The organism is Agrobacterium sp. K11, from assembly GCF_059429395.1.
Window position 1 is genome coordinate 57,672 of the sequence record NZ_JCAHRB010000010.1, and the last position, 113,048, is coordinate 170,719.

At 57.9% G+C, this 113,048-nt stretch carries 107 protein-coding genes, 6 pseudogenes and 2 riboswitches (2 of these 115 cut by a window edge); of the genes and pseudogenes, 63 read left to right on the top strand and 50 right to left on the bottom strand.

Annotated features, from left to right (window positions below; translation table 11 throughout):
• From AC5SEO_RS18580 to AC5SEO_RS18645, 14 genes are all read left to right on the top strand, one after another.
• Positions 1-79, top strand: partial view of an alpha/beta hydrolase gene (locus AC5SEO_RS18580; protein WP_495363989.1) — the end only. 1,181 nt of this gene lie to the left of the window's left edge; only the last 79 of its 1,260 coding nucleotides appear in the window; its start codon lies off the left edge, out of view; the stop codon is at positions 77-79.
• Positions 80-131: 52 nt separating this feature from the next.
• On the top strand, positions 132-2,297 hold the full coding sequence (locus AC5SEO_RS18585) for a mechanosensitive ion channel family protein (protein ID WP_111802819.1): 2,166 nt from the start codon (positions 132-134) through the stop codon (positions 2,295-2,297).
• Between the two features lie 52 nt (positions 2,298-2,349).
• Positions 2,350-2,781 carry a hypothetical protein gene (locus AC5SEO_RS18590; RefSeq protein ID WP_013637556.1) on the top strand — a complete coding sequence of 144 codons (432 nt, stop codon included), beginning with the start codon at positions 2,350-2,352 and terminating at the stop codon, positions 2,779-2,781.
• Positions 2,782-2,846: 65 nt separating this feature from the next.
• A complete protein-coding gene (locus AC5SEO_RS18595) occupies positions 2,847-3,494 on the top strand; it encodes a MarC family protein (RefSeq protein ID WP_003516981.1) in 648 nt (215 codons plus the stop codon).
• A gap of 43 nt (positions 3,495-3,537) precedes the next feature.
• The gene (locus AC5SEO_RS18600; RefSeq protein ID WP_013637555.1) at positions 3,538-4,011 is read left to right on the top strand and encodes a hypothetical protein; all 474 of its coding nucleotides are present in this window, start codon (positions 3,538-3,540) and stop codon (positions 4,009-4,011) included.
• Positions 4,012-4,381: 370 nt separating this feature from the next.
• Positions 4,382-5,533 carry a transporter substrate-binding domain-containing protein gene (locus AC5SEO_RS18605; RefSeq protein ID WP_112286152.1) on the top strand — a complete coding sequence of 384 codons (1,152 nt, stop codon included), beginning with the start codon at positions 4,382-4,384 and terminating at the stop codon, positions 5,531-5,533.
• 12 nt (positions 5,534-5,545) lie between these two features.
• Positions 5,546-6,154: an ANTAR domain-containing response regulator gene (locus tag AC5SEO_RS18610; protein WP_003516987.1), complete on the top strand. Its 609-nt coding sequence runs from the start codon at positions 5,546-5,548 to the stop codon at positions 6,152-6,154.
• Positions 6,155-6,403: 249 nt separating this feature from the next.
• A complete protein-coding gene (locus AC5SEO_RS18615) occupies positions 6,404-7,654 on the top strand; it encodes a transporter substrate-binding domain-containing protein (protein ID WP_013637553.1) in 1,251 nt (416 codons plus the stop codon).
• Between the two features lie 156 nt (positions 7,655-7,810).
• Positions 7,811-8,704 (top strand): urea ABC transporter permease subunit UrtB, encoded by an 894-nt coding sequence (urtB, locus tag AC5SEO_RS18620; protein WP_013637552.1) that lies wholly within the window; start codon positions 7,811-7,813, stop codon positions 8,702-8,704.
• Position 8,705: 1 nt separating this feature from the next.
• The gene (gene urtC / locus AC5SEO_RS18625) at positions 8,706-9,845 is read left to right on the top strand and encodes an urea ABC transporter permease subunit UrtC (protein WP_013637551.1); all 1,140 of its coding nucleotides are present in this window, start codon (positions 8,706-8,708) and stop codon (positions 9,843-9,845) included.
• 1 nt (position 9,846) lies between these two features.
• Positions 9,847-10,596 carry an urea ABC transporter ATP-binding protein UrtD gene (urtD, locus tag AC5SEO_RS18630; RefSeq protein WP_013637550.1) on the top strand — a complete coding sequence of 250 codons (750 nt, stop codon included), beginning with the start codon at positions 9,847-9,849 and terminating at the stop codon, positions 10,594-10,596.
• On the top strand, positions 10,596-11,291 hold the full coding sequence (gene urtE / locus AC5SEO_RS18635; RefSeq protein ID WP_003516996.1) for an urea ABC transporter ATP-binding subunit UrtE: 696 nt from the start codon (positions 10,596-10,598) through the stop codon (positions 11,289-11,291). Before urtD ends, urtE begins: the two co-directional genes overlap by 1 nt.
• Before the next feature lie 24 nt (positions 11,292-11,315).
• Entirely contained in the window at positions 11,316-13,067 is a 1,752-nt protein-coding gene (locus AC5SEO_RS18640) for a nitrilase-related carbon-nitrogen hydrolase (protein WP_025591675.1), read from the top strand.
• Positions 13,068-13,235: 168 nt separating this feature from the next.
• Positions 13,236-13,886: a LysE family translocator gene (locus tag AC5SEO_RS18645; protein ID WP_112286150.1), complete on the top strand. Its 651-nt coding sequence runs from the start codon at positions 13,236-13,238 to the stop codon at positions 13,884-13,886.
• 359 nt (positions 13,887-14,245) lie between these two features.
• Here AC5SEO_RS18645 and AC5SEO_RS18650 read toward each other — a convergent pair whose 3' ends face one another.
• The 8 genes from AC5SEO_RS18650 to AC5SEO_RS18685 form a co-directional block, all read right to left on the bottom strand.
• Positions 14,246-16,642: an aldehyde dehydrogenase family protein gene (locus tag AC5SEO_RS18650; protein WP_495363924.1), complete on the bottom strand. Its 2,397-nt coding sequence runs from the start codon at positions 16,640-16,642 to the stop codon at positions 14,246-14,248.
• 11 nt (positions 16,643-16,653) lie between these two features.
• Positions 16,654-17,613, bottom strand: coding sequence for a deoxyribose-phosphate aldolase (gene deoC / locus AC5SEO_RS18655; RefSeq protein WP_025591671.1), 960 nt, complete (start codon positions 17,611-17,613; stop codon positions 16,654-16,656).
• A 19-nt stretch (positions 17,614-17,632) separates the two neighbouring features.
• Positions 17,633-18,571, bottom strand: a complete 939-nt coding sequence (gene rbsK / locus AC5SEO_RS18660) for a ribokinase (RefSeq protein ID WP_013637544.1) — start codon at positions 18,569-18,571, stop codon at positions 17,633-17,635.
• A gap of 25 nt (positions 18,572-18,596) precedes the next feature.
• Complete coding sequence (locus AC5SEO_RS18665; RefSeq protein ID WP_013637543.1) at positions 18,597-19,679, bottom strand: aldose 1-epimerase family protein; 1,083 nt, start codon at positions 19,677-19,679, stop codon at positions 18,597-18,599.
• Between the two features lie 4 nt (positions 19,680-19,683).
• Positions 19,684-20,682 carry an ABC transporter permease gene (locus AC5SEO_RS18670; protein ID WP_013637542.1) on the bottom strand — a complete coding sequence of 333 codons (999 nt, stop codon included), beginning with the start codon at positions 20,680-20,682 and terminating at the stop codon, positions 19,684-19,686.
• Positions 20,683-20,696: 14 nt separating this feature from the next.
• Positions 20,697-21,674, bottom strand: coding sequence for an ABC transporter permease (locus AC5SEO_RS18675; RefSeq protein ID WP_065687672.1), 978 nt, complete (start codon positions 21,672-21,674; stop codon positions 20,697-20,699).
• Between the two features lie 13 nt (positions 21,675-21,687).
• A complete protein-coding gene (locus AC5SEO_RS18680) occupies positions 21,688-23,187 on the bottom strand; it encodes a sugar ABC transporter ATP-binding protein (RefSeq protein WP_003517010.1) in 1,500 nt (499 codons plus the stop codon).
• 71 nt (positions 23,188-23,258) lie between these two features.
• Complete coding sequence (locus tag AC5SEO_RS18685) at positions 23,259-24,305, bottom strand: autoinducer 2 ABC transporter substrate-binding protein (protein WP_003517012.1); 1,047 nt, start codon at positions 24,303-24,305, stop codon at positions 23,259-23,261.
• Between the two features lie 338 nt (positions 24,306-24,643).
• On the opposite strand from AC5SEO_RS18685, the gene AC5SEO_RS18690 reads away from it, so the two are divergent.
• The 3 genes from AC5SEO_RS18690 to AC5SEO_RS18700 all read left to right on the top strand — a co-directional run bounded on the left by AC5SEO_RS18690 (position 24,644) and on the right by AC5SEO_RS18700 (position 26,745).
• On the top strand, positions 24,644-25,372 hold the full coding sequence (locus AC5SEO_RS18690; RefSeq protein WP_013637539.1) for a DeoR/GlpR family DNA-binding transcription regulator: 729 nt from the start codon (positions 24,644-24,646) through the stop codon (positions 25,370-25,372).
• Between the two features lie 295 nt (positions 25,373-25,667).
• Positions 25,668-26,291 (top strand): hypothetical protein, encoded by a 624-nt coding sequence (locus AC5SEO_RS18695; RefSeq protein ID WP_495363990.1) that lies wholly within the window; start codon positions 25,668-25,670, stop codon positions 26,289-26,291.
• A 94-nt stretch (positions 26,292-26,385) separates the two neighbouring features.
• Positions 26,386-26,745 (top strand): hypothetical protein, encoded by a 360-nt coding sequence (locus AC5SEO_RS18700; protein WP_013637537.1) that lies wholly within the window; start codon positions 26,386-26,388, stop codon positions 26,743-26,745.
• 394 nt (positions 26,746-27,139) lie between these two features.
• Here the strand turns inward: AC5SEO_RS18700 and AC5SEO_RS18705 are convergent, their stop codons facing one another.
• From AC5SEO_RS18705 to AC5SEO_RS18715, 3 genes are all read right to left on the bottom strand, one after another.
• Positions 27,140-27,763, bottom strand: coding sequence for a pyridoxamine 5'-phosphate oxidase family protein (locus AC5SEO_RS18705; protein WP_025591660.1), 624 nt, complete (start codon positions 27,761-27,763; stop codon positions 27,140-27,142).
• 318 nt (positions 27,764-28,081) lie between these two features.
• Positions 28,082-29,449 (bottom strand): enoyl ACP reductase FabMG family protein, encoded by a 1,368-nt coding sequence (locus AC5SEO_RS18710; RefSeq protein ID WP_060641980.1) that lies wholly within the window; start codon positions 29,447-29,449, stop codon positions 28,082-28,084.
• 350 nt (positions 29,450-29,799) lie between these two features.
• Complete coding sequence (locus tag AC5SEO_RS18715; protein ID WP_013637534.1) at positions 29,800-30,699, bottom strand: LysR family transcriptional regulator; 900 nt, start codon at positions 30,697-30,699, stop codon at positions 29,800-29,802.
• A gap of 98 nt (positions 30,700-30,797) precedes the next feature.
• Here AC5SEO_RS18715 and AC5SEO_RS18720 point away from each other — a divergent pair, with 98 nt between their 5' ends.
• The 7 genes from AC5SEO_RS18720 (at position 30,798) to AC5SEO_RS18750 (ending at position 37,645) form a co-directional block, all read left to right on the top strand.
• On the top strand, positions 30,798-32,213 hold the full coding sequence (locus AC5SEO_RS18720; protein WP_003517028.1) for an aldehyde dehydrogenase family protein: 1,416 nt from the start codon (positions 30,798-30,800) through the stop codon (positions 32,211-32,213).
• A 195-nt stretch (positions 32,214-32,408) separates the two neighbouring features.
• Positions 32,409-33,020, top strand: coding sequence for a glutathione S-transferase family protein (locus tag AC5SEO_RS18725; RefSeq protein ID WP_003517029.1), 612 nt, complete (start codon positions 32,409-32,411; stop codon positions 33,018-33,020).
• A gap of 54 nt (positions 33,021-33,074) precedes the next feature.
• Complete coding sequence (locus tag AC5SEO_RS18730; protein ID WP_495363925.1) at positions 33,075-35,135, top strand: 2Fe-2S iron-sulfur cluster-binding protein; 2,061 nt, start codon at positions 33,075-33,077, stop codon at positions 35,133-35,135.
• A gap of 123 nt (positions 35,136-35,258) precedes the next feature.
• Positions 35,259-35,807: a carboxymuconolactone decarboxylase family protein gene (locus AC5SEO_RS18735; RefSeq protein ID WP_025591651.1), complete on the top strand. Its 549-nt coding sequence runs from the start codon at positions 35,259-35,261 to the stop codon at positions 35,805-35,807.
• Positions 35,808-35,875: 68 nt separating this feature from the next.
• On the top strand, positions 35,876-36,340 hold the full coding sequence (locus AC5SEO_RS18740; RefSeq protein WP_003517037.1) for a nuclear transport factor 2 family protein: 465 nt from the start codon (positions 35,876-35,878) through the stop codon (positions 36,338-36,340).
• A gap of 61 nt (positions 36,341-36,401) precedes the next feature.
• Entirely contained in the window at positions 36,402-36,677 is a 276-nt protein-coding gene (locus tag AC5SEO_RS18745) for a hypothetical protein (RefSeq protein ID WP_065687678.1), read from the top strand.
• A 77-nt stretch (positions 36,678-36,754) separates the two neighbouring features.
• Complete coding sequence (locus tag AC5SEO_RS18750; protein ID WP_003517041.1) at positions 36,755-37,645, top strand: LysR family transcriptional regulator; 891 nt, start codon at positions 36,755-36,757, stop codon at positions 37,643-37,645.
• A gap of 19 nt (positions 37,646-37,664) precedes the next feature.
• Here the strand turns inward: AC5SEO_RS18750 and AC5SEO_RS18755 are convergent, their stop codons facing one another.
• Positions 37,665-38,651, bottom strand: coding sequence for an NADPH:quinone reductase (locus AC5SEO_RS18755; protein ID WP_013637530.1), 987 nt, complete (start codon positions 38,649-38,651; stop codon positions 37,665-37,667).
• A 108-nt stretch (positions 38,652-38,759) separates the two neighbouring features.
• On the opposite strand from AC5SEO_RS18755, the gene AC5SEO_RS18760 reads away from it, so the two are divergent.
• Entirely contained in the window at positions 38,760-39,089 is a 330-nt protein-coding gene (locus AC5SEO_RS18760; protein ID WP_003517048.1) for a winged helix-turn-helix transcriptional regulator, read from the top strand.
• A gap of 13 nt (positions 39,090-39,102) precedes the next feature.
• Here AC5SEO_RS18760 and AC5SEO_RS18765 read toward each other — a convergent pair whose 3' ends face one another.
• Entirely contained in the window at positions 39,103-39,984 is an 882-nt protein-coding gene (locus tag AC5SEO_RS18765) for a LysR family transcriptional regulator (RefSeq protein WP_013637529.1), read from the bottom strand.
• A gap of 138 nt (positions 39,985-40,122) precedes the next feature.
• Here AC5SEO_RS18765 and AC5SEO_RS18770 point away from each other — a divergent pair, with 138 nt between their 5' ends.
• From AC5SEO_RS18770 to AC5SEO_RS18785, 4 genes are all read left to right on the top strand, one after another.
• Positions 40,123-40,698 carry an isochorismatase family protein gene (locus AC5SEO_RS18770; protein ID WP_003517050.1) on the top strand — a complete coding sequence of 192 codons (576 nt, stop codon included), beginning with the start codon at positions 40,123-40,125 and terminating at the stop codon, positions 40,696-40,698.
• Between the two features lie 67 nt (positions 40,699-40,765).
• Positions 40,766-41,515, top strand: coding sequence for a pirin family protein (locus tag AC5SEO_RS18775; protein ID WP_003517051.1), 750 nt, complete (start codon positions 40,766-40,768; stop codon positions 41,513-41,515).
• A 589-nt stretch (positions 41,516-42,104) separates the two neighbouring features.
• Positions 42,105-43,613 carry an ATPase domain-containing protein gene (locus AC5SEO_RS18780; protein ID WP_035200817.1) on the top strand — a complete coding sequence of 503 codons (1,509 nt, stop codon included), beginning with the start codon at positions 42,105-42,107 and terminating at the stop codon, positions 43,611-43,613.
• A complete protein-coding gene (locus AC5SEO_RS18785) occupies positions 43,555-45,690 on the top strand; it encodes a hybrid sensor histidine kinase/response regulator (RefSeq protein WP_050923895.1) in 2,136 nt (711 codons plus the stop codon). The genes AC5SEO_RS18780 and AC5SEO_RS18785 overlap by 59 nt, the downstream gene beginning before the upstream one ends.
• Before the next feature lie 333 nt (positions 45,691-46,023).
• Here AC5SEO_RS18785 and AC5SEO_RS18790 read toward each other — a convergent pair whose 3' ends face one another.
• Together AC5SEO_RS18790 and AC5SEO_RS18795 are read right to left on the bottom strand one after the other, a co-directional pair.
• Positions 46,024-47,280, bottom strand: a complete 1,257-nt coding sequence (locus tag AC5SEO_RS18790; protein ID WP_003517054.1) for an MgtC/SapB family protein — start codon at positions 47,278-47,280, stop codon at positions 46,024-46,026.
• A 338-nt stretch (positions 47,281-47,618) separates the two neighbouring features.
• Positions 47,619-48,503, bottom strand: a complete 885-nt coding sequence (locus AC5SEO_RS18795) for a LysR family transcriptional regulator (RefSeq protein WP_003517057.1) — start codon at positions 48,501-48,503, stop codon at positions 47,619-47,621.
• Between the two features lie 117 nt (positions 48,504-48,620).
• Between AC5SEO_RS18795 and AC5SEO_RS18800 the strand changes: the two genes are divergently transcribed.
• From AC5SEO_RS18800 to AC5SEO_RS18815, 4 genes are all read left to right on the top strand, one after another.
• Complete coding sequence (locus AC5SEO_RS18800; protein WP_013637024.1) at positions 48,621-49,082, top strand: VOC family protein; 462 nt, start codon at positions 48,621-48,623, stop codon at positions 49,080-49,082.
• A gap of 62 nt (positions 49,083-49,144) precedes the next feature.
• Positions 49,145-49,810: an SDR family NAD(P)-dependent oxidoreductase gene (locus AC5SEO_RS18805; RefSeq protein ID WP_013637025.1), complete on the top strand. Its 666-nt coding sequence runs from the start codon at positions 49,145-49,147 to the stop codon at positions 49,808-49,810.
• A gap of 1 nt (position 49,811) precedes the next feature.
• Complete coding sequence (locus AC5SEO_RS18810) at positions 49,812-50,117, top strand: putative quinol monooxygenase (RefSeq protein WP_035200823.1); 306 nt, start codon at positions 49,812-49,814, stop codon at positions 50,115-50,117.
• A gap of 50 nt (positions 50,118-50,167) precedes the next feature.
• Positions 50,168-51,004: an oxidoreductase gene (locus tag AC5SEO_RS18815; protein ID WP_495363926.1), complete on the top strand. Its 837-nt coding sequence runs from the start codon at positions 50,168-50,170 to the stop codon at positions 51,002-51,004.
• A 41-nt stretch (positions 51,005-51,045) separates the two neighbouring features.
• On the opposite strand, the gene AC5SEO_RS18820 is transcribed toward AC5SEO_RS18815, so the two are convergent.
• Complete coding sequence (locus AC5SEO_RS18820; RefSeq protein ID WP_003517068.1) at positions 51,046-51,252, bottom strand: hypothetical protein; 207 nt, start codon at positions 51,250-51,252, stop codon at positions 51,046-51,048.
• A 295-nt stretch (positions 51,253-51,547) separates the two neighbouring features.
• Here AC5SEO_RS18820 and AC5SEO_RS18825 point away from each other — a divergent pair, with 295 nt between their 5' ends.
• The 5 genes from AC5SEO_RS18825 (at position 51,548) to ribB (ending at position 55,134) form a co-directional block, all read left to right on the top strand.
• Positions 51,548-51,952 carry an OsmC family protein gene (locus AC5SEO_RS18825; protein ID WP_065687622.1) on the top strand — a complete coding sequence of 135 codons (405 nt, stop codon included), beginning with the start codon at positions 51,548-51,550 and terminating at the stop codon, positions 51,950-51,952.
• Positions 51,949-52,584 carry a VIT1/CCC1 transporter family protein gene (locus tag AC5SEO_RS18830; protein WP_495363927.1) on the top strand — a complete coding sequence of 212 codons (636 nt, stop codon included), beginning with the start codon at positions 51,949-51,951 and terminating at the stop codon, positions 52,582-52,584. Before AC5SEO_RS18825 ends, AC5SEO_RS18830 begins: the two co-directional genes overlap by 4 nt.
• 149 nt (positions 52,585-52,733) lie before the next feature.
• Positions 52,734-53,123 (top strand): DUF302 domain-containing protein, encoded by a 390-nt coding sequence (locus tag AC5SEO_RS18835; RefSeq protein ID WP_495363928.1) that lies wholly within the window; start codon positions 52,734-52,736, stop codon positions 53,121-53,123.
• Between the two features lie 106 nt (positions 53,124-53,229).
• Entirely contained in the window at positions 53,230-53,556 is a 327-nt protein-coding gene (locus AC5SEO_RS18840; RefSeq protein WP_139104335.1) for a hypothetical protein, read from the top strand.
• A gap of 667 nt (positions 53,557-54,223) precedes the next feature.
• A riboswitch (FMN riboswitch) is annotated at positions 54,224-54,373 on the top strand.
• Between the two features lie 119 nt (positions 54,374-54,492).
• Positions 54,493-55,134 (top strand): 3,4-dihydroxy-2-butanone-4-phosphate synthase, encoded by a 642-nt coding sequence (gene ribB / locus AC5SEO_RS18845; RefSeq protein WP_035200834.1) that lies wholly within the window; start codon positions 54,493-54,495, stop codon positions 55,132-55,134.
• A gap of 121 nt (positions 55,135-55,255) precedes the next feature.
• Here ribB and AC5SEO_RS18850 read toward each other — a convergent pair whose 3' ends face one another.
• The 4 genes from AC5SEO_RS18850 to AC5SEO_RS18865 all read right to left on the bottom strand — a co-directional run bounded on the left by AC5SEO_RS18850 (position 55,256) and on the right by AC5SEO_RS18865 (position 59,701).
• Entirely contained in the window at positions 55,256-56,044 is a 789-nt protein-coding gene (locus AC5SEO_RS18850) for an SDR family oxidoreductase (RefSeq protein ID WP_003517081.1), read from the bottom strand.
• A 15-nt stretch (positions 56,045-56,059) separates the two neighbouring features.
• A complete protein-coding gene (locus tag AC5SEO_RS18855) occupies positions 56,060-57,538 on the bottom strand; it encodes a sugar ABC transporter ATP-binding protein (protein WP_019565851.1) in 1,479 nt (492 codons plus the stop codon).
• 120 nt (positions 57,539-57,658) lie between these two features.
• Positions 57,659-58,588, bottom strand: coding sequence for a sugar ABC transporter substrate-binding protein (locus AC5SEO_RS18860; protein ID WP_309510138.1), 930 nt, complete (start codon positions 58,586-58,588; stop codon positions 57,659-57,661).
• 132 nt (positions 58,589-58,720) lie between these two features.
• Positions 58,721-59,701 carry an ABC transporter permease gene (locus AC5SEO_RS18865; protein WP_003517084.1) on the bottom strand — a complete coding sequence of 327 codons (981 nt, stop codon included), beginning with the start codon at positions 59,699-59,701 and terminating at the stop codon, positions 58,721-58,723.
• Between the two features lie 439 nt (positions 59,702-60,140).
• On the opposite strand from AC5SEO_RS18865, the gene AC5SEO_RS18870 reads away from it, so the two are divergent.
• The 5 genes from AC5SEO_RS18870 (at position 60,141) to AC5SEO_RS18890 (ending at position 65,280) form a co-directional block, all read left to right on the top strand.
• Positions 60,141-60,950 carry a transketolase gene (locus AC5SEO_RS18870; RefSeq protein ID WP_025591632.1) on the top strand — a complete coding sequence of 270 codons (810 nt, stop codon included), beginning with the start codon at positions 60,141-60,143 and terminating at the stop codon, positions 60,948-60,950.
• On the top strand, positions 60,950-61,906 hold the full coding sequence (locus AC5SEO_RS18875; protein WP_112179074.1) for a transketolase family protein: 957 nt from the start codon (positions 60,950-60,952) through the stop codon (positions 61,904-61,906). Before AC5SEO_RS18870 ends, AC5SEO_RS18875 begins: the two co-directional genes overlap by 1 nt.
• 115 nt (positions 61,907-62,021) lie before the next feature.
• Positions 62,022-63,491 carry an FGGY family carbohydrate kinase gene (locus AC5SEO_RS18880; RefSeq protein ID WP_112179072.1) on the top strand — a complete coding sequence of 490 codons (1,470 nt, stop codon included), beginning with the start codon at positions 62,022-62,024 and terminating at the stop codon, positions 63,489-63,491.
• 20 nt (positions 63,492-63,511) lie between these two features.
• Complete coding sequence (locus tag AC5SEO_RS18885) at positions 63,512-64,471, top strand: sugar-binding transcriptional regulator (RefSeq protein WP_013637520.1); 960 nt, start codon at positions 63,512-63,514, stop codon at positions 64,469-64,471.
• 23 nt (positions 64,472-64,494) lie between these two features.
• Positions 64,495-65,280 carry an SDR family oxidoreductase gene (locus AC5SEO_RS18890; RefSeq protein WP_060642969.1) on the top strand — a complete coding sequence of 262 codons (786 nt, stop codon included), beginning with the start codon at positions 64,495-64,497 and terminating at the stop codon, positions 65,278-65,280.
• Here the strand turns inward: AC5SEO_RS18890 and AC5SEO_RS18895 are convergent.
• The 6 genes from AC5SEO_RS18895 to AC5SEO_RS18920 all read right to left on the bottom strand — a co-directional run bounded on the left by AC5SEO_RS18895 (position 65,270) and on the right by AC5SEO_RS18920 (position 68,545).
• Positions 65,270-65,824: a peroxiredoxin gene (locus AC5SEO_RS18895; RefSeq protein ID WP_495363929.1), complete on the bottom strand. Its 555-nt coding sequence runs from the start codon at positions 65,822-65,824 to the stop codon at positions 65,270-65,272. The genes AC5SEO_RS18890 and AC5SEO_RS18895 overlap by 11 nt on opposite strands.
• Before the next feature lie 320 nt (positions 65,825-66,144).
• Positions 66,145-66,438, bottom strand: coding sequence for a type II toxin-antitoxin system RelE/ParE family toxin (locus AC5SEO_RS18900; RefSeq protein ID WP_060642971.1), 294 nt, complete (start codon positions 66,436-66,438; stop codon positions 66,145-66,147).
• On the bottom strand, positions 66,435-66,743 hold the full coding sequence (locus AC5SEO_RS18905) for a type II toxin-antitoxin system RelB/DinJ family antitoxin (protein ID WP_060642972.1): 309 nt from the start codon (positions 66,741-66,743) through the stop codon (positions 66,435-66,437). The genes AC5SEO_RS18900 and AC5SEO_RS18905 overlap by 4 nt, the downstream gene beginning before the upstream one ends.
• Before the next feature lie 198 nt (positions 66,744-66,941).
• Entirely contained in the window at positions 66,942-67,331 is a 390-nt protein-coding gene (locus tag AC5SEO_RS18910; protein ID WP_112158195.1) for a RidA family protein, read from the bottom strand.
• Between the two features lie 354 nt (positions 67,332-67,685).
• A complete protein-coding gene (locus AC5SEO_RS18915; RefSeq protein WP_320188090.1) occupies positions 67,686-68,153 on the bottom strand; it encodes an alpha/beta hydrolase in 468 nt (155 codons plus the stop codon).
• Between the two features lie 224 nt (positions 68,154-68,377).
• Positions 68,378-68,545 (bottom strand): alpha-amylase family protein, encoded by a 168-nt coding sequence (locus tag AC5SEO_RS18920; protein WP_162248402.1) that lies wholly within the window; start codon positions 68,543-68,545, stop codon positions 68,378-68,380.
• 536 nt (positions 68,546-69,081) lie between these two features.
• Between AC5SEO_RS18920 and AC5SEO_RS18925 the strand changes: the two genes are divergently transcribed.
• From AC5SEO_RS18925 to AC5SEO_RS18940, 4 genes are all read left to right on the top strand, one after another.
• Entirely contained in the window at positions 69,082-70,242 is a 1,161-nt protein-coding gene (locus tag AC5SEO_RS18925) for a glycosyltransferase (RefSeq protein ID WP_082546271.1), read from the top strand.
• A 93-nt stretch (positions 70,243-70,335) separates the two neighbouring features.
• A complete protein-coding gene (glf, locus tag AC5SEO_RS18930) occupies positions 70,336-72,693 on the top strand; it encodes a UDP-galactopyranose mutase (RefSeq protein WP_060642975.1) in 2,358 nt (785 codons plus the stop codon).
• Entirely contained in the window at positions 72,686-75,925 is a 3,240-nt protein-coding gene (locus AC5SEO_RS18935) for a glycosyltransferase (RefSeq protein WP_320188091.1), read from the top strand. The genes glf and AC5SEO_RS18935 overlap by 8 nt, the downstream gene beginning before the upstream one ends.
• Entirely contained in the window at positions 75,922-78,165 is a 2,244-nt protein-coding gene (locus AC5SEO_RS18940) for a glycosyltransferase family 4 protein (protein ID WP_060642977.1), read from the top strand. Before AC5SEO_RS18935 ends, AC5SEO_RS18940 begins: the two co-directional genes overlap by 4 nt.
• Before the next feature lie 1,155 nt (positions 78,166-79,320).
• On the opposite strand, the pseudogene AC5SEO_RS18945 reads toward AC5SEO_RS18940, so the two are convergent.
• The 3 genes and pseudogenes from AC5SEO_RS18945 to AC5SEO_RS18955 form a co-directional block, all read right to left on the bottom strand.
• Positions 79,321-79,467 (bottom strand): annotated as a pseudogene (locus AC5SEO_RS18945) (DUF3175 domain-containing protein); the annotation flags it as partial.
• Positions 79,468-79,491: 24 nt separating this feature from the next.
• Positions 79,492-79,677 (bottom strand): annotated as a pseudogene (locus AC5SEO_RS18950) (hypothetical protein); the annotation flags it as partial.
• A gap of 33 nt (positions 79,678-79,710) precedes the next feature.
• Positions 79,711-79,914 (bottom strand): hypothetical protein, encoded by a 204-nt coding sequence (locus tag AC5SEO_RS18955; RefSeq protein WP_060643048.1) that lies wholly within the window; start codon positions 79,912-79,914, stop codon positions 79,711-79,713.
• A gap of 243 nt (positions 79,915-80,157) precedes the next feature.
• On the opposite strand from AC5SEO_RS18955, the gene AC5SEO_RS18960 reads away from it, so the two are divergent.
• Positions 80,158-80,397 (top strand): DUF6894 family protein, encoded by a 240-nt coding sequence (locus AC5SEO_RS18960; protein ID WP_060642978.1) that lies wholly within the window; start codon positions 80,158-80,160, stop codon positions 80,395-80,397.
• Here AC5SEO_RS18960 and AC5SEO_RS18965 read toward each other — a convergent pair.
• A complete protein-coding gene (locus tag AC5SEO_RS18965) occupies positions 80,380-81,126 on the bottom strand; it encodes a Crp/Fnr family transcriptional regulator (protein ID WP_495363930.1) in 747 nt (248 codons plus the stop codon). The genes AC5SEO_RS18960 and AC5SEO_RS18965 overlap by 18 nt on opposite strands.
• A gap of 261 nt (positions 81,127-81,387) precedes the next feature.
• On the opposite strand from AC5SEO_RS18965, the gene AC5SEO_RS18970 reads away from it, so the two are divergent.
• Entirely contained in the window at positions 81,388-81,726 is a 339-nt protein-coding gene (locus tag AC5SEO_RS18970; RefSeq protein ID WP_060642980.1) for a hypothetical protein, read from the top strand.
• Positions 81,727-81,750: 24 nt separating this feature from the next.
• On the opposite strand, the gene AC5SEO_RS18975 is transcribed toward AC5SEO_RS18970, so the two are convergent.
• The gene (locus AC5SEO_RS18975; RefSeq protein WP_320188089.1) at positions 81,751-81,999 is read right to left on the bottom strand and encodes a hypothetical protein; all 249 of its coding nucleotides are present in this window, start codon (positions 81,997-81,999) and stop codon (positions 81,751-81,753) included.
• Between the two features lie 249 nt (positions 82,000-82,248).
• On the opposite strand from AC5SEO_RS18975, the gene AC5SEO_RS18980 reads away from it, so the two are divergent.
• From AC5SEO_RS18980 to AC5SEO_RS19005, 6 genes are all read left to right on the top strand, one after another.
• Positions 82,249-82,608 (top strand): hypothetical protein, encoded by a 360-nt coding sequence (locus tag AC5SEO_RS18980; protein WP_495363931.1) that lies wholly within the window; start codon positions 82,249-82,251, stop codon positions 82,606-82,608.
• A gap of 15 nt (positions 82,609-82,623) precedes the next feature.
• Positions 82,624-83,406 carry a Crp/Fnr family transcriptional regulator gene (locus AC5SEO_RS18985; RefSeq protein WP_060642983.1) on the top strand — a complete coding sequence of 261 codons (783 nt, stop codon included), beginning with the start codon at positions 82,624-82,626 and terminating at the stop codon, positions 83,404-83,406.
• A 124-nt stretch (positions 83,407-83,530) separates the two neighbouring features.
• The gene (locus tag AC5SEO_RS18990; RefSeq protein WP_060642984.1) at positions 83,531-83,758 is read left to right on the top strand and encodes a hypothetical protein; all 228 of its coding nucleotides are present in this window, start codon (positions 83,531-83,533) and stop codon (positions 83,756-83,758) included.
• Positions 83,759-83,912: 154 nt separating this feature from the next.
• A complete protein-coding gene (locus AC5SEO_RS18995) occupies positions 83,913-84,347 on the top strand; it encodes an alpha-amylase family glycosyl hydrolase (protein ID WP_320188088.1) in 435 nt (144 codons plus the stop codon).
• Positions 84,275-84,757, top strand: a complete 483-nt coding sequence (locus tag AC5SEO_RS19000) for an alpha-amylase family protein (protein ID WP_320188087.1) — start codon at positions 84,275-84,277, stop codon at positions 84,755-84,757. The genes AC5SEO_RS18995 and AC5SEO_RS19000 overlap by 73 nt, the downstream gene beginning before the upstream one ends.
• A 218-nt stretch (positions 84,758-84,975) precedes the next feature.
• On the top strand, positions 84,976-85,455 hold the full coding sequence (locus tag AC5SEO_RS19005; protein WP_323455155.1) for a DUF3459 domain-containing protein: 480 nt from the start codon (positions 84,976-84,978) through the stop codon (positions 85,453-85,455).
• Between the two features lie 81 nt (positions 85,456-85,536).
• On the opposite strand, the gene AC5SEO_RS19010 is transcribed toward AC5SEO_RS19005, so the two are convergent.
• Positions 85,537-86,061 carry a sigma-70 family RNA polymerase sigma factor gene (locus tag AC5SEO_RS19010; protein ID WP_060642985.1) on the bottom strand — a complete coding sequence of 175 codons (525 nt, stop codon included), beginning with the start codon at positions 86,059-86,061 and terminating at the stop codon, positions 85,537-85,539.
• 462 nt (positions 86,062-86,523) lie between these two features.
• Between AC5SEO_RS19010 and AC5SEO_RS19015 the strand changes: the two genes are divergently transcribed.
• The 3 genes and pseudogenes from AC5SEO_RS19015 to AC5SEO_RS19025 all read left to right on the top strand — a co-directional run.
• Positions 86,524-86,754: a hypothetical protein gene (locus AC5SEO_RS19015; RefSeq protein ID WP_060642987.1), complete on the top strand. Its 231-nt coding sequence runs from the start codon at positions 86,524-86,526 to the stop codon at positions 86,752-86,754.
• 191 nt (positions 86,755-86,945) lie between these two features.
• Positions 86,946-88,113: pseudogene (locus AC5SEO_RS19020) on the top strand (zinc-dependent alcohol dehydrogenase).
• A 10-nt stretch (positions 88,114-88,123) separates the two neighbouring features.
• Positions 88,124-88,894: pseudogene (locus AC5SEO_RS19025) on the top strand (SDR family NAD(P)-dependent oxidoreductase); the annotation flags it as partial.
• A gap of 30 nt (positions 88,895-88,924) precedes the next feature.
• Here the strand turns inward: AC5SEO_RS19025 and AC5SEO_RS19030 are convergent.
• The 9 genes and pseudogenes from AC5SEO_RS19030 to AC5SEO_RS19070 all read right to left on the bottom strand — a co-directional run bounded on the left by AC5SEO_RS19030 (position 88,925) and on the right by AC5SEO_RS19070 (position 96,313).
• Positions 88,925-89,551 (bottom strand): cysteine hydrolase family protein, encoded by a 627-nt coding sequence (locus AC5SEO_RS19030; RefSeq protein ID WP_162705641.1) that lies wholly within the window; start codon positions 89,549-89,551, stop codon positions 88,925-88,927.
• A 9-nt stretch (positions 89,552-89,560) separates the two neighbouring features.
• A complete protein-coding gene (locus AC5SEO_RS19035; protein ID WP_060642989.1) occupies positions 89,561-90,220 on the bottom strand; it encodes a DUF6766 family protein in 660 nt (219 codons plus the stop codon).
• Positions 90,221-90,301: 81 nt separating this feature from the next.
• Positions 90,302-90,802 carry a YciE/YciF ferroxidase family protein gene (locus tag AC5SEO_RS19040; RefSeq protein ID WP_112401954.1) on the bottom strand — a complete coding sequence of 167 codons (501 nt, stop codon included), beginning with the start codon at positions 90,800-90,802 and terminating at the stop codon, positions 90,302-90,304.
• Between the two features lie 48 nt (positions 90,803-90,850).
• Positions 90,851-93,004 carry a catalase gene (gene katE, locus AC5SEO_RS19045; RefSeq protein WP_060642991.1) on the bottom strand — a complete coding sequence of 718 codons (2,154 nt, stop codon included), beginning with the start codon at positions 93,002-93,004 and terminating at the stop codon, positions 90,851-90,853.
• 72 nt (positions 93,005-93,076) lie between these two features.
• Complete coding sequence (locus AC5SEO_RS19050; protein WP_060642992.1) at positions 93,077-93,679, bottom strand: general stress protein; 603 nt, start codon at positions 93,677-93,679, stop codon at positions 93,077-93,079.
• Between the two features lie 29 nt (positions 93,680-93,708).
• Positions 93,709-94,026: a hypothetical protein gene (locus tag AC5SEO_RS19055; protein ID WP_060642993.1), complete on the bottom strand. Its 318-nt coding sequence runs from the start codon at positions 94,024-94,026 to the stop codon at positions 93,709-93,711.
• A 555-nt stretch (positions 94,027-94,581) separates the two neighbouring features.
• On the bottom strand, positions 94,582-94,719 hold the full coding sequence (locus AC5SEO_RS19060; RefSeq protein ID WP_306627472.1) for a low affinity iron permease family protein: 138 nt from the start codon (positions 94,717-94,719) through the stop codon (positions 94,582-94,584).
• Between the two features lie 359 nt (positions 94,720-95,078).
• A pseudogene (locus AC5SEO_RS19065) lies at positions 95,079-95,963 on the bottom strand (arginase family protein).
• On the bottom strand, positions 95,960-96,313 hold the full coding sequence (locus AC5SEO_RS19070) for a VOC family protein (protein ID WP_112158309.1): 354 nt from the start codon (positions 96,311-96,313) through the stop codon (positions 95,960-95,962). The pseudogene AC5SEO_RS19065 and the gene AC5SEO_RS19070 overlap by 4 nt, the downstream one beginning before the upstream one ends.
• Between AC5SEO_RS19070 and AC5SEO_RS19075 the strand changes: the two genes are divergently transcribed.
• Both AC5SEO_RS19075 and AC5SEO_RS19080 read left to right on the top strand, forming a co-directional pair.
• On the top strand, positions 96,304-96,534 hold the full coding sequence (locus AC5SEO_RS19075) for a BrnA antitoxin family protein (protein WP_060643049.1): 231 nt from the start codon (positions 96,304-96,306) through the stop codon (positions 96,532-96,534). The two genes, AC5SEO_RS19070 and AC5SEO_RS19075, sit on opposite strands and share 10 nt — an antisense overlap.
• A gap of 70 nt (positions 96,535-96,604) precedes the next feature.
• Positions 96,605-97,048, top strand: a pseudogene (locus AC5SEO_RS19080) (LysR substrate-binding domain-containing protein); the annotation flags it as partial.
• A 198-nt stretch (positions 97,049-97,246) separates the two neighbouring features.
• Here the strand turns inward: AC5SEO_RS19080 and AC5SEO_RS19085 are convergent.
• Positions 97,247-98,206 carry an MBL fold metallo-hydrolase gene (locus AC5SEO_RS19085; protein ID WP_495363932.1) on the bottom strand — a complete coding sequence of 320 codons (960 nt, stop codon included), beginning with the start codon at positions 98,204-98,206 and terminating at the stop codon, positions 97,247-97,249.
• Between the two features lie 93 nt (positions 98,207-98,299).
• Here AC5SEO_RS19085 and AC5SEO_RS19090 point away from each other — a divergent pair, with 93 nt between their 5' ends.
• A complete protein-coding gene (locus AC5SEO_RS19090) occupies positions 98,300-99,253 on the top strand; it encodes a LysR family transcriptional regulator (protein WP_112158313.1) in 954 nt (317 codons plus the stop codon).
• 119 nt (positions 99,254-99,372) lie between these two features.
• On the opposite strand, the gene AC5SEO_RS19095 is transcribed toward AC5SEO_RS19090, so the two are convergent.
• From AC5SEO_RS19095 to AC5SEO_RS19105, 3 genes are all read right to left on the bottom strand, one after another.
• Entirely contained in the window at positions 99,373-100,626 is a 1,254-nt protein-coding gene (locus tag AC5SEO_RS19095) for a type II toxin-antitoxin system HipA family toxin (protein ID WP_495363991.1), read from the bottom strand.
• Positions 100,619-100,930: a helix-turn-helix domain-containing protein gene (locus tag AC5SEO_RS19100; RefSeq protein ID WP_495363933.1), complete on the bottom strand. Its 312-nt coding sequence runs from the start codon at positions 100,928-100,930 to the stop codon at positions 100,619-100,621. The genes AC5SEO_RS19095 and AC5SEO_RS19100 overlap by 8 nt, the downstream gene beginning before the upstream one ends.
• A gap of 190 nt (positions 100,931-101,120) precedes the next feature.
• Entirely contained in the window at positions 101,121-101,333 is a 213-nt protein-coding gene (locus AC5SEO_RS19105; RefSeq protein ID WP_320187777.1) for a hypothetical protein, read from the bottom strand.
• A 98-nt stretch (positions 101,334-101,431) separates the two neighbouring features.
• On the opposite strand from AC5SEO_RS19105, the gene AC5SEO_RS19110 reads away from it, so the two are divergent.
• A complete protein-coding gene (locus AC5SEO_RS19110; protein WP_320187778.1) occupies positions 101,432-101,869 on the top strand; it encodes a helix-turn-helix domain-containing protein in 438 nt (145 codons plus the stop codon).
• Between the two features lie 352 nt (positions 101,870-102,221).
• On the opposite strand, the gene AC5SEO_RS19115 is transcribed toward AC5SEO_RS19110, so the two are convergent.
• The 5 genes from AC5SEO_RS19115 to AC5SEO_RS19135 all read right to left on the bottom strand — a co-directional run bounded on the left by AC5SEO_RS19115 (position 102,222) and on the right by AC5SEO_RS19135 (position 110,280).
• Positions 102,222-103,250 carry a methionine synthase gene (locus AC5SEO_RS19115; protein WP_060642998.1) on the bottom strand — a complete coding sequence of 343 codons (1,029 nt, stop codon included), beginning with the start codon at positions 103,248-103,250 and terminating at the stop codon, positions 102,222-102,224.
• Positions 103,251-103,274: 24 nt separating this feature from the next.
• A complete protein-coding gene (locus AC5SEO_RS19120; RefSeq protein WP_112401531.1) occupies positions 103,275-104,252 on the bottom strand; it encodes a DUF1852 domain-containing protein in 978 nt (325 codons plus the stop codon).
• 104 nt (positions 104,253-104,356) lie between these two features.
• Positions 104,357-104,569, bottom strand: a riboswitch (cobalamin riboswitch).
• 777 nt (positions 104,570-105,346) lie between these two features.
• The gene (locus AC5SEO_RS19125; RefSeq protein ID WP_112401532.1) at positions 105,347-106,627 is read right to left on the bottom strand and encodes a hypothetical protein; all 1,281 of its coding nucleotides are present in this window, start codon (positions 106,625-106,627) and stop codon (positions 105,347-105,349) included.
• 119 nt (positions 106,628-106,746) lie between these two features.
• Positions 106,747-108,687: a glycosyltransferase family 2 protein gene (locus AC5SEO_RS19130; protein WP_495363934.1), complete on the bottom strand. Its 1,941-nt coding sequence runs from the start codon at positions 108,685-108,687 to the stop codon at positions 106,747-106,749.
• Between the two features lie 138 nt (positions 108,688-108,825).
• Positions 108,826-110,280, bottom strand: coding sequence for an HlyD family secretion protein (locus AC5SEO_RS19135; RefSeq protein WP_112401534.1), 1,455 nt, complete (start codon positions 110,278-110,280; stop codon positions 108,826-108,828).
• Positions 110,281-111,299: 1,019 nt separating this feature from the next.
• Between AC5SEO_RS19135 and ggt the strand changes: the two genes are divergently transcribed.
• A protein-coding gene (gene ggt, locus AC5SEO_RS19140) for a gamma-glutamyltransferase (RefSeq protein ID WP_112401536.1) crosses the window boundary here: on the top strand, positions 111,300-113,048 show its 5' portion. 9 nt of this gene lie beyond the right edge of the window; 1,749 of the gene's 1,758 nt are visible here — the first part of the coding sequence; it begins with the start codon at positions 111,300-111,302; the stop codon falls past the right edge of the window.

Sequence of the window (113,048 nt, forward strand, 5' to 3'; positions counted from 1 at the left end):
TCTTGGTTCAGGTGGCACGACACGGAAATCATCGCACTGCAACACACCGAACACTTCGACTGAAGCATGTCATCACTAGCGGGTCGAGCGTCCTTCGGAAGGGCGCCGAGGTACCACAACAGGGACAGACAATGGTAATGCGCCTGAAATTTTTGCTGATGAAAATATCTCGCACGTCTATTGCGGCGATGCTCATCCTTTTCGTTGGCATCTCAGCCGTAGCAGCGCAAATGCCTGGCGCGCCCGCTCCGGCGGAACAACCACCCAATGTCCAGCACTTCATCACCCTAATGTCGGATCCCGATGTTCAGAAATGGTTGCAGCACGTTGCTCGTGGAGCGAATCCTGAAGCGCCGCCTTCGACCAGCGCAGAGGCGGGTCCCTCGTTTGCCGCATCGACAATGCGTTTCCGCGCCCATGCCGCCGCAATGGTCGACGCTGCACATTCTTTTCCGTCCGAAGCAATGCGTGGCGCCGCTTTACTTGAGCAGGACATCAAGACGATTGGCGGGACCCGGCCCATCGTGCTGGTGGTCGCGTTTGTTGTCGCAGGACTTGCCGCTCAATGGGTATTTTGGTGGATCAGTGCTGGCTGGCGGTCATGGATGGCGGAAGCCTCGTTCACGACCGTTTGGCACAGGATTATTGCCATAACCGCCCGGCTGCTCTGGGCGGCTTTTTACGTGCTGTCGTTCGGGCTGGGCAGCATCGGTTTCTTCCTGCTTTTTGAGTGGCCACCGATCGTTAGGGAAATCGTCGTCGGCTTCCTGTTCGCTGTCGTCATTTACCGCCTCGCCAGCGCAGTACTGGATGTGTTTTTGGCGCCACGCTCGAACGAGAAAGGCCATTTCCGCGTGGTTCCGATCTCTGACGAGACGGCAGGTCACTGGGCAAAACGACTGAGCTATCTCGTGGGTTGGTACGCCTTTGGCTGGGTGACCATTCGGCTTCTCGGTACGCTTGGCCTATCGATCCCGGCGCGGCAGCTCGCGGCCTACTTCCTGGGTTTCATTCTTCTCGGCATTGCTATCGAGGCCATATGGCGACGCCCGCCTCATTCCTCCACGTTACAGGGCAGCCGGATTGGATTGAATGGTCGCAACTGGCTTTGGACTGCCTATTTAACCGGTATCTGGTTGCTCTGGGTGGCGGGCGCGACGACGCTTTTCTGGATTATGGTCGTCTGCGCCGCATTGCCAGGCGCGATCGTTCTTACCAAAGCATCTATAAACAACATTCTGCGCCGCTCCGGCGCTGAAGAGGATGGTCATAAACGTGTCACAGTGGTTTCGGTTGTCGTCGAGCGTGGGATAAGGGCAGCCCTGATCGTTGCAGCCATCCTCTTCCTCGCCGATGTCATGGACGTTCGACTGACCGAGATGACGATGCAGGATTCACCCGCGCTACGGCTCTTACGTGGAGTGCTAAGCGCCGGCATCATTCTCCTCGTCGTCGATCTGGCATGGAATGTCGTTAAAGTGCTGATCGATCGGAAAATGGGAGACACGGAAGCCGCGCTTGAGATTGGAAGCGAGCGGGAGCGGCGGCGTACCCGTTTGAGAACTCTTCTACCGATCCTGCGCAACTTCGTCATGATCCTTTTTGCAGCGATTGCGATCATGATGGCCCTGTCTTCACTCGGAATCGAGATCGGACCATTGATCGCCGGTGCTGGCGTCGTAGGCGTCGCCATTGGCTTTGGTGCGCAGACCGTCGTCAAGGACATCATCAGCGGCATGTTCTATCTACTCGACGATGCATTCCGGATTGGTGAATACATTCAGAGCGGCAGTTACAAAGGAACCGTCGAGGCGTTCAGTCTCCGCTCGGTCAAGCTTAGGCACCACAGGGGCCCGATATTCATCGTCCCATTCAGTGAACTGGGTGCCGTCCAGAACATGAGCCGCGACTGGTCAGTGGTCAAATTCCTGCTGTCCGTGTCCTACGAATCCGACGTCGCCCAGGTCAAGGCAATCACCAAAGCCGTGGGCAAAGCCCTGTACGATGACCCCGAATTCCAGCCGTTCATTATTGAGAACCTCAAAATGAAAGGCGTCGAAGAGATCACAGACATTGGAATAAAATTGAGCTTTGGGATGACGTTGAAACCTACCCAACTGCAATCGGCCATCCGTCGCAGAGCTTATGCAATGCTGCGGGAAGCATTCAACGCCCAAGGCATCAAGATCGCCGTTCCGACCGTGCAAGTCGCAGGCGGAAAGGAAGAGGGTCTTGCTGCCGCTGCCCAACAGGCGCTGGCAAAACACAACGCCGTGACCGTGCCCGGGCCAGCTTGATCACGAAGTGAACCAGGCGAAACGCCATCAAAGATCACAAGGAGGATATGAAATGAAAACCTCAAAAATCGTATCACACCTACTCAGCCTGATCGCCGTGCTGATGCTGATCAGCATACCGGTTCTTTTACCCTCGACCGCTGAAGCCCGTCGTGGGGCTGCAGCCTGCGGCCCCCGAGGCTGCGGTGTGGCGGCGTGCGGACCGCGCGGTTGCGCTGCTGCCGGACGTCGTCATGCACCCGCATATCGCCCTGCCCATCGGCCTGCGGCCCCGGCCTACCGGCCAGCGCGGCGCGGCGTTGTCGTTGTTGCTCCCCGCCGCTACTGGCGGCCGGGCGCCGCGATAGCTGCAGGCGCAGCCATTGGCGTCGTCACCGGTGCAGCAGCTGTCGCACTGGCTGGTACACCGCCGCAGCCCGGCCAGTGCTGGTATTACACGTCTCCGGCCAAAACGACCGGCTTCTGGGACGTTTGCCCGCACTGAAACTGCTTGGCTGGGACAATCATGCTGCTCGCGCACGCGCAGATCATCAACGAAGGGGATCTTCCATGGACTTCAACACCATCGACGCCACGCTTGTCGGAAAGCTTCTTCTTTTGCTTTTGATCGGCATGGGTCCAAAAATTGCCCTCGTGCCGTTTCTTGAGAAAACCCATAGTTTCGACACCGCGACCAAAGTGCGCATCGGCCGCCAGATGGTACTGACAGCACTCGTCACAGCACTGATCCTCTTTGCGACCGGCGCGCTTCTGATGCGACTTCTCCACATAACCGGCGGCGCCGTCGCTGTGGCAGGTGGCATCATCCTTGCGCTCATAGCGATCAAAATGGCATCCGGACCGACGGAAAAGCCGCATGACGAGCTTGCCGATCCGATCGATCCGGACAAACTCGCAGTGTTCCCGCTTGCGGTTCCCTATTTGCTCAACCCCGTCGGCATAACCGTCATAATCCTGGCGTCTGGCGAAGTTGTCTCAGTCGCCAGCGCGGTAGTTGTCGCTGTTCTGATCCTGATCGTCGCTGCTTTCGACTATGTCGTTTTTACCAATACCGACAAGCTGTCCAAACACATGAAGCCAGCGAGCATGGTCGTCTCAGAGGTCGTGTTCGGGATTTTGCTGACCGCTGTCGCAGTCCAGCTGATTGTCAGTGGGCTAGGGCGTCTAGGGATCATTGCGCCGGCGGTGGGCCATTGACCCATAGGGCGCAGCCTCTCCAGGCGGCTCGAAGGGAATGCGCATGATGACTGATCGAAGGAAAAATGCTCTCGCTTACGGATCACTCATCGTGCTCCAGTCCCTGGCGGTCGCATTCCTGCTCCGGGTTATCTTCCCGATCTTTTACGCCGTCGTCACCCATCTTGGCGAACGCCAACAAGTGCCCGTGTCGACATTGCTCACAATCCTTGCGGTTGCGCTGCTTTTACAGGCAAGCTACTGGACAAGAATGCGTTGGGTCGAGGTCCGCGCACCGTTCCACTCCATATTCGTATCTCACCTCTTATCGTTTGCCGCACGCCTGGCCTTCCTGTTCGGAGGCGTCTTGTTCTCAACGATCTTCTTTCGACACTTGCCGGAATCCAACACGCTGCCTCCGCTTGGTCACACGGTTCTGCAGGGGGCTTTGATCCTGTTGGTACTGTTCAGTTTTTTTTGCTACTCCGTCGAACTTGAACGCCTTGCGAAGGCGATCGAAGATCCAGCTGAGACATAAATTGCCTCCGGTTACAGCTCAGCAATGTGGTGTTGGCCGCCGCTGTCGAAGCCGACTTGGCGGTGGAACCGATGTCCATATCGCGTTCCATCCAGGCTACCGAATAGCGCCGCGCGGATGAAGGGTAGTTAGACATCGCTCGGTGGAGCAAAGAGGGTGTGTGCGTATTCTCGATGCTCAGGCGAACACGCGGAAGAATTTTGATCCCATGATTTTAGATTTGCGAGTGTTTTCAGCTCTCCTCTATGTTGCCACCGGACAAGGAAACTGACATCATCGTTTTGCAGGCTTCAACGGGCCGCTGATATTCCATGAGCAGGGTAGCTCTCGACCGGAAACGGGCGGGAGCTTTTTTATTTTTTGGTGGGCGATGATGCATTCAGAAAGCTGGCGGGTCGGTGTGCTGTTCTCCGAGACGGGTGTGACCGGAGCCGTCGAAAAAACCCAGAGGTTCGCGACCTTGCTGGCGATTGACGAAATCAATGCGGCTGGCGGCGTCCTTGGCCGGATGATCGAGCCTGTCGCCTATGACCCTAAATCGACGCCCAATCTCTATAAGGAACTTGCGGTCAAGCTTTGCGACGAGGATCGGGTCCGGGTCGTTTTCGGTTGCCATATGTCTAGCACCCGCAAAGCCGTACTGCCCGTCATCGAAGCTCGAGATGCCCTGCTATTCTATCCGACACTGTATGAGGGGTTTGAATACTCTCGGCACTGCATCTACACCGGGGCCGCACCCAACCAAAACTCCGTGCAGCTGGTCGACTTCCTCACCAAGCATTATGGAAAGCGGGTTTTCCTTGTGGGTTCGAACTACGTCTACCCTTACGAATCCAACCGGACGATCAGCGATCTCTTTCTTCAGCTGGGCGGTCAGGTGCTGGACGAAATATATGTTCCTCTCAACCTAAAACCCGAAGATGTCGCCAAAATCATCCGGCATATTCGCGCGGCACGGCCGGATGTCATCTATTCGACAATCGTCGGCGACGGTATCATTTCCTTCTACACGGCGTTCAAAGAGGCGGGTTTTGATTCAGCGACGATGCCAATCGCCAGTCAGTCGACAAGCGAGGCCGACGTGATCCGGATGCGGCCGGAAGTGGCCGAGGGGCATATCACCGCGGCCCCGTTTTTCGCCTCCCTGAATACGCCTCGCGCGCGTGCCTTCGTCTTGGCTTACCAACAGCGATACGGCCAGCAGATGCTGCCGACCGCGCCGGCCGAAGCGGCCTATTTCCAGGTCTATCTCTATGCGGGAGCTTTGCAGCGGGCCGGTGGCGACGGGCTGGAGCAGCTTCTTCCAGCCCTTTACGAGGTCGAGTACGACGCTCCGCAGGGCGCTGTGAAGATAGACCGGCTGACGAACCACACCCATCTGTGGCCAAGGGTTGCAAAAGTAAATGCGCAAGGCAGCTATGACATCGTCCATGACCCGTCGCTGCGCGTGGCGCCAGATCCCTTCATGCGAGAATATCGCCCGGATCTGACGCAGCCGTTCCCACATCGTGTTCAGGTCTGAGAAGGAGCGACGATGTCTTTCGCCCTTCTCAGAGATTTGCGGGACCTCAAGGTTCTGGTGATTCATCCCCGGACATCCGAAGGAGAGTTTCTCGTTGATCACCTGCGCCGTATCGGTTGTACGGTCAGTTGCCTCTGGCCGGTCCCTGCCGAGTTGCCACACGGCACGGATGTCGTCTTTCTTGCCATGGAAGACGAGGCGCGACCGGAAATCGAACGCCTGCTGAAGTGCCTCCCCAATCCCGCTCCGACCATGCTCGCCATCGTCGGTTACGAAAATCCCTCCACATTGCAGATCGTTCTGGAAAGCGGCGCGCTTGCCATTGTCGAGAGACCGATCAAACCGTTCGGCCTGCTGACAAATCTCGCCATAGCGCGCAGTCTCTGGCTTGAGCGCCAAAGGCTCGTCAAGGAAGCCCGTAAATATAAGCGCAAGGTCTTGGGAGACCAGAAGCTTGCCCGGGCAAAGGCCATTCTCATGGCCAATCGCGGCACGAGCGAGAATGAGGCGTATCGTGAAATGCGCGAGCAAGCGATGGCTCGGCGGGTCCCAATCGATGAAATCGCCAATTCGATTATCAACGCCGAACAGCTCTTGCGCCCTTCCCAAAAACATGATTAGTTTTTGATGTGTTCCAGATGAACACCTCCGGCACATCCCTTCGTTTCGCGAAGCCATGTGCCGCTGTTGCACGCGGCGCAGCCGTGATGCGATGATGGCAAGGGTGCCCGCAGGCTGTGAAAAGCCTCGCGGGTTTTTTGTTATCTGCTGACAGTGAAGTCGGCCTTCCAGTATTTTTTCGGCATGAAAGCCTCGCCGTAGAGCCGGGCAGTGCCGTCGCGTGCGCCAATCAAAAAAAGGGGAACCAAGATGGTGTTCAACAGACGTGACTTTCTGAAAACCGCAGCCACAGCTTCCGCCGCACTCGCCTTGCCGGCGCTGGGCGGCCGGGCATTTGCAGCCGATGCTATCAAGGTCGGTGCGCTCTACTCCCAGACGGGCGGGCTTTCTGTCGCCGAGAAGCTTCTCGCCAACGGTGTCATGATGGCCGTGGCCGAAATCAACGCAGCCGGCGGCGTTCTTGGCCGCCAAGTGGAAGTCGTCGTCGAAGACGGCGCTTCCGATCCGAAGACCTTCAGCGAAAAAGCATCGAAACTGATCCTCAAGGACAAGATTTCCACCATCTTCGGCTGCCACACCTCTGCCAGCCGCAAGGCCGTGCTGCCGATCTTCGAACGGCGCGGCGCGATGCTGTTCTACCAGACGCACTATGAGGGCTTTGAGTGCTCGCGCAACGTCGTCTATTCCGGCGCCGTTCCAAACCAGCAGCTCTCCAACTACATTCCCTGGATTGTCGAGAAACTGGGCAAGAAGAAGTTCTTCATCGTTGGCTCCAACTATGTCTATCCGCGCGAGATGGCCAAGGTTTCCAAGAAACTGATCGAGGCGGCGGGCGCAGAATGGGTGGCGGACGAATATCTGGAACTTGGACACTCCGAATGGGCTGTCATGGTCAGCAAGATCAAAGAATCGGGCGCCGACGTGGTTCTTTCCAACGTGGTTGGCGACTCGATCATCGCCTTCTACCGCGAGTTCAAGAACCAGGGCCTCTCGCAGGAGGTCATCCCGATCTGCGCGACAGTGACCTCCGAAATCGAGATCGCCGCCATGGGCGCCGAATATGCGGCGGGCAGCTACACATCATTTCCATATTTTATGTCGATCGAAACGCCGGCCAACAAGAGCTTCATCGAACGCTTCAGGACCTTCGTCAACGATCCGAAGGCAGTGACATACCATTCGCTCGAGGCCGCCTATTTCCAGGTATTCCTGTGGAAGCAGGCAGTGGAGAAATCCGGCGATCTGTCCGCCGATGCTATCAGGGCCGGCATTCGTGGCCAGACCTATGACGCGCCCGGCGGCAAGGTGACCACCGACCCCGACAACCTGCATTGCTGGCTGACGCCGCGTATCGGCCAATGGCAGCCGGATGGACAAAGCAAGGTCGTCAACGCCTACCCGTCACCGATCAAGCCGCTGCCCTATTCGGCCTATGGCGAGACGGAAAGCAATCTTTTCTGCACCAGCAACGGTCTCGACGCAGCAAAGCTCAAGGGCTGACCCCTCTTTCCGCGTCCTCCCGCCAGCCATGCCTGGCGGGATCATGTCTCGGCAAGGCGGATCTGCGTTTTTTCCTCTGCTCGGTGCCAACCCGATTTTAGGGCAGGCAAGGAGCAGGACAAAGTCTGATCCGCCCTTCTCACGAACGGTGGCGTTATGCTCGACATTCTCTTTATCGGCCTCAGTCTCGGCTCAATCCTTCTTCTGGTGGCACTCGGTCTTGCCATCACCTACGGCGCCATGGGCGTCATCAACATGGCCCACGGCGAAATGGTCATGATCGGTGCCTACGTCGCCGTCCTCTCGGGCATCTGGCTGAAAACAGGCCTTCTGTTCGCAATTCCCCTGGCTTTTGTCGTGACCGCCCTGCTCGGCCTGGTGATCGAGCGGGTGGTGGTGCGCAGGCTTTACGGCCGCCTGCTCGACACGCTTCTTGCCACCTGGGGCATTGCCATCCTTTTGCAGCAGGCCGTAAGGCTCGAATTCGGCCTCAGCTTTTTCGGCATTCATATCGAGGGCCTGGGAGCCGGACTGCAAAACGTCGCCGTGCCTTCGTATCTGCAGGGCACCTTCAGGTTCGCCGGCGCCGACATCAACGCGTATCGCACCTTCATCATCGCGGTGACGGCCACGTTGACGCTGGCGACATGGTTCATTCTCTACCGGACGACAGCGGGCATGCAGGTGCGCGCCATCATCCGTAATCCAAAAATGGCCGCCGCTTGCGGCATCGATGTGAAACGCATCAATGCCCTGACTTTCGCCTTCGGTTCCGGCCTTGCGGGCGTCGCCGGCGTAATGATGTCCGGCTTCAAGACCGTTTTCCCCGACATGGGCACGACGATGGTCGTTGACGGTTTCATGGTCGTGGTGACCGGCGGGGTCGGCAGCCTTTTCGGCACGGCCCTGTCGTCAGGGCTTCTGGGCGAAATCAATGCGCTGGTGGCGATTGGAACGAACGACATTCTGGCGCGCGCCGTCGTCTTCGGGGTCGTCATCCTCGTCATTCTCGTCAAGCCCAGCGGGCTATTCTCGTTCAAGGGGCGCTAACATGAGCATCGAACGAAAATTCCAGATCGCCGCCTATGTGCTTTTCATCGCGGTGATTTTTGCAGCGCCGGTTTTCGGTGACGAATTCTGGCTGAACCGCATTTCGAAATATCTGGTCTACGGCATGCTCGGCGTCGCCATTGCGCTCACATGGGGATATGCCGGCATTCTCAATCTCGGCCAAGGGCTGTTTTTTGGCCTGGGCGCCTACATGCTCGCCATGTCGCTGAAACTGTCGAGCCTGACCAGTCTGCAACAGGGCTCCGACAGGCCGGTTCCGGATTTCATGCTGTGGAATGCCGAGCCCGGCGCGCCGACGGAACTTTGCTGTATCAACAAGGGCTCCTTCCTCTGGCTTCCGTTTCAGAGCCAGTCCGTGGGTCTCGTGCTTGGCATCGTGCTTCCCGTCGTGATCGCCGGGGCACTCGGCATGCTGGTTTTCCGCAAGCGTATTTCCGGTGTCTTTGTCTCGATCATCACCCTGGCGCTTGTTCTGCTTGTGCGTCTCGTCATGGTCGATGCGCAACCGGTGACGAACGGTTTCAACGGCCTGACCGATCTTGGCTGGCTGACGATCGGCGGCATCGAATTCGACCCCTACAGCCGGGCAACCTATTATCTGTGCGCCGCATGCCTGTCCCTGACGCTCATCGGCGCGCGTCTCATCGTGGAGACCCGTGCAGGTATGATCCTACAGGCGATCCGCGACGATCAGCTTCGCGCCCGCTATCTTGGCTTCGACGTCTCTCTTTACCAGGTATTCTTCTTTGTCATTTCTGCAGGCATCGCCGGCGTTGCCGGCATGCTCTATGTGGTCGTCGCGGAGTTCGCCTCGCCGACCTTCATGGACCTGTCTTTCTCGGTGACGATGGTCGTCTGGGCTGCCGTCGGCGGCCGCTCCTCCCTGCTCGGCGCCTGCATCGGCGCGATCCTGATCAACATGATCGAGGCCGAGGTCAGCGAGACCGAAGCGCTGGTCGAGGCCTGGAAAGCGATCATCGGCCTCATCTTCGTCCTTGTCGTCCTGTTCATGCCGCGGGGCCTTGGCGGCGTCGCGCACGATGTGCTGCGGCAGTTTATCCGCCGTGTCAAACCAGGCCCGGCATCCTCATCGTTACAGCAACAAAGCGAGGCATTGTAATATGAGTGCAATCGCATTGACCATCGACGGTCTCAGCGTCGATTTTGGCGGATTCAGAGCCGTCAACAATGTCAGCATTACCGTTCGCGATGGCGAGTTGCGTGTGTTGCTCGGCGCAAATGGCGCCGGAAAGACAACTTTGATGGACCTGGTCAGCGGCAAGACCCGCAGCACAAAAGGCAGGGTCTTCGTCTACGACACAGACATCACCAACTGGCCGGAACACAAGATCGCCCGCGCCGGGATCGGTCGAAAATTCCAGATCCCCAGCATTTTTCGCGATCTCACCGTGCGGCAGAATCTGGAGGTCGCCAATTGCCGCAATCCATCGGTGTTTGCCAATCTCCGGTTTGGATTTTCACGCGCCGAAGCCAAACGCGTCGATGAGGTACTCGCCCTCACCGGCCTCGAAGCGGAGGAGAATGTGACTGCGGCTTATCTCAGTCATGGCCAGACGCAATGGCTGGAACTGGGCATGCTCATCGTCCAGGATCCCAAGGTTGTTCTGCTGGACGAGCCGACGGCGGGCATGACCCAGGCCGAAACCCGCAAGACGGCCCAGATCATCAAAAATCTCAAAGGCCGCCACACCATCCTCGTCGTTGAGCACGACATGGGGTTCGTCCGTGAAATCGCCGAACGCATCACCGTTCTGCATCTGGGAGAGGTGCTCGCCGAAGGAAGCGTCGGGGATATCGAGAGCAATCCGAAGGTCCGCGAGGCCTATCTCGGTTCGAAAGGAATATCCTGATGCTGACATTGAAAAACGTACACAGCTACTACGGCCGCAGCCATATCCTGCACGGCGTCACGCTTGATATCCCGGCGGGAAAGGTAACCAGCATTCTTGGCCGCAACGGTACCGGCAAGACGACCCTGTTGAAAACCCTGATGGCGCTGACCGACCGTATGACGGGCGAGATGCATCTGCAGGGGAAAGACATAGGCTCATCTTCGACGCATATGAGGGCACGGGCCGGGATCGCCTACGTCCCCCAGGGCCGGGAGATCATTCCCGATTTCACCATCCGCGAGAACATCCTGATGGGCGCCTTTGCGCGCACCGATCGCAAACGCGAAATTCCGGCACTGGTGCCGGAGCTTTTTCCATATCTGATGGCCAACCTTGATCGGCCCGGCGGTGTGCTTTCGGGCGGCCAGCAACAGCAGCTCGCCATCGCCCGCGCACTGGCCGCGGATCCGAAGGTACTGCTTCTCGATGAACCCAATGAAGGCATCCAGCCCTCGATCGTCGAGGAGATTGAAAAGATCATCATCCGGCTCAATCGCGAGATCGGCATGACGATCATCCTCGTCGAGCAGAACGTTGCATTTGCGCGGCATGCCTCTCACCACTTCGCCATGCTGGAGAAGGGAGGTGTGGTCGCGGCCGGCGCCATCGACGCGCTCTCCGACGCGCTGGTTCATAGGCATATGGCTGTTTGAAAAGACGCATCCTTTCATAAGACAATGGGAACAATCATGACACCGACACAAAGCTACACCGCCGCCGCTATCCAGTTCGAACCGACCATGTTCGAAAAGGCGCGCAATATCAGCCGGCTGAGCGCCCTTTGCGAGGAAGCGGCGCAGGCCGGAGCCCGCCTGATCGTCACCCCCGAAATGGGGACGACAGGCTATTGCTGGTTCGACAGGGCCGAGGTGAAGCCCTTCGTCGAGGCGATCCCCGGACCGACAACCGATGTTTTCCAGGCGATTGCCCGCAAACACCGCTGCTATATCGTCGTCGGCATGCCGGAAGTCGATCCGGCGAGCGATCTCTATTACAATACGGCAGTTCTGATCGGTCCGGATGGCATCGTTGGTCGGCACCGCAAGTCGCATCCCTATATCGCCGAGCCAAAATGGGCCGCAAATGGCGACATCGTGCACGAGGTCTTCGAAACGGAGATCGGACGTATTTCAATGCTGGTGTGCATGGATCTGCACTTCTTCGAGACGGCGCGGCTGGAGGCTCTGGCCGGTGCCGACATCATATGCCACATCTCCAACTGGCTGCAGGAGCGCGCGCCCGCTCCCTACTGGATCAACCGCGCCTTCGAAAATGCCTGCTATGTCATCGAAAGTAATCGGTGGGGTCTGGAAAGAACCGTGCAGTTTTCCGGGGGAAGTTGCCTGATCGAGCCCGACGGAACGGTTGCCGCATCCATCGACACAGGCGACGGAATTGCCTATGGCAAGGTCGATCTTGCCCGTGCCCGTCGCCGCGAGGTCTTAAGCGAACCGGTCTTCAAGACGCGCCGGCCCGAGCTCTACATGAACATGATGACCAACAGCTTCACCTGGAACCCTGGCGATTACTTCCGCCTCTATGGCTATCAGCCAATCCCGCGCGGACGCAGATCGCGTGCAGCCGTTGCCCAGTTCGCGCCAACCTCGGTCATTGCAGACAATATTGCCCACATAACAAGGCTCGCAAACGAGGCTAAGGCGACAACGGCGCCGGACATTCTGGTGTTCCCGGAACTGTCGCTGACCGGACTTGAGGCCCCGCAAACGCGTGCGGAGCCGCTGTCTGGTCCCACCGTATCCGCCTTCGTTCGTCTGGCCATGAAGCTCGGCTTTTATATCGTCGCCGGATTTGCCGAAGCGGACGAAGACAGGATCTATAACAGCGTGGTCCTTGCAGGGCCCGAGGGGCTGGTGGGCAGCTATCGCAAGACGCATCTGGGCGTCGCCGACAGTTGGGCAACGGCCGGCGACGAATGGAAAATCTACGACCTTGCCATTGGCCGGGTGGGCCTGGCGATTGGCCACGACGCGCTTTATCCGGAAGCCATCCGTTCGCTTTCACTCATGGGATGCGATCTTGTTGCCTGCCCTTCGGCGATCGCCGGCACCTTCACCGGCAGCCATGGCGGTACGAAAATCCCGCACAACTATCCGATCCCAAAGGGCGCCGATCCCTACCACTGGCATGCGCTTCGCGTTCGCGGCGGCGAGAACAACGTCTATTTCGCCTTCGCCAATGTGCTGGACCAGGAAAAGGGTTATCTGGGCAAGAGTGCGGTATTCGGGCCGGATTCCTTTGCTTTTCCACGTCAGGAATCGGCGATCCTGGATGAGGAGGGGATTGCCGCTGCGGCTGTCGATACCACCAATCTCGACACGCCATATCCGACGAACATCGTCCGGCGAAAAGACCTTGTCGTCATGCGTCAGCCGCATCACTATCAGCCTCTCGTCAAATGGCATCAGTAAAAGGCGGCACAATGTCGACGTCTTTCAGGTCATAGCGGCTCATGTGAGCCCGGAACCAGGAATCGGCGCGATGTGAAACCATAAAAGTGTCAAGCCGCAGACGACGATATGGCATTGGAGCAAGCCCAATGCTATCGTTCGTGCAATATAAAACGGGGCAAGACAATCATGGATTTGGTAATTCCCAGCTTAACAAATCTCAGCCTGTTCGTCAGCGCTACACTGGTGCTGCTTCTTGTGCCGGGACCGGCAGTTCTTTACATCTTCGCGCGCTCGGTCGAGCAGGGTCGCTCTGCGGGGCTCGTTTCAATCCTTGGCATCCATACGGCCACGCTTGTGCATGTCGCCGCCGCGGCTGTCGGGTTGTCGGCGCTCCTGGCATCATCCGCGCTCGCCTTCAGCGTCGTAAAGTATGCCGGCGCGGCCTATCTGATCTGGGTTGGCCTCAAAAAGCTTTTTGGCCCCTCGGATATTCCCGGCGTCGAGGGCGATTTACCCACACGGAGCCGCATGCGCCTCTTTCGTGAGGGCTTTATCGTTAATCTCCTCAATCCGAAGACCGCACTATTCTTTCTGGCTTTCTTGCCGCAGTTCGTTGAGGTCAATCGTGGCCATGTGGCTATGCAGATCGCTTTTCTCGGGCTTGTTTACACAGCGATTGGCGTTCTGACGGACAGCTCTTACGCACTTGCCGCCGGCACGGCCGGCAAGTGGCTGAAGCGCAGTCCCGCGTACCTGAAGGCTGAACGCTGGGTCAGTGGTTTCGTGTATATCGGTCTTGGCTTGACGGCCGCTTTTGCTGGCAATCAAAAGAAATAGACCATCCTGTTGTACCTTGGGAGTCGCCCTGAACGGCTAACCTATTGGAGACAACGGGGCGTCCCTTGTGTTCGATTTTTGTCGGCGTCGCTTTGATATGAGATTTCGTAGCAAGCCGCGATTGGCTGTGGCGCCAGATCGGCGCCAAGGCCCTGAGCGATCTTTACTAAATCGACGGTTTTCAACCGTTTATTAGCTTGCTCGTTCCGCTCGAAACCCAGAAGTTGCGCCAATGACGTTTCCAGGTTGGCCAACAGGGCAAAGATGCGGTTGCAGCAATTAGTATAATTCAAAAAACCTACGGAGACCGTTGGCCTCCGTAAGCCATCTTGTCAGTTGTCGCCCGTGCACAATGCCGGTCAGGCTCCGTATGGCACCCAAATGTTCTTCACCTGGATCGCCCTGCGCAGATAATCACGACCCTGCGCTTCGGTGCGATTTAGCCAATCGGGCTGACGGCCATTATTGACCCAGGTGGCCTTCAGGTTGCCCGCAGAAGCCCGCTCGACCATCGCGCTTCCCTCGGTCGAGCCGAAATACCACACAGCCGCAACGTCATCATGCTCGGCCAGTGTCTTTGCAAGCAGATCGCTTTCGCCGGTCACAATGTTGATGACCCCGCCGGGCATATCCGACGTGTCCAGCACCTGGTAGAAATCACCGGCAATCAATGGATGGCGAGACGACGGGACCACCACAACGCGATTGCCCATCGCTACTGCAGGCAGCACCAGCGACACCAGCGACAGGAGGGGTGCCTCATCGGGGCAAATGATCCCGACGATGCCCCAAGGCTCGTTCATGGCAAGCGTGACGTGACGCGACGTGGTGGAGTGCACGGCGCCATCGAACTTGTCTGCCTGGGCGGCATAATAGGAAATACGGCGCAGAGATGCGTCGACTTCGTCCTTCGCCTTCTTTTCGCTGACACCGGTGCTATCGATGATGCGGGCGACAAATTCGTCACGCCGTGCATCGAGGTTCTCTGCAAGATAATAGAGCACTTGCGCACGGTTATGGGCGGTTGCGGAACTCCAGCTGCCTGCCTTGGACGCTGCTTCCACAGCATTGCGGATGTCCTTGCGGCTGCCTATTCCGGCCATTCCAATCACGGCGTTGCCCTTGCCGGTCACCGAATAACTGTAGCCACCGTCGGGGCGGGCTTGCTTGCCGCCGATATAGTTCTTCATGGTTCGATCAAGGCCATCAATCGCCATCTTGCTGTCAGCGTTCGGCAATGCAGATGGCGTGAAGGATTCAGCGGGCTTTGTAACCGGCAGGCTCTTTTCCCAGTCTGCCGCCAGATATTCGTAAAGCCCCTCGCGTGCACCTTCGCGACCGAAGCCACTTTCGCGGTAGCCGCCAAAACCTGCACCGGCATCGAGCATGTTGGTGCAGTTGATCCAGACCACGCCAGCCTTGACGCGGGCGGCCAGATCAAGCGCTACGTTGATGTTTTCCGACCAGATGGAGGCGGCGAGGCCGTAACGGGTATTGTTGGCCAGCGAAACGGCTTCATCCGGCGTGCGGAAGGTGGTCGCCGCAGCGATCGGGCCAAAGATTTCCACCTGGCAAACCGTCGATGCCTGATCGACTTCGGTGAAGAAGCCGGGAGCGACGAAATTGCCGGTGGCCGGCAACGGGTTGGAACTCTGCCAAAGTTCACCGCCCTCTTCCACGCCCTTGCGTACCAGATCCGTGATGCGTTTCACCTGCGTGGCCGAAACAATCGCGCCGACATCGGTCGACTTGTCGAGCGGATCGCCGACCCGCAGGGTTTCCAACCGCTTTTTCAGCCGTGCATAAAATTTATCGGCAATACCTTCCTGCACCAGCAGGCGGGAACCGGCGCAGCAGACTTCGCCCTGATTGAACCAGATCGCGTCAACAACACCTTCAACCGCCGCATCGAGATCTGCATCCTCGAAAACGATGAATGGTGACTTGCCGCCCAGTTCCAGCGACAGCTTTTTGCCCGAACCAGCAATCTGCTCGCGAATAACGCGACCGACCTTAGTGGAGCCGGTGAAGGCAACCTTGTCGATGCCGTCATGGCCGCAGATTGCAGCGCCTGTCGAGCCATCGCCCTGCACGATGTTGACGACACCGGCGGGAAGGCCGACCTCGTGGCAGATTTCCGCAAAGGCGACAGCGGTCAGCGGTGTCAGGTCGGCAGGCTTAAGTACCACGGTATTGCCGGCAGCAAGCGCTGGCGCGATCTTCCACGCCAGCATCAGCAGAGGGAAATTCCACGGGATCACCTGACCGCAAACACCGACCGGCGAGAAACCACGGAACTCGTCTTCCACCATTTCGGCCCATCCGGCGTGATGGTAAAAATGGCGGGCGACGAGTGGGATGTCGATATCGCGGGTTTCGCGAACCGGCTTGCCGTTGTCCATCGTTTCCAGAACGGACAGGAAGCGCTCGCGCTTCTGTACATGTCGGGCAATGGCATAGAGGTAACGAGCGCGCTCGTGACCCGACAGCTTCGACCATTTTGCGAAGGCCGTGCGGGCGGCCTTGACCGCCTGATCGACGTCTTCCTCATTGCCGCGAATGATTTCCGCCAGCTTATCCCCGTTTGCGGGGTTTGACACGGAAATGGTCTCGCGGCCCTCCGGAGAAACGAACCGGCCGTTGATATAATGTCCAAACGAGCGTCCATGCGCGTCGAGCCACTGTTTCACATCACCATTGGCTTCGGGGGAAGGTCCATATTCCATGGTTTTCAAAATGTCCTTGATGGGTCGCATTTTTTCAGTCCTTACGCGGCAGCGTGATGGTGAGCGCTGGAATAGCGACCGGTTACGAAATGTTCGAGCTGGCGCTCGATATCGCCAAGCATCGAGCTGGCGCCGATGCGGAACAGGTCCGGTTCCAACCAGCGATTGCCCAGCTCCTCCTTCATCAGCGTCAGCCATGACAACGCGTCCTTCGCTGTCTTCAACCCGCCTGCAGGCTTGAAGCCGACCATCTGGCCAGTCAGTTCGCCGTAGTCGCGCAGCGCACGCACCATGGTCAGACTGACCGGCAGAGTGGCGTTGACTTCTTCTTTGCCGGTCGAGGTCTTGATGAAGTCCGAACCCGCCTGCATCGCCACCATCGAGGCGCGATAGACATTGGTAAGCGTATTGAGATCACCCGTCGCCAGGATAGCCTTCATATGGGCGTCGCCACAGGCTTCACGCATCGCGGCGATCTCATCATAAAGTGCTGGCCAGTTCTGCGTCAGAACGAACTCGCGAGTAATGACGATATCGATTTCCTTAGCGCCCTGCTCGACGGCATAGCGGATTTCTGCCAGCCGCTGCGGTAGCGGAGTTAGGCCGGAGGGAAAGCCTGTCGCCACCGATGCGACCGGAATAGTCGTGCCTTCCAGTGCCTTGACGGCATGGGGCACCATGGTCGGATAGACGCAGACGGCACCGGTTGTGATGCCGGCGTCCGCAAGGCCGAGTGCTTCAAGAATGTCGTCCCTGACCGGACGTCGTGCTTTCGCACACAAGCGGCGCACACGACCGGCCGTGTCGTCGCCGGACAGCGTTGTCAGATCGATGCAGGTAATCGCCTTGATCTGCCAGGCAACCTGATATTCCTTCTTGACCGAGCGCCGGGTGGTGATTGTTGCTGCCCGCCGTTCAGAGGCACTGCGATTGACCGATACATCTTCAAACCATTCCGGTTTGAGAGCCGTGCCGTTGTTTCTGGGGAATGCTTCGCTCATTTTCTGTCCATTCTTGGGGTCAGGCTGCGGCATGGTCATGTTCGCGGCAGAATGCCTCGAACTCTTCGATGCTGGCATAAGCCTTCTGTGTTCCGGGACGGGTGATGGAATGCGCCGCATAGAGAGATGCCTTCTTCAGTGAGGACACGACCTCTCCCGTTTCGGCATAAAAGCGGGCAAAGGAGCCAATAAAGGCGTCGCCAGCGCCGGTGGTGTCTTTCGGCGTTACCTTGACGGGCTCGATATTGACGATCTCATCTGACGTAATCATGCGCGCGCCACGTCCGCCCAGCGTCACGATGACGGTACGGATACCGCGTGCGATCAGGGAACGGGCGGCAGTGATGATTGCTTCGTCGGTCTCGGTCGGCAAGCCGGACAGTAATGCCAGCTCGCTCTCGTTCGGAACGAGGAACGTTACCTGGCGAATACGCTCCGGATCGAGATTGGCAGCGGCGGGCGCAGGATTGAGGATCGTCTCGATACCGTTTTGGGCCGCAAGTTCGATGGTGTGATAGACTGTCTCAACCGGCACTTCCATCTGCATGAGGATCAGACCGCACTGTTTCAGATCGGCGGCCGCCTTGTCGACCTCTGCCGGCAGAAGATCGGCATTGGCGCCCTTGACGATGAGGATCGAATTCTCGCCAGACTGCTCGACGAAAATCGGCGCGACGCCACTGGACTTGCCGGCAACCTTCACCACGTGACGCGTATCCACGCCGAAGCTCTCGAGATTGCGAATGGTATTGTCGGCGAAGACATCTTCACCGACCCGGGTGACCATCATGACGTCAGCGCCAAGACGCGCCGCAGCCACCGCCTGATTGGCGCCCTTGCCGCCGCAACCCATTTCGAAGGCGGGAGCTTCGAGCGTCTCGCCCGGTCCGGGCATACGGTTCACATAGGTGATAAGGTCGACCATGTTGGAGCCTACGACCCCGATTTTCTTGCTCATGCCGAAATTCCCTGGATATCCTGTTTCAAAGGGCGCTGATCCTGGCGCCGAACTGATCGGCGGCAGCGCAATCGAGATAGCCGAGCCGTACCGGAAACGCCCTGCGTTCGCCCGGTGCCAGGCTCTGCACGTTGTTCTTGGCCTTCTCCGCCAGATAGCCCTCCGGCTCGCAGGTCGACGGCAGGGCAAATGCGGCAACTTGCGAATCCCCATTGACCAGGATCCAGCGCACCGTCTTCGGGAAGGCGGCAAGCGGATAGGAGATGGCAAAGCCATCGCCCTCACGCCGCTGCATCATCAGATGCGTAAGCCCCTCGCCGTCCGTCGGCAGGCCGTTAATGTAAAACACCTGTTCGGGGTCGTAACGTTGCGGCTCGTTAAGCACTTCCATGGCTGAAGGCTGCTTTGCCAGCGTCTCCAGCAGGGAAAGATAATCGGGGTTTGGCGTCACATGGCCGGGCACGGCCGTGCGCACCTTCACCTGCTCCGGCGTATACGGCACGGGCTGAACGATGCGTGCACCCTCGGCATAAGCAAAGTTCACATGGCACATATACATGAGGTCCATGGGCGCTGATGACAGGTTCTGGATATCCATGACCATGTCAAAAAGCGTGTCTTCAGCGTGCAAAGTCACGCTGGGGCGGGCGAGATAATTGGCGCCGAAGCCCATGACATATTCAACTTCGCCTGTTACCCGAACATAGGCGCCGCGCGCGTCGTGGGCGACGACAAAACCGGCCTTGTCCATGGCGGCACAGGGCATTTCACCGTGCAGGGGGTGATTGTCCTGCGGCGACGGGCAACCATTGCGCAGCATGCCACTGTGGAATGCAAAACACCCATAGGTCTCGACGATTGAACCTGCCGGTCGTGGTATGGCAAAGCGGCTTCCCATGGTCAGGTCGACGCCGTTGAACGCCACGCTCCAGATCATCTGCCCCATGAAAGGCAATATGACGATCCGGCCGAGGCGGTTGTCCAATTGCAGTGCCTCAATGCCGGTGGCATAGCGGAAGGCGGTGACCTTCAGCCCATCGGTTGCGGCCAGAAGATGCGGGACGTCTGTAAAGTCCTGCCTGCGGAGATGAAATTCCGTCGCCTGCATGAGATCACCTGCCGGGGTTGCGCCACGCATTGATGGCGATGACGAGAATGAGGAATGCCCCCCAGATGAAGTCGATAAGGTGGTTGGAGAACCGCATCATCTGGAAGCCGGAGGAAAGCAGCATGAGGGCGATCAGTGCGATGGCGATGCCAAGAACCCGCCCCTTTCCGCCTGCGGGATTGGTGCCGCCGAGTACCGCGATCAGCACCGCCTGCAACAGATAGGACGCACCGTAGTCGGATTTCGCTGCATTGGTTCGGCCGGACAGAATGATCCCCGCCAGTGACGCCAGAACGCCGGTCAGCATGTAGGAATACAGCATCATGCGATCTTTGCGGATGCCGGCAAACACTGCGGCCCGCGGATTGGTCCCGATCAGCATCAGGTTGATGCCAAGCGTCGAGCGCGTCAGCAGGATAGCCACGATGATGCACACGGCGACAAACAGCAGGAACGGAGTCGCGATGCCGAAGATTTTACCGTTACCGATCCAGTTCCATGCATCGGGAAAACCGACGATCGCCGGCCCGCCGGTCATCACCAGTGCCAGTCCCATCAAGACCTGGCCTGTGCCAAGCGTCGCAAGGATTGGCGTAATGCGCAGTTTCGCGACCAGCAGGCCGTTGACCAAACCGGCCAGCAAGCCGACTGCCATGGCGAGCAGGATGCCAAGACCGGTGTATAACACCATGCCCGACGTAGAGGATTGCCCTGCCTGAACCATGGTGGAATGGAAATAGACGCCTGCGATGATACCCGCCAGATTGGCAATCCCCACCACGGAAAGATCGATGCCGCCGGTCAGCATGGCGATCATCATGGCGATGGAGAGGATCCCCAGTTCGGGCATGATATAGCTGATGGACTCGAAGTTGTAATAATTCAGGAACTTGCCGGGGTTCATCCAGGTCATCAGCGCGAAGACGATGACGGTGATCACAAGGAGCTGAAGGATGTTGTTGTCGTTGCCGAGAAGCCGGCGCATATCGAACGAATTTTTCATGATGCGCTCTCCCGTTACGCTATGCTTTTGCGATCGCGCCATGCGGTGATGGCGGTGGCGACGATGATGATCAGGCCGACAACGACGCGCTGCCAGGTGGTGTCCACCTTCATGATGATCAGTGAGTTTTTGACCATCACCAGCATGAACACGCCCATCAACGTGCCGAGAACCGTGCCGCGTCCGCCAAAGATCGATGCCCCGCCCAGAACCACGGCCGCTATCACGTCGAGTTCGAGACCGACAAAGTCACGCGGGTTGGCAAGCCAGATCATCGATGAGTGCAGCAGCCCTGAGAAACCTGCCAGCGCACCGGCAACGCAATAGACAAAGAAGATCGTCGCGCCCGTATTGAAGCCAACGCGCTTGGCCGCTTCGGGCGAGCCGCCATAGGCATAAACACTGCGCCCGATCATGGTGTAGGTGAGGACGAGGTGGATAACCAATGCCAGACCCATATAGACCACAAACATCGCGGTCAGGCCGAAAGTCGATCCCGTGGCCGACGTCAGCGAGATGACGTCGGTTTTGCCGAACCCGATCAGTTCCTTTGGCATCTTGTTGATGTTGACGATGCTGGTGCCGACGAGGCCTAGAACCAGACCACGCACGATCGATCCGGTTCCAAGCGTCACGATCAGCGGGATCATCCTAAAACGGTGGATAATGAAACCGTTGAACGCACCAAGAGCCAGCCCAATCAGCGTTGCCGAAACGAAGGGAACGAGCACGCCGTCATAACCCAGATAGACCATGGCGCGCACAGTCAGATACATCGCTGCAATGGCAAAGGCCGTGAACGAAACATCGATACCGCCGGAAATCATCACCAGCAGGACGCCGAGCGCCATAATGCCGATCACGACATTGGAACGCAGCAGCCCGAAAATGTTGTCCAGCGACCAGAATGCGGGGTTGATAGTACCAATAATGACCATGGCCGCCAGCAAGACGCCCGCGATAATAAATTCTGTGCTTCTGAAGAATTTCATGTTTTGCGGCCCCTCAATTCAGCGTCTTGAGCCGGTCATTAACGGCGTCTTCGGTCATGCCTTCTCCGGACAATTCATCAACGAAACGGCCGCGGTGCATAACCACCACGCGATTGCAGTTCTGCACCAGTTCCGGGACATCGTCGGAAATCATCAGCACGGACAGGCCTTCCTTTTCGGCCAGTTTGCGGATGATGTTATGAATCTGTGCTTTGGAACCAACATCGACACCGACGGTCGGGCCGTTCAGGATCAGCACTTTGGCGCCCGTCAGCAGCCAGCGGGCCAGAACCACGCGCTGTGCGTTGCCGCCGGACAGATGGTTGACCGGCGTGTGCGGTCCCGGCGCCACGATCTGCATGGCCGAGAACATATCGCGGGTCGTTTCGTCGGCCTTTTTACGATTGATGAAAAGACCGCGGACGAATTTCTCAATCGACGTGACAATGATATTGCGCTCGATCGATTGTGTCAGGAATAGCCCCTCGGTCAGGCGGTCCTCCGGCACATAGGCGACACCGCAGGCAATACCTTCCTGAACGGTCCTCGGGTGAACCTCGCGGCCTGCAAGGCGCACTGAACCTGTAAAGTCAGGGCGCATGCCAAACAGCGCCAGTGCAAGTTCGGTGCGACCCGAACCGATCAAGCCCGAAATACCGACGATTTCGCCCGGCCTCAGCGTCAGGTCGGCATTTTCCACCGAACCCGGAACCGAGAGATTGCGCACTTCCAGCACCGGCATGTCGGCGCCCTCCCGAGGAGCCCACTGGTAGCTGTGGGCGGTCAGTTCCTGCCCCGTCATCGCGCGTGTGATTGCCGGCTCGTCGAATTCGGCAATCGGTCCTTCGGCAACCTTCTTGCCGTTGCGGAAAACGGTCAGGCGCTCGCTGATTTCGAGCATCTCGCGCATCTTGTGGCTGACAAAGAGAACGGCAATGCCCTGCGCCTGAATATCGCGCACGATCTTGAACAGGGCATCGACCTCGTGGCGCGTTAGCGCCGTCGTCGGCTCATCCATGATGATCAGGCGCGCATCGGCCATGAGAGCGCGGGCGATCGCCACGATCTGCTTGCCCGACGTGGGCAGGCTTTCGACATCCGCATCAAGATCGATGCTCACGCCGAGGCGGTCCAACGCCTTTTGAGCCAGCTGACGAACCTGTCGCCAGTCGACCGTCTTGCGGCCTTCCATCAAGAATGTATTGATCGCCAGGTTTTCGGCGACCGTCAGGTTACCGAACAGCGAAAAATCCTGATAGATCACCTGAATACCGTGGTGAACGGATTTTACCGGATCGAGTTTGCCAACAGGCTTCCCGTCGATCAGAATCTCGCCGTCCTCGGGCGTGTAAACCCCGGACATGATTTTGATGACGGTGGATTTACCGGAACCGTTTTCACCGGCAAGGCAATGGATTTCTCCCGGGCGAATGCTCAGCGACACGTCGTCGAGCGCCTTCACGCCGCCAAACCGCTTGCCGATATGGCGCAGCTCGATCAGATTTTCAGTCATAATGGCCTCGTGCAAGGCTGGAAAACACGGGGTGTAAGGAGAGAGGGTTGCCCCTCCCTCCGTGGTTCGGATCAGAAGTCGTACTTGTCCATGTTTTCTTTGGTCACGCCGACCCAACCTGCGCCATAGAGCAGATGTGGCTTGGAGGCGTCAGGAACCAGCAGGCTTTCGTAACCGGGCAGGCCCATATTCAGGCCGGCCTTGATCTGCTCGTTCTTCTTCTCGAGAACCGCGACAGCCAGCATGTTCATGGCATAACCGGCAACGGCCGGATCCCAGAACTGAATGTACTGGATGTTATCGTTCTTGATGTATTCGCCGGCAACGGAAACCAGGCCCGTGCCCGAGAAGAAGACCTTGCCCGACAGACCGCCTTCGGCGATCAGGCGACCCGCGCCTGCCGATGTCGGCATCGGCGCGCCGAGAATACCGGTGATATCAGGATAGGCGGTCATCGCTTCCTTGAGTTTGGTATAGTCGGTATTGGCGTCGTCATAGGTTTCCAGCCGCTCGGTCGCCTGCGACATTTCCGGGAAGTTGGCCTTCTGATACTCGACGGCGCCATCTATCCATTCCATCTGCGACTTGGACGTCAGACTGCCAACGGTGGCGACATATTTGCCCTTGCCGCCCATGGATTTGCCGAGCTCCTTCATCAGGTTCGCGCCATAGGCCTTGTTGTCGAAGGCTTCGATGTCGAAATCGACGTTCTGGATATTGGAAGCCTCATGGCTGATGACGACAATGCCGCGATCGCGGGCTTTCTTGAGCACCGGTTCCACCGCTTCCACCGAGAACGGCACGATGGCGATGGCGTCAACGCCCTGCGCGATGAGATTTTCAACAATCTGTACCTGGGCGGCGGCATCGGCCTGACTTGGGCCAACCATCCAGACATCGTTTCCGGTATCGCCCTTGAACTGCTCGACGCCATCGCGCATGCGGTCAAACCACGCGATGCCATCCACCTTCACGACGGTCGCAATGGTGTATTTCTTGCCACTCGCCGCGGTGATCAATTCCTTATTGACCTTCGATGTATCGACGGCGCTCTGCGCAAAGACAGCCGACGCCGAAAGCGTGGCAGCAAGCGCGATGGTTGCGAAAATCTTGTTCACGGATAACTCCTCCCTTTGAAACTGCACTGTGCCGGACCTATTCCAGTCGCAGCACCCGACAATGGTCGATCCCTAACGCCGGTATCCGCTCCTCACGCGTCCGACGCCTCCTCATTCTCCCGGAAAAGGCTTCCCACGCCCCGGTAGATGGACCACGATGTGACCCAGAAACCTGTTGTCTTCCTCTCCCGATAATGCGAACTATTATGATACAATCCGATCATTATGTTTCGATCGTTTCATGTTTGTTGTTCTTCTGTCAAGCGTAGAGAGGGGCGATTGCAAGGAAACTAACACCGAAATATGAAGCGCAGGGACAAACCGAAAGCGGAGATAAGGTGAGCAGAATAAGTGCACACAATGCCAGGTTGGACGCACTGGCCGGGCTGGTTCAGGAAACGGGTGTCCTGAGGCTGCGGGACGCAGCGTCCCGGCTTGGCGTATCCGAAATTACCATTCGCCGCGACATTGCCGCCGACGGTCAGCGGCTTAGCTGTCTTGGCGGCTACATCATTCCGGTTCAGGATGGCGCCATCAGCAGCGACTATGTGCTCGAGCAGGAGAAGGACAGCCATGCAACTGCCAAGGCGCGCGCCTGCACGCAGGCGGCAGCTCTAATCGAACCATATGACACTGTATTCATCGATTGCGGAACGACGATGCCGCATCTGGCGCGGCAAATTCCGGCAAACGCCCATGTCACGGTCATCTGCTATTCCCTCAATGTTGCAGAGGAGCTGGCGAGCAGAACCGATGTCCGCCTGATCATGCTCGGGGGGGTCTATCATCCGGAAGCGGCTTCGTTTTCGGGTGATGAGGGTATCGAGGTGCTGAAGCGCATCAATATCAACAAGGCATTTTTGTCTGCCGGTGGCGTGGACGAACAGCATGGCGTCACCTGCTCACATTTTCATGAAGTGCCGATCAAGCAGATGGTTATGCAACGCTCGGTTCAAAAGCATCTGGTGGTGGACAGCAGCAAATTCAGAAAGGTGCGAGCCGCGCGCTACGCTGCCATAGGCGACTTCAACTCAGTTATTGCAGATCAGCCTTCACCCTGGGCTTGAGACAAACCGACAACGAGGGCTCCCAAATAAGCCTCGGGAGAGAGAGCTCAGCGATATCTTTCGCCCCACCAGGGCGAACATCACCGCAGTCCGGCCAGAAAGCCGGCAGAAACGCCCCTGCTGCTACACCATTCCTGCGTATCCTGATGGAAGATTTCAGCAATACGAAGGGAGAGGAAAGATCGGCTGATGTTCATCAGACGTGTCTTCCATGCCTCGTAGCGAGTTGGCCGAGTGAACGAGTGCCATCAATTAGCTGTTTGACTTGAACGCGCTCAAACACCATCTGTGCGACATGCCGAAGCATGAAAAACATCACATCGAACTGATCAGAACATGGACCCTGCCGGCTACCGTGACAATGGGGTCGGCCGTTCGCGCCAAAGGCGTCCTTCAAGAAATACAGGCAAGGCTGCCCGCTCATGCAAAAAAGTTGATCTCGCTCGAAGGAGTCGACCTCACCCTGGCGATGACGGCCAGTGAAAAGACCGCCTTCAATGCAGCAGCGACCATCGTCACAAAAGTGGTGACGGAGGCCGCTGCACTGCCGGTAATCCCGCGCGAAATCGAGGACATCCTGACTATCACGACGAGCGAGCGGCATCGTTGGCTTGCCGACGGTCGCCTGCCGAGCGCGGGGACGCGAACGGTCAGACTGAATGGCCGCGCCCGTCAGATCACGTTCCATGTCTTTGACCCCAAGGTGGTCGAAGACCTTCTCGACCGTGGCGTTGTGGACGAATGGCGGGTGGAGGATGCAGAGGCGAAAGCCGAAAAGAGGCGGCGCGCGGCATATCAGGCGAAGCTGACGCGGTCGCTCAAGAAGAAGGTTGCGAAGCGGCCAACGACGTCTTCCGATGATCCGGCCTCGAAGCTCGGCGGCTGGGAGGAGTTCGACGTGGACGGACTGCTTCGTTAAGCACTTATGCCAGCACTCTTGGTATCACGCGCGATCACAGCACTTGGCCTGACATTTCATCGGCAGGGTCAATGTTCCAGCGGCGATCTTTGCCGTGAAAGAACATTCGTCGGCAGGTTCAACGCCGGAGCATTTTAAGTTCATCGGTTTAGAAACAGGAATGTTGGGTTATACGCCGGCCCACGCTGTAAACTATGCCGCTCTGCGGATCGGCATTGAAAACCACGTATCGTCGCTGCGGGCAGACCAGATCAAAGGAGGTTTTATGGCACTCAAGGATATCGGTCTTGCGTTGGACGTTGTCTTTGGCCACGACTGTGCGGTTTCGATCAAGGCTTTGGTTGCATCGGAAGCCGTTTCGCGTCGCCATCGCTCTTGCGGCTTCCAGGCTGACACCTACCGCATCCAGCTTGCTCACGTCGCGATCATGCACAAAATCAGGTACCTTGGTTAGTCCGCATCCGCTGATACTCAAGCACGCAGCCACTATCACTGAAAAACGGAACATTTTCTCTCACTTTTTGTGCTTGCCTGATGGCTTGCTCCGATACGCATTGGCACAAGCCTCAAGGCAGCGGCTCGGCCAACATTCTTGGCCGTTCTTCCACAATTACCGCAATCGACACAAGGCGGTCGGAAGCGTTGTCACGGCCTCACCGCAAACTGGAAGCCCGAAAGCTGACAATTATTTCCGGTAGACCGTTGGTACCCCATGCGGCTGATCACTGCAGGTGTTGCGCGCGCTCAAAGGAGCGGCCAAGAACGCGCCTGCCAGATATCCTAACAAACGGCAAGCAGCACTTTCTCCACCACGCTGAACGGGGGACATAGTGGTCGTAGAACTTCATTCATGTTTGAAGTCCTCCCAACTGTGCTCGCAAGGCTGCGTTTTCGGTTTCTAATTGCAGCAGTTTTTCACGAAGGGGAGCGACTGCCTGCTCGACCTGCTGTTGGGTGTAGCGCGGAGTAATATGCTGGGGACAGTTCCAGTCGTACGCTTCAAGCCGAAGCCTGAAAATCCCCTCCGCGCGGCCTTTATATGTGGAGTCGGATACCAGATCGTTGAGCGTCGGGTCGGCATCAAGTGTCAGCCGATCTACATGAACATAGATTTTAAGCCTCGCCCTTCGCGCGTAATCCATCAGAAAAAGACAGGCCCGGTCGTTGGCAGCCAGATTGCCGGTGCTGATGTACTGTCGGTTGCCGCGATAATCGGCAAAGGCCAGAGTTCGTTGATCAACGACTTTGAGAAAACCGGCTTTGCCTCCACGATGTTGAACGTAGGGCCAGCCCGTTTCAGAGACTGATGCCATATAGAAGCTGTCACGTGCGGCGATGAAAGCGATCTCGTCTTCTGTGAGGGTATCGGAGGGACGGCTATCATTACCCAACCAGATCTGGTCCACGCCCATGGCAGACTGAGCGGCTCTGACGCTTGGCGTCACGGCGACTTCAAGGAAATGATATGGCATGTCTCAATCCCCTGTTAACGCAGGCTCGCACCGCTGTCTCCCGGTGTGAGCCTAAGTTGTCTTATAGCAAGCCCGATTTTTTTGCGCTGCTATACCCTTCAGACCTGGCGTATACGTTAGTCCTGCAAGCCCTAGCCTGCAACTTGCCAACGCATCTCGCCGCGATCAGCGACGATCCGACCAAGGCCCGGGAGAGACGATCAACATAAAGCTCGGCATCGGGGTAGTTGTTTCTTACCACCAGGGACCAGTCCTCCCATCTGGTTCTGGATCGTTCATGGCTCAAGCACCCGGTCTCCAGGCCAGGCTGGGAAGCCTTCACGCCATCTCAGGCTGCGCGGATCCCATTAGCGGCGCGGAAGACTTCGAATGCGGGTGGGAAGCGTTAAGTCGCCGAGCCACAATGTCATGGTTGAGCCACAGAACTGGACCGGAGGGTTCGGAAGATTCACCGAAGATTAGCTGCCCTGTTGCCGTCACAACGAGACTGCTCAACAGATCGCTGATCATCACCTTGCTATCCCGATGCATCTGGGTGATTTCGTTGGACGTGCCGATGGTGAGATCAGCCTGCGCCTGGCTGTTTGCCATGGGCCATGCCGAAAAGTCATAGAACGGACGCATGACATCGCTGGCCTGCATGGCGGCGATCTTGCCGAAGACGTCTTCCATCGTTAGGCCATCTACCAGCAGCTGCTGGCAGGCCTGCCACTGGTCATCTGCCCATTGGCCGCCGTTTTCTTTCTTCAAGGCAAGCAGCAGCGGTATCAGGGGCAGCTCGATACCGGTGAACACGTCGGACGAATTGGTCCGGATTTCGGGGCAATTATAAACTGTTGCCTTGATCCCTTTAGCCCAGGCTTCCTCTGCAATGCCTTCGAGCCGCATCTTCGCGTAACCCTGGGTGTAGTTGGTGTAGGTCTGCCAACGATAACTTCCGTCGATGAGGACCGCCGATCCGTGATAACCATAGGCCGTATATCGCACTTGACCGCCTGAAGCTTCAACGCGCTCGCGGATCGCCGCACTGAAATCGATGAGATGGCGAAAGGTGTTTGCGGAGACGTCGTCAAAATTCTGCAGGATGAGTTTTCCCATGTCACTGTCGAGCAGGGTCTGCGAGGACATGTGGCGGGTTCCGGTTCCCTTGTAGATCCGATTAGCGATAACCAGGAACACCTTCGCCTTCGGGATGCCGCCTGCCATTGTGTGGGCGAAGAAAACATTGCGGCCATCGGCGATCATACCGTCGAGAACGGTCATGACTTTCGAAAGCGATTCCGTAAAACGCGCATTGGCAATGTCGCGGCATTGCCTGACATAGTCCCAGTCGAGCTTGTCGTGCTCCCAGCTCTCAAGCGTCATTTTTGCCAGGAGATCGGTGGGAGTCGGCCCGTCTGCGGGCGCATCGCGATCGAAACCCGCCATAAGAGGTATGTTGATGATCCTGCCGCCCAGCTGGGCCTCCGCCGAAGACAGTTCATCGGCGTCGAGCGGCCGCAGCGTGTTGTTCTCGTCACGCCGCCCGACGGTGATCCCCACAATCTCCATTCCAGCCCGTCTCGCTTCGTCGAGCAAGCCGGTGGCGTATCCGCGGCCGAACAGTTCGCCGAAGAGTACGAAAACGTCGCCTTTACGGAAGACCGTGTTTTCAGAAAGGCGATTCAATGCAACCGGATTTTCCATGCTGTCAACTCTTTAAAGTTTGTCATCGAACACTGGCTCGTGCAAGTTTTGCAAAGACATGACCGCATTGGCACGGAATGGGAACTCATTTTCGGTGACCGTTCATTTCAAAACGTGAAGTCGGTCTCTGTTCGCCCTACAATACAGGGGACGCCGAGGCTGGAGGATCGGCGCGCCGATACCAAAAAAGAGCTCGCTGGAAACATCGCGCCTCTCCAGTGGCGCACCACGCCGAATCTTGTCGCGTCGAAGACTGTTCAGACTGCCTTCTCGCAAGTTTGCAAGAAGACCGGTATCGACAAAATATGCACCAACGACCAGGCTTACGACAAAGATAGGCATCCTCGTTATCAATTGTCGCCAGTCGAACGCTCTCGGATCAGCTCGATGAAGGCACGCAGTTTGGCTGGCATGTGTCGCCGTTGCGAGAAATAAAGGCTAAGTCCCGGATATTCGGGAGACCAGTCTTCCAAAACAGGAATGAGATCGCCTGAGGCAATATGGGGCGCAAGTGCATGTTCACCCAGATAGGCGAGCCCAAATCCGGCAAGAGCGGCCTCCAGAATAAGGTCAGACCCATCAAATGTCAGATGGCCGCTGACATCGATCAAGTGTGTTTCCCCGTACTTCTCAAACTCCCAGCGATAGAGTCTCCCGCTTGTCATGCGCATCTGGATACAGACGTGCCGGGCGAGATCGGCTGGGACGACAAGCTTTGAACGGCCGTCGAAGTAGCGCGGCGAGCCGACGACGAAAGACCGCATTTTCGGAATGATCGGTACGGCCACCATGTCGGGCGAGATAGCCTCGGCGAGACGAATGCCCGCATCGAAACCTTTGCCGATCACATCCACGAGCGCATTTTCGGTCACTATCTCGATGTCGACATCCGGGTATCGACGGCTGTACTCGAGGATGAGCGGCTGCAGCAGAATGCGCGCCGCGCCCGGCGCCATATTCAGCCGGAGTCTCCCGGAGGGCCGATCTGAATGTTCACCGACATTTTCGATCGCCTTCTCGAGCGTCTGCAGGGCAGGTGCGATTTCAGATAGGAATTGCTCACCGGCTGCAGACAAGGACACGCTACGCGTGGTGCGGTTGAAAAGCCTGACGGCAAGGCGCTCCTCAAGTGCGGCGATCGCATGGCTCAAAGCCGATGACGACATACCGAGTTCGCGCGCGGCAGCCCGGAATCCACCGTGACGCGCGACGCCGGCAACCGCTTCAAGCTCGATCAGGCTTGCCCTCATTGCGCAATCCAGTTCATCAGGCTGTCCGATTTTGTCCTACTACACGCAACACTTACCGCATGCCATTTTTGCTGTGAAGCCATCACAGGAGAAGAAACATGCACATCATCGATCGGATCTATATCAACGGGGCGTTTGTCACGCCGCACGGCGATCAATGGGCGCCGCTTTTCAATCCGGCAACCGAGGACCAGATCGGCAGCGTGCGGCTCGCAGATGAGCGGGACGCCGACCGCGCAGTTGCTGCCGCCAAACGCGCTTTCCCAGCCTTTTCGAATACGACCAGAAAAGAGCGGATCGACATGCTGAACCGGCTGCATGCCGCGGTGTCCGCCCGAACCGACGATCTGGCGTCCGCCATGCGTGAAGAATACGGTGCGCCATCGGGCTTCATCGGCTTTTCAGCGTCACGCGCAGGTAGCGTCTTTCTCGACATGGCAAGAACGCTGAAGGACTACGAGTTCCAACGCCGCATGGGCAGCGCCGATGTCGAGATGCGACCGTCGGGTGTTGCCGTGGCGATCACGCCCTGGAACAGCAATTACAGTTTTATCTGCGGCAAGCTCTCCGCCGCCATTGCAGCCGGAGCAACGATGGTGATCAAACCTTCGGAGATGAGCGCCCTGCAGACGCAGGTGATCACTGAATGTCTGCACGCGGCCGGTCTTCCGGATGGCATTTTCAATATCGTCACCGGGTATGGAGGCGTCGTTGGTGCGGCACTGACGGCTCACCGCGACGTGTCCAAGATCACCTTCACCGGTTCCACTGCCACAGGTCGCGGCATTGTTCAGGCGGCCGCGGCCACTATGAAGCGCGTCACAATGGAACTTGGCGGCAAAAGCCCCAGCATCATTCTGGACGATGCCGATCTTGAGGTCGCCATCCCGCAGGTGCTGGTGGCAGGGTTCCGCAACAGCGGTCAGGCCTGCATTGCCGGAACCCGCATTCTTGCTCCAGAAAGCAGGTTCGGTGAAATCGAGGAACGGCTAAGCCACACCATCAAAGACTTCAGGTCGGGAGAACCGGCCGACGAACAGGTTCAGGTTGGTCCGATGGTCAGCCAGAAGCAGTGGGATCGCGTGCAAAGCTATATTCGCCTGGGACAGGAGGAAGGCGCCAGACTGCTGGCAGGCGGCGAAGGTCGTCCGGAAGGGCTGCAGCGCGGCTGGTTCGTCAAGCCCACCATCTTTACCGGCGTCCGCAACGACATGCGCATCGCGCGCGAGGAGATATTCGGCCCCGTGCTATCGCTGATCTCCTACCGCGACGAGGAAGACGCCATCACGATCGCGAACGACACCGATTACGGCCTGCAGGCGCACGTCTTTTCTTCCGACGTCGCGCGGGCAAAACGCGTCGCAAACCAGATCGAGGCAGGCCGCGTGTTCATCAACGATGCGCCGCATGACCCAATGGTACCATTCGGCGGATTCAAGCAATCCGGCTTCGGGCGGGAATTCGGCGTCTTTGGGCTCGAGGCCTTTCTCGAACCCCGTGCCGTACTGTCGTGACATTTAAAGGCCACGCAACTTTTTAGCTGCGTGGCCTGATGCCACATACCGTCGAGCGAACCCTGTTGGGCGGCCATTGTTGCACCTGGCGTAATGATGAAGTGTGAAGCGCGATCGTTCTCATCACCACGTAATAATAGCAATCTGCAGGTGCGGATCGGGAATTGACCCGAACGATACTCGCAGGAGCGCACAATGAAACTCTATCATCATCCTTTGTCGGGCCACTCGCATCGGGCCCGTCTGTTCCTTTCACTGATCAACCTGCCGCATGAGCTGGTTGAGGTGGACCTCATGTCCGGCGCGCACAAGACGCCCGATTTCCTCAAGATGAACCCGTTTGGCCAGGTTCCGGTTCTCGACGACGACGGCGAATACGTATCGGATTCTAACGCGATCCTGGTCTACCTTGCCAAGAAAGCCGGACGCACGGACTGGCTGCCCGATGACCTGAAGAGCGCCGCAGCGGTCCAACGCTGGCTGTCGGTAGCTGCCGGCGAGATCGCTTATGGTCCGGCGGCGGCCCGCCTGGTCACCGTCTTTGGTGCCAAGTTCAATCCGGACGAAGTCATTGGTCGCGCCCATGCGGTCCTTGGAAAACTCGAAACTCAGCTTTCCGACCGAGAATGGCTGGTTGGCGAACGCCCGACGATCGCTGACGTCGCAATCTACAGCTACGTGGCCCGCGCCCCTGAAGGCAACGTGGATCTCTCCACTTATCCTGCGGTCAACAGGCTGCTTCGTCGTATCGAAGCGCTTCCGGGCTTCGTGGACTTTATCGGGACTCCGGTTGGCCTTGCCGCCTGATCCGCATTCGGGTGCGCGCCGAAGCGTGCCCGATCCCTTCTTAGGAGAGCTGACATGACCGACACTTTGACAAAACTGCCGACATGGCACGAAGGCGAGAAGTTCATCCAGGAAAAAGTCGGTGTCGCCGAGCGTATGGAGGTCGTCGGCCAGCGGGTCGTTCGCGATTTCATGCCGGATCAGCATCGGGACTTCTATGCCCAGCTCCCGTTCATCGTCCTTGGCAGTGTGGATGGCCACGATGACGCATGGGCCACTTTTGTCGAGGGCCGACCCGGCTTCATGTCCTCTCCTACGCCGACCACGCTCGATATCCGCTCTACCTTGGAGCCAAGCGACCCCGCCAGCGAAGGAATGGCGGACGGCAAACCGATCGGCCTGCTCGGCATCGAGATGCACACGCGTCGCCGCAATCGCATGAACGGCTTTGTCTCCACCGCAGCGAACGGTTATCGGATCGATGTGGATCAGAGCTTCGGCAACTGCCCGCGCTACATACAATTGCGGGATTTCCAATTCGAGAGGGCACCCGGCCAACCAAGCCAGAACCAGCGTGAAGACCTGTCCGAGCTTGACGACCTTGCTCGCTCCACGATCAAGACTGCGGACGCGTTCTTCGTTGCCTCCTATGTCGACCGCGAAGACAGGCGCCAGGTTGACGTTTCGCATCGCGGCGGGAATGCCGGCTTCGTCCGCGTTGGCGATGATGACGTTCTCACAATTCCCGATTTCGACGGAAACCTTTTCTTCTCGACACTGGGGAATATTCTGCTGAACAAGAAAGCAGGTCTGCTCTTCGTAGACTTCGCGACGGGCGATGTGCTGCAGATGACAGGCGAAGCCGACGTCATCCTGGAATCACCCGAGATTGCGGCCTTCCAGGGCGCGGAACGGCTCTGGACGTTCAGGCCAACCCGGATCGTCCGGAGACCGAATGCACTCGCACTCCGCTGGGCATTCCAGAAGGATGGATGGTCGCCGAATTCTCTGATGACCGGGAACTGGGCGCAGGCAGCAGACCGGATGCGTGCCACCGGACTTTCAGACACATGGCGGTCGATGACGGTCACCAGGATCGTCGAGGAAAGCACGACGATCCGCTCGATCCATCTCCAGCCAAGCGACGGCGCGGGGTGGCTGCCGCATGCTGCCGGGCAGCACCTCCCGATCCGGCTGGTGCTGCCGGGAAGCGAGCGGCCTGTTGTCAGGACCTACACCCTGTCTGTCGCACCGTCCGATGGCATCTACCGCATCAGTGTCAAACGCGATGGGCTCGTGTCGCAGTTTCTGCACGACAGCATCTCCGTTGGCGACGTGATTGAGGCGCGGCCCCCCGCAGGGGAGTTCGGTGTTGACGCCCGTGCCACGCGCCCTGCAGTGCTCCTTGCCGGTGGTGTCGGCATCACGCCGCTGCTCGCCATGCTCCGTCATGTCGTCTACGAGGGAATTCGCAAACAGCGAATCCGGCCGATCACGTTGTTCCACGCTGCCCGCACGAAAGCCGAGCGACCTTTCGACAAGGAGATTGCCGAACTCGTGGCTGCGGCCAAGGGCGTGGTCCGGTTAGTGCGAGTTCTCAGCGACATCGGCGATGCCACAGAGGGCTCCGACTACGATACTGCCGGCCGTATCGACATGGCTATGCTCACCAAGCATCTGCCGTTCAACGACTACGACTTCTATCTGTGTGGTCCGCCGCAGTTTACGCAGGCGCTCTATGACGGTTTACGCGGCTACAACATCGCAGACGATCGTATCCACGCGGAAGCGTTCGGACCCTCGTCGCTGGTTCGGTCTGTAGAGGCCAAAGATGCCAGGGCCGCCCCTTTGCGTGCGCTGCCATCCGACAAGCCGGTGCCTGTCATATTCACGAACTCGCTGAAGGAGGCCCGCTGGGCACCCGGCTCCGGAACGCTGCTGGAACTTGCAGAAGCACGCGGTCTTCAGCCCGAGTTCAGTTGCCGCGAAGGCAATTGCGGTACGTGCAAAACAAAACTCGTCAAAGGCGCTGTGACGTACCTGAAGGAGCCGACAGCGAAGGTTGACGATGACGAGATCCTCCTTTGCTGTGCCATTCCAGCGAGCCAGGAAGGCGGCATCCAGATCGCCGTCTAAACCAACATTACTACGCCTGACGCAACAGTCACTTCCTGCTTTTCGACGTTCAACAACAACCGGTTACCAATCATCTTGAGGATCAGAGAGCCACGTCTCTCAAAACCATTAAAGGAGAATACCATGTCACGCATTCCTACCCCCGCCACGATTGAGGAGGCGCCCGAAGCCTCACGGCCGATCCTGGAGACCATCCAGAAGCAGATCGGCTCCGTGCCGAATATCTTCCGCCTCGTGTCCAACAGCCCAGCCGCCCTCAACGGCCTCGCCTCGTTGCAGGGTGCGCTCGGCAAGGGCAAGCTTGCACCCGCCACTCGGGAAAGGATCGCCCTGGCTATGGCCGAAGCCAACGGTTGTGACTACTGCCTTTCGGCGCACACCTTCACCGGAGCGAAGTTCGCCAAGCTCGATGAAGCGGAGATCGCTTCGAACCGCCGCGGAACATCGAACGACGCCAAGGCTGCGGCAGCCGTCGAATTCGCCCGCGCCCTGACGACCGCGCGTGGCTCGGTGGCACCAGGGGAAATCGTAAAAGTTCGGGACGCCGGCTACAGCGACGCGGAAATCGTCGAGATCATTGCGCATGTCGCGCTCAATACCTTTACAAACTACGTCAACGAAGCCCTCGATACCGAGATCGATTTCCCGCGTATCGATCGTCTTGCGGCATGACATTCAGGACGGGGTGACACGAGAGCCGTCATCCTTCCCTCCCCCTTACGAAACCTGGAGCCATCACAATGTCCCGTCCCCCGCTTCCCCCTTTCACTGAACAGAGCGCCATCGAAAAGGTCCGCCTTGCGGAAGATGGCTGGAACAGCCGCGATCCTGCCAGGGTAGCGCTCGCCTACACGGTGGATACTCGCTGGCGCAACCGTGCCGAATTCGTAACGAGCCGCGATGAAGCCGAGGCCTTTCTGGGCCGCAAGTGGAACAGGGAACTCGACTACCGCCTGATCAAGGAACTCTGGGCATTCACGGGCAACAGGATCGCGGTGCGCTACGCCTACGAATATCATGATGACAGCGGCCAGTGGTTCCGGGCCTACGGGAACGAGAATTGGGAGTTTGCCGAAGACGGCCTGATGCGGGCGCGTCACGCCAGCATCAACGAGCACCCGATCGCTGAAGCCGACCGCAGGTTTCACTGGCCGCTCGGCCGAAGGCCTGACGACCATCCCGGTCTCAGCGACTTCGGCTTTTGAGCCGGGCGTCGGTCCGTTGGCCTCGTCAATGCCGTCGTTCAAACTCAACGAGCGAGTTCGAGTGTCCGTTGAACTCGCTCTTACCGCATCGAGCGGCGACCTGTCGCGGAAGCGCAAGCAGGAAGACGATAGCCGTGCGCTTGGGCTGACGGGTGCGGAAATCGATCTGGCACGCCGTGGCCTGAGCTTCGATCTGAAAATAGCGAGGGCCATAGCGTTTGCGCTCGCGATCAATGAGCACACACGTGCACGTGCAAGCGCCGCTGGCCTTTGTGAGCGAAGCTGCGTCGAAATCGAGCACCTTGCTGCTGCCAACCGACAGGTCGCTGGCAGCTAATCCATGCCGCGGACGGCTTGCGGTCTTGTCGTCCAGGATTCTACTATGGACACCGTATCGAGGGCATGGGGGACCGGATGGATCGTTGGCAGGCAATGCGGATTTTCGTGAAAGTAGCGGAGACCGAAAGTTTCGCAGATACCGCCCGCCAGATGCACATGAGTGCTCCTGCCGTCACACGGTCTGTTGCAGCCCTGGAAGATATCATCGGAGCACGCCTGTTCGTGCGAACGACCCGTTCGGTAAAAATGACCGAGGCGGGTGCCCGGTATTTCGAGGACTGCCGCAAGATTTTGTCAGACATTGCTGAAGCAGAGGCGGCAGCGGGAGGCTCCTACGCTACACCGACAGGCACCCTGTCCGTAACTGCTTCGGTCATGTTCGGGCAGATGTATGTGCTGCCCGTCGTGACGGGCTTTCTGGACGCATTTCCAACCATGAAGGCGCGAACCCTGTTTATCGACCGGCCTGTCAATATTGTCGATGAAGGCATCGATGTCGCTGTCCGCATTGGTCACCTCCCCGACTCCGGCCTCTCCGCCATAAAGGTCGGGAGCGTCAGGCGTGTCGTGTGTGGTTCACCGGCATACTTTGACCGACATGGCATTCCGACAACGCCATCCGACCTCAGGGATCATCGCATCGCGGCGTCCACCAGCGCCTGGGCCTCCCCTGAATGGCGCTTTTCCGACGATTTCCGCGTGACGATAGACGCTGCTCTTCAGTGCAACACCAACGAAGCGGCCATAACCTCCGCACGCGAGGGCTGGGGACTGACGCGCGTGCTGAACTACCAGATAGGCCCTGACCTTATGGCGGGCGACCTTCAGATCGTGCTCAGCGAGTTTGAAGAGCCGCCCCTGCCTATCCACATCATGCATCCAGAGGGTCGGAATGCACCCGCAAAGGTGCGGGCTTTCGTTGACATGGCAGTTGCCCGCCTGCGTGAGAACCGTCTCCTGAACTGATCCGGGCGCAGCGGGCAGATCAAAAACCAATCAGAATCTTGCCAATGGCCTTGCCGCTTTCCTGCAGTTCATGGGCCTCGGCAATCTGATCAAGCCCGAGCGTTACGGCGATCTTGGGAACGTAGGCTCCCGAAGCCGCGCAGGCCGAGACTTCCTCGACAGCATCGCGCATCGCTGTTTCCGGCATCGTATAGACGTAGACGAAACGGAAAGAAAAGCCACCAACGAGCGCCGGAAAGAACGGGATCGAGAGCCTGGCTTGCGGCGATCCCGTGGAGTAAGCCGACACGCCCCCGTCACGCGCAAGGCAGGCGATTGCCGTGTCGATGTTGGCGGAGATGTCCACGTCGACAATACGGTCGACGCCGTGACCATCGGTCGCCGACCTTATTTTCACAGCAACATCACCGGCATGCCTGTTGACGACGAGATCGGCTCCGGCTGCGCGGGCAACGTCTGCCTGTTCGTCGCGGCTCACCGTTGCCGCCACCCACGCCCCTGCCCACTTTGCAAGAAGAATGGCGGCGTTACCGACCGCACCGGCGCCACCGTGCACGAGAACCCGCTTACCTCGCAGGTTTGTATCGGCAAACAGGCATCGATGCGCCGTCATCGCGGGGACGCCGAACGACGCACCGACCCCGAAGGGGACGTTGTCGGCCAGCCTGACTGCCTGCCTCGACGGCACCACGACGAATTCCGCAGCCGTCCCGAACGCCCTCCCCGTCTGGGCCATGTAGACCCACACCCGCTCGCCTATACGTTCCTGCGACACGCCGGGGCCGACACTGTCGATGACGCCCGACCCGTCCTGATGCGGAACGATTCTGGGAAATGGCATGGCCTTACCGCCGAAGCCGACACGCGTCTTGATGTCCGAAGGATTGATGCCCGAGACCACGATCCTGACCCGGACTTCCCCCGCCCCGGGCTGGGGATCGGGAAGCTCTCCAACGGTCAATACTTCTCTCGCAGTTCCTTGCCGTTCGTAGAACGCAGCTCGCATAACACACCTCTCCTAAATGTGGCTTCCATCTGGGCGTGACACAGGCAAACTTGCAAGTAGGCAACAGTTTTGCCTATAGGAATAAAAAGTACACTAATGGAGAACTGAATGGCTGTTGGCCCAAAATGCCCGGTAGAAGTTACCGTCGATGTCACGGGCGGCAAGTGGAAGCCGATGATCATCTATCGTCTACTCGACGGTCCGTACCGGTTTGGAGAGCTGCGCCGCCTGGTCGGCGATCCGAGCCAGCGCTCGCTCACGATGCAGCTCCGCGAACTCGAGGCCGACGGGATCGTGAGCCGCGAGGTCTTCGCCGAGGTCCCTCCGCGCGTCGAATATTCCCTCACCGAATTCGGAAAAACGCTGGCCCCCGTGCTGATGGCGATGCGCGACTGGGGAGTTTCCTTCCAAGGTCGCTGTCAATCCACGAAGGCATGACCGGTCGTCCGCGTCAGGGACCGGGCTTTGCCGCGAAGCGCTGCACGAAGAAGTCGATTAGCACTCTGACCTTCCGGGACACGTGCGATCCTGGCGGACGCACGATGTAAACGCCGATCTCCGGCAGGCCGTAGTCCGACATAATCGGCACAAGGGTCCCTGCGGCAACATAGCTTTCCGCGATCACAACCGGCAGTGCAGCGATGCCCAGTCCGGCTGCCGTCCCTTCGGCAATGCCAAGGGCACTATCCGCCTTGAACCTTCCCTGCGCATTGATGACGATGGTTCGGCTGCCATCGGACACCTTCCAGCTCTCGGTGCCCTGCAGGATCGCCTGATGGTCAAGCAGATCGGAAGGCTTTCGCGGGACGCCATGCTTCCGGAGGTATTCGGGGTTGGCAAACAATCCAGCCGCGAATGCACCGATCTTCCTCGCCGTCAGGTTCGAGTCCTGCAGATAACCGACACGTATCCCGCAATCAAAGCCTTCCGCCACCAGATCGACGTAACGGTCGCTGTAGTGCGCATGGAGCTGCAAGAGCGGATGCTGGCGGGCCAGTTCGGCGAGCGCTGGCGCAAAATGCCGCGGACCGAAGGATGACGGAACGGCGACGCGCAGCCGTCCCCGAAGCTCCCCGGTCGGCGCAATCTCCTCGCGCGCAACCTCCATTTCCAGGCACATGCGCGCGGCATGCTCGCGAAACGACGCTCCAGCCTCCGTCAGCGATGCACCTCGTGTGGTCCGGGCGAGGAGCTGGACGCCCAGCTCGCTCTCTAGACGAACGAGGCGACGGCTGACGATGGATTTCGGCAATCCGAGACGTCGCGCCGCAACCGTGATCCCGCCGCCATCGGCGACCTCAACGAAAGTCTGCATATCTTCGAAGCTGACCATTATTGCGTTCCATTTTCCGTTCCACAGAGTGGCTCATCCTAGAGCTACCGTGCCGTCTATCGCAACGCTAAATTCCACTCATCGAGCGGACCTAAATCCAACCCGACAGCCGCCGACAACGCAAAAAGGAATACGACAATGCATAAGGACGTCTTTACTCCCGAGAATTCCGCCATGCTGCTGATCGACCATCAGATCGGCACGATGGCCTGGACCCACTCCCACGACATCAACCTAGTCAAGCAGAACGCACTCAAGCTCGCCCGGATCGCCAAAGCCGCCAACATCCCGACCATCCTGACGTCCAGCATGGAAGAACAAATCCAGGGGCCGCTGATTCCGGAACTCAAGGAAATCCTGCCCGAGGCGTTCGAAGCCCGCATCAAGCGCCCGGGTATCGTCAACGCCATGCACCACGACGGCTTCAACCAGGCCGTCAAGGCGATCGGCCGCAACAAGCTGTTCGTCGCAGGCGTGACCACGGAAATCTGCGTCACCTTTCCGGTCCTCCAGATGCTTGACGAAGGTTACGAGGTGCAGGTCTCGGCGGACGCATCCGCCTCTTACACCAAATACGGCGACGATATCGCCCTGAGGCGCATGGAAAAGGCAGGCGCAATTATCACCACTGTCGACCAGATCATCTCGGAACTCGCCGTCGACTGGACGAGCCCGCTCGGCCAGAAGCTCGTCGGTATCCTGAACTACCACTGACAGCGCAAGTCGCTGCGTTCGGCGCGGGCGATTGTCGCCCGCGCCCGAGATCGAAGGAAACAGTCCAATGACCATCACCAAAATCCCTGCAGGACGTATGCGCGGCAATATAGGCCAGGGCTTCGGCGTCGAGATCATGTATCCGGGGCTGTCACTGACAACCGACGACAGCGGGATCGGTCCCATCGGCAGGATTGACCGCGCCCAGGTTCAGCCGGGTCATCTCATAGGCATGCATCCGCACAAGGACGACGAAATACTGACCTACATGCGCGGCGGCGAGATGCTGCACCGAGACACCGTCGGAAACGAGAAAAAGCTCGACAAGACACGTTTCATGATGATGAACGCCGGCCATCACTTCCAGCATGAAGAGCTTATGCTTGGGGAAACACCCGTCCGGGCCCTACAGATTTTCCTGCGTCCTAACGCTCAAAATCTTGAGCCAATGGTGCAGTTTCATGATTTCGTCGATGAATTCAGTGACGATAGCTGGAGACTGATTGCAGGGCCACGAAAAGCGCCATTGACGGTAAGATCCGATGTCTGGGTCTTTGACGTGCGCCTCAGCGCAGGCACGACGCTGAGATTGCCAACCCCTGATAACTCCGGGTTGGCTTGCCTGCTCTTTGTCTTCAAGGGGAAAATTCGATTTGGAAACGAGACGGTCTCCGACGGAGAGAGCGTGTTCGTGACCTCGTTCGAACAACATCCAACGGCATTGACCGAGACCGATATCGTCTTGTTCTCGTTCGATACTGACGTCCAGGTATATCGTGGCGGCATGTTCAGCGGCAACCAGAAACGGGGCCGCTGAAGTCGTTCTTCGAGCGGCGCAAACGTGAACCAGGGGCTTTCTCGCGCCAAGTCTCTTCCAACGTTTCGGTGTCACCCACCGATGGTGTTTTTATGCATAGCAAAGGGCACCACTAGGTCGGCACCATCGCCAGCGCCTTCCGTGACCACCCTCGATGAACGGAAGAGCAGTTCTGGCTAATCGTCGCTACCATCCCAATCTTCATAGCGATCGCTGGTGCGGATCACGAAGACCGTGGCGTCCGAGTGGACACAAAGCGCGTGCCATTGAAAACACGCAACTGAGGAGGGTTTGCTTCAGTGCTTAAGGTTGATCCAGTCTTCGGAAGAAGAACCTTCTTCCCCGGGGACGCAATCGAGATCATGCTGTTTGTGACCTGACCTCCGCAGATTACTCCCGAAAGAGCCACGCGTACCCGGCGAAGTCAGCTTCCGGCCTGTGCAAATTACGGTGCCAACCGTCGCCAAACGCTGCGCGCTGCGGCGCTGAGGCGGGCGCCATCGGCAGTCCGGGCTCAGACACTCCCGCCGCTACGCCCTTGATTCTCCTGAGGTCGCGCCCTAGATGTTTTAGAAAGTCCGGAGGAAACATGCATCAGGTTTTAAGTCAAAAAGCAGAAACTGGCGTCAAGGGACTGGATGATGTTCTTTCCGGTGGCTTTACGCGCAGGCATGTCTTTTTACTTGAGGGCTCTCCAGGGACGGGCAAAACAACGATTGCTTTGCAGTTCCTTATTGAAGGAGAAATACGCGGCGAGCGCTGCCTTTACATCAGCCTGTCGGAAACGGACGAAGAATTGCGCGATTGCGCCAGATCGCATGGCATGGAGATTGGTAGCGGGATCGAGATATTTGAACTCGTCCCCCCGGAAAGCCTTCTCGACGCCGAGCAACAGCAAAGCCTGCTCTACTCCTCAGATCTCGAGTTGGGTGAAACGACAAAACTGATTTTCCAAGCCTTTGAGCGGATCAAACCCCAGCGCGTCGTAATTGATAGCCTCTCTGAAATTCGCCTTCTAGCGCAGAGTTCGTTGCGATACCGCAGACAAATCCTCGCATTGAAACACTTCTTCGCTCGCTCCGATGCAACGGTGCTGCTGCTTGATGACATGACGTCGGAAAATTTTGACAAGACGGTCCATAGCGTAGTCCACGGTGTCATTCATCTCGAACAGCTTGCTCCCGATTACGGCTCCGAGCGGCGTCGGTTGAGAGTGATCAAGTATCGCGGTCAGTCGTTTCGCGGCGGCTATCATGATTTCACTATCAAGACTGGTGGCGTTGCAGTTTTTCCGCGCCTTCGCGCGATTGAGCACAGAACCGAATTCGAACGAACGACCCTGTCGAGCGGTCTTTCCCAATTCGACGGCCTTCTCGGTGGGGGCGTGGAGCGTGGATCAAGCACTCTCCTCATCGGCCCTGCTGGAACCGGAAAGAGCCTGTTTGCTCTGCAGTTCGTCAACGCCGCAGTCGAGCGTGGGGAAAAGGCTGCGGTCTTCATTTTCGATGAGGAACTTGGTCTCCTTTACGCACGCACCAGATCAATGGGTATCGACTTGGAGAAGCTGCAGACAGATGGGCACGTCCACATCGAGCAACTCGATGCCGCCGAACTATCACCGGGGGAATTTGCACAGCGTGTGCGCGACCGGGTATCAACTTTCGATGCCAAGACAGTGGTGATCGACAGCATCAATGGCTACCAGGCTTCCATGCCGGAAGAGAATGCTCTCATCTTGCACATGCACGAACTGCTACAGTACCTCAACAGGCAGGGAGCCAACACATTCCTGACGGTCGCCCAGCATGGCCTCGTCGGGGACATGAAATCGCCCGTCGATGTCACTTATCTGGCAGATAGCGTCATCCTTCTGAGATATTTCGAGGCGCTCGGAAAAGTGCGTCGCGCCGTATCAGTGATCAAGAAGCGCACAGGCCCTCACGAAGACACGATCCGTGAGTTCAGAATATCCGGCAACGGACTGACCCTCGGAGAACCACTTTCCGACTTCCAGGGCATCCTTCGCGGCGTTCCAAACTTTGTCGGCGATCAACACCCGCTTCTTCCTCTCAACGGGGAGGGTAGCAAGAATTCCTAACGGCGACACACGCGCACTTGTCTATGCTCCGATCGGCCGCGATGCGCAAATTGCAGCGTCACTCCTGAAGGAAGCTGGTGTATCTTCCACCACCGTGGCTGACATTGCGTCGTTTGTCGCAGGTCTGGGGGACAACATCGCCTTCGCTGTGGTGACCGAGGAGGCATTTCGTTCAGCGGACTTGAAAGGGATTTTTGCTTGGATCGCAGCGCAGCCCAGTTGGTCTGATTTGCCATTCATTATCCTGACAAACCGCGGCGGAGGACCTGAACGCAACCCGACTGCGGCGAGGCTCTCTGAGGTTCTGGGAAATGTGAGCTTTGTCGAGCGACCTTTTCATGCGACGACTTTCATAAGTGTTGCCCGGTCGGCCATGCGCGGTCGCCGGCGGCAGTTCGATGCCCGGGCCCGAATGGAAGCACTCGATGAAGGCGAGCGTCGCCTCCAGACGGCCCTTGCCGCCGGCCGGCTTGGCGCGTGGGAGCTCGATCTTGCAACCAATGAACTGACCACTTCGGCAACATGTCGATTAATTTTTGGCCGCGGTCCCGACGAAGAGTTTTCCTATGCGGACCTCTTAGCATCGGTCCATCCTGATGACTTCGAGCGCATGCAGTTGGCTGTTCGAGCAACGATCGAAACGGGCGCCGACTACGCGATAGAATACCGAACGGTCTGGAATGACGGGTCTACCCACTGGGTGGAGATCCGTGCCCAGCTCTACAGGGACCGCACTGGCAAGGCCATCAAGCTTGTTGGCGTATCGGCCGACATAACCTCACGTCTGAAAGCGGAAGAGCATCAACGGCAGTTGAATGAGGTTCTGGAAGAGCGCGTCGCGGAGCGAACGCGTGAACTGGAAGAAGCATATGCTACTGTCATGGAAGAGGTAAGCCAACGAGAACGAGCTGAGCAACACTTGCGCCAGTCCCAGAAGATGGAAGCGATCGGCCAACTCACCGGCGGCGTGGCGCACGATTTCAACAACCTCCTGATGGCCGTCCTCGGTAATCTTGAGTTGCTGCGAAAGTGCGTTGGCAATGACGCAAGGGCAATCCGCCTCATCGAGGGTGCCCAACAGGGCGCAAAACGTGGCGCTTCCCTCACCCAACGGCTTCTCGCTTTCTCGCGCAGGCAGGACCTACGCATTGACCCGGTCGATATGCGAGCGCTGGTTACCGGAATGGAAGACCTTCTGAAAAGGTCCGTCGGCTCGACCGTGGTGATCAAAACTGACGTGCCAGATCACCTTCCTCTGGTCTCGGCCGACGCCAACCAGGTCGAGCTCGCGCTCCTCAATCTCGTTGTCAATGCCCGTGATGCCATGCCTGACGGAGGCGAGATCGTTATCGGGCTGGACCATGTCCATCAGAACGTCCAGGCCGGTGAGCTTGCGGCAGGCAATTACGTCGCCCTCTCGGTCGTCGACCAGGGCCACGGAATGGATCGTGACACACTGCAAAAGGCTATCGAGCCGTTTTTTTCGACCAAGGAACTTGGAAAAGGCACCGGACTTGGTCTTTCCATGATCCATGGCCTGGCGTCCCAGTTGAAAGGCGACCTCAAGCTGACAAGCGAACTGGGTAAGGGCACAAGGGCGGAACTGTGGATCCCAATCTCGACATCCGAAATCACAAATGACTCCGCAGCGATTGAGGTCTCGGCTGGCCCGACCGCGAGCGCATCAGGACCGAAACGAATACTGCTGGTGGATGACGACCCTCTCATAGCGATGAGCTCAGCCGATATGCTGATGGACCTCGGTCACGATGTCGTTGAAGCGCATTCGGGGAAAGAGGCACTGGAACAGCTGGGAGACGGAACCGGCTTTGACCTCCTGATCACCGACTATTCAATGCCTGGTATGACCGGCGGAGATCTGGCAATTGCAGTGCGCCATATTGTCCCAAAGCTTCCGATACTCATCGCCTCGGGCTATGCAGAACTGCCGCCTGGAGTTGATCTTGACGTTTCCCGGCTCGGCAAGCCTTATACGCAGGATCAGCTTGAGCGGGAGCTTCATAAGCTGTTCAACGATCCAATCCTGACAGGCCACGTTGTCAGGAATGGACAGTAATATGAGGATGGTGGCGCAAGCGGTTTAACTTACCGACCAAATATCGGTGAGAATGCGTTTAACGGGCTTCGGTCATGAGCACACAAGCGTGAAGTAGACCGAGCCTACGTATTCCATACTGGCTGGCGGTTATGTTCTGCCGCGAAAGAAGCGGAACACATGTCCGCACCAAACTCAGAAGTCATATCAGAAGAATTCTCTTGTGCACCCGGAGGCTTCCACAAATCTCCTCAAGCACAGGCTTGGACTATCCAGGACCAGTCATCTTTCTAACACCCGGCAATGAATCAGTGTCCCTTCCTATGACTGACTCAACATCCCTAGTTTGCAGGATCACGAGAAATCGGTGACAAAGAAGACGGCCGCGCCAATTCCCGCTGCAAGCAACGTCGCTCCGGAAAGGGGAAGCCAAAATCGACTGGGTCCGGCGACCATTGCCAGTGAAAGGCGTCCAGCCCCGTTTGCGACTATTGCCATGAGGATAGCCTCTCCTACCTGACCTGTCGAAATGATAGCACCATCGAGGCGGATTGCACTCAGCACGGCAACATCGACATCGAACACGCCAGACAGAGCAGAACTCGCAAGAACACTGACTGACCCAAATCGCTCGACCAAGGCCGCGCTGAGCGTTGAAACAACCGCGAAACCTGCAGCAAATATCAGCAACTGCATAAGGTCAAAAGGATTGCGGGGGAGCGAGCTCTCGTCGGCCTTCTGCGCGTGCCCGAACGAAAGCAATAGCAAACCGCACAGGCCAAATGCCAACGCTGCAGCAATCGCCGATGGCGCAATTATCTTTAGCAAATCAGGTTTCAGCAGAGCGACTACGATGCAGACACGGATAATCGAGACCATTGCTGCAAGCGAAGCCCCGCCCGCCAGTGGAAAGGCATTCATTACACCATGTGCGCTTTTCGCCAAGGCGACGGTGACCGATGTCGATGAGATAATGCCGCCCGACAGTCCAGTGATAAGGGTACCCTTCGTCGGTCCAAGCATGCGGACAGCAATGTAGCCGAGATAGGACAGTGCGGCCGTCAGGACGGTGAACAGCCAAACCTCGTGTGGATTTAATCCACCCCACGGATCAATGGTCCGGTTCGGCAGCAGCGGCAGTACGATTGTGGTCATCCCAGCCAGGAGGACCGCCGACCTGACTTCAGGCCATGTCAACCGCTTCAGCAGAGAATGGAGGATTTCCCTGCTGGCCAGAAGCCCTGCCAAAGCTGCTCCACCAGCGGCGGCCACTTTGTAATCACCGACAACAGCGAGTGCACCCAATGCGAAGACACACAGCGCCGCAATTACGACCGTGACGCTGAAATCTTCGTCCTGACTCGCCTTCCAAAACTGGAACCAGCCGACTAATGCACCCAACACTGAAAATCCAATAACAAGCATCCAGGGAGCCCCAGACAGTTGGGAGAGAGCTGCGATCACAGCGCCGAGCAGTCCCGTGATTGAGAACGTTCTTATGCCGGCAACACGCTTGCCTTCCAGTTCGTCGCGTTCACGCCAGCCCCGTTCCAACCCGACCAGCAGCCCTATGGCGATAGCGACGCCAAACCTAAGCATCAGCTCTGTCATGTCATCACCTGTCCGGTCATCTGTGTGGCAGCCAACTGAAAGCCTCGCAGCTACCCCAACCTTAAACACAGATGCCAGTTTCCTGCATGACTTTCTCGCGTTGCTCTTGCATCACGTAAAGCCATTGGGCACCCAAGAAACCTTGTCCCTCATGAACGCTGGTACCCGTCTTGATCGCAAGCGTGCCATCAGCGAAAAACCTGTCAATGTCGAGCGAAGCTTCCTCAGAAGTGCCGAATTAACATTCCCCACTTCACGAGTGGCCACCAATCTCGCCTTAGTTCGCTCGACGAGGTTTAGCGCCTTCATAGAAATCGAACCGTCGGGCTGCAGTCCCTTCACACACGCAGCGCATCAATGACGGCGCGCAGGCCGGCCGACAGGTATTTCCGCGTCGGGTAATAGAGATAGAGCCAGTCCTCGGGCGCACTCCAGGATGCCAGGCATTCGACCAGGCTGCCGCTCTGGACATAGGAACGCGCGCGCTCTTCCCAGACGTAAGCCAGCCCCACGCCCGAAAGTGCCGCCTCGACCATCAGTTCATGGTCATCGAGCGACAGAGATCCGGTCGGCTCGAATTCGATGATCTTGCCAGCGCGGCTGAACTCCCAAGGGTAGGGTTTGCCGCTTGGATAAATATTGCGGATGCAGACATGGCCACGCAGATCATCCGGGGTTTTAGGAAGCGGATAACGTTCGAAATAGCTTGTTGAGCCCACGACGGCAAACCGAAGCCGCGGTTTGATCTTCACAGCCGTCATGCCATCGCGCAGACTTTCTCCAAGACGGATGCCGGCATCGAACCCCTCCTCCACAATGTCGACAAGCCGGTCGGTAGCGACGATTTCCAGCTGAAGCCCGGGATTTTCTGCAATCAGAGGACCGATGACTGACCGGAATACGAACGGTGCGACCGAATTGGGCGCATTGATGCGAACCTTGCCAAAAGGCGTATCGCGAAACTGGTTGAGGGCATCGAGCGCCGAGCCGATCTCGCCGAAGGCGGGCGACAGTTGCGCAAGCAACATTGCCCCGGCATCAGTCAGCGACACGCTGCGGGTCGTTCGATTGAGCAGACGAATGCCGACGCGTGCCTCGAGATTACCCACCGCATGGCTGATCGCCGAGGCCGTCACCCCGCGCTCTTCACCGGCACGGCGAAAGTTGCGGTGACGGGCGACCGCATCGAAGGCCGCGAGTTCAGAGAGATCCGTACTGCGCATTGTCAAATCTCACTCATCATTGAGAGGAAGATTATCTCTCTAATCCTGATCGTTGAAAAGGTCCAGATTTCTCCTCGCAAACCGGCGCTTGTGCCGGACCACACAGGAGATAGGACAATGGCCGACTTCATTCCTCCCGCCCACAACACTGCATCACCCTTTGCCGACATGCGCGGTCATCACGTTGCCGTCCGCACGCCGGACCTCGAAACCGCAAAGCGCTGGTATGTCGAGAAACTCGACTTCCGTGTCGTTGCCGAATGGGACTACGCCGACGAACAATTGGCCTATCTCGCACCCGCGACTGACGACCATTTCTATGTGGAAATCCTGGGTGGCGGCGATCCGGCGCCGGCGGAGGTCCGCCCTTATACCGATCTCGGCGATAGCCTCAAATATGCCGGCTACCACCATTTCTGCCTGAATGTCGCAAGCGTCGACGCCACTGTCGAGGAATTGCGGGCGCGCGGCGTCACCATCGTGACCGAGCCGTTCGAGCTTTTGGCAATCAGCCGCCGCCTCGCCTTCTTCTGCGATCCCTTCGGCAATCTGATCGAGCTGGCGGAAGTCCTGCCGTGACCCTTTCTCACCCGGCTGGCCGTCACGGCATCGCGATGGCCAGCACATCAGGAGAATATCCCATGACGAACTCCATCATGATTATCGGCGCCGGCCCCGGCATCGGGCAGGCTGTTGCGGAGAAATTCGGGCGGGAAGGCTGGCATGTCGTGCTCACCGCTCGCAATGCCGATCGTCTCACCGGTCTGTCCAGAACCCTTTCCGGGCAAGGTCTCCACGTCTCGACTTTGCAAGCTGATGCGACCGACCCGATCGCACTGCGCAAGGCGGTCGCCGAGGGCGACCGCATGTCCGGCGGGCTGACGGCGGTCCTTTTCAATGCCGCGTTCGTGCGTGAACAGGATCTGTTCAGCATGCGCGACGATGAGGTCACGGACGACCTCGCCACCAATGTCGCTGCCGGCCTTCACACGATCCGGGCATCCGTTGAGTTGTTCGGTGCCCGCGGCGGTACGATTCTGGTTACAGGTGGCGGCCTCGCCGTCTCACCCCATGCCGGCTATGCCAGTCTCGGCCTTGGCAAGGCGGCCCTTAGAAATGTCGTCGAAGGTCTGGCCGGCCCTCTCGCCGAACGCGGCATCCGCATCGCGGTGGCGACAATCGCCACACTCGTCGGCCCCGGATCGACAGAGGCGAGAGAGGCAGCCGACACAATCTGGACGCTGGCGACGGACCCGACCGCAGGGTGGGAAGCCGTTTACCCCGCAGACGCCTTCAAGGGAGACTGACATGACCGAAACATTGACTTTGATTGCCAGGCTGACGGCCAAGCCGGACTGTGCCGCGACGCTTGGCGAAGCGTTGCAGGCTCTGGTCTTACCGACCCGCGCCGAGGGGGGATCGATCGACTATCACCTGCACCGCGACAACCATGATCCCAGCGTCTGGATTCTCTATGAGAACTGGCGATCGCGCGCTGATCTCGATGCGCATTTTGAGCAGCCCTACACCAAAGCCGTCATGGCGCGCTTTCCGGAGCTGCTGGCCCGCGACATGGAATTGACATTCTGCACCATGACATCGCCGCGCCCTTGAGCCCTCGGCCCAACGCTTTCCCCATCAATCCAGCATCAAGGAACACCCTCATGAAAATCTGGTTCATCACTGGCGCCTCGCGCGGCTTTGGCGCCCTCGTCACCACACGCGCTCTTGCACAGGGCGACGCCGTCGTCGCCACCGCCCGTAATCCGAAGGCGATCACCGAGCGGTTCGGCGAACACCCCAACCTGCTTCCGGTCGTCCTCGACGTGACCGACGACAAACAGGCGAGCGCAGCCGTGAAGGCAGCGATCGAGCGCTTCGGCCGCATCGATATCCTGCTCAACAATGCTGGGTTCGGATTGATGGGTGCCGTCGAAGAAGCAACCGTGGCTGAGGTCGAGGCTGTATACCGCACCAACGTCTTTGGTCTCCTCAACGTGACCCGCGCCGTTCTGCCCTTCATGCGCCGGGCTCGTTCCGGCCGCATCCTGAATATCTCGTCGATCGGCGGCTATCGCGGCGCAGCAGGTTTCGGGGTCTACTCCTCGACGAAATTTGCCGTCGAGGGGCTGAGCGAAGCCCTGCATGACGAACTGGCGCCGCTTGGCATCCATGTCACCGTCATCGAGCCGGGTTATTTCCGGACCGACTTCCTCGACGGTTCGTCCTTGTCGGTGAGCGGCAATATCATTGGCGACTACGAAGCGACCGCTGGCAAGGTCCGCACGATAGCGGCCGGTCTCAGCCACAACCAGCCGGGCAACCCTCAAAAACTGGCAGAGGTCCTGATCGCCTTCGCTGACGCCCCCAATCCGCCGGTCCGCCTCCCGCTCGGTAGTGATACCGTCGCAGCGATCGAAAAGAAGCATGCACAGGACAACGCCATTCTCTCCGAATGGCGCACCGTCTCGGTCTCGACCGACTTCCCCGTTGACTCATAACGACGTGGGTCTGATTAATTTCATCCGATGGGAGGTCGCTTTCAGGCCTCCCATTGAAAGGATACGAACCGTCTGAGCGCGAGCGCCGTCGTCGCGACGCTGAACAGCATCATCGCGCGTACGATAATAATGATCACACGGGTAGGCCTGGCGCAACATGCAAACCTCCAGCCGGTGTTGGGTCGGGTCAGCAGGTGGACGGGCACGCCGATTGTCGCCACCGGGATCGGCATGATGCTGATCCTCATCTTCTCAACCGCCATACCGCCGTAGGGGCCGGCGAACTGACCTCGTGAGACACACTGGCTCCGTTTGCAACTGTAAATTTGGTGCTGATCTGCATCAAGTGGCTAGAGCTTGTCTCGCCTGCCGAGGTCTTAGTCTGCCCCAACTGCATATCCTATGCTGTCCTTGCAGCGAGCCTCATGATCTTGGTGGTGGACGGTCTTCCCTTGTCTTGACGTCGATCAAGTCCCGCATGAGGTCAGATGATACGGTGTCTCTCGTGTTCCTCCAAGAGGGTCACATGAGGGAGGACTTGCGATGCTTGAATACAGAATCTTGGCACGGCGGATTGATCCCAGCGAGAGCGTGGCGCGCACAGAGAATGCAGATATCAGGCTTGCTACCGGACTGACCGGCCCGGTCGACGCCTTCAATCCGGCCGAACTGTTGCTGGCGTCGATTGCAGCCTGCATGATCAAGGGGATCGAGCGCGTCCTGCCCCTCCTCGATTTCTCTCTCGATGGTGTCGAAGTGATGCTTCATGCCGTCCGGCAGGATGATCTGCCGCGTATCGTCTCCATCGACTACGAACTCTTGGTCGATACTGAGGAGAGCGAACAGCGGCTCGAACTCCTGCACAAGAACGTCCGCAAATACGGTACGATCTCCAACACCATCGCTCTCGCAGCTCGCCTTGATGGCGTCATCCGGAGGGCTTTATGAGGAGCCTTCACAGCGAAACGCATCTCGTTTCCCGGATAGGATGGCTGCGAGCGGCCGTTCTCGGCGCCAATGACGGCATCGTGTCGACCGCAAGCCTGATCGTCGGGGTCGCAGCCTCTGCGGCGGGGAGTTCCGAGATTCTGATCGCCGGCATCGCAGGACTTGTGGCAGGGGCCATGTCGATGGCGGCGGGCGAATATGTCTCGGTAAGCTCCCAGGCGGACACCGAGCAGGCCGATCTCAACCGCGAACGACTGGAGCTTGAGAGCCAACCCAATCTGGAGCGAGAAGAATTGGCGCAACTTTATGCCAGACGCGGTGTCGATATCGATCTGGCCAGAAGGGTGGCCGAGCAGTTGATGCAGAAGGATGCGCTTGAGGCGCATGCCCGCGAAGAACTCGGCATCTCCGAGATCACCACTGCGAGACCGATCGTGGCTGCCCTGACATCGGCGCTGACCTTTGCTGTCGGTGCCACGATGCCGCTCGCAATGGTGTGGCTGGCGCCGGCAGACCAACTTGTCTGGCTCGTCTCGGCTGCTTCGCTGTTGTTTCTCGCGCTGCTTGGAGCCATCGGCGCCAAGGCTGGCGGGGCAGACGTGATGAAAGCCACAATCCGGGTCACCTTCTGAGGTGCCTTTGCCATGGCGCTGACGGCAGGCATTGGCGCGCTGGTGGGCACCGCCGTCTAGGAGGTGCGCGACCCTCAGAGGATATACTCCGGTGTGGGTCCAACACCGGCAACAAGATCGGCATGCGCCGGTCGCCAGGGAGTGAGATCATGGCCTATACACTCGATAAGACAATCAAAGGCATGCCATTTGACGCTGTGGTCGCAGCCACGAGGGAGGCCCTGTCGACCAAAGGATTCGGTGTGCTAACCGAAATCGATGTGCGAGCGACAATGAAGAAGAAGCTCGACGTCGATATAGCTGACTATCTCATTCTCGGCGCCTGCAATCCGATGATGGCGCTTGAGGCGATGAAGATGGAGCCCAGGGTCGGCGCCATGCTGCCCTGCAATGTGATCGTGCGATCGCTGGAGGAAGGGACCATCATGGTCAGCGCCATCGATCCCGTCGCCTCGATGCAAGCGATCGACAATCCCCACCTCAAGACGGTCGCTGGCCAGGTGAGGTGTCTGCTGCAAGACGCCGTCTCCGCGATCTGAGGCATTGGTTCCCCTGCACTGTCGCAGGCTGCCTGAGCGGGTCTTGATTGCGCCCGGCTTGTGGCGGTGTCTCCGATTTCGCGCTCAGGTCTCCAGGGCACGCCAGATGTTGCGGATGATTGCACAGCGTGGCTTGTCTTCTGCCGCCAAACGCAGCTCGGCCTGGAGGTCCTGGCTCGTTTTGTGTGAGACAAATGACCAGTCCCCAAACGATCCGAACGATCACCAGCGCAACAACGAGGTCAGGGTAGAATCCCAAATGGCCAAAAGCTGTTTCGATCGCGTTTGCAAAAAAATGGCCGGCGGTCGCCACGACTATCCCCCAGACCAAAGCACTGACCAGATTGATAGTGAAAAAACCAAAGGGGGACACACCGGAAAGACGGGTGATGACAGCACTTACCATCCGAAAGCCGAATATGAAACGGAATGAAAAGATGAGAGCGTCAGGGTGAGCGACCAAAAGTGCCTTCACTTGCTCGGCGTGAGGCGCATGCATTGCTCGGTTCCCGAATGGAAACGATTGGCGTAACGACCAGCATAAAACAGGGTCTGGTAACCTATCCACGAACCGCAACTGCAGCGGCCGCAACTTCCTAATAAGGCATCATGCCTTGACATTGCACTTGATAAGGACGCTGCGCTCATTTGGGAAAAGCTAATGGCGCAAGGAAAGGCAGTGGGCAGCCCGCGAAGCGGCTTGGACACAATCGTGGCTGCCATTGCTCAATCCAATAGCTGCTTGTTCACCAATAATGAGCGAGATTTTTACATGATCGAAATCATCAATCCTCGTCGAGGAAAGGCACGCTGAAAGACTTGGGAGATCTAGTGCCTCGAGTTCGCTTCCTCAGAACAGCTCAACTCATTGAACAGCCTTCCTTTTGGATCGACCGCGACGCAGCCTACCAAATGCTTCTCGTCGCCGAACTTGCAATTGCGCTACCCATAACCGCCACCGTCCGGTCTCTTACCCCAGACAATTCTTATTCCGAAATGAAATACCCGGTCTCGAATATAATCGGGATATCCGTTTCGCGCGCGCGGAGCCTGTCAAAATATTGCCGCTTGCTTCCTCCCCATTTGATAACTTATGTTGGCAATGTTCTCAGGGCGGGGTGTAATTCCCCACCGGCGGTATCGGGATATTCCCGGAGCCCGCGAGCGCTTCCGGTCTCCAAAGCCGGAAGGTCAGCAGATCCGGTGAGAGGCCGGAGCCGACGGTATAGTCCGGATGGAAGAGGACAAGGCAAAAGACGCCCGCATGCAGCGGGCTTCGCATTGCATTGTTCGCCCAAGGGATATTTGGCGCTTCTTGAAGCGCGAAAATGCCGCAAAACGGCATAACCCTTGAAAGGCTTGAAAGAAAATGACCATTGCTAAAATTGAAGACGCAATCGAAGCCATATCCCGTGGCGAGATGGTAATTGTCGTTGACGACGAAGACCGCGAAAACGAAGGCGATATCATCGCCGCGTCCGACAGCATAACCCCGCAGCAGATCGCATTCATGATGAACCATGCGCGCGGGCTGATCTGCGTCGCCATGCCGGGAGAGCGCCTCGACGCGCTCGACATTCCGCTGATGGTGTCGCGCAATACCGAATCCCTTAAGACAGCCTTCACCGTCTCCGTGGACTATATTCCCGGCACCACGACAGGCATTTCCGCTGCCGACCGGGCAAAGACCGTGCGTGCGCTGGTGTCGGAAGGCTCGCGTCCCGAAGACTTCGCCCGCCCCGGCCATATCTTCCCGCTACGCGCCAACCCTGAAGGCGTGCTCGGCCGCACCGGCCACACGGAAGCCGCCGTCGATCTGTGCCGCCTGGCGGGCAAGTACCCCTGCGGCACCATCTGCGAAGTCGCCAATGACGACGGCACCATGGCCCGCCTGCCCCAGCTCGAAATCTTCGCCGAACGCCACGGTCTGCTCGTCGTGACGATCAAGGACCTCGTTGCCTATCTGAAGGGCGAGGTTGTCGAGGAAGTGGCGCAGAAGCAGGTTGCCTAGTCTTCACGCGCCTGTGCGGTGAATAAAAAACGCCCGGCGAAAGCCGGGCGTAAAATCAAAAGGCAGACCACCTTACCTCTTGCACGTGGTCATCAATTCGGGCGGCGCTGCCGCGCAAACCCTACCAGCAGCAGAACCCGCCATCTACCAAAAGGTCCACGCCCGTCACGAAGCTCGCCGCATCTGACAGCAGGAAGATCGCCGGGCCGACCATTTCATCGACGCCCGCCATGCGCTGCATCGGGGTCTGCTCTTCGAACAGTTTCGTCTGGTGCACCATTTCCGGCCGCGTGTTCATCGGCGTCGCGGTGTAACCCGGCGAGATGGTGTTGACGCGGATGCCGCGCCCCACCCATTCCATCGCCATGGATTTGGACATGTGGATGACGCCAGCCTTAGATGCATTGTAGTGGCACTGCATCAGGCCGCGATTGACGATGACGCCGGACATGGAGGCAATGTTGACGATTGCGCCGCGACCGTTCTTCAGCATGGCATTGGCTTGCGCCTGGCAGGAGAGGAACACACCCTTCAGGTTGATGTCCATCATCGTCTGGAACTGGCTTTCCTCCATTTCCTCGGCAGGATTGGCGTTCGCGATGCCGGCGGCGTTGACGGCAAGCGAGAGAGCACCGAGTTCGGCCTGCGTGCGTGCTACCGCTTCGCTCAGCGCCTGCTTGCTGGTGACATCGGCGGCGATTTGGATCGACTTGCGACCAGCCCTGGCAATGAAATCGGCCGTCTGCGCCAGGCCGTCATCGGTGCGGCGGTCAAGCAGCGCGACATCGGCACCGGACTGGGCAAGCCCCATGGCGATCCGCTGGCCGATGCCGGAACCGGCACCGGTGACGAACGCCACCTGGCCGGAAAGATCGAAGAGTTTCGGCGCGTTGAGCGTGATGGTGGACATTCTCTATTTCCTTCTTCAGATGGTTGCCAGTTCCATGACCGAGACGTCGTTGGCCTCGTCGCGATTGAGGATTCCGGCCTGTTTTCCCTGCGCAAGAACGAGGATACGGTTTGAAACGCCCAGCACCTCTTCCAGATCGGAACTGACGACGATGACGGCAACGCCGCTTTTGGCCAGACCGACGATAATATCGTAAATGCCAGCCCGCGCGCCGACATCGATGCCGCGCGTCGGCTCGTCCAGCACAACCACGCGCGGGTTACGTGCAAGCCATTTGGCGATGACGACCTTCTGCTGGTTGCCGCCGGAGAGATCCGAGGCAGGCTGTTCGCTGCGGCCCTTCACGCCGAATTTGGCAATTGCCTCCTTCGTAAAAGCACGCTTGATGCTAGGCGTTATCCAGCCGGTGCCGACACGGTCGAGATTGGCGTAGATCAGGTTCTCACCGATCTCATGCTCGACAACCAGCCCCTGAAGCTTGCGGTCTTCCGGCACCATGACGATGCCCTTCGCAATCGCATCCGCCGGGCTTTTCAGCGTCAGCACCTGTCCATCGAGCAAAACCTCGCCCGCACTGGTCGGATCGGCACCGGAAATGGCACGCACCAGTTCGGTACGCCCCGCGCCGATCAGCCCGGCAATTCCAAGAATTTCGCCTGCACGGACGCCGAAACTGATGTCGCGGAAAGAATTGCCCGTGCCAGTCAGCCCCTTGACCTCCAGCACCGTTTTTTCCTGCGGTTCGGGCAGCGCCGGGAACAGGCGTTCCAGCGACCGGCCGACCATGCTTTCGACGATGGTGCGCACAGGTGTCGCGCTGTCTTCAAATTCATGCACCCGCTCACCGTCGCGCAGCACGACGATGCGGTCGGTGATCTGCCTGATCTCTTCCATGCGGTGGGAAATATAGATGATGCCCACGCCCTCTGCGCGCAGCTTGCGAACCTGCTCGAACAGGGCCTGGGTTTCCGCACCGCCAAGGGCCGCCGTCGGCTCGTCGAGGATCAGGAGCTTGGCATCAAGCGCCAGCGCCTTGGCGATTTCGATCAGTTGCTGGTTCGCGGTCGAAAGGCCCGCCACCTTACGGGTTGCGGGAATATGCAGATTGAGACGCGCCAACTGCTGCTGCGCCCTCCGTACCATTTCGGCGCGGTCGACGATGCCGTTCTTCATCGGCCAGCGGCCGATAAAGACGTTTTCAGCGATGGAGAGCTCCGGCAGAAGCTTCAGCTCCTGATGGATGAGTACAATGCCCTTGTCTATCGCCTCACGCGGCGAAGCGGGTGTATAGGGCTGGCCAAGCCAGGTCATCTTTCCTTCGGACGGCTCGCGGGAACCGGCGATGATGCCTGACAGGGTGGACTTGCCCGCCCCGTTTTCACCCAGCAACGCCACGACTTCACCCGGATAGACGTCGAGATCGACGCTTTTCAGAACCTCGAGCGGGCCGTAACGTTTGCTGATGCCACGGAGCGAAAGAACCGGCTCGCGCATGACGGGACCTCCTGGGAAACACGCGTGGCAGCGATGCGCCACGGCTTTGCGTCCGAATTGCCTGAAAACGAACAGATGACGCCCCCGCGCATCCGGATGGAGTGCGCGGGGGCGGATGTATCAGGGATGATTGGCAATGAAGCCGTCGACGTTTTCCTTCGTCGTCAGCGTCGCCTCGGAGAGCTGCACGGCCGGAACCTTCTCGCCGCCGACGATCTTGACGGCCATCTCGACAGCCGTGCGGCCCATCTTCTGGGTCTGCTGCGTCGCTGTCACGTCAAAGACGCCGTTCTTCAGCGCCTCAAGCGCTGCCGTGTCGCCATCGAAGCCGCCAACGACGATCTTCTGCGAAGGGTTGGCGACCTTGATCGCCTGTGCCGCGCCGAGCGCCAGACCGTCTGCCTGGGCAAAGACGATGGAAACATCAGGATTGGCCTGCAGCATGTTCTGCATGATCTGGAAGCCTTCATCCTGGCTCCACATGTTGGACCACTGTTCGGCAACGATCTTCACGCCGGAATTGGCCTTGACCGATTCCATGCAGCCCTTGGTGCGGTCGACTTCCGGTGTCGTGCCCTTCTGGCCATGAATGATGACCATCTTGCCCGAGCCGCCTGCCTGCTTGATGATGTAGTCGCAGACCGACTTGGCGGAAGCGACGGAATCGGTTGCGAGGAAGGTATCGCCCGGTGCGCCGTCGGCATTGCGGTCGACGTTGATGACGGGCACACCGGCCGCCTTGGCAAGCTTGACCGGAACGGTCGCCGCAGCGGCACCAGCCGGAATATAGATCAGCGCGTCGATGTTCTGCGTCAGGAGATCCTGGATCTGGTTGACCTGCGTCGGACCGTCGCCCTTGGCATCGACGGTGACAACGGTGATGCCGCGCGTCTTGGCTTCGGCTTCGACGGCCTGCTTGATCTGGTTGAAGAAGTTCGCCTGAAGATTGGCAACGGCAAGGCCGATCTTCTTGACTTCGGCGGCGTTGGCCGGACCGAGCGACAGGGCGAGAAGGGCGGCGGATGTCAGCAGAATGCGTGAAAATTTCATGATTATTCCTCCATTTGTTGATTTTTGACCTTCGGGCAGATCAAACCTCCTCCCCTTCGGCCGCTTTTCACGCCTCCCATACCGGGAGGGTCGTCTATTGCGCGGACGGCTCATCGCCCTCCGCAGGCAAATTCAGCTTCTGCGCCGGCGCAATGTTTCAGCGCCCACGGCCAGCACGATAACCACACCGATGATGACCTGTTGCAGAAAGGGTGAAACATTGAGCAGGTTGAGGCCGTTGCGCAGCACGCCGATGATGAGCACGCCGATCAGCGTTCCGCCGATGCCGCCGGCACCGCCCGAAAGCGAGGTCCCGCCGATGACGACAGCCGCGATCGTATCCAGCTCGTAGCCAAAACCGCTGGAGGGCTGCACCGAGTCAAGACGGGCTGCAAGAACGATACCCGCCAGACCGGCAAGAACCGCACAGGCAACATAGACGCAGATCGTCACCAAGGCGACGTTGATGCCGGCAAGTCGCGCCACTTCCGGGTTGCCGCCAACCGCATATACGGTGCGGCCTTCGGAGCGGAAGCGCAGGAAAAGAAACGACACCAGAACAACGACCAGCATCAGCAGCACGGTCGCCGTCAGTACGCCGAAATGGCGGTCGATGGCCAGCATCATGAACCAGTCAGGGAAACCGACGATCTGCTGACCGTCCGTGATCATATTGGCAAGGCCGCGCGCCACCGACATCATGGCAAGCGTCGCGATGAAGGCCGGAACCCGGAAGGCGGTGACGAGAACGCCGACGACAAGGCCGCAGGCTGCGGATGCGATGAGCGCCAGCATGATGGCCATGCCCATGGGCATGCCCGCGACATTGGCTGTCCAGCCCATGATCATCATCGAAAGCGCCAGCACCGAACCGACGGACAGATCGATGCCGCCGAGCAGAATGACGAAGGTCATGCCAACGGCCATGATGCCGAGCACGGTGATCTGGTCGAGGATGTTGAGACCGTTTCGAAGCGACAGAAAATTTTCGCTGGTGAAGGTCAGGAAGACACACAGCAGCAGCAGGCCCAAAAGAGGTCCGGTCGCACCGCTTAGCCAGGCAAGCGGGCTTCTGGTGTGCGTAACCCCCTCATTGCGTTCAAGCACGGACATGGCTCCTCCAAGTGGCTATCTTGCATTTTTTTAAACCGATTAGAATAATTATTCATGCTCGGTGAAACATGCATAAGCCAGTTGAGAGAAACTTGTCAATAGGCTTGGAGGGCGGGACGGGCCTTGCGGGTGATGGGATCGCTGCACACCTGCGCCTCCCATCCCGTTCCGGTGCACATCGCAGGAATCAAGCGCAAGCGCGCCTGCGTGGCAAGGAGAGCCCTTTCAGCCAAAGGACTTGGGCTAAGCAGATTCCCGTGACGAGCCCAGGAATGAGGCTGGGACGTGCGCTTCATCAGTGGTGCAAATGAAGCGGCAGAAATAATCGGCACGGATTGAAACAGGACAATTCACAATTCCAGCTTGACAGAAACGCCACGTCTGCAATTATATAAGCAGCTGTATAAATATTCACACGCATGTTTTTGAAGAGGATCCCATGCAGCCCACAGAGCTAGAGCGCATTGCGCGCCAGATTCGCCTTCGCGACGTCCAGGCTGTTTTCGAAGCGGGTGCCGGCCATATCGGCGGAGAAATGTCGGCGATCGACATCATGACCGCCCTTTATTTCCGCGTATTGCGCATCTGGCCGGAAGAACCGAAGAACCCTGCCCGCGACCGTTTCGTGCTGTCGAAAGGCCACACCGCCTGCGCGCTTTATGTGACGCTCGCCAAACGTGGCTTTATCCCGGAAGAGGAAATCTCGACCTTCCTGCAACCCAATTCCCGCCTCAATGGCCACCCCAACTGTAACAAGGTACCGGGGGTCGAGACCAATACCGGCCCGCTTGGCCACGGGCTTCCAGTTGCCGTCGGAATGGCCAAGGCGGCCAAGCTTTCGGGAGCGGATTACCATACCTATGTCATGACCGGTGATGGCGAGATGCAGGAGGGCTCCAACTGGGAAGCCATCATGTCCGCAGCGCAGTTCGAGCTTAACAATCTGACGCTTATCATCGACCATAACCGTTTCCAGCAGGGTGCTGCGATCTCGGAAACCAACGACGTCGCGCCGCTTCGCCCGAAGCTTGAAGCATTCGGCTGGGAGGTGAGCGAAATCAACGGCAACGCGATGGAAGAGATCGTCCCGGCGCTCGAACATCGCAGCGAGCGCCCGCATTGCATCGTTGCGCACACCAATAAGGGTCACGGCATTTCATTCATGCAGGACCGCGTCGACTGGCACCACAAGGTTCCAAGCAAGGAACAATACGAAATTGCCGTCAAAGAACTTTCGGAGGCATTGTAATGAACGCGCCCGTAACCACCGCCAAACTCTATGATTGCCGCGACGCCTTCGCCGAAACGCTGGAAGCGCTGGCCGCTGCAAACGACAGGGTCGTGGCCGTCTGCAACGATTCAGTCGGCTCCTCGAAGCTCGGCGGCTTCAAGTCGAAATTCCCCGAGCGCCTCGTCAATGTCGGCATTGCCGAACAGAACATGGTGGGCGTCGGCGCCGGCCTTGCCAATGGCGGCCAGCTTCCCTTCGTCTGCGGCGCATCTTGTTTTCTGACCGGTCGCGCGCTGGAACAGATTAAGGCAGACCTCGCCTATTCCAACGCCAATGTGAAGCTCATCGGCATCTCCTCGGGCATGGCCTATGGCGAACTGGGTCCGACGCATCACTCGATCGAGGATTTCGCCTGGACCCGCGTTCTGCCAAACCTGCCGGTGATTGCCCCCTGCGACCGCATCGAAACGGCCGCCGCCGTCAAATGGGCCGCGGACTATGCCGGCCCCTGCTTCCTGCGCCTGTCGCGCGTCGGCGTGCCGGACCTTCTTCCTGATGGCCACGTCTTTGAACTCGGCCGCGCCAACCTGCTTCGCGAAGGTTCCGACATAACGCTGATCGCCAATGGCACGCTGACACACCGCATCGTCAAGGCCGCCGATATTCTGGCCGGTCGTGGCATCAAGGCGCGTGTGCTTAACATGGCAACCGTGCGCCCGATCGACGAGGCGGCCATCATTGCCGCAGCGAAGGAAACCGGCGCAATCCTGACGGCTGAAGAACATTCGATCTTCGGCGGTCTCGGCTCTGCCATCGCCGAAGTTGTTGTCGATCATGCCCCCGTGCCGATGAAGCGCCTCGGCGTTCCGGGCGTCTTTGCCCATACCGGCTCGGCAGAATGGCTGCTCGATGAGTTTGGCATGGCACCCGCGGCCATCGCGGAGGCTGCAGCTGTACTGCTGAAGAGAAAGTAAGTCTCCTCCCAGGGTCGTCGCGTGTCTTCGGATGCGCGGCGACACCCTTTGCAATATCGTCGTTTAATCACCGCAAGGCTGAAACGAAAAAACTGCCGACGAAAGAACTCAAGTGATGCGCGCCATTCTGTCCATCGATCAGGGCACCACCAATTCCAAGGCCATTCTCGTTTCTGAAACAGGAGAATTGCTGGCGCGCGGTTCATCGCCGGTCGGCATCACCTATCCGCAGCCCGGCTGGGTGGAGCAGGATCCGAACCGTATCTGGGCCTCGGTGCGCGAAGCGATTTCCGCCTGCCTGTCTTCGGCACCCTCTGCCGTCAGCATTGAAGCCATCGCCATTTCCAACCAGCGCGAATCGGTGACGATCTGGGACGGTGAAACCGGCGAGCCGCTCGGCCCGGTCTTGAGCTGGCAATGCCGCCGCACTGCGCAGGAATGCACCGATCTCATCGGCAAGGGCCATTCCGAACGTGTCATGGCGCTGACCGGCCTGCCTATTGACCCGATGTTTCCCGGCGCCAAGATGCGCTGGCTGTTGGAGCGTGCGCCGAAGGGCCGCAGCCTTCGCCTCGGCACCATCGATAGCTGGCTGATCCACTGCCTGACCGGCGGCAAGGTGCATGCCTGCGACGCCTCCAACGCGGCCCGAAGCCAGGTGCTCGATCTCAACCGGCAGGTGTGGAGCGAAGAGCTTTGTGACCTTTTTGGCATCGACATCAACGCCCTACCCGACCCGCGCGACAGCAGCGGCGACTTCGGCGTGACATCAGGTGTTCCCGGCATCAAGGACGGCACGCCTATTCTGGCTGCCGTCGGCGACAGCCACGCCGCCCTCTTCGGCCACGGCGCCTTCAATCCCGGTGACGGCAAGGTGACGTTCGGCACCGGCTCATCGGTGATGACGACGCTGCCGCATTTCATCGCGCCAGAGCGCGGCATCACCACGACAGTTGCCTGGAGGATTCACGGCAAGCCGACTTTCGCCTTCGAGGGCAATATTCTTGTGTCTGCCGCCTCCCTGCCGTGGATGACGGACATTCTCGGCCTGCCAGATGTCGCATCTCTTGTGGAGCTTGCCGCGACCGCTGAACCAGATGGCCCCGGTTTCGTCCCGGCCTTTGTCGGCCTCGGCGCGCCCTATTGGGATTCCAATTGCCGCGCGCTATTTTCGCAGATCAATTTCAGCACAAGTCGCGCGCAGATGGCCCGCGCCGTTACCGATTCCATCGCCTTTCAGGTTTATGACGTCTTCTCGACCATGCGCGCGCAGTCGCCCTCCGGCTTCGGACAGCTGTTCGTGGATGGCGGGCCGAGCCAGAACCGTTTCCTCATGCAATGCGTCGCCGACATGCTGGACCACCCCGTCATCCAGCGTGACGCGCCGGAAGCCTCCGCGCTTGGCGCGGCCTATCTTGCCGGCCTCGCCCTCGGTCTATGGAGCGATCTCGACGCCATCGCCGCGCTCAACAGTCACGGCAACGCCATCGCGCCTTCGTCCGGTGACGGCAGGCAACGGCTTGCCGTCTGGCGCGACGCGATTGCGCGCTCGACGTTACCTGTGACGTCGGGTAAGGGTGAATAAAAATTCACCCTGGAGGGCTTATGGGCAGGATCAACGAACTTCGGATGATATCCCGCGTGGCGCAGATGTATTTCAGCGAGCACAGGCGGCAGGCGGAGATTGCCGAACATCTCAATCTTTCGCAGGCCACAGTCTCGCGCATGCTGAAGCGTGCCGAAACGGAAGGTATCGTGCGCACCAGCATCATTCCGCCGCCCGGTACCTATAGCGATCTTGAAGCACAGCTTCGCGAACGCTTCGATCTGCCGGAAGCCATTGTCGTCGATTGCAGCGAGGATCGCGACGGCGCGATCATGGCCCGCATCGGCGAGGCTGCCGCGCATTTTCTCGAGGTGACGCTGTCGCAAAACGAGATCATCGGCGTTTCCAGCTGGAGCCAGACGATCTTCAAGATGGTGGAAAACATCCATCCCTTGAAGGGCGCCAAAGCGCGTTACATCGTCCAGACGCTGGGCGGCATGGGCGATCCTTCCGTGCAGACGCACGCGACCCAGATCACCACCCGGCTGGCGCGGCTGACGGAGGCCGAACCGAAATTGCTGCCGGTCCCCGGCGTCGCCACCTCTCGCGAGGCCAAGCTTTTGATGCTGGCCGATCCCTTCGTGCGAGAAACAATTGATCTTTTCGGTTCGATCACGCTCGCAATCGTCGGTGTCGGTGCCGTCGAGCCATCGGAGCTTCTTGCCCGCTCGGGCAATATCTTTTCCGCCAAGGAGCTTGCCGATCTCGCACAGGCGGGCGCCGTGGGCGATATTTCGCTCAGGTTCTTCGACAAGGACGGCAAGCCCGTCAAGACACCGCTCGATGACCGGGTCATAGGCCTTCCGCTGGAGAACCTCTCCAATGTCGACCGCGTCATTGCACTCGCCGGCGGCTCGAAAAAAACCGAGGCGATCGCCGGCGCGCTCAGAACCGGCGTGATCGATGTCCTTGTCACCGACAAATTCACCGCCGAACGACTGGTCGGCACAGAAACATAGCCGTTATCCCATAAGGAGGAGACATGAGGCGCTTTGAAGGTCAATCCGTATTCGTGACCGGAGGCAACAAGGGCATCGGTTACGGCATCGCCCGCCGTTTTGCCGAGGAAGGCGCGAAAGTCGCCATCGCCTCTGTCGACAAGGACACCAATGACGCCGCCAAAAAGCTGGCGGACGAAACCGGCTCAGTCACCCATGGCGTGATCCTCGATGTGCGGGATGCGGCGGCGGTGCGCGAGGCCTATGGCGCAGCCGAAGAGGCAATCGGTCCCATTTCCATCTCCGTCCAGAACGCCGGCGTCATCACCATCTCCAAGATCGAGGAGCTGACGCAAGAACAGTGGGATTTCAACCTCGATGTCAACACGAAGGGCGCGTTCCTGTGCTGCCAGGAGGCGATCCGCCGCTTCCGCGCAAGTGGCACCAAGGGCCGCCTGGTTAACACCGCCTCCGGCCAGGCCCGCCAGGGTTTTATCTATACCCCCCACTACGCCGCTTCAAAATTCGGCGTCGTCGGCCTCACGCAAAGTCTGGCCAAGGAACTGGCGCCCGAAGGCATCACCGTCAACGCCATTTGCCCCGGCATCATCCACACCGAAATGTGGGATTATAACGACCGAGTCTGGGGCCAGATGCTCGGTGACTACAAGCCCGGCGAACTCATGGCCGAATGGGTGCGCAACATTCCAATGCGCCGCGCAGGAACACCAGCCGAAGTGGCAGCCTTGGTGGCGTTTCTCGCCTCCGAGGATGCGGCCTACATCACCGGCCAGACAATTAATGTCGATGGCGGGCTGATCATGTCGTAGCACTCAACCAATCGATGACGGCATCTGCATTCTTCTCTGGCGGATGGACCGGGTAAAAGACATGCTTGATAACGCCCGTTTCGATAATCATCGTGAGCCTCTTGAGCAGCGTCAGGCCTCCAGCCTGGAACGTTGGAAGGCGAAGGGCTGACACCAGAAGGAGTGAATGATCGGAAAGCAGAGGAAACGGCAGGTGAAGCCGCTCTGCTGCCTCTCGCTGATACTCAGTGGTCTGCGTAGAAAGGCCAAACAGACGCGTTGCTCCCAATGCCTTCAGTTCAGCGAAATGATCACGAAAGGCACAGGACTGTGGTGTACATTCCCTCGCGCCGGGTATTGCGTCCCATCCGTCAATCGCCTTTCCTCCGGGCGGGCTTGTCCGGGGGTAAGCATAGACCACGGTTAACCCCGGCTCACGCAGATCGACGGTCGTGCCATCCGTCGCAACCAAACCAATGCCAGGCAACTCCATCCCGGGTAAATGCCTGGCTGCTCCGTCGTCACGTGGGGTAACTAATTGCTCATCCCCGCCGGGTTCAATCATTGCCACCTCGTTGCTCTTCCTGTCTGTCGACGTTGCGACGTTAGCCGATTTTCATACTACCGCAATGTCTTGTGCGCAGGTGCAAAGCTGCCGTAGCGATTCGCGCCTTCAGCCTTGATGGAATACGAACGCCACGCCTTTATTCAATTTGACAAAGTCACCGATTGCCAAGTCTCTGGCCAATAGAGATGGCGGCAGCCGATAAAACGGAAACTAATTTTCCCGCTGAACCTTGCCTCCGTCGATACCGAATTTGCACTCTCGCAATGCCTGAACGCCTTGATAGGAATCGAACCACCGGCTCCGAGAGAGCGGGGCGGTTATCTTGGCGGCATATGTTCTGGCCATTCCTGTGCGCCATGAAGCACACGAAGAATTCGAACTGTCGTTTCAGTAATGGTATAAGCCGCGACGTAGGGCGTACCGTTGATGACGAGTTCGCGCGTCCCAGCAATTCTGCCCACGCGCCCACTGGCAGGAAAATCGAGTAAACGGCGGGTAGAGGCGACAATCCGCTCATCGATCAGAACGGCGGCCGCAGGATTATCTGCCTCAATGTAAGTGAATATCGCGTCGCGATCCGATAACGCAAATGCAGACCAAGTAAGTTTCACGATTTGGGCACACCAGCTTTAAGACGTGCTGCTGCTCGACGTTCGGAAAAATGCGCCTCAACGGCTTCGTCTGATAAATCCGGCCGAGTATCATTTAATGCTTCGAGCACCTTGCTCCGAAACCAGGCGTCATGCGCTTCACTGCCTGAAAGAAGCTCAAGGGGCAAAGCCCCCTCATTCGCAGTCCGGGTGAGCAGGATACGAACAGCATCAGATACCGTGAGGCCCATGCTTTCAAGCACGGCAGAAGCACGATCCCGAACCTCGGCATCAATACGTGTTTGGACGAGTGCGTTGGCGGCCATGGCTATCTCCTGATTCAACTAGATAGTAATGCAGTTGAATGACGCTTTCTAGCTAAAATTCGCGCTGCCATTATCTGCGTATGGCTTCTTTTAAGCTCTTGAAGGGAATCGAACCAAAGTCCACCACCTCCGATACACTACGCTGCTGTAGCTTTTATGCTCAGCGTGGAACGGTTCGTTCGCTACACACGGGTTCCATCATCGTTTTACGGCAACACATTTCACCTCAGCGAGTAGTCCCTGATGCGCGAGCTCAGAGACACCTATCCGGGTCCACGCATAGGTTCCCTTCGGAAACACCTCGTTTTTGACAGTCCGGAACACGTCCATGTGCTTGGACATTTCGACGTGATAGCTTGTCATTTCCACGATGTTATCGAACGTGCATTGAGCGGCTTCCAGGACAATTCGTAAATTGTCCCACATAGCTCTGAATTGCTCTAAAGGATCGTGAATAATCGTGAGATCCTTGGTCCGCCCGACTTGGCCGACGACGTAGATTGTGTCTCCGACTTTAACCGCGGGAGCATAGCCGGCTCGGCTGACGATCTCCTGCATCTCGTCGGGTATAATGATCTCTCGATCCATAGGGGTCCTCGCAATCTTTGCTGGTTGCTAGCGGCACTGATACAAGCGTCGCGAATTTTCAAGCGCCGCTGAATGAAAAAGTACAAACGGCCAGCGATGTCCGACAGTCCTTCACTTCGCCCGCCGGAGTGGCATCTGTACAAGGCGTCGGGCCAACTCAGCCGATGACGCTCTTCATCGTTGAGCCAGAGACGGCCGCGTCCCAAACGTGACACAGCTAGCAAGTTCATCGAGACAGGCGCCTTTTGCAGAATGCATGCCGCCGCTACTTGGCAGCTTTGGCTGCTTCCTCGATAACCTTTGCGACTGCAGCCGCCTGCGAGATGTAGATAGCGTGGCTGCCCTCTACCTCTGTCACCGTTGAACCGGCACGGTTGTAATCCAGCGCTCCAAGTCGGAGTTTACCGTCATATCGTCCTTCGCTACAATTGCGTAGCTAGGCTTCACGTGCCACGCTGCGACCGAAACCTGCGCATTGGTGGCGACGACGCCAACAGGCATTTGAGACCGGGCCATGAACTCGGCTTGATCCTTGGGCAGATCTGCCCCGAAATCAGCAGCAAACTTTGACCGGTCGATAAGAAGGAACCCATCCTTCGACGGCTTAATATCCTTGGTGAGTGACGGCATAGACTGGAGCAATTGTGCTGTGCTTTCACCTTTTTCAGGTTGGAGCGCTGCGACATAAACAAGTGCCTTGACCTTAGGATCATCACCTGCTGCCGTGATGATCGTGCCCCCGTAGCTGTGACCGACGAGAACAACATCTCCGTTCCGAGAAGCTATCGAATTGTCGCGGCAGGGTCGGGACCTCAGCCTCAAACTCTACCCAAGCGTTTTGAGGTCCCTGCGGCGGATTAATGGCCAAGGCACGAAGATCGTCGCTTATACGGAGTCCATGGCGTTTTACAGCGCGTACCGCCTGGAGCGCTTCGACTTGGACGGTGTTATAGACGTAATGTTTAGTCCTGAGGACCACGATATGCAAAGCGGCGTGTCGGTCGACAGCAGGCGAAGACTTCCAGAGGAATTCTACGCACTATAGGTTACGGAATCGCGCCGCGGTTGTACACCACATCCAGCAAAACCATCATGCCGCAACCGTGCGCGGTATCTATGAAGGTTTTGAGATCATCAAGCGATCCGTAATTGCGCTGTGGTGCAAATTGCATCACCCCGTCGACGGCACCGAGCGCTTCGTCGATCGCGGCCAAGCGCAGATCCGAACCTTCCCATCATGCGCCTTGGCGCAATGGCCGCCCAGGGGCTCCTCATTCAACGCGGCGGCCGTGCTGGGACACTTCGTGGCTTGAAGATTGCGGAACTTACTTTGATCGCGACAGTTTGGTCCCACCCGACCCGTCAATCCTCCAAAGGAAGTTATCGATACCGCTCCAATCACCGTCAGTCATCATTACGGCAGCACCATTGAGGTCAATCTGTCCGCTACGCCTGGTTTGAACCGCATCGTTTTCACGAGCGTTGCGATTGGCCACGTGAACTGGACCGAGAACTGAACGGCAATTCTGGCCTTATTTACGCTGCGCTCAATGAAGGAACAGGTGATGGATTGGGTTCTGGTGATTGCAACGCCATCAATCTGGATGCGGCGGGCTGAGCGTTTTTTGGCGAGGCGTTTCAGCTGATCTTGCAGGACGCATCAGCGACTTTCCATGAGGCGTCGCGGCTCGGCGGATCTCATCAAGACTGGCGGGGAAGTGCAGACTTGAACGATACCAGGAGGCAAACCATGGCGAACTGTTCGCCCGCTGCAATACGTAGAATAGTCATCATCAGCGATTTTCAGGATGGCAGGCCCGATCACTCCGGTGTCCAGAGCGTTGAATGGTTTCGCAATCAATGGCTTGCAGGCTCCCGTGGAAATTATCCACATCCATCACAATCACCAAAACCGGTGGAGGTTGTTGGCGGCTATATTGAGCGATTGCCCCTTGCCGCCCTTAAAACAGGACTGGTCAATTGCGCCGAGATATGGACGCACTGGCGCGGAGAAACGCCTCCAAGGGACACGATCCTTCCCGGCTCCCACCTGAGGCGCCGAATGTTCAGGATGAACGGCGAGGCTGCACCTTTTTCGTCGAACGACATGATCGGTCACGTTGAGGCCTTCGGGGTGCCGTCGATCCTCTGCGTCTGGGGCCTTGGCGTCGATGAGAACATTCTCGAGGCGTGCCGGGACAGCTACAAAATCTACAATTCGATCGATGCGCCGGCGTTAAGAGTGCCGTTTGAGGTCAGCCGTCATTTCAATCTTGTCCTGACGGGCGCTGAGTGGCAGTCCGAAGAGGTACGCATACGTCACCCCGAGATGGCGACCGCGATCATGCCAATCGGTCCGGAATTTGCGTCCGAATTGACCTTTCGACCCCTGGGCCTGCGCAAAATATACGACGTGATCTATGTTGCCGCAGCCCAGCCATACAAACGGCACGACATCCTGTTTGCGGCTCTCGACAGGCTACCTCGCTCGCTACGCACGCTCTGTGTTTGCGGTTATGGGGAAATGATCGGTGACTTGCACCGCAAGGCCCGGGAGTTGGGAATAAATGTCGATTTCGTCGATCCCCCGGGTGTCGCCTTCGCCGAAGTCAATCGGCTGATGAACATGGCAAGGATCGGCGTCGTCTGCGGGGTTGACGACGGCGCGCCTGCGATCCTCACCGAATATATGCTGGCGGGCATTCCGGTTCTCGCCAATAGTCGGTTGAGCTGTGGCCTGCAATACATCACGCCAGATACCGGCGGCACAGCGACCCCAGAGGAATTTCACGAGGGGATAAGCAGCATGCTTGGACGACTTGATTCCTATCGGCCCCGTGACGTCGTCCTCGCAAACTGGACGTGGCCGCACAGCATCCGAAAGCTGGAACGCATCCTCGGCGAATATTAGCCGGATCGTTTTTTATGACATCTCAGGAACTATAGGACCGACCGGTGGTTCGAAGACCGTCAATGTGACGTGCGCTTTATTGCGAGGTGTTTGATGAACCTGCTGAATTCCCACCCGCAATCGGCTGATGTCGGCGTGCCGGCCAATTCCCCCCTTATCTGTTTTTCCCATCTCAGATGGGATTTTGTTCTGCAAAGACCGCAGCACCTGATGCAGCGCTTCTCACGCGAACGGCAGGTGTTCTTTTTCGAGGAATTCATTCCGACCGACCATCACCTTGCCTATCTTGAAATCCATTCGTTTGAGGGAACCAGCGTCAAGGCGATCCGTCCCCGCATTCCTCACTGGTGGAGCGCCGAAGAGCGCGATGCTGCACTGGGTCGGATACTTGACGAACTGCTGGACCTACAGGGCGGCAGTAAACCCATCCTCTGGTTCTACACACCCATAATGTTCAGCTTTGCAAAACACGTCGATGCCGCAGCAGTGATCTATGATTGCATGGATGAGCTTGCCAACTTCAAGCATGCTCCACCGGAGATCAGGGACGCCGAGCAGGCGCTGATGAGGCGGGCGGATGTAGTTTTCACAGGCGGCATCAGCCTTTACGAAGCAAAGAAGCACCGGCACGATAACATCCACCCCTTCCCCTCCGGCGTCGATACCGGTCATTTCAACACGGCGCGTAGGGATATCGCGGAGCCAGCCGATCAGTCGTCCATTCCCCATCCGCGTCTCGGCTATTACGGCGTGATTGACGAGCGGCTGGATCTTGGCCTTATCGGCAAGATGGCGGCGGTTCGCCCGGACTTCTCATTCGTTTTTGTCGGCCCCGTTCTGAAGATTTCACCCGCCGACCTGCCAACGGCATCGAATATCCATTATCTCGGTCAGAAGGCTTATGAGGACCTTCCCGCCTATCTCAGCGGCTGGGACGTCGCGCTGATGCCTTTTGCCCTCAATGATGCGACGCGTTTCATCAGTCCGACCAAAACCCCGGAATATCTTGCGGCGGGATGCCCCGTCGTCAGCACGCATATTACAGATGTTGTACGCGGTTACGGCGATGTCCGCGGCGTTTTCATCGCCAACGGCACCGGTGACTTCGCGTCGGCCTGTGACGCAGCACTTGCCATATCGAGAGGTGGCGACCCTTGGCTTCAGGCGGTGGACGAGGTCCTTGCGCGTTCATCGTGGGACGCAACATTCGACGCCATGTCACTTCTGGTCAACAGGGCGGCCACAAACATCGGGATGCCGATTGTTACTCCCGACAGATCGTTTCTCAGACAGGCTCGCCGCGATAAACCGCAGACTTACGACTATCTCATCGTCGGCGCGGGATTTGCAGGATCAGTCCTGGCCGAACGTCTGGCCGCAGACGGGGACAAGAAAATCCTCCTATGCGACAAGCGGCCCCATATCGCCGGCAACGCCTATGATCATTACGATGAGGCAGGTATTTTGGTTCATAAATATGGGCCGCATATCTTCCATACCAACAGCGAGGACATCTTTGCCTATCTCTCCCGGTTTACGGCATGGAGGCCCTACGAACACCGGGTTCTTGCGCAGGTCGGCGATCTACGCCTTCCCATACCGATCAACCGCACGACGCTGAACGCACTTTATGATCTTGATCTCGCAAATGAAGCCGCGGCTGCCCTTTTCCTCGCGGGTCGAGCGCAGCCATGTGATTCTATCCTGACATCGAGGGACGTCGTCATATCGCAGGTCGGACGAGAACTCTACCAGACGTTCTTCGAGGGATACACGCGAAAACAATGGGGCCTCGACCCATCGGAACTCGACCGTTCCGTCACCGCACGCGTGCCGACCCGCACGACCGTGGACGACCGTTATTTCCTAGACCGGTTTCAGGCCATGCCGCGCGACGGTTATACCCGCATGTTCGAGCGCATGCTCGACCACGAGAACATCACCGTCATGCTCGGCACAGATTTCGCCGACATCAGGCATGCGGGCCTTGCAAGACATACGATCTTTACCGGCCCGATCGATGAATATTTCAACCACCGCTTCGGCCATCTTCCCTACCGCAGTCTGGAATTTCACCATGAGACCCATGATATCGGACGGATGTTTCCGGTGGCTGTCATCAACTATCCCTCGCAGGACGTGCCCTATACGCGGGTGACGGAATACAAGCATCTAACCGGCCAGGTCCATCCGAGAACGAGCATCAGCTACGAATATGCCTGTGCCGAGGGCGACCCCTATTATCCTATTCCTCGATCGGAAAATCAGGCCCTCTACAAACAATACGAGGCTTTGGCCCGCAAACAGGATGACGTGACATTCGTCGGGCGGCTTGGCACCTACAAATACTACAATATGGATCAGGTTGTAGGTCAGGCTCTCGCGACCTACAGACGTCTGCGGTCACAGCGGGTTGGCGGCGGGGTTATGGTCGATGCCCAGGGTGACTGACAGGCCCCGCATCGTTCTTGCAACCGACAGCCTCGACCCATCCGGAATGGGAGAGCACATGCTTGCGCTCGGTCGGGCGCTGTCAAGTCGTTGGGACGTAACGCTGTCCCTGATCCTCGAGGACAAGGCCGGTCTGCTGCCGCGTGCGGCGCGGTACGGGCTAGGTGTGAAACTGGCTGCAAATCATAGCGACTTTCACGCATGGCTCGCAAAGACAGATATCAGCCTTCTTCATGTCCACGCCGGCATCGGATGGGAAGGGCATGATCTTGCCACGGCAGAAACCGTCAAGAGAATTCCCATCATCAGGACGGAGCATCTTCCTTATCTTCTAACCGACCCAAGTCAGCAGGAGCTTTACAGGCGCGAGACCCGACACCTTGCCCACCATATCGTCGTGTCCTCTTCGTCGATGGAAAGTTTCCGTTCCCACATCGCGCCCACACAACTGACGATCGTGCGCAACGGCATTTTTCCACTCAGCCCGGCCGGTTCATCGTCCCAGCTGAAGCAGGACCTCGGCCTCTTGGGTAAGACGGTCCTTCTGACCGTCGCCCGCTTCACGGCGCAGAAGGACCACGCGAAGCTGCTGCATGCATTGCCGGAAGTCCTGCAATCATATCCGTCGCTCGTGCTGCTGCTGGTGGGATCGGGCGAGGAACAGCAAAATGCGGAAAGGCTGGCGGCGGAACTGGGCATCGATGACCACGTACGTTTCCTCGGTCAGAGATCGGATATCGCTGCGATCATGGGCGTCGCCGACCTCTTTGTGCTTCCGTCGCGTTTCGAAGGGCTGCCGATTGCCGTGCTGGAGGCCATGTCGCTTGGCCTGCCCGTAGTTGCAACGCGTGTTGGAGGAACGGTTGAAGCGCTGGGGGAAGTCCACGCCTTTTTTGCGGAACCCGATCTGCCCGCCTCGCTGGCGTGCACCATCATAGAGGCACTGAGCGATCCTCGTCGTCTGGCCACCGCTGGCGATATGGGCCGCGAGCGTTTCCAGAAACACTTCTCCGCTGACCGGATGGCAGCGGAGACCGGCGCAGTCTACGAGCGGGTGCTCGGAAGGCGAGCAACGCAAAATCAAAAGGACAATTCCATGCAGAAGACACGCCTCGCCTTCATCGGTGTCGGTGGCATCGCCCAGCGGCACCTCGACATTCTGGCCGATTTTGATGACGTCGAGCTTGTCGGTTTCGCCGACCCCGATATCGCACGGGCGGACCAGGCGGCGATGCGTTTCGGCGCGAAGTCCTTCCAGCATCACCGCGACATGCTGGATGCTGTTCTGCCGGACGCCGTATACGTTTGCATCCCACCCTTTGCTCACGGGGAGCCAGAGCATGATCTGATCGAGCGGGGCATCCCTTTTTTCGTCGAAAAGCCCGTTTCACTAAACATTGAAACAGCGCAGGAAATTGCTGCAGGCGTCGCGCGCAAGAATCTGATCACAGCGGTCGGGTATCACTGGCGTTATCTCGACATTATAGACGAGGCCCGTGGTCTTCTGGCCGAAAATCCTGCTCAGCTCCTGTCCGGTTACTGGCTCGATTCAACGCCGCCGCCTCAGTGGTGGTGGAAGCGGGACCAATCCGGCGGGCAAATGGTGGAGCAGGCGACACATCTTCTCGACCTCGTCCGCTTTCTTGTCGGTGAGGTGACCGAGGTTTATGGCCGCATCGGACACAAGGACCGACCGGAGTTCCCCGGCCTCGACGTGCCCACCGTTACCACTGCAAACCTGACTTTCGAGACGGGCGTGGTGGCCAATATCGCCTCCACCTGCCTGCTCGGCTGGAATCACCGTGTCGGTCTCCACATTTTTGCTGACCGGCTGGCCATAGAGCTGACCGACAGGGATATCATGGTGGATGTGGGACAGGGACGCCCCGTGCGCGGCGCAGATGGCGACCCGGTTTGGCGCGAAGACAGAGATTTTATCGACGCCGTGCGTGGCGGTGAAAACTGCATTCGCTGCCCCTATGCAGAAGCCCTCGCCACGCACCGTCTCGCTCTTGCGGTCATGTCATCGGCAAAAAGCGGGGAACCTGTCCGTCTTGAAAAGCCGGATTTTGTGCGCGTGCAACCAGCCCCCTTGCAGTTCCAGCCGCGCCCGGAAGCACCACAGGGGCTGCCGCCCGGCCACCGCCACGTGAGGTCGCTCGGGGTCGAAGCGCCGGGTCGGGCCTACTTCTTTGGTTATGACGAAGGTCCGCCAGCCGATGGTCAGTTTCGGCTCGATACTCTTTATACCGGTCTTTCCGCAGGAACCGAGCTGACGTTTCTGAAGAACACCAATCCCTATTTCCGCTCCCGTTTTGACCATGGTCGCGGCGTGTTCATCGAAAACGAGCCGGACCTGCACTACCCTGTGCCGTTCCTCGGATACATGGAGGTCGCCCGCGTATCGCAGTCTCACGCAGCAGGAATTGCATCAGGGGATATCATCGCCTCGGCCTACGGTCACAAAACCGGCCATACGGCAGACCCTTTCCACGATGTGCTAGTCGCCCTGCCGCCGACCCTCGATCCGCTGCTGGGCATCTTTGTTGCGCAGATGGGCCCGATTGCGGCAAACGGCATCCTTCATGCCGATGCGGAAGCTTTTGGCGTGAATGTGCCGACGCTGGGTGCGGGGGTCAAAGGGCGCCCCGTAATCGTCATCGGGGCAGGCACCGTAGGGTTGATGACAGCACTGTTTGCCCGAGAGCTTGGCGCCTCCGACGTTATCATCACCGACCCGTCCGATTTCCGTCGCGGAAAAGCCGAAGCCATCGGCCTGACCGCAATGAGCGAAGAGCAGGCATGGCAGCACGCCAAGGCTCGCTGGCACGACGGCACGATGGGGCGTGGCGCAGATATCGTATTTCAGACCAGAGCACATCCCGGAAGCCTGCACACGGCGCTGAAAGCCCTGCGACCACAGGGAACCGTGATCGACCTTGCCTTTTATCAGGGCGGCTCCGATCATCTGCGGCTGGGCGAGGAATTTCATCACAATGGCCTCAACATCCGGTGCGCGCAGATAAACCGCGTGCCGCGTGGGCTTGCGCCGCTCTGGAACAGGGAACGACTAGCACGCGCAACCGTGGATCTCCTTGCCGTTGAGGGTGCCTTGATCCGCGAACACATGATCACGCATGTCATCGCCATGGACGAGGCCCCGGCCTTTCTTGCCGATCTGGTCGAAAACAGACCGGACTTTCTGCAAATCGTGTTCCAGGTGAGCGAATGATTGCCGAACAAGCGCCTTTAAGGATACTGTTCGTTTTCGCCTGGCTGGTCGTCGGCGGAGAGGAAACGGAAGTCCAGCTACTCGCCAAGCACCTAGACAGGAAGCGATATCGCATTGACGTCGTTGCCTGCTTTCGCAAACCGGGCATGCCGGAACAGACGCACGAACAGCTGCGCGCGCTCGGGGTTGACGTTGACACCACGCCCTACAGCCTCTCGTTCGACGATACGGTTGCCTATCTCGCCAGCAAGATTTCCGGCTACGACATCGTGGTTTCCTGCCAAAACGTTGCCGACATCTACCCGGCGCTGGAGCGCCTGCACCTGCGCCCATTGCTTATCGAACATGGTGGCCTCGTCTCGGAGGCGCTTGCAGGGCCGAAACATTTCACCAGCCGTTATGTCGGCGTCTGCCGCACGATCCGCGATGCCGCTGCCTCCCACATGCCGGGCCGCGAAGCGTGCGCCATCGAAATTCCGTCGATGGTCGATCTGTCGGCCTTTGACCCGACACAAAGAGACCGGATGCGCCGCAGTCTCAACATCACCGACGATCAGATCCTCATCGGCTGGGTCGGCCGCCTCGATCCGAAAAAGAACGTCGAAGATTTCATCGACGCGGCAGCAATCGTCAGCCGCGCCCACGCCCGCGCCCGCTTCGTCATCGTCGGCGGGCCTGATGCCTTCCTCCCGCAATACGCGACCACATTAAGGGAATTAGCCGCAAAACATGGGCTTTCCGACGTCCTTCAATTTCTGGGCGACCGAAAAGACGTTGCCGATCTTCTCGCAGCCTTCGATATTTTTACATGGCTTTCCCGCGGCGAAGGCATGCCACATGTGATCGCGGAAGCAGGCGCCGCAGGTCTACCCGTCATCTCAACGCCGGATAACGGCGCGATGCAGCAGATAAAGGACGGTGTCTCGGGCCTGTTCGTACACTATGACGATCCGGTTGCTGTCGCCGAGAGGATCGGTTTTCTGATTGCCTCTGGCGAACGCCGGCGTTCCCTTGGCTCCGCATTGCAGCGGAAAGTGGAGGCGACCTATTCCGCTCAAGCGGTGATACCGCTTTGGCAGCAATTGTTCACCGAAGTGAATAAGGAGCGCAAAGCGGCGCGAGCGACGGGATTGTTCAAATCTTTCCTGCAAGGCGGTTTCGAGTGCTCGAGCCATCGCCTTCGGCCAAGGGACGGCGAACTCAACGGCCGGCGGCTCGACATGATTTCTACGATCACTCACGACATAAATGCCGCACGGGATTATCGCCAGCTTGCCGAATTCGGTATCCGCACGGTGCGGGATGGCTTTCGCTGGCATTTGATCGACGGTGCCGGCGAATACGACTGGTCCAGCATTCGCCCGATGCTGCGGGCGGCCAGGGAGACGGGAACGCAGGTTATCTGGGATCTGCTGCATTATGGCTGGCCCGATGATCTGGACATCTGGTCGCCACGGTTCGTTGACCGATTTGCACGCTACGCCGCAGCCTGCGCCCGCCTGGTGCGTGAGGAAAGCGACGACATTCCCTTCTATTGCCCCGTCAACGAAATTTCGTTTTTTGCCTGGGGCGGAGGCGATGCGGGATATCTCAACCCGTTTAGCCGAGGTCGTGGCTTCGAACTGAAAGTGCAGCTGGCACGAGCGGCGATTAGTGCCGTGGACGCGATAATTTCGGTCGATCCCCGCGCCCGGTTTGTCCATTGTGATCCTGTCATCAACGTCATCACCGATCCATCGCGCCCGTGGGAAGCAGGCATGGCGGAAGGGCACCGCCAGTCTCAATTCCAGGGCTGGGACTTGATCTCCGGCCGGATGTGGCCGCAGATCGGCGGTGATGAGCGTTATCTCGATATCGTCGGCGTGAACTATTATTTCAATAACCAGTGGATCCACGGCGGGCCGCCGGTCGATATCGGCCATCCGCTGTACAAACCGCTAAGCAAAATTCTCATCGAGACCTATGCGCGTTACGGCAAGCCCATGCTGATCGCTGAAACCGGTACGGAGGGAGGACGCAGGGCATCCTGGTTTGAATATGTTTGCGCCGAAGTGCAGATTGCCATGCAGTACGGCGTTCCGCTTGAGGGTGTGTGCCTTTATCCGATCGTCAATCACCCGGGATGGGACGACGGCCGACTGTGCGAAAACGGGCTTCTTTCCACGGAAATCACCGCATCGGGCCGGGCGGCGTATGCCCCCCTGGCAGCCGCAATCAAACTGGCGCCATTCAGGGCTTGATCGATCACGCGCCCGTCAACTTCACCAGAGTTGTGACTGTCGTTGTCGATGCGCGGAGCTGTCTTGCCAGCCAAGACCATGCAGTCGCCCCGGGGGTGAGCAGCACCATTTCTGGAATGCGGGACGCACTGTCCGGGTGAAGTCGCGTTCTCGACTTTAATCTCGGTCGGGAAAGGTGACTGGAGGCGACCTGAGACTGAAAGCACTGGGCGTTCCGGTCGTATTGGTGAGCGCAAGCGACGCCGCAGCGTTCTCAAGATATTCCGTGCTCGACGGTACCGATATTGCGGAAAGCCGACAGATCCAAAACGTCTGGTGGCCGAGTTTGTGCGCGACGGTGTCGGCAGCAGAGACCCAGCGTTCCGAGCACGATTTGCAAATGACGACAAGAGGCTGGTCAACTGGCACGGTTCCATCTCCATGCCGACCAGCGGTCAACGACACCCGCTCCGTGCCTTACCAGCCATGTCGCTGGAGGCATGGATATGCCTATCTCGTTTTGATCAATGCCGCGATTGTCCCGATCGGGAACGCGTTGGCGCGCCAGTACATCGAGCGCACAGCCGCAATCCGCGGCCTCGTAATCGGCTGCATGCTGCTTGCGTTTGCCCAACTCGGCTTTCTCAGTGCGTGGGCTCCTGGGGTCCGGTAGCCTCGATGGATGTTTTCACGATCGGAGAGATTCTCTTCGTGCCCTGCGGTGGAGTACATATTGGTCGAGGGTATCTCGCACGACCATAGCAGAGGCAGCTATTTTGGCGCTCACTCGTTCTCAACCATCGGAGATTTTAAAGGGACCGACGCTAGGCAGGAACGTGCCTGGTGTGCCTTTGGCGGACCAGGCACGTTCCTGCTCTTTGCCGGGCTGGCAGCCATCAGCGCCATTCTCTTTGTCGTTGGCACACGCATTCGACCCCCAGAGCCGCAGCATCGCCATCCTCGGTAGGCTCACCGCGAACCGTCTTGATGCTGGATTTGCGCGAGGCATATGTATTGCATGAATCGTAAAAGTCGCGAGGAAAGCTTGCGGACCAATCAGCGCCGAACTCGGCGCTTAACCAACGCTGACCGATATACTCCAGGGTAACCCTGTCTATTTCGGCCGTTGCGCAAATCGACCGCGATAAATCAGTGGGCTAATCCCGTAACATCGACCTTGCGCCTATCAGATTGCTCTGCCGAGGCTTTGAGCGATCTGGGAATCTCCGAGGCATCGTTTTTTGTGAACACGTCTTTCTCAAGATCGAGCGCGTCGCTTTCCTTGGTCACCTTCTGCGACCATTTCTTTTTAGCCTTTTTCATTGTTTCTCTCCCGGCGACACATGATTTTCGGTATGGGTCATGGGTATGGTGACTGTCACGCCCACGACCTCCTCCGGAAACCCTGCTCTTCGAACGCTTGTCGTTATCTGCGGCGGGTTTCTTGATTTCCAAGGGTGCCTTCGCGTTTTCATGCGATGCACCCGGCCCGCCCTGACAGATGCTGGCCGGTATTTTTGTTGAAGTGGACATGTCTTCCTCCTGTCGCAGCGGACGAGCCGCGCATTACTTGTCGTCGCGCGTTTTCATTGCGTCGGAAACACGCTTCTTACGTGGGTTTTTGAGGTTCTCCCCAACAGCATCCCGATCGTGCTCGGGATCGTCAGCGGGCTCCATGTAGCCTCTGGGGCGGGTTTCCTTCGGGCCCTCCCAGCGGGGTGATTGGTCGGTGGTGCCGGGAGCGCCATCTCGTGGAGAATTATTGGTCATCATTGCCTCCGGTTGGGTTGCGAACCCACCCAACCTCTTTGCGGCGACGATGTTCCGCGAAGACAACGACACAGCAGGGCAACTTTTTTCGAAACAATTTCGCGTTGCCCCGGTTAGGCGCGAGAGAGAAAATCCAATCCGAGGGAACATGACGATGACGGACAAATCCGGCAAATCCGATCGCATCTCCAGAATGGCTCCGCGGTGCGCCTACGGCGACCATGTCTTTCCTGAGGAACCAACATGCCAAGATTTTTCTTCACCGTGATCAGCGGCAAAAACATCCTCGATGATCCGGAAGGCAGCGATCTGCCGTCGCTCGACCGGGCGATCGAGGAGGCGCTCCAAGATGCCCGGGCGCTGATGAGCGAGGCAATCCTGCAAGGGCGCGATATCTCGGAAGGATGCATCATCATCCGGAATAAACAGCAGGAAGTATTGAAAGTCGTCCGCTTCGCTGACGCGCTAAGCAGAAATGACTGATAGCGTTGCAACGTCCGTCCGCATACGAGTTATCAGTTTTTCATATTCTTTTTCCGGGACGCCGTAGGTCGTGTCGGCGACGTCTTCCAATATGCTTCGATTGACGATCCGGACGTTTCCTCGGCTGGCACGGATGGCATGAATGCCTTCGAGAACATGCAGCTCGTTGGTGATGCCCGGCCGCCGCACGCCAAGAACCGTGGAGAGGAACTCATGGGTGATCGGCAGATCATCGGTCCCGAGCCGGTCATGACACATCAGCAGCCAGCGCGCGAGCCTTTCGCGCAGACTGTACTGCCCATTTGCCAGCACAAGCTGGCCCACCTGAAGCAGACAGATATTGATATAGCCCAGCAAAAGCTCCCGCAGCCGCACGTCATTCTCCATCTCCTGTCGCAGTTCGACGGCGGGGATCAGAAAGCCACGGCCGCCGACACCCATGACGGTTTCATCCGGCGTGGTTTCCGCGCCCAGAAGAGCGGGCCAGCCGGTGATCCCCTCCCGGCCGACGAGCACGGTTTCTATACTTTTACCGCTATCGTTATGAACGACGGTGGATGCCAGACCGGTTTCGATGAAACAGAGATGGGAAACAGGCACGCCAGGCGCAACGAGCTGATACCCCGCCGGCAGATCGACGTGCTCCATTCGAGACGCGAGCCGTGACAGCCCTTCCATGCCCAGGGTTTTCAATAGCAGGTTATAAACAAGAAAATCAGATCCAAGCATAGCGGTTCGCCCGGTTCGCCCCTTGCTCGAAAACAACAATATGCAGCGGTCATATTAACAGCGGAAAATCGCATGAAAACAGTGAGTACGTTTCCGTACGAATTTGCAGGAGGGTCCCTTGCTGCATCGGGGAATGGCCGAACAGGCGAAATTCTTGCCGGGACGACTTAGCGAAAGCAATCCGCCGCATCCGCCTTCAATATCTGGAACAAGCTCTTCCAATCGTGGTTAGGGGCTGCCAAACAGGGAGGCTTGAACACCATGAAAAAGAACACCGAATACCAGATCACGGCGCATGAAAATGGATGGGCCGTCGTCATCTCTGATATCATAAGAGGAGTTTATCCCAGCCGACATCTCGCGCTCGCGGCAGCAAAGCTGCTGGAGAACGATATGCTGCGGACCGAAGAGGCGAGACGCTTCGCTCAAACTACCCATATGACGCTGACCGATACCGCAGCCCCCAATCGGGTGTCCCGGTCGCTTCAGGTAATGGTGGCGGTGCCCCATCAGGTGGATGTTCCCCTGCGACGCAGAAGCGCAGAAATCAGCGTTCCGCCGTCGACTGATGGTCACAATCTGGAGGCGGGTAAAGTCTAGGCGAAACGACGGGCCGGCGCCGGCTCACGCGGTGCGACCGGGATGCGTCGCGATTAAAAAATAGAGCGCAATGGCGGCCGCCAGCGCAAATATCACAAGCGCATAGACCATCATGGTTTTCCAGGTGCGTTCGCGGCGGCGAAAATCGCCGTCATCTACGCCGATGGGTGAAAACTTTGAATCGAGCCTTTCACTTACCGGTCGGTTTATATCCTGCTCAAGCCTGATGCTTTCCCGTGGCGGATCAGCCAAGTCATTGTCTTTTGCCTGCATCCGATACCTCCTCATGGGCGCGCGGCATCCCAACCCCGCCCATCCGCAATTGTTCCGCCCCCGAAGCGGGACGGCGGCGAGGAAAACCGCCGCAAGAGGTTTTCATCATCGGGACGCGATGCCCAACGCCGCGCCAGCCCTCTCGCGCTTGTTTGATAAATTCCGACTGGGGGCGGCTGAAATCATCCTGCTCAGGCGTTATGGTAAGCGGAAAGGCACACGCATGCAGTGGTATGCGAGGAGTAGAGCATGCAGACAGTCAAACGCCTCACCATCGCAATCATTGGCATGACTGATACCGTGACGCCGGAAATCAGAATGGCCTGGTTTCACGCGCAGATTGGCCTTGAAGGACCGTATTCCGCAAGTTTCATAGAGAGTGAAGCCGCTCTGAAATTTACCGCCGCGATTATCGACGTTCGTTACGAGGCAAACATCCTGCTACGCCTCACCGGGCAGTTGGATGGCGAAGCCATTCCCTATCTTTTTTTCATGCCCGACGTGGTCATCGATAGCGAGCCGGGACCTTTTGTCCTCTCCAATCGTTCAAAAGACATTGAAAACATTGTTTCCGCCTTGATGGCGCAAGGAGGAGGCATAAGACATTAAAGGGAGGCACGTGTCATGCTGAAGCAACCCGATAGCCATGGCGAAGCGAATATTCTGCTTTCTCATTTACCCGATGACGTCCGGGTTGAGGTTGCAGACGCATGCAGGCCTATCAAGCTCGCACTGGGCGACGTGCTGATACCCGCCGGCGGGGCAATCGAGGGTGTCTTCTTCCTGTCATCCGGCATAGCTTCCGTTGTTGTCGTCACCAAATCGGGGCGCAAGACCGAGGCGGGAGTTGTCGGCAAAGAGGGGTTCGTGCCGGCGGGAGCCGTAGCAGGCGCGGAAACGAACCTGACTGAAATCGTCACGCAGGCTCCGGGCGAAGCACTTTTCATGGATATCAGGTCGTTTGACGCGCTTGTTTCAAAACATCGGGTATTCTTCGACATTCTGGTCTGCGCCCTGCACGTCTCAAGAACACAGATACAATTCACGGCATCTTCGAATGCCACCCAGTCCGTAACGGAGCGCCTCGCCCGCTGGCTCCTGATGTGCCACGACCGGGTGGAAAGCAATCAGCTGCAACTGACCCACGAATTCCTGTCAACCATGCTGGCAGTCAGACGCGCGAGCGTAACGGACGCTCTCCACGTGCTGGAAAGCCTTGGGTTCATTCGCTCCGAAAGGGGACGAATTACGATCAAGAACCGCGAGATGCTTGAGACCTATGCCGGCGATCTCTACGGCGTGCCCGAGGAGGAAAACAATCGAATGCTCGCCCGTTTTATGCGCAAAAACAGCTCTGATTCCGCGCTTGACGACCTGACTGTTATTGCGAGCGAGGGAGTTCGGTAGGCCGGGCGGCCGTTCTCAGTTGCCGTTGGTACGCTTGCGAACATTTACCTTTGGTCGTTTCTCTATAAGATAAATGCATCTTCCCTCATGCTGTGAAACGCCGAGCGCGTTTCAAGGAGGTGAAATGCAAACCAATCACGAATACCTGAGTGCTGGAATTTTTCTGAACGAAGACATCAATATCGTTAAGGCAGCCTACGAAAATGTTGTGTCTGCGGAACGCGACCCCGATCTATGCCCTGCAGAGGTCGCCCGCTATGTCCTGAAAATGTATGATCGCGGCGTCGTCGATCCGTCGAAACTCCAGCAATTGGCCGCTCTCTATTTCCGAACCAAATTGCGTGTCGGCTGACATCCAGGTCTGACGGGTGGCATCCTGCCACGATTTCAGCTTAGTTTTTCACCTCCCAGGTTTCCGATAATCCTGCATCTCGCCATGCGGGGACGAAGGCCCGCTCGGCCCCTCCCTTATCGTCAACCATGACTTCCGCTGGAAAAACCCCGACTTGAAAGGCCGGCCGTGGCACGAAGCGGTCGTCTATGAGCTTCATGTCGGAACTTTTACAAAAGAGGGAACATTTGCGGCCGCAGCGGAGAAGCTTGAATATCTCGCAAGCATCGGTGTGACGGTTGTCGAACTCATGCCGCTGGCGACCTTCTCGGGCAGTCGCGGCTGGGGTTATGACGGCGTTCTGCAGTTCGCGCCCCAGCGAGAGTATGGCACGCCCGAAGACCTCAAGCCCTTTATAGATAAGGCCCACGCCCACAGCATCATGGTGCTGCTGGATGTCGTCTATAACCACTTTGGCACCACGGGGAACGCAATTGAGGCGTTTGCTCCCACATTCTTTAAGCAGGGCGGGACGCCGTGGGGACCGCGCCGGACTTCAACTGCGCAGAGCTGCGGTCGTTCTTTCTCCAGAACGCGCTCTACTGGCTAGAGGCCTATCGGTTTGACGGGCTGCGGATCGATGCCGCCGACCATCTCGCCGGCGGCGACGGAGACGTCGATTTTCTGATCGAGATGGAAGGGCACGTGAAATGGACGATAACAAGCAGGCGTGTCCATATCGTGACGGAAGACGCGCGAAATGCAGCCTCACCCATGACACCTTCGTCTGATGGCCTCGTCGGTGTCGATGCCGAATGGAACGACGACTTTCACCACGTGATCCATGTTGCCACCACGCATGAGGACGGTGGCATTTACGAAGATTTCGCCAACCAGCCCTATACGGTCTTCGCCGCTCGCTCGCAACCGGCTTTGTCTATCAAGGCCACCCGCGGCCTTCTCATAATTTTGCCGGAAGCGGTGAACCCAGCAGCCATCTCCCGCCCCACCGGTTCGTAAACTTTCTGCATAACCACGATCAGGCCGGTAACCGCCTGCGCGGGGAGCGGCTGCGTTCCCTGATACAACCTTCCCTTTTCGATATGCTTGAGACGATCCTCCTCCTCGCCCCGCAGACGCCGCTGATGTTCATGGGCGACGACCATGGTTCGACCAACCCGTTCTTCTTTTTTTCAGACCACCCGGAAAACGACCGGTAGCAGGAGATCAAGAATCGGTTGAAACAGGCGGAAAGCTTCCAGGGCGAATTACCTCCCGAGGCCCCAGAGGTGGTGCTGGATCCGAATGATCTGCCCACGATGCAAATCTCCACCCTGAAGTGGGATGAGGCGGAAACGACCGAGGGGAAGCTGCCCAGGGAAAGGATGAAGGCATTGCTTGAGAAACGGCGCCGCTACATCTGGCCGCTACTGTGCTCGGATTTCGAGAGGGAGGTTTCCCTTGACTGCGAGACCCAGTGTCTGGCGATCGACTGGTATTTCAGCGCGGGACGGCTGGAAATGCGCGCCAACCTTTCGCCAAACCTCACCAGTCTTCCGGCCGCGCAGGGGGAAACCTTTTTCCGCACGGCAGTGTCGAGGGCACAAGCTATGGCGATTATGCCCTGCAATTTGCGATCGGTGACCGCTGACAGGAGCAAAGAAACAAAACGGCCGCGGCAATGTCTTGCGCGGCCGGTTCAACTCACCGAAATATGATTTCCGGCGATCCGCCGGAAAAGCGCTCTCGAGTGCATGCGGTTGGACGGACGAGGCGTCCGCACTGTGAGAAATTACACTTTAGTCAAGATTGCGCCGAAGCGATTCCCTTGCCCTGTTCACCCGGCTTTTGATGGTGCCCACCCGGCAGCCGCAAATGGCCGCGGCATCGGAGTAACTCGTCCCTCCGGCGACAAGCAGCAGAGCTTTTTTTTGATCCTTGTCGAGATTCCGTATCGCCCGCATGACTTCCTGATGCTGCACACGCCATTCCTGGCCAGCAGGGGTAGACATGGTCTGCTCGATACCAACGGGCAAGCCTACGCATTCGCGTTTAGACACCTTGTAGCGGGTACAGAACGTGTTGCGCAAAATGGTGAAGAGCCATGATTTCAACGCCGTGCCGGGCGTAAAACCGTGCAGGGACCGCAGTCCTCGCAACATCGTCTCTTGAACGAGATCGTCGACATCCTCTTCGTTTCTGACAAAGCGGCGGGCAAAAGCCGTCAAGGCCGGCGCCAGATCCGCAATACCGATACGCAACACCTCCAGCTGCGCATCATTTAATGTGTTTCCGGAAACTCCACTCACAGCGTGCTTGGCCATTTTCCCATCCTTTCACTATGGGCAAATGTCTCGGCAGACGCATTGGTTGCTGTACGCCAACGTACAATAGCGAAATCTGCGACGATTCTAAGGTCTTATCGGAAACGCCTGGGCGGGCATGCTTACGTCAAGCCAACGTGGTTTCAGGCGCTGTCCGCGCTGCCGGGTGGTCGTTTCGGATGCCTCTGTTCAATCATGCGTTCCGCGTTTTTTCTCGTCTCTTCCCTGTCCTTTCGGCTATCGTCGCTATTGCCGGAACGAGCATCATCCGTACCGGGCTCTGGCTTGGTGTCATCGTCTGGTGGGCTCATCGCTTCATCTCCGTTTGTGGTTTCGGGAATGAGGGATCCGCATCCCCCGCAGTTTTCTAACCATGCCGCCGGAGGGATGTTCCGGCGTGACGAAGGCTTTGAGGGAACATTGGCGCGGGAAAATGGTTAGGCACGGATCAAGGAGGATGTTATGAACAAGGACGACAAGCTGAAGCAGATCCACAAGGACAGCGAACCGCAATTTGCACGCGGCAAAAAAACCTCTGATAACAACGGCATCGCGAGCGCCAAGCCAAGGGTTATCACCGGCTCAGACGATGCAACCGCCAACAAGCTGCCACCCGGGGTCAAAAAGCCCGAAAAAGACTGGGATTTGAACTACGACGAACGGGACACCAACGAGGGCGATTTCAGGGGTTAATCCGGTCGAAAATCGCAATTTTCACCGTTTCAGGTCCTCGATCAGCAGTTCGATGGATTGGGCTCGGCGCCCGTTGCTGCGCGTCGTGGTGCGCCGCGGTCGCCAAAAAAGCCTGGAACTTTGATGAGGACCCCCGGTTAGGCGTGGACCCGGCGCACATGCCGCTCCACCATCTGGAAGGAACACCGACCATGAAGGCCCTGACTTGGCACGGTAAGCACGACATTCGCTGTGAGAGTGTCCCCGACCCATAAATGGAGCACGGCCGCGACGCGATTATCAAGGTGCCCGCGTGCGCAATCTGCAGTTCTGATCTTCATCTCTACAACGGCATCATGCCCGAAATGCACGGCGGCGACATAATGGGCCACGAGACCATGGGCGAAGTTGTCGACGTCGGTAGGGACAACAAGACCCTGAAGGTCGGAGACCGGGTCGTCGTTCCCTTTACCATTGCCTGTGGAGAATGTTTCTTCTGCAAAAGAGGGTTTTACTCCGGCTGCGAGCGCAGCAACCCCCACCCGCATAAGGTTCGGGAGATGTGGGGAAACTCCCCCGCCGGGCTGTTCGGCTACACGCACCTTCTGGGCGGTTTCAGCGGGGGCCAGGCCGAATATATGCGGGTTCCCGATGCCGATGTCGGGCCTGTCAAGGTTCCCGACGGGCTGACGGACGAGCAGGTCCTGTTCCTGTCAGACATTTCCGACCGGTTACATGGCGGCGGATTTCTGTAATATCCAGCCCGACGATACGATTGCCATCTGGGGCTGCGGACATGTCGGCCAGATGGCCATCCGCTCCGCCTTCCTTTTGGGTGCGGAACGCGTCATAGCCATCGATTCCGTACCCGAACGGATCGCCCTTGCGGCCGCCGCAGGCGCGCTCACACTGAATTATCTGGATGACGATATTTACGAGCAGATCATGGAATTGACCCATGGTCGCGGCGCCGACGCCTGCATCGACGCCGTGGGGACGGAACCGGATCCGGCCGCCGGATGGGATTCGCGGCTCGACCGTATCAAGGTGGCGACATTCATGGGGACGGACCGTCCACATGTGCTGCGGCAGGCTATTTATTGATGCCGTAACTTCGGCACAGTCTCGATCGTCGGCGTCTATGGCGGTTTTCTCGACAAGATCCCGATGGGCTCCGCGATCAATCGCGGCCTGACATTACGAATGGCTCAGACACCTGTGCAGGCCTATCTACCCACCCTTCTGGGGCGGATCGAGAAGGGAGAGATAGACCCCTCCTTCGTCATCACCCACCGCGCCACCCTCGATGAAGGCCCTGATCTTTATAAAATGTTCAGCCACCGCGACGATGGCTGCATCAAGGTCGTCCTGAAGCCATAGGAGCACAACCATGCCTGCGAAAAAATCCATCAAGGGCCTTGCTGTGATTACTGGCGCATCGTCAGGCATCGGGTACGAACTGGCAAGTTGCGCCGCGCAGGACGGTTACAATCTCATCATCGTGGCTGACGAAGCGGAAATTGAAACGGCCGCTACGAAGTTACGGGCGGCGGGAATGGAAGTGGAGGCGGTGCAAGCCGACCTTTAAACACAGGCAGGCTTGGAAAAAATTCTCTCCCGCATAGCGACGAAAGAGAGCCCGGTCGATCTGCTGTTTGCGAACACGGGACAGGGGCTGGGCAACGGTTTTCTGGATCAGAAAATGGATGCGATCCAGCGGGTGATAGCCACCAATGTCAGCGGCACCGTTGCGCTGGTGCATGCGATAGGCAACGGCATGCGCCAGCGCGGCAGCGGCCGGATCCTGTTCACGGGCTCCATTGCCGGTTTCATGCCCGGCAGCTTTCAGGCGGTGTATAACGCGACAAAAGCGTTTATTAATTCCTTCTCATTCGCACTTCGTGAAGAGCTGGATGGCACCGGCGTTACCGTTACCTGCCTGATGCCCGGAGCAACAGAAACGGCATTTTTCGAGCGCGCAGATATGCTCGATACGCCGGTCGGCAAACAGAAGAAGGACGATCCGGGCTTCGTCGCGCAAATCGGCTATGATGCGATGATGAATGGCGACGGTGACGTCGTGTCCGGCTGGAAAAACAAGCTGATGTCGGCTGCGGCAAACGTGACCTCATCCGAGATCCTACCAAAACACACCGCAAAATGGTTGCCCCGGAAGAAAAGTGACGCTGGCCTACGGGGATTTTATGAGCCACCGAGCGGATTGCGACGGAAGAGCACCGAGGAGTGTCGCCGTATCGCAGACCTGCAGCTGCGTCGAATAACGGCCGGAGAGCAGCTTTAACGCTGCGTCGTGCGTCACATCCCTTCCGCTGCAAAGCGCGTCCTCTACCAGAATGACATGGAAACCTTGGTCTATTGCACCCAGAACGGTGGCGAGAACGCAGACATCCGTTTCTCCGCCTGTTATCACAATCGTCGATACCTGTTCTTTCCGCAGGATTTCGCCGAGACCACCATGTTGCCATGGTGAATAGACGTTTTTGCGGAAGATACGGGCGGGTGGGATATAGCGCGATAGGGAGGGGATGACCTCGATGAGCTCACGAGGCAGGGCCTGCTGCGTCATCATCGGCCATTTTTCATAATAGGCCCGCCATGCACCGGGAGCCTCTTCTACGGTTTTCGGCGGCGTAAAACAGGTGAAGATGCAGCGGGCTGGATCCGCCTGAACCACGGCCTCCACCTCTTCGCTGATGCGGTCCATCCATTCGACATGCCATGGTGTATCCTCGGCGAAAACGCGCTGCATATCGACGCACAGGTGCCGCCAGTCTCCCTCGTCCGAAAATTTGATCATGCCTCCTCCCTACCCGCCGGTCTCGCCGTGAGGAGCGGCAACCGGCTTTGATTCCGGCGATCCGCGAAAGCGCAGGAAGATGGAAAGAACGACGAGGACCGCAGTCGACAGAAACTCCGATTGCCAGTTCTGAAACGATTCAAACCAGAATTCTACGCTTCCCAGATGCGCAAACAGCGTCGTCTCGGGCTCGCCGTGCATGGCGGCTTCCAACGCCGCCGTGTCGGCACTGTATTTCAGATGCAGGAGAAAACTGACGATAAAAAGGAAGAACAGCGCCAGACCCAGGGAATAGGAATAAATGGCACGGATAAATCCTCCAAGTTTTACCGGCCAGGGCGCCTTGGGATCATCTTCTTTTTGGGCAGGGTCTTCATCCTGCGAGGCAGTCTTGTCAGGATCCTTGGACTCCGACGAGCCTCTTTGAAAAAGAAATGCGGTCAGCATCACGTAAGCCGACATCTGGAGGAATTCGCTCTCCCAGTTTTCAAACAAAGCGGAAAGAAAATGACCGCTCTTTGCATAAGAAAAAAACGTGAGAGGCATGGCGTGATGTTGCGCCAGCTCCTCATTGTAAACCGCCCAACCGGTCGCCAGCATACCACCGATCGTCAATACGGAAGTCAGGACAAGGACAATCGCCAATCCATTGTCGCGAAACAGCCTCATGGTTCAGCCTCGCATGAAAGAGACAACTGAAAAATCGAAGGTGCCGCAGGTTTGAGCGGCACCTCCCAGGTGACGGACCGCTCACGCCGCCTTGGATTTGGCCTTCACGTTCGCTCTGGCCTGGGCAAGCGACGAGAGCGCCGTGTCCGTCGCGCTTTCTTCGCCCAGCGTCTGTTCGAACAGTTTGGCCGCTTCCTTCATGCCGAGTTCAACCGCCCACGTCTTCAATGTGCCGTACCGGGTGATCTCGTAATGCTCCACGGCCTGCGCCGAAGAAATGAGCCCGGCATCAAGCGCGGACGAGCCTTTGAATTCCTCCATGATTTCCTCGCCTTCCGCGATGATGCCCTGGATCGCCTCACAGGTCTTGCCGCGCGCCGGCTTGCCGAGCAGTTCAAAGACATTCTGCAAACGCTCCACATGGACCTCTGTCTCGTCCCTGTGTTTTTCGAATGCCGCCTTCAAGTCCGGCGATTGCGCAGCGCGCGCCATCTTCGGAAGCGCCTTGAGGATCTGGCGCTCGGCAAAATAAATGTCCTTCACCGTATTGAGGAAAAGGTCTTCCAATGTCTTCTCAGCCATTTTTAGTCTCCTGTTGCTTTGGTCGGTGAGTGGGAAATCAGATGTTCGTCATTGCTCATTAACGGGAACGGAGGCCTTGCCGAGTTTCACCGACGGCTCGCGCGCCCACACCCGCAATTTGCCGAGTTCGGACACAAAGGCCGCCAGTCCCTCCTCGCCTGGCAAAGGCAGCACCCCCTCATCCATGGCGTCCGCAATTCCCGCTTTTTCCAGAAGCGGCAGCGCCGACTGGTCGTAGCCGATGAATTTGCAGTGCTGGAACGCGTCGGCGACGAAATCCCTCGCGGTTGCTTCCTTGATCAGTTCATCGACGGCCGCCGCCGATGTCAGCAGCGCCACCGCATCGAAAAGCACCGAAGGACCGCCATCGATCATATGATGTGCCTCGATGAAGGTGCCGTCCGACGCCATCACGCCGCCAACCTTCGACGCGATCAACTCGAAGACGGCTTTTTCGGCCGTCACCGCTTTGGTCAGCCCCTTCAGCAGTTTTGCATCCACACCGTCGGTGATGAGAATACCGAGCTTGCGACCCTCGAACCGTTTGGGCCCACGCTGAACGATACTGAGCGCCGGCGAAGGCTCAAGATCCTGACGGGTCGGCATGGCGGCATCCGCGGGCTTCGGCATGGCTTGCAAGCCGAGCTTCTGCGCCACCGTCGCAGCAAGCGTTTCATCGATATTGAGAAGATGCGCGACCATCCTCTCACGGATGACCGGTGTTTCCACCTTGCTGAGTTCGAAGGTGAGCGCCGATGCGATATGGCGTTGTTCAGGCGGCGTTTGGCTAATGTAGAACTGGCGCGCCTGGCTGTAGTGATCGGCAAAACTTTCCGGCCGCAGCCTCGCCTTGGGCCCCTGCTCTTCAGCGGAGAAATGCTGGAAACCACGCATCGGCGATTCCCTTGGACCCTCTCCGAAGGAATTCGGCTGATAATTGGCCCGTCCGGTCGGGTTGCGCACCGCCATATGGCCGTCCTGCTGAAAATGCGCGAAAGGACACTTGGGCGCATTGATCGGCAGATGTGTGAAGTTTGGCCCGCCCAGGCGCTTCAACTGCGTATCGAGATAGGAAAAATTCCTGCCCTGCAGCAGCGGATCATTGCTGAAATCGATGCCCGGCGGAACGTTCTGCGTCATGAAAGCCACCTGTTCGGTCTCGGCAAAAAAGTTGTCCGGCATACGATCAAGGACGAGCCGGCCGACCGGTTTGGGCGCCAATATCTCCTCGGGGATGATCTTGGTGGGATCAAGAACGTCAAAATCGAAACTGTCGGCGAAGTCCTGGTCGAAAAGCTGCACCTGCAACTCCCACTCCGGGAAATTGCCGGACTGGATCGCAGTCCAGAGATCACGCCGATGGAAGTCGGGATCGGCGCCGTTGATCTTGACCGCTTCGTTCCACGCCACCGATTGCAACCCAAGTTTCGGCTTCCAGTGAAACTTCACGAAGCTCGATTCTCCTTTCGCATTGATGAGGCGGAAGGTGTGTACGCCAAACCCTTCCATAAACCGGAAGGAACGCGGAATAGTCCGGTCCGACATGATCCACATGACCATGTTCATGCTTTCGGGCGTCAGGCTGATGAAATCCCAGAAGGTGTCATGCGCTGTTTGCGCCTGCGGAAAGGCGCGGTCGGGCTCTTGCTTGGCGGCATGAATGAGGTCCGGAAACTTGATTGCGTCCTGAATGAAGAAGACGGGAATGTTGTTGCCGACGAGATCCCAATTTCCTTCCTTGGTGTAGAGCTTCACGGCGAAGCCGCGTACGTCACGCGCAAGATCGGCTGAGCCCTTGTTGCCGGCGACTGTCGAGAACCGGACGAAGGCAGGGGTCTTTTCACCGGCCCGCTGAAACAGGTCAGCCTTGGTATAGGCGGCAAGCGATTCATAGGTCTCAAAATACCCATGCGCTCCGTAACCCCGGGCGTGGACGACACGCTCCGGAATTCTCTCATGGTCGAAATGAAAAATCTTCTCGCGGAAATGGAAATCGTCGACGACGAGTGGTCCACGGGCACCGATCCGAAGAGAATTCTGATCATCAGAGACCGGTCCCCCCTGAGCAGTTGTTAATACGGACCCGTCGCCGTCGACGGTTTGGTGCAATTCGCCACCGGATCCGCGATCAAGTTTTTGGTCGTGGATGGTAACAGTCACGGTTTTCCTGGCGGGCGAGGTGGAATCTGGTTTTCTGGCCATTGGAGTTCCTGCAAGGAGTTGGCAAGGGGCCCTGAGAAGACGAGACCCCTTGGTGAACGACGATGGTTCCTCTTAAATTGCGGAACGACGATACCGGGTCCGCTCCCTTTCAACGTCTTCCGACGCATAAGGGCTGAGCGTGTCGTCAAAGCGTGTCCAGCCTTGCTCGTTATAGGCGGCACGGCGTTCCACCGGATCGACATAGTTGGACCGTCTGAGGATGTCTTCCGCCTCTGGCACAAGGTCTTCTTCCACTCTGGCCGTGACGAGCGTGCCGCCCCTTCTTACGCCTTCGGCATAGACATTGGCGTCATCCTCGGAAACGCCCGAACGGGTCATGGCGCCGATGAGTCCACCGGCAGCGCCGCCGGCGACCGCACCGCCCGCCGCCCCGACGGCCGTCGCGGCAAGCCAGCCTGCCGCGACGACAGGCCCGACGCCGGGGACTGCCATCAATCCAAGCCCGGTCAGCAGGCCGCCCGCGCCTCCGACAACGGCTCCGATCCCTGCACCCGTGCCCGCGCCTTCAGCGGCGTTCGTGTCTTCTCCGTGCCGTCTGTCGGCATTACTGCCAACGATACTGATATCGCTTGACGGCACGCCCGCGGTCTCAAGTTCGCTGACAGCAGCGCTTGCGTCGTCATAGTCGTCAAAAAGTCCGGTTACGGTTCTCATGTCATTTCTCCCAAAAAATCCTGCGCGCCTTATTTGGCGACAACGTTGCCCTGGTAGTCGAGCGCTACGGCGACCATTTTTTCGCCCTTCATGGCCGATGCCATCCAGACGCCCTTGTCGTCTTTCTTCAGGTCCTTGACCCCGGTATATCCCGCCTCTTCGATGCGTTCCCTGGCCTGCGCCTCGGTGAAGCTGTTGGCGCCTTCCACCGGCGCTGTGGGGTTCTTGCTATCCGGTGTCGCGACAGCCGGCGTGTCTCCGCCGGGATTGGCGGCCGGAGCCTGCTGGGCAAAGGCCGAAAGCGCACTGGCTCCAACAAATGCCGCAACGAGAATAATCGTTTTCATCTGGTTTTTCCTCCGCTTGGTATCCTTGGCCCCTCTGTGGGGCCAATCGACTTTTCGTTCCGGGTTCCCTTCCATCCGACGGGAACCCGTTTGCAGATCGGTATCACCGGTCGTTCTTCTGACTTTGCTGGCCGCCCTTCACATGCTGCTCATGCGTGCCGCCCTGCTTGGTGTCATCCTTGGCGTGTGTCGTTGCCGTTCTTGCTGCCACTGCTTTTCTGGCCCTGATGGGTACCGCCTTGATTTGCCATGGCTCGTCTCCTCCATGTGAAGATTTCGAAAGGTCCGAAATTGGACGCCTCCCGAACCGCACGACATACGGAGAGTTCCGAAAAATAATTGCTGGCATGTAAAAACGTGCTTTTTCGTGAGATGAAGCCTGGTCATACAGAAGAACATGACGACCACCGACTTCGACGTGCGGCAGCTAACCTCAACTATTGGAGAACCGGTTAAACCCGCTCGCTGGACCCGGCTGCTAGGCGTTGCTCCCTGGATACGCAGTGGTTTTTAAAGCAGCAGCCAGATGCACGGTGTTACGCACAGACATGCTGATCATGGTTTCTCCACCGCTCCCGGCGTTTCATTGGCTTCCATTGCCGCGGAATCCTTATCTGGAAGTCCTGCACGAAAAATCATGAGGGAGGTGACAATGGTGGTGGCCGTATTGATGATTAGTTGCCAGACCTCCAAGACCCCAAACAGTAAATTTGGGGCTGAAGGCGATAAAATAACGCTGCCAACTCGACGATAAGCGTAATCTATAGATCAAAATTCAAAGACTCCGAACAAGAAGGCAAGGACGTCCAAACATGTTGAGCGACCGTTGCATTTGAGGCCTCGCAATATCTCTCTTGCACGGACGCCTTTGTTTTGTGCATGGATCGGGATCCCGTGCTGGAAAAGGCATTAGCGCTTACACGATAGACCAAAACACCTACCGGCTTCTGGGAGAATGAGGAGCAATCGGCGGGGCAAAGAACACTGCGCAGCTTTAATGTCACCCGTCCTCGGTCGCACGGCGCAACCTAGCTTCGGTTTGCCTTTTACGGTCAGTGTGCGAGCACGTCGACCAGACCACGCCCGGCCCCACTATCTTCATCAAGGAGCGGATTATAGATGGTGGTTTCGATACCGACTGCCTTGCCACTCGCCAAGCAACCCGAAGCACGGTTCCCAGTTCACCCCACGACAACCCGCCCAGCATACGGAAATCCACTGCCGGCATGGGGCGTCGTCGAGGCAATCGTCATCAAGATGGATGAAAAATCCGTCCAGTTCCTCCCGGGTGAGGTGGTCAACCGCTTCGCGCGCAGCAGCCATGATGCCCATTTTGCGCAAGGCGGGAAGATCGATCGCCTTGAGTTCCCTTGGTAGCGGCTGGCTTCTGTACTCCTCCTGATCCTTTTGGTCGCGATATGCGAACGCGACGGCGTCTTCAGGGGGACGAGAGGGCCACGACCTTCAATATTGGTCAACTGCGACGGGCCGTAGCCGGTGGCCAAAGCGAGGTCCATCGAGGCACCCTCGCCGTTGGGTTCAGCCTCTGGCTAGAAGAAATCCGCGTTGCCATCGATGAGAGCAGGCCGTAGCGGCCGCGCCGTCGAAACGCGAGCATCGACCCCAGCACAATCGTGCAATCGCCGCCGAGTATGATTGGAAATTCGCCCCTACCAAGCATCGCTTCCACCGCGTCGGCGAGTTCGGGTAACCCCGCCATAATTGCCCTGGCATTTAGGACACCGGTATCGGTCTCGGTTGTTGGATCCTTAGGAGGCACCGCCAGCCGCCCGGCGGGGCGCGTGGAGACGCTCCGCAAGACCGAGGCTCAAGAATCGGTCGGGCAAGAGGTCTGCACCGTCGGTGGCCAGGCCCAACGTCGAGCGAGCTTCGACAATTGCATAAGGGTTCGCATACGTGCCTCCGTTAGCGGCTATTTCGCGGAATAGGTCACGGCCTCGATCTTGTGACCATCCGGATCGCGGACGAACGCCGCATAATAATTGACATCGTAATCCGGCTGAGCCCCATCGTCGCTGCCGCCATATTTTAATGCCGCAGCATAAAATCGATCGACCATCGAACGACCCTCGACAACAAAGGCTATATGTGTGCCATTGCCCACCGTTGCTGGTTTTCCGTCAATGGGAACCTGGACGCTGAAGTGAAACGTGCCGCTACACGTGGGCTGCGACCGCCGCTGTGTTGGAGATACAGCCTGGAAACGAAACTGACCGGCTGCGCTATTCAGGCGCACGACACAAAAGGGATATGACCATGGCAACACCCAGACGACCGTCCAATCCGAAAGACGCAGCCGAGGCGCTGTTCAAACCGGCAAAGAAGGTCGCAGCACCGGCCGTTGAACGGCCTGCAATCCCGAACACCAAGGAGCTTGTATCATTGAAGATCGACAGCGATGTCCTCGCGCATTTTCAGGCGGGCGGTCAGGGCTGGCAAGAGCGCATCAACGATGCCCTGCGAGCCGCAATGAATGTGTTCAATTAAGCTCTTGACAGGAATCGCACCGTCGACGCTGCAACCACGAACGCTGTCCGCTGAAAAAAACGCGGTAGCTATGGTTGCAGTGCCACTCACAAAAGAAGAGAGAGAAGTGGTATTCGCGACTCCGGGATATTTCGACATCCATGGAACGCCCCGCCACCCCCGGGACCTCGTACATCATCGCTGTATCGGCTGGCGTCCGTCTCCAAGTGCTGCGCCGTATCGATGGGAGTTCGAGGAAGGTGGGATACCTTTCGACGTTGGCGTCGAGCCGCAAATCACCACGAACGATCTGCATCTGATGGTTCGTACCGCGCTCGCAGGCGCCGGTATTACGTTCGCATTGGAGGAAACGTTCCGCCGATACATCGATCGGGGCGAGTTGATCACGGCGTTGGACGGGTATCTGCCCCCCTTTCCCGGGTTCTTCCTCTATTTCCCCAACCGCCGCAACATGGCGCCCAAGCTGCGTGCGCTCATAGAGCATGTCCGCGCACATAGATCGACACAGCCCTAGCTTTCCGCGGCGAAAACTGGCTGGGTGCGCCGTGTCTCGCACGTATAGATGGTTCTGCTTTCCCGTCCGCTCGACCTGAACCAAGTACGGTGGATACGGGCCGGCCGGACTTGTAGAGAACAACCTTTGGCGCTGCGGAAGACGAGGCTATTTTGAGCCTCGTCAAGCCATCGCTTAACCCGACCGTCAATCTTAATCCTAGGAATAGTTGACCGGGAGCCAGTCATAATTGGTGCTATCTGTACGCACGTGGCCGACTCCGGGAAACGCAATATGGGCGCCTGCCACCAGATATTTACCGTCCACCGCCTGTTTGAATGCAAGGTCGCGGGCAGCAACGGCGGCTTTCTGATCGATATCGAATTCTATGGCGATGCTGGGCTCATCGAATTGCAGGATATCGCCATGGGTGACGTCGCCCCAGAAGACGATCTTCTGGCCTTCGCTTTCCAGCGTGATGGCGCTGTGACCCGGCGTATGTCCGGCATAAAGAATCGAGCCCAGACCCGGGACGGGTGCTTGGTTATCTCCGAAGGTTTCAAATTTTCCAGCTCGCACGTAAGGCGTCACGCACTGGTCTGCCTCGCCAAAATGCTGCTTGACGACGCCGGTCGCCGCTTTGGCGTTTTCCGGGCTCAGCCAGAATTTCGCCTCCCGCTCATTGACCCGTAATGTGGCGTTGGGGAAAGTGCGTTTGCCTTCGCTCATCAACCCACCGGAATGATCGGTATGAATATGGGTGAGGATGACATCGTCAATGTCACCTACCTTGTATCCGGAAGCCTCGATGTTGGACACGAGCTTGCCGAGCGATGGGCCCAAATAGGTACCGGTGCCTGCGTCGATCAGCACCAGTCTTTCGCCGGTGTTGACCAGGAATGCGTTGACGGAAGTTGGTACGATTTCCGGCAGAAAAGCATCATTCAGAGCGCCCTGCGCGTGTTCTTCGCTAGTGTTGGTGTAGAGCTTGGCGAGCGGCAGGGCAACTGTGCCGTCCGACAGGGCTGTGACCTCTACGGAGCCGATCTTCAGCCGGTAGAAACCCGGTGCCTGAACAGTGGCAAAAGGCGCCTTGGCGAAGACGATTGATGGCGCGACAAAGGGCGCTGCGACGAAGCCAGTCAGAGCGCTTTTGAGAACGGAACGACGAGATGGCATGGGTTTGCTCCTTACGTTGTGGTGCGGAACGGCTTGCAAGTTCCTGCCCATCAGCTAAGGATGCGCTAGTCAGCAATCAAATCGATACAACTCATGCAGGTCATCGATCATTTCAATCTTCGTTCCTTCGACCTCAATCTTCTCGTCGCCTTCGATGCGATGATGGAAGAGATGAGTGTAACGCGTGCAGCACAACGATTGAAAATCCAGCAGCCCGCTATGAGCCATAACATAGCCACCCTGCGCACGCTGTTTCAGGATGAGCTGTTCATCCGTGTCGGGCAGGTGATGAAGCCCACGGCGCGGGCGCTCAATTTGTCTGGCCCGGTGCGGCAGGCTCTGCGACAGGCGCAAGCGGCGATGTTGATGGCGGATGCCTTCGATCCGGCGACCGAACGTCGAACATTCCGGCTGGGGCTTTCCAGCGAGGTGGAACTGTTGCTGCTGCCCGATCTGACAGCGCGGTTGCGGGATATCGCCCCGGGTATTCGTATTCTGGCCCGAGGTGGCGATGCGGCAGAAGTCGATGGGATGATGGATGCGGGCGTCATCGATCTGTCTGTAGGGTGCAGTTACCTGCCGGACTCACGGCACCATTGCGAACCGCTTTATCAATCCAGCGTATTGTGCTGTTTCAATCCGCAATTGCTAACGCTTACCAACCCGGTGAGCATCGATGCCTATTTGGCCGCACAACATGCGGTGATCTCGCAGACCGACAGCCTGCATGGCTGCGTCAAGGATGCTCTGGAGCATGCGGGTGTAGAGCTGGAAGTGGTGGCGGCGGCTCCCGATTTCATGTCGATATTGGCCACGGCGCGTTCGTCTGCGGTGATTGCCACCGTATCTTCGCGCATCGCGCTTCGTTATGGGCCGCTGTTGGGACTTGAGGTCAGCCCGGTGCCACTGGCACTTTCTTTTCCGCCCGTGGCAATGGTTTGGCCGCTTCATATGGAAAGCGATCTTGGCTGCGCATGGTTGCGGCAACAAATCCGTCAGGCGATGCTAAGAACAAATGGGAGCAACGCCGCGGATATTACGGCGTGACGGGCGAGGCGATCAGCATGTGTCTGAAGTCCTAACACCTTGAAAGGATATGAACCAGCGACCTTATCGGTTTTGGTGGGCTATGAAACTGCTAACGAGTTACGCAAAAACACCAATTGCTAATTCGCGCACGTGCCGAGGATCGGCGACATCAGCTTGATGTGGGCATCAATCCGTTCCAATACTCTATCGGGTAGAACAGCTCGTTCAGGCAGAGACCACCAAGACTGGTTGACGCGCTCGACGGTCTCCGTAACAGCCTTCAGCACAGCAGCTTCAGGCAGTCGCGCGCGATGCGCGAAGACTTTCCATCGCTGGGCGTTCATTGCCTTGAACGGCCTTTCACCGGCCAGCGACAGTGCCATGGCGTCCGACGGAATGTAAGGGACTGTCGAGAGCACATCATAGACTGGGGCGAGTGCCGGCTTGTCACCCTTCCCATGATAAATCAGCGACCAATTCTTGAGGTGCATGTCGCCATTGCCTGTCAGGACTGCCAAAGCCAGTCGTCGGACGAACTCGAGGGCTGCCGCTGAAGAAACGGCGATCCCAATAGCCACAGCGATATCATGATATGCGGCCCCCTCATATTTTTGAGACGGATAGACGCCGAATACCTGAGCGAAATCTTCGATATGGATGCGTTCACCACCGGCAACGCGATCGAAACGTTTGACGAGGAGGACTTTACCGTCGGACAATGTCTCAAACTCCTCCGGGATACCCTCGAACTGCGATTGTTCCACGAGCTCGCGTTCCGGCACGTCCATACCAATCGCTTCGGCCAATGCGAGATTTGCAAATTCGTTTTCCGAGACACCGGGAAATGATGTCGATGGAAACTTGGCGATATATGAACCCTGCTCGTCGCCTAAGGGGATCGTCAGACCGCCGCCCTTGCCTGTGTTTTTGATGACGGAGAGTTTCATCTGCACGCCGGCGAGCGAAAACCGGGCCTTCGGTCTCGAGGGTGTCAAACCCTCATTACGAACAACGCTGCCTTCGCTCGGCACAATTCGGACAGCCCCCGGCAGATCCGATCCGAGTGCTGCAAGCAAATCGAAATCATTTCCTGCTCGCACGCTGCCCGAATGGTGCCTCTCCATCGCCTCGCGCAGTTTATCCTCTGGAAGAAGGTTCGCAAAGAACGATGGCAAAGCCCTTGCGACAGGCTTCGGGTCCTTCCGCAAACCCCCATGTGCCGCGCGAAATGACAAACTGAGCACTGGGAAACCACCCGTCTGACGATAGCTCTGCTCAAAGCTGAACGCGTTGAAGTCTCCCGGCGTCCTCACGATCATGCCGACCTTCAGGTCATTCAGCAGCACGTCCATTGAGGTCATAGATCTTGGATCAAGAGGCGCATCAGACATTGCCATCACCATCAGGACTGGCGACGAAAGCAGCAAGGTCATCTTCGGCGCCATCTGGCTGCAGTAAAGCTTCAACCGCCGGGACCATCGCTTGAGGGATGAGCATCAGTTCCAGACCAAGCGCACGACCAATGTTGATCAGAGTGGTCGTACGGGCAGCGCTGGCTCCAGCCTCAATCTCGCGGTACCGCGGTCGCGATATACCCGCCATATCCGCAACCTGCTCCTGGGTGAGGCCCAAAGTCTTGCGCGACGTCTTGAGCAGCCGCCCTATGTCCTGAAGAGCCTCCGGAACCGACTTCATATGATACCTTAACGATTCATCTTTCCCATTATGATATAATTACGTATCTCACTGCATATGCGTATGTCAAACTAGCCAATAGGGATCATATGGGACTAAAAGATCTTCTTACAGATCAATTTTGTTTCCTCTACTGAGGCACCGAAACTGGAAGCACACCCGCAATACACCCTTCTTTAAATCTCCGCTCCTATCCGCCCGGCAACATGCCTGCCTCTTGATAGCTTTGGATCATCGTGTTGAAGAGCGAGATATCGGCCCGGTTTCGGGCAAGGAGCTGCGCGCCCGCGATCGCGGCGAAGATTGATCTTGCCCGCGCATCGCTTCCCTTCTCATCCGTCAGGCCGGCATCGAGCAGCCGCTCCGCTAGCCAGGCGATATTGACGTCAGCGAAGGTCTGCACCTCTGTCCTGACCTGTTCAGGAAGACCATCGTACTCTGCTCCGAGGAAGCAGTGCTCCACTTGCGTGTCTTGCGACCGACTATCTGTCATCGATTGCGATGAATGCCGAGCATCTCGACGCCGCCGCGTCCTTTTCCATCACCAACCATTTGGTGGAACTGGTTGCGCTGGTTCTCGGCGTATCCGATCGCGAGGGGGACCGAGCAAGGGGGACATTGCGCAATCAGCTCGCTTTTTCCCTGATCAATTACATCACTTCGCATGCGGCAGATCCGGCACTGACACCGGCGAAGGCAGCCGAACATTTCCGCATTTCGGTTCGCTATGTTCACCGACTGCTGGAAGACAGCGGCGAGACATTTAGCCAGTTTTTGCTTCGGCAAAGGTTGCAAAAATGCGCGGACGATCTGCGTACCAAACGTGGCAGCTCTATTGGAGAGATCGCTTTCCGATGGGGATTCAATGACCTCTCGCATTTTAGCCGATCGTTTCGGAACCAGTTCGGTGTCGCGCCACGCGAATATCGAGTGCAGTAGTGCAAAGCAAGCAGCACCCGTTTGACGTAGACGGGTTCGTGGACGGTGGATAGCGACGGACTTACATGGCAAGCGACTTGTTGTGCGCCTTGAAAGGATGAAAACCATCACATCCTCAGTTGAGGTGGTAATGAATGTGTAAATTTTCTAATCTGGGGACGACCTGCTCTTCGGAATTGCCGGCTTGAACAGGCCGTCTTGGCAGCTTTGCGCCAAGAGGCGGACATCCGTCGAAGCTGTCAGGATGATCCGCGCCGTGACCTTATAGCCATTCGTAAGTCTCCCAGCGTTTGTCGCGATGGGCGCGGTGGCGGCGAACGGCTGCCATCCGCAGGTTCAGACTATCAAAAAACTAAACAGTGAGCTCTCTTCGGACGATCTCAGCTCCTGCGCTCAAGGAATTCAGCTTGTCTCTTGCCACACGACGAGACAGGGGGGCCATGCCGCAATTGGTGCAGGGGCAAAGTTTATCTGCGTCGACAAACTTAAGCGCCTTGCGCAGCGTTGCAGCGACTTCCTCCGGGGTTTCGATGGTATTGCTTGCCACATCGATGGCCCCGACCATCACTTTCTTACCTCGAACAAGTTCCAGAAGATCCATTGGGACATGAGAATTGTGGCATTCGAGGGAGATCATACCGATGCCGGATTTCTGCAGCTTGGGGAGAGTTTCCTCATACTGCCGCCATTCTGACCCGAGTGTCTTTTTCCAATCCGTATTGGCCTTTATGCCGTAACCGTAGCAGATATGGACGGCGGTCTCGCACTTCAGCCCTTCAATTGCCCTGTCCAAAGTGGCAACACCCCAGTCATTCACATCGTCAAAGAAAACGTTGAAGGCAGGTTCGTCGAACTGGATGATATCGACGCCGGCAGCCTCCAATTCCTTTGCTTCCTCGTTGAGTATCCCGGCAAATTCCCAGGCAAGCTTTTCACGGCTCTTATAATGGCCGTCAAAGAGAGTATCGATCATCGTCATCGGACCCGGCAACGCCCATTTGATGGGTTGTTTGGTCTGCTGGCGCAAAAACTTGGCGTCTTCGACGAACACGGACTTCTGGCGAGACACGGCGCCGACGACTGTTGGGACACTCGCATCGTAGCGATCGCGAATTCTGACTGTCTCGCGTTTTGCAAAATCGACCCCGTCGAGGTGCTCGATGAAAGTCGTGACGAAATGTTGGCGTGTTTGCTCGCCATCACTGACGATGTCGATGCCGGCCTGTTGCTGATCGTCCAGTGAAAGGCGCAGGGCATCTCTCTTGCCTTCCAGTAATTCCTCGCCCTCCAGCTTCCAGGGCGACCACAGTTTTTCGGGGTGCGCAAGCCAGGAGGGTTTCGGCAGGCTGCCAGCCGTCGATGTGGGGAGAAGTTTCTTCACGATGGGACCTCTTCTAAGTGATGCTCAGGCGGGGCGGTGAGCAAACAATTGCTCAAGGACGGCGCGGTATGGCTTGATGAAGTGTTTTTCGGTGAACTTACCCTGATCCACCGCCAAGCGATTTCGTTCGTCGCGATCGTAAATGACCCGGGTCAGCGAATAGTCCTGGTGCTTCAGGTTGGGCTGGTAAAATGTCCCGGCTGCTGCGTTCGCATTGTAGATTTCGGGGCGATAAATTCTCTGAAACGTTTCCATCGTGCTGATGACGCCGATTAGCTCAATATTGGAGTAGTCGCCCAGCAAGTCCCCAACAAAGTAGAAGGCCAACGGCGCAACGCTGCCTGCAGGCATGAAGTAGCGAACCTGCAATCCCATTTTCCCGAAATACTGGTCGGTGGACGAGAACCCATTCTGCCGGTATTCGACGCCCATCACGGGGTGATGATTTTCGGTCCGGTAATAGGTCTTGCTGGTCGAGGCGCTGATGCAAATGACCGGCGGCTTGCGAAAGTACGAGCGGTAGGCATCCGACCGCAGAAAAGACTTGAACAGGTTTCCATGCAGGTCGCCGAAGTCGGCCGGAATGCTGAAGGCAGGAACGCTCTTGTTATGCTCCGGCAGGACAATGCTGAAGTCGTAGTCTCGCACATAGGAGGAGAAGTTATTCCCCACAATGCCGTCGATACGCTCACTGGTTTTGTGATCGATGATCGTCGTCTTCAGTATCTCGATGAGGGGAAATTTTTCACCTGCGACATCGAAGCTCATGTCGACCGAAATGATCTCCAACTCGACCGAGTATCGGTCCGATTTGGGATTATCCCAGTGAGCGAGGGCGTTGAAGCGGCTGTCGATCATGCGCATGACATTGCGCAGGTTTTCCTGCCGCTTTTCGCCCCTGGCCAGATTGGCGAAATTGGTGGTGATGCGCGTATTTTCTGAAGGACGATAGGTTTCATCGAAGGGTACGCTCGTGATCGTAAAAATGCAGGTCTGAGACATGTTGTGCCCCTATAAAGTTGGGGGGCATGGGTCTGCGGACGCATAGCAAGACGGGCCGCGACAATGCAGCCTTTGCTACGGCACACTGGGACACCCCGCCCGTGGACGTTATTTCACCAAAGGCAGGTCTCCTGGCTCACGGATCATCACTTCCGTCCGTCTTCCCGGGGTAAACCAGTGACATATTGGACTTCAGCTCGCCGCTTACAGTTGCGGGGGCAGCGTCGGCTTTTCCGCATGACACGGAGCACCGACTTCCCTCTTAGCCCCGGCACGTTGCGTGCAACGACTGGGGAACCTTAGGCGTGACGACCATATTGTAAGCCACGTCATCGGTCAACATCACATAACGATATCTTTATGTCCTTAAGTCTACGTTTCCATTGTCGGTTCCGACCGAGTAGGTTGCATTCGGCGTTGTCAGGCGATTCTTACATACGCGGACCTGGCCGTGGCAAACTAAAGATGAATCGTCGACTGTCGGTTCGATTCCGACAAGCGCAGGTAAGCATGCGTGATGACAGCTTCCGGGAAATAGTAGACGTCTCGCGCCACGCAGTTGAAAGGATCAGACCACACCACGAACAGTTCCTGGCGCGGGAGCAGCCTGGTGAAACCGGAGGCGCGCATGATTTCGGCTGCCACAGGCGTTTCAACGAAGCGGCCCCGCTGGAGGTTGGGATGCTATTCGGACATGCCCTACTGTGCCGGCGCAGCGCTATTTAAGGGATCGGCGTTTGAATTAAATAGCGAATGAGCGAAGGCAAGCACCCTTAAATAGCGGGCCGATAACATCACGGACGCGTATCCGCGACAGCATCGCCGAATCTGTGCTCGGTCCTTCGGACCGCCGCATGTCGTTGAAGGTGCACAGGAAGTTCCGATCCGCACCGGGCATCTGACAGGTCTGGCAGTGGGCGGTATTCGGCTTCGTTGATCGTACCGTTAGGCTTGAAACACTGGAACTGCCAGTCGGCAGTCAACGTTGCGGTTTTACGCTTTTCGCCGCTTTCAGCAGCGACATGCGTCCCAGTTTTCAATCTCCGGCGCAACGGCCTGGAGCAATATCCTTCTGCTGCCGCCGAGACGAACGATTATCCCTCACAAAGACGAATACAACCGCTTTTTCTAAGAAAAGGGTTCCAGCCTTTCGCTGCAAGGATTGCCCAGGCAGTAGCCCCGACATGCGGCAACCTGAAATATTTGAAGTCGGCAAATGTCGAGGTCGGCCCGATCATCAGCCCGGTCGTCAGTTCGTCCCCGACTGTCGCGTAGATCAGGTTATCGGGAGATATTTGTGCGGCAATGGTGGCAAGCAGCGCCTCGGCCCGCTCGGCATCGCCGACCTGCTGAAATGCCAGCGCGGCCTGGGCCGTACCTTCCAGCCACACACCATCCCGATCGTCGTTAAAATCAAAACCTCCCGCAACCGCATAATGCCGATCAACCCAATGCAGAACACGCCCACTGCGGCCCCGAAACTCCGGCACGGCGAGAATGGGCCAGAGCTCGGAATCTATTCCGGACTGGCTCGAGTTGGGTGTGTCGCTTCCGGGTAGGCTGCCGACGTAAAACCGTCCCTGCTGCTCATTCCACATCGCATCAAGAAATTTGCGTGTTTTGTCCCGCATCGCCTGCCAGGCGCGCGCTCCCTCAATTTCGGCGAGCCAACCCGCAACGGCATACACATCGAGATTATGTTCCGTCGATTTCCACTCGAGTTTGGCCGGTGCAGGCTCATGACCGAATGTGCCACCTGTGTAGCCGATATCGCGGACGCCCGCCGTATGCGCATCGATCCAGCGCATGAGTTTGGTCGCTGCCTGCACATAGGACGGATTGCTTAATCGTTCACTGGCAGTGAGAAGCGCAAGTGCCGCCCAGGCCAGGTTGCCCGTTGCGCTGCCGACCTGATAGTCATCCTCGACCCACGTCTTGCTGGCCTCACTCCAGAAACCGGGCAAAAGCATAGCATCATTTTCGTTCGCAACGGGGCCGGAACGGTAGGCGTTGCGCAGGCGGCCATCGCTGTAATAGCGATCGTTGTTGACGGCGAGCAGAAGCGCATCGGCAACCCTTTTTGCCTCGGTATCGTTGCCACAGGAAAAAAGGGCAATCGTCGCCAGGGCATTGTCATAGGTGAAACCCGCATTTGAAAGAGCGGGATCAAGCGCTTTGCCGCCGAGTGCAGGCTCAAAGCTCCGAAATACGAAGGGGGTGGTGGATTCGTCCATCTTCCCAACGAGACCCGCACACAAGCTCACAGCAAGGCGGTCGCGAACTGATCCGGAACCGGTGCGCCCATCGCCAGCAGCGACCACTCCTGTTGTGAAGCAGGTCATGAGACCTGTCGCGATGATCGATTTGACAGACATGAGTTTCCCGTTTGGTGGGCGCTTTTCCAAATAACTCCGCCTCTAGCTTGCGGTTTACGTCGAGCACGGTCCCGGGTTTGGCGCGAATTGTCTTAGCTGAAGGCCCTTGCGAGTAACATCTACATGGACTTCAGGAGGTCGCCCTGTTCCGCGACATTTTCGGGCGCATTGCGGAAAAGCAGCCTCAAGATTGCACGATGCTGGTCGGCAGTGGGGGTGAGAGTGAATTTGCCGGGCGTTTGCGACACCTTCGTTGCATCGATCTGCACCCAGCCCACCTCGGGCACATACAGGCACTCTGCCTCGGCGTAAGACCGGTTGCAGTCTTCCAGGGCCGCGGTTTCGGTCGAAAGCGCCACGATCCGTACCGCCTTCACCTCGCTTGCGCACCGCAATCGGCCTTCGAAATCCACCCCGATCGGCTCTTCCTTGTCGACATGTGGTAATTCAATGCAGCAGATGAGGCTGGTGAAGGCAATCACCATGGCGACGGCCGACCAGATGAGGTTGAGACAATCTCGCGCCGAAAATTCTACAGGGGCGTCCCATGCATAAACGGCGAGCAGAACTGAAACCGCGGAGGTGACGGTGACGATTGCGAAAAATAGCGCTGTGGGCCCGTGAATGCGCACCTGTGACCGGTCACCACCTTTCTCCGTGACTTTAAAGGGACGTCCGAAGGGTTTGCGCATAGCCTGAAACAAGGTGATGGTGATGGGAACAGCGGTCAGCGCATGCGTTACTTCGGTGAACAGCGGTAGGGTGCGTTTTCCCGATATCCAGGTGGAGTAGGCCCAAAACAAAGCCAGTGACGACAGTCCAAATTTCATGAACATCAGCTCGTCGGCCTGGAGGGCGGAAACGCCTGTCAGCCAGTAGATCGATGGTGCCAGCAACAGGCAGAGGATGAAAGGCTTCGACAGCCAGCAAAACAGCCCGTGCAGATATTGCAGCCTTTGTGTCAGCGTGAACTTGCCACGCCACAATGGTCCCGTCCGCAGAAGGCCGATCTGAATGGTGCCCAGGCACCACCGCGTGCGTTGCGTGATATATTCTGGCAGGCCCTCAGCCGATAGACCGACACTGAGTTTTTCGTTGAGCCAGCGTGTGACGTAACCTCGCTCCATCAGGCGGTAGGTCAGCAGCATATCTTCGGAAAGTGCATCATGCGGAAACCCGCCGAGCTCGTTGACCGCCGCCCGCCGCACGACAAAACTCGTCCCGACGCAGAAAGCGCAACCGACCGCGTCCTTGGCCGGCTGGAATACATCAAAGAATACACGTTGATCATCGACGAAGGAATTGCGGATGCCGAGGTTGTGCTGGATGGGGTCGCAATTAAAGTAAAATTGCGGTGTCTGCACAACTGCCACCTTGGGATCGGCGAAAAGACCGGTTACGCGACGAAGGAAGTTGGCCTGTGGCGCGAAGTCCGCATCCAATACCATGATGAAATCGGAAACCTGTGGCAGCGCATTGGTGTGTTCAAGTGCATTGTTCAGATTTCCCGCCTTGGCATGTCTATTGTCCGGGCGCGTCACATAATTGACGCCGACCGTCTCGCAATAGTCCCGCACTTCCGGCCTGCGCGTGTCGTCGCAGACAAAAACACGCAGCTGCGGATATTGCATGGCCTGGGCCGCGATAACCGACTTCTCAAGGACGTTCAAAGGTTCGTTGTAGGTGCAGATAAAGACGTCAACGAGTGGCGCATCGGGATTAGTTGCAATCGCGGCTTCCCCTCTATCAGCCAGAAAAGACCAGTCCGTCCGCCTCGTCAGGATCAGGATCGAGCCGATGGCGTAAAGAACGGAGATCAGCTCGAAGGTGAAATAAATGTAGTTCCAGGCAGTCTCCAGAGAAAGCTCGAAGGGTGGCAGCGTATCGGTGGCGCGCCAAAATATGTAAAGGCCAAGCGACAGCAGCATAATCGCACTGAAGGCCAACCGGTCCAGGACCCTGCGCGGGTCGGCCAGTATGGTAAACAGGATCGCGCAAAGGGCGATGACAAGATTGACGTAGAGTACCGACTGAACATCGCCATCAGGGCTGAAATACATCGACTTATCCTCATGGTTGGTCAGGCGCGCGGCACGCCGCGCGTGAATGAGGTTGCTTCGAGTGTCTTAAAGAGGTGGTGGGTCGCCTTGAGGGTTTGCATCGCACTCCCGCAGGGGCCCGTCCAATCCATGCGGGTGTCAGGATTGGGTGCGCGGTGCCTTTCCGGTGGCATCCGTATTGCCGAAAGGGTGCTGGGTGATGATATCGGGCTGATGTGCCCGGCCAGGCACGTCCGGCCGCTGTTGGGGCCACTCGATACCAGTGTGTGCGGATAGCGTATCACGCGACGTTTCGATCAGTGCCCATGCGGCCTGCCTGACATCCGGCAATTCGCTGACGGAGGTCTTTGCAAACTGGAACAGGCTGGCTGATGCTTCATGCACATAATTCCGGGTTTTGCCGAGCCACTCGCGCGGCAGGCTCACACTCACCCACGTGCCGACCGAACAGGCGCCGTTCTCGGTCAATTTTTCCTGTGCCCTGCTGTCCATGCGAATATAGGCGTAGAGCTCTCGCCGCTCTGTTGGTGGGAAGGGCACGGCATAATCGAGGTCGACACGTTCGGTAGTACGCGGCACCAGGCGCTCCACCACCCCATCGGATTCTTCTGCCCAGGCATCGGAACTCACCTTCACCCGAGAACCGACGGAAAGCGCCTGTGCCTGACGCTCTGAAAAAATCGCCACGACGAAAGCGTTGCGGCAGTCAAGCGCCTCCGCCAGCGTGTCGCCCGCAACCACTTCACGGCCGGTCGCAGCCACGGGCTTGTAGAGCGTCGTGCCCGGTGGAATGGCAAGATCGGCGCGGGTCAGTCTTTCAATACGTGCGCTCTCCGCCGATGCCAGCGTTTCGAGCTCGCTTTTGCGCGTCTGCATGGTGGTCATCTGCATCCGGATCTGCAGCAGATCTGCGGACCGTGTGCGAATTTCCTGCTGAAGATTTTGCAGCGATTGCAAATCGGAGCCGATATAGATGCCTTGGCGCGCGAAGTTCATTTCCTTGGTGAGTTTGTCAACGGCGACTTTGGCAGCTTGCAGCTTTGTATCTTCAAGTTGTATTGTGTCCGCTATATCCTCTCCGATTCCAGAATACATCCCCTTCGCCATCAGCTTCTGTTTTCGCGTGGCTTCCGCTTTTGCAATTCGGGTCGAATAGGTCACCATCTGCAAGGCTGCATTGGCTGCCTGTAGGTCAGATTCGGTTCTTTGCAGTAACGCCGCCTGCTGACTGGCAAGATCCCTGTTCAAATCGTCGATGCGGCTGGCATAGTCGCCAATAATTCCGTTCTTCTGGCGAAGTTCATTATCGAGTGCTGCCAATTGCACCTTCAGGCCGATGAGCGTGGTATTGTCGACCTTGTCGTTTTCAATAGCAGCCTTACCGTTCTTGTCGGATATCTTTACCACACCGCTGATCGGTGTTGTCAGCGGAATGACTGGTGCATTGATGAGGGCGCGGTTCGTCTGGGATGTGAAGACCGGCGGAAACACAGAAGATGAAAACACCGTGGCGACAACGCCAAGGACAGTATAGGAGGCCAGCTTCACCGACGCACTTTGGCGCACTTCTTTGTCTCTATTGCGGAACAGCATGATATCAACTCCTGTTTTGTTGAACAGCCTTTCCTCCCGCAGTATTAAAATAGTTCACTAAGTTTTTTTGCGACGCAACATCGTTAAGATTGCATTAATAAATTTTTCGATATCGCCTAAATCATAGGCATCTGCCAGCGTTGAAATCGCAAAAACTCGTCCACGAAAAACTACACACCTAAATTTCAATCGTTTCGTATCAGCTGTGCCTTTTAAATGGCATCTGGTTATTGAACGAGCTCTCACCCGGCCGCCTAATTTGCAACCTATAGGCGCGTCCGCCTACTTCAGGCAGCGTTGCGATTCTGATTTCCCATACCGGCTGGCGATACAGCCAGCGTCCACATGTCTGTGTTCGTGGTAAGTGGTTTGCTGGTTCGGATGATGCTGCCTGAAGGTGTGAAGCTATCTTCGCGTGATCGCGTCGCAACAGGCTCCCAACCCTGCTACCATCGATCCGTTCATCGTGCAGGGGTAATCATAACAGAAGGCTCGCTGCCGAAGGGACTGATTGCGACCTGAAGTGTTGCCCAAGGCTATCACTTTTCAAGCCTTAATAGCTCCCCTTAGTCAGTTATCGGAGCGCAAGCGATATTTTTCGAGCTTTTTCTTTCATCGGCTTGGAACGTCTGGCGAGGGGCCGCTCAATAAACCTCTCGAAAATATAAGCTGCTAAAGCCACCACCACAGGGAATATCAGCCAAAGCGCCATGTACGCGACATCCGTCTTGTCTAAGCCGCCAATTCTTCGAATGATAGGTCGACCCTTCGACATGATGGACATGCGGCGACACAGCCACCATAGTGCCGAAAAAGAGCGGCGCGCCAGACAGACGCTTAACAGCGGAGCGAGCCAACGGACGGGACTGAAATACCGGTGAAGACCGAAGCTTTGCGGCAGTCAAGGGAGAGTTCTGAAAATGGTCCGTGCCGTGGTCAATACAGGTTCGGCCTGCCTGCTGGCTCAGTTGAATGCCCTGCTACATTAACGAGTTGTACGTCGCTGGAGGATTTGGCTGATGAAAATGAAATTTCTCGGTGAGGCATTTTTCGCCTTGATGCTTTCCACCGCAGTCGCCTCCGCGCAGCAGGCGTCCGACACGGTGGCGCCCGAAAAAGCGACCGATATTGCGACTGCCAAACGCATCGAGGCAAAAAGCTTCATGGTAGCGGCGGCCAATCCGCTGGCGACTGAGGCAGGGCGTGATGTGATTGCCAGGGGCGGTAACGCCATCGATGCAATGGTGGCGGTGCAGGCCATGCTCGGCCTCGTTGAACCGCAGAGTTCCGGTCTCGGTGGGGGTGCCTTCCTGGTCTATTACGACGCAAAAAGCGGCAAGTTGACCACGTTTGACGGCCGCGAGACGGCGCCGATGGAAGCCACACCGAAGCTATTCCTGGATGACAAGGGTCAACCGCTAAAATTCATGGACGGAGTGGTCGGCGGCCGCTCTGTTGGCACGCCGGGAACGGTGCGACTTCTGGAGGAAGCCCACAAACGCTATGGAAAGGCCGAATGGGCAAGCCTGCTGAAGCCGGCGGAAACGCTGGCTACCGAGGGCTTTAAGGTGTCACCGCGTCTTGCCTCCCTGATCGCGTCCGAGGGAGACCGGTTGAAGAAATATACAGAACCCCGGTCCTATTTCTTTGACACCTCCGGGGCCGCCCTGCGGGCCGGCGTTCCTTTGAAGAACCCGGCCTATGCCGAGACGCTTGCGGCGCTCGCCAAAGGCGGCGCCGATGCCTTTTACAAAGGGCGAATTGCCGAGGCTATCGTCAAGACTGTGCGCGAGGCGGCCGACAATCCCGGCGTGCTGTCGCTGGCCGATCTTTCCAACTATCGGGTCGTCGAGCGCGAGCCGGTCTGCTTTGCCTATCGTGCTCTTGACGTTTGCGGCATGGGGCCGCCGTCGTCGGGCGGAATCGCCATCGGCCAGATGCTCGGTCTGGTGGAAAATTTTGATCTCAAGGCGCTTGGGCCAAAAAATGTCGACAGTTGGCGCATTATCGGCGACGCCCAGCGTCTCGCCTTCGCCGACCGCGAGCGTTACGTCGCTGACACCGATTTCCTGCCGCTGCCGATCAAGGGCCTGTTGGACAAGACCTATTTGGGCGAGAGGGCAAAGCTGCTCGACGGCGATAAGGCGTTGACCAACGATGCCGTCAAGGCCGGCGAGCCGGAATGGGACCACGCGCTTCTTTTCGGCCGGGATGCGGCGATCGAGTTGCCCTCCACAAGCCATTTTGTCATCGTCGACAAGGACGGCAACGTGGTCTCGATGACGACAACGATCGAAAGTGGCTTCGGCTCGCGTCTGATGACGAACGGCTTCCTGCTCAATAATGAGTTGACGGACTTTTCCTTCAAGACCCATGATGGCGGTCTGCCAATCGCCAACCGCGTTGAGCCAGGCAAACGACCGCGCTCCTCCATGGCCCCGACGATCGTGATGAAGAATGGCAAACCGCTGCTCGCCATCGGTTCGCCGGGCGGCAGCCAGATCATCGGCTATGTAGCGCAGGCGCTGATCGCCTATATCGATTGGGGCATGCCTGTAGAGGCGATCGTCTCCCAGCCGCATCTCATCAACCGCTTCGGCACCTACGACATCGAGGCCGGTACAAGCGCGGAGGGTCTTGCAGGGCCACTGAAGGCGCTGGGTTACGAGGTGAAACCGGGCGAGATGAATTCCGGTTTGCATGCCATCGAGATAACCGCCGAAGGTTTGATCGGCAGCGCGGATCCACGACGCGAGGGAGTGGCGGCA

What these genes read in the sequence shown, in the direction of transcription:
- AC5SEO_RS18585 (WP_111802819.1), top strand. Translation starts at nt 132, where the DNA reads ATGGTAATGCGCCTGAAATTTTTGCTGATGAAAATATCTCGCACGTCT.
- AC5SEO_RS18590 (WP_013637556.1), top strand. Translation starts at nt 2,350, where the DNA reads ATGAAAACCTCAAAAATCGTATCACACCTACTCAGCCTGATCGCCGTG.
- AC5SEO_RS18595 (WP_003516981.1), top strand. Translation starts at nt 2,847, where the DNA reads ATGGACTTCAACACCATCGACGCCACGCTTGTCGGAAAGCTTCTTCTT.
- AC5SEO_RS18600 (WP_013637555.1), top strand. Translation starts at nt 3,538, where the DNA reads ATGATGACTGATCGAAGGAAAAATGCTCTCGCTTACGGATCACTCATC.
- AC5SEO_RS18605 (WP_112286152.1), top strand. Translation starts at nt 4,382, where the DNA reads ATGATGCATTCAGAAAGCTGGCGGGTCGGTGTGCTGTTCTCCGAGACG.
- AC5SEO_RS18610 (WP_003516987.1), top strand. Translation starts at nt 5,546, where the DNA reads ATGTCTTTCGCCCTTCTCAGAGATTTGCGGGACCTCAAGGTTCTGGTG.
- AC5SEO_RS18615 (WP_013637553.1), top strand. Translation starts at nt 6,404, where the DNA reads ATGGTGTTCAACAGACGTGACTTTCTGAAAACCGCAGCCACAGCTTCC.
- urtB (WP_013637552.1), top strand. Translation starts at nt 7,811, where the DNA reads ATGCTCGACATTCTCTTTATCGGCCTCAGTCTCGGCTCAATCCTTCTT.
- urtC (WP_013637551.1), top strand. Translation starts at nt 8,706, where the DNA reads ATGAGCATCGAACGAAAATTCCAGATCGCCGCCTATGTGCTTTTCATC.
- urtD (WP_013637550.1), top strand. Translation starts at nt 9,847, where the DNA reads ATGAGTGCAATCGCATTGACCATCGACGGTCTCAGCGTCGATTTTGGC.
- urtE (WP_003516996.1), top strand. Translation starts at nt 10,596, where the DNA reads ATGCTGACATTGAAAAACGTACACAGCTACTACGGCCGCAGCCATATC.
- AC5SEO_RS18640 (WP_025591675.1), top strand. Translation starts at nt 11,316, where the DNA reads ATGGGAACAATCATGACACCGACACAAAGCTACACCGCCGCCGCTATC.
- AC5SEO_RS18645 (WP_112286150.1), top strand. Translation starts at nt 13,236, where the DNA reads ATGGATTTGGTAATTCCCAGCTTAACAAATCTCAGCCTGTTCGTCAGC.
- AC5SEO_RS18650 (WP_495363924.1), bottom strand. Translation starts at nt 16,642, where the DNA reads ATGCGACCCATCAAGGACATTTTGAAAACCATGGAATATGGACCTTCC.
- deoC (WP_025591671.1), bottom strand. Translation starts at nt 17,613, where the DNA reads ATGAGCGAAGCATTCCCCAGAAACAACGGCACGGCTCTCAAACCGGAA.
- rbsK (WP_013637544.1), bottom strand. Translation starts at nt 18,571, where the DNA reads ATGAGCAAGAAAATCGGGGTCGTAGGCTCCAACATGGTCGACCTTATC.
- AC5SEO_RS18665 (WP_013637543.1), bottom strand. Translation starts at nt 19,679, where the DNA reads ATGCAGGCGACGGAATTTCATCTCCGCAGGCAGGACTTTACAGACGTC.
- AC5SEO_RS18670 (WP_013637542.1), bottom strand. Translation starts at nt 20,682, where the DNA reads ATGAAAAATTCGTTCGATATGCGCCGGCTTCTCGGCAACGACAACAAC.
- AC5SEO_RS18675 (WP_065687672.1), bottom strand. Translation starts at nt 21,674, where the DNA reads ATGAAATTCTTCAGAAGCACAGAATTTATTATCGCGGGCGTCTTGCTG.
- AC5SEO_RS18680 (WP_003517010.1), bottom strand. Translation starts at nt 23,187, where the DNA reads ATGACTGAAAATCTGATCGAGCTGCGCCATATCGGCAAGCGGTTTGGC.
- AC5SEO_RS18695 (WP_495363990.1), top strand. Translation starts at nt 25,668, where the DNA reads ATGCCGAAGCATGAAAAACATCACATCGAACTGATCAGAACATGGACC.
- AC5SEO_RS18705 (WP_025591660.1), bottom strand. Translation starts at nt 27,763, where the DNA reads ATGCCATATCATTTCCTTGAAGTCGCCGTGACGCCAAGCGTCAGAGCC.
- AC5SEO_RS18710 (WP_060641980.1), bottom strand. Translation starts at nt 29,449, where the DNA reads ATGGAAAATCCGGTTGCATTGAATCGCCTTTCTGAAAACACGGTCTTC.
- AC5SEO_RS18715 (WP_013637534.1), bottom strand. Translation starts at nt 30,699, where the DNA reads ATGAGGGCAAGCCTGATCGAGCTTGAAGCGGTTGCCGGCGTCGCGCGT.
- AC5SEO_RS18720 (WP_003517028.1), top strand. Translation starts at nt 30,798, where the DNA reads ATGCACATCATCGATCGGATCTATATCAACGGGGCGTTTGTCACGCCG.
- AC5SEO_RS18725 (WP_003517029.1), top strand. Translation starts at nt 32,409, where the DNA reads ATGAAACTCTATCATCATCCTTTGTCGGGCCACTCGCATCGGGCCCGT.
- AC5SEO_RS18730 (WP_495363925.1), top strand. Translation starts at nt 33,075, where the DNA reads ATGACCGACACTTTGACAAAACTGCCGACATGGCACGAAGGCGAGAAG.
- AC5SEO_RS18735 (WP_025591651.1), top strand. Translation starts at nt 35,259, where the DNA reads ATGTCACGCATTCCTACCCCCGCCACGATTGAGGAGGCGCCCGAAGCC.
- AC5SEO_RS18740 (WP_003517037.1), top strand. Translation starts at nt 35,876, where the DNA reads ATGTCCCGTCCCCCGCTTCCCCCTTTCACTGAACAGAGCGCCATCGAA.
- AC5SEO_RS18750 (WP_003517041.1), top strand. Translation starts at nt 36,755, where the DNA reads ATGGATCGTTGGCAGGCAATGCGGATTTTCGTGAAAGTAGCGGAGACC.
- AC5SEO_RS18755 (WP_013637530.1), bottom strand. Translation starts at nt 38,651, where the DNA reads ATGCGAGCTGCGTTCTACGAACGGCAAGGAACTGCGAGAGAAGTATTG.
- AC5SEO_RS18760 (WP_003517048.1), top strand. Translation starts at nt 38,760, where the DNA reads ATGGCTGTTGGCCCAAAATGCCCGGTAGAAGTTACCGTCGATGTCACG.
- AC5SEO_RS18765 (WP_013637529.1), bottom strand. Translation starts at nt 39,984, where the DNA reads ATGGTCAGCTTCGAAGATATGCAGACTTTCGTTGAGGTCGCCGATGGC.
- AC5SEO_RS18770 (WP_003517050.1), top strand. Translation starts at nt 40,123, where the DNA reads ATGCATAAGGACGTCTTTACTCCCGAGAATTCCGCCATGCTGCTGATC.
- AC5SEO_RS18775 (WP_003517051.1), top strand. Translation starts at nt 40,766, where the DNA reads ATGACCATCACCAAAATCCCTGCAGGACGTATGCGCGGCAATATAGGC.
- AC5SEO_RS18780 (WP_035200817.1), top strand. Translation starts at nt 42,105, where the DNA reads ATGCATCAGGTTTTAAGTCAAAAAGCAGAAACTGGCGTCAAGGGACTG.
- AC5SEO_RS18790 (WP_003517054.1), bottom strand. Translation starts at nt 47,280, where the DNA reads ATGACAGAGCTGATGCTTAGGTTTGGCGTCGCTATCGCCATAGGGCTG.
- AC5SEO_RS18795 (WP_003517057.1), bottom strand. Translation starts at nt 48,503, where the DNA reads ATGCGCAGTACGGATCTCTCTGAACTCGCGGCCTTCGATGCGGTCGCC.
- AC5SEO_RS18800 (WP_013637024.1), top strand. Translation starts at nt 48,621, where the DNA reads ATGGCCGACTTCATTCCTCCCGCCCACAACACTGCATCACCCTTTGCC.
- AC5SEO_RS18805 (WP_013637025.1), top strand. Translation starts at nt 49,145, where the DNA reads ATGACGAACTCCATCATGATTATCGGCGCCGGCCCCGGCATCGGGCAG.
- AC5SEO_RS18810 (WP_035200823.1), top strand. Translation starts at nt 49,812, where the DNA reads ATGACCGAAACATTGACTTTGATTGCCAGGCTGACGGCCAAGCCGGAC.
- AC5SEO_RS18815 (WP_495363926.1), top strand. Translation starts at nt 50,168, where the DNA reads ATGAAAATCTGGTTCATCACTGGCGCCTCGCGCGGCTTTGGCGCCCTC.
- AC5SEO_RS18820 (WP_003517068.1), bottom strand. Translation starts at nt 51,252, where the DNA reads ATGAGGATCAGCATCATGCCGATCCCGGTGGCGACAATCGGCGTGCCC.
- AC5SEO_RS18825 (WP_065687622.1), top strand. Translation starts at nt 51,548, where the DNA reads ATGCTTGAATACAGAATCTTGGCACGGCGGATTGATCCCAGCGAGAGC.
- AC5SEO_RS18830 (WP_495363927.1), top strand. Translation starts at nt 51,949, where the DNA reads ATGAGGAGCCTTCACAGCGAAACGCATCTCGTTTCCCGGATAGGATGG.
- AC5SEO_RS18835 (WP_495363928.1), top strand. Translation starts at nt 52,734, where the DNA reads ATGGCCTATACACTCGATAAGACAATCAAAGGCATGCCATTTGACGCT.
- AC5SEO_RS18840 (WP_139104335.1), top strand. Translation starts at nt 53,230, where the DNA reads ATGTTGCGGATGATTGCACAGCGTGGCTTGTCTTCTGCCGCCAAACGC.
- ribB (WP_035200834.1), top strand. Translation starts at nt 54,493, where the DNA reads ATGACCATTGCTAAAATTGAAGACGCAATCGAAGCCATATCCCGTGGC.
- AC5SEO_RS18850 (WP_003517081.1), bottom strand. Translation starts at nt 56,044, where the DNA reads ATGTCCACCATCACGCTCAACGCGCCGAAACTCTTCGATCTTTCCGGC.
- AC5SEO_RS18855 (WP_019565851.1), bottom strand. Translation starts at nt 57,538, where the DNA reads ATGCGCGAGCCGGTTCTTTCGCTCCGTGGCATCAGCAAACGTTACGGC.
- AC5SEO_RS18860 (WP_309510138.1), bottom strand. Translation starts at nt 58,588, where the DNA reads ATGAAATTTTCACGCATTCTGCTGACATCCGCCGCCCTTCTCGCCCTG.
- AC5SEO_RS18865 (WP_003517084.1), bottom strand. Translation starts at nt 59,701, where the DNA reads ATGTCCGTGCTTGAACGCAATGAGGGGGTTACGCACACCAGAAGCCCG.
- AC5SEO_RS18870 (WP_025591632.1), top strand. Translation starts at nt 60,141, where the DNA reads ATGCAGCCCACAGAGCTAGAGCGCATTGCGCGCCAGATTCGCCTTCGC.
- AC5SEO_RS18875 (WP_112179074.1), top strand. Translation starts at nt 60,950, where the DNA reads ATGAACGCGCCCGTAACCACCGCCAAACTCTATGATTGCCGCGACGCC.
- AC5SEO_RS18880 (WP_112179072.1), top strand. Translation starts at nt 62,022, where the DNA reads ATGCGCGCCATTCTGTCCATCGATCAGGGCACCACCAATTCCAAGGCC.
- AC5SEO_RS18885 (WP_013637520.1), top strand. Translation starts at nt 63,512, where the DNA reads ATGGGCAGGATCAACGAACTTCGGATGATATCCCGCGTGGCGCAGATG.
- AC5SEO_RS18890 (WP_060642969.1), top strand. Translation starts at nt 64,495, where the DNA reads ATGAGGCGCTTTGAAGGTCAATCCGTATTCGTGACCGGAGGCAACAAG.
- AC5SEO_RS18895 (WP_495363929.1), bottom strand. Translation starts at nt 65,824, where the DNA reads ATGATTGAACCCGGCGGGGATGAGCAATTAGTTACCCCACGTGACGAC.
- AC5SEO_RS18905 (WP_060642972.1), bottom strand. Translation starts at nt 66,743, where the DNA reads ATGGCCGCCAACGCACTCGTCCAAACACGTATTGATGCCGAGGTTCGG.
- AC5SEO_RS18910 (WP_112158195.1), bottom strand. Translation starts at nt 67,331, where the DNA reads ATGGATCGAGAGATCATTATACCCGACGAGATGCAGGAGATCGTCAGC.
- AC5SEO_RS18925 (WP_082546271.1), top strand. Translation starts at nt 69,082, where the DNA reads ATGGCGAACTGTTCGCCCGCTGCAATACGTAGAATAGTCATCATCAGC.
- glf (WP_060642975.1), top strand. Translation starts at nt 70,336, where the DNA reads ATGAACCTGCTGAATTCCCACCCGCAATCGGCTGATGTCGGCGTGCCG.
- AC5SEO_RS18940 (WP_060642977.1), top strand. Translation starts at nt 75,922, where the DNA reads ATGATTGCCGAACAAGCGCCTTTAAGGATACTGTTCGTTTTCGCCTGG.
- AC5SEO_RS18955 (WP_060643048.1), bottom strand. Translation starts at nt 79,914, where the DNA reads ATGACCAATAATTCTCCACGAGATGGCGCTCCCGGCACCACCGACCAA.
- AC5SEO_RS18960 (WP_060642978.1), top strand. Translation starts at nt 80,158, where the DNA reads ATGCCAAGATTTTTCTTCACCGTGATCAGCGGCAAAAACATCCTCGAT.
- AC5SEO_RS18965 (WP_495363930.1), bottom strand. Translation starts at nt 81,126, where the DNA reads ATGCTTGGATCTGATTTTCTTGTTTATAACCTGCTATTGAAAACCCTG.
- AC5SEO_RS18970 (WP_060642980.1), top strand. Translation starts at nt 81,388, where the DNA reads ATGAAAAAGAACACCGAATACCAGATCACGGCGCATGAAAATGGATGG.
- AC5SEO_RS18975 (WP_320188089.1), bottom strand. Translation starts at nt 81,999, where the DNA reads ATGCAGGCAAAAGACAATGACTTGGCTGATCCGCCACGGGAAAGCATC.
- AC5SEO_RS18980 (WP_495363931.1), top strand. Translation starts at nt 82,249, where the DNA reads ATGCAGACAGTCAAACGCCTCACCATCGCAATCATTGGCATGACTGAT.
- AC5SEO_RS18985 (WP_060642983.1), top strand. Translation starts at nt 82,624, where the DNA reads ATGCTGAAGCAACCCGATAGCCATGGCGAAGCGAATATTCTGCTTTCT.
- AC5SEO_RS18990 (WP_060642984.1), top strand. Translation starts at nt 83,531, where the DNA reads ATGCAAACCAATCACGAATACCTGAGTGCTGGAATTTTTCTGAACGAA.
- AC5SEO_RS19010 (WP_060642985.1), bottom strand. Translation starts at nt 86,061, where the DNA reads ATGGCCAAGCACGCTGTGAGTGGAGTTTCCGGAAACACATTAAATGAT.
- AC5SEO_RS19015 (WP_060642987.1), top strand. Translation starts at nt 86,524, where the DNA reads ATGAACAAGGACGACAAGCTGAAGCAGATCCACAAGGACAGCGAACCG.
- AC5SEO_RS19030 (WP_162705641.1), bottom strand. Translation starts at nt 89,551, where the DNA reads ATGATCAAATTTTCGGACGAGGGAGACTGGCGGCACCTGTGCGTCGAT.
- AC5SEO_RS19035 (WP_060642989.1), bottom strand. Translation starts at nt 90,220, where the DNA reads ATGAGGCTGTTTCGCGACAATGGATTGGCGATTGTCCTTGTCCTGACT.
- AC5SEO_RS19040 (WP_112401954.1), bottom strand. Translation starts at nt 90,802, where the DNA reads ATGGCTGAGAAGACATTGGAAGACCTTTTCCTCAATACGGTGAAGGAC.
- katE (WP_060642991.1), bottom strand. Translation starts at nt 93,004, where the DNA reads ATGGCCAGAAAACCAGATTCCACCTCGCCCGCCAGGAAAACCGTGACT.
- AC5SEO_RS19050 (WP_060642992.1), bottom strand. Translation starts at nt 93,679, where the DNA reads ATGAGAACCGTAACCGGACTTTTTGACGACTATGACGACGCAAGCGCT.
- AC5SEO_RS19055 (WP_060642993.1), bottom strand. Translation starts at nt 94,026, where the DNA reads ATGAAAACGATTATTCTCGTTGCGGCATTTGTTGGAGCCAGTGCGCTT.
- AC5SEO_RS19075 (WP_060643049.1), top strand. Translation starts at nt 96,304, where the DNA reads ATGGCAACACCCAGACGACCGTCCAATCCGAAAGACGCAGCCGAGGCG.
- AC5SEO_RS19085 (WP_495363932.1), bottom strand. Translation starts at nt 98,206, where the DNA reads ATGCCATCTCGTCGTTCCGTTCTCAAAAGCGCTCTGACTGGCTTCGTC.
- AC5SEO_RS19090 (WP_112158313.1), top strand. Translation starts at nt 98,300, where the DNA reads ATGCAGGTCATCGATCATTTCAATCTTCGTTCCTTCGACCTCAATCTT.
- AC5SEO_RS19095 (WP_495363991.1), bottom strand. Translation starts at nt 100,626, where the DNA reads ATGTCTGATGCGCCTCTTGATCCAAGATCTATGACCTCAATGGACGTG.
- AC5SEO_RS19100 (WP_495363933.1), bottom strand. Translation starts at nt 100,930, where the DNA reads ATGAAGTCGGTTCCGGAGGCTCTTCAGGACATAGGGCGGCTGCTCAAG.
- AC5SEO_RS19110 (WP_320187778.1), top strand. Translation starts at nt 101,432, where the DNA reads ATGAATGCCGAGCATCTCGACGCCGCCGCGTCCTTTTCCATCACCAAC.
- AC5SEO_RS19120 (WP_112401531.1), bottom strand. Translation starts at nt 104,252, where the DNA reads ATGTCTCAGACCTGCATTTTTACGATCACGAGCGTACCCTTCGATGAA.
- AC5SEO_RS19125 (WP_112401532.1), bottom strand. Translation starts at nt 106,627, where the DNA reads ATGTCTGTCAAATCGATCATCGCGACAGGTCTCATGACCTGCTTCACA.
- AC5SEO_RS19130 (WP_495363934.1), bottom strand. Translation starts at nt 108,687, where the DNA reads ATGTATTTCAGCCCTGATGGCGATGTTCAGTCGGTACTCTACGTCAAT.
- AC5SEO_RS19135 (WP_112401534.1), bottom strand. Translation starts at nt 110,280, where the DNA reads ATGCTGTTCCGCAATAGAGACAAAGAAGTGCGCCAAAGTGCGTCGGTG.